Origin of the sequence: Propionispora vibrioides (genome assembly GCF_900110485.1) — a bacterium.
Lineage (GTDB): Bacteria > Bacillota > Negativicutes > Propionisporales > Propionisporaceae > Propionispora > Propionispora vibrioides.
The window spans coordinates 57,672-173,014 of the sequence record NZ_FODY01000002.1 but is presented as its reverse complement, the minus strand read 5'-3'; the positions used below and the strand labels follow the sequence as shown (position 1 = coordinate 173,014).

112 protein-coding genes (2 of these 112 cut by a window edge) are annotated in these 115,343 nt (G+C 49.6%); 104 read left to right on the top strand and 8 right to left on the bottom strand.

Going from position 1 to position 115,343, the window contains the following annotated elements:
- The 8 genes from BMW43_RS02735 to BMW43_RS02700 all read left to right on the top strand — a co-directional run.
- Positions 1-1,984: the 3' portion of a glycogen/starch/alpha-glucan phosphorylase gene (locus BMW43_RS02735; protein ID WP_091743869.1), read on the top strand. The gene continues 473 nt to the left of window position 1, outside the view; 1,984 of the gene's 2,457 nt are visible here — the last part of the coding sequence; the start codon falls outside the window, past its left edge; it ends in the stop codon at positions 1,982-1,984.
- 141 nt (positions 1,985-2,125) lie between these two features.
- On the top strand, positions 2,126-4,027 hold the full coding sequence (gene glgB / locus BMW43_RS02730; protein WP_091743978.1) for a 1,4-alpha-glucan branching protein GlgB: 1,902 nt from the start codon (positions 2,126-2,128) through the stop codon (positions 4,025-4,027).
- Between the two features lie 57 nt (positions 4,028-4,084).
- Complete coding sequence (locus BMW43_RS02725) at positions 4,085-5,290, top strand: glucose-1-phosphate adenylyltransferase (RefSeq protein WP_091743868.1); 1,206 nt, start codon at positions 4,085-4,087, stop codon at positions 5,288-5,290.
- A 1-nt stretch (position 5,291) separates the two neighbouring features.
- Positions 5,292-6,407, top strand: coding sequence for a glucose-1-phosphate adenylyltransferase subunit GlgD (gene glgD / locus BMW43_RS02720; RefSeq protein WP_091743867.1), 1,116 nt, complete (start codon positions 5,292-5,294; stop codon positions 6,405-6,407).
- A gap of 2 nt (positions 6,408-6,409) precedes the next feature.
- Positions 6,410-7,855 (top strand): glycogen synthase GlgA, encoded by a 1,446-nt coding sequence (gene glgA / locus BMW43_RS02715; protein ID WP_091743866.1) that lies wholly within the window; start codon positions 6,410-6,412, stop codon positions 7,853-7,855.
- Positions 7,856-8,014: 159 nt separating this feature from the next.
- Positions 8,015-11,497 (top strand): bifunctional glycogen debranching protein GlgX/4-alpha-glucanotransferase, encoded by a 3,483-nt coding sequence (locus tag BMW43_RS02710; RefSeq protein WP_177173437.1) that lies wholly within the window; start codon positions 8,015-8,017, stop codon positions 11,495-11,497.
- Between the two features lie 320 nt (positions 11,498-11,817).
- A complete protein-coding gene (locus BMW43_RS02705) occupies positions 11,818-13,257 on the top strand; it encodes a 4Fe-4S dicluster domain-containing protein (RefSeq protein ID WP_091743865.1) in 1,440 nt (479 codons plus the stop codon).
- A 132-nt stretch (positions 13,258-13,389) separates the two neighbouring features.
- On the top strand, positions 13,390-14,070 hold the full coding sequence (locus BMW43_RS02700) for a DUF2225 domain-containing protein (protein WP_091743864.1): 681 nt from the start codon (positions 13,390-13,392) through the stop codon (positions 14,068-14,070).
- Between the two features lie 28 nt (positions 14,071-14,098).
- Here the strand turns inward: BMW43_RS02700 and BMW43_RS02695 are convergent, their stop codons facing one another.
- Together BMW43_RS02695 and serC are read right to left on the bottom strand one after the other, a co-directional pair.
- Positions 14,099-14,617, bottom strand: coding sequence for a flavin reductase family protein (locus BMW43_RS02695; RefSeq protein ID WP_091743863.1), 519 nt, complete (start codon positions 14,615-14,617; stop codon positions 14,099-14,101).
- A gap of 81 nt (positions 14,618-14,698) precedes the next feature.
- Positions 14,699-15,787, bottom strand: coding sequence for a 3-phosphoserine/phosphohydroxythreonine transaminase (gene serC, locus BMW43_RS02690; RefSeq protein WP_091743862.1), 1,089 nt, complete (start codon positions 15,785-15,787; stop codon positions 14,699-14,701).
- A gap of 630 nt (positions 15,788-16,417) precedes the next feature.
- On the opposite strand from serC, the gene serA reads away from it, so the two are divergent.
- The 13 genes from serA (at position 16,418) to BMW43_RS02625 (ending at position 29,290) form a co-directional block, all read left to right on the top strand.
- Entirely contained in the window at positions 16,418-18,001 is a 1,584-nt protein-coding gene (serA, locus tag BMW43_RS02685) for a phosphoglycerate dehydrogenase (protein WP_091743861.1), read from the top strand.
- Between the two features lie 19 nt (positions 18,002-18,020).
- Positions 18,021-19,265: a DUF1015 domain-containing protein gene (locus BMW43_RS02680; protein ID WP_091743860.1), complete on the top strand. Its 1,245-nt coding sequence runs from the start codon at positions 18,021-18,023 to the stop codon at positions 19,263-19,265.
- Between the two features lie 509 nt (positions 19,266-19,774).
- The gene (locus BMW43_RS02675) at positions 19,775-20,767 is read left to right on the top strand and encodes an FAD:protein FMN transferase (RefSeq protein ID WP_177173436.1); all 993 of its coding nucleotides are present in this window, start codon (positions 19,775-19,777) and stop codon (positions 20,765-20,767) included.
- A gap of 35 nt (positions 20,768-20,802) precedes the next feature.
- On the top strand, positions 20,803-21,390 hold the full coding sequence (locus BMW43_RS02670; RefSeq protein ID WP_091743976.1) for a MotA/TolQ/ExbB proton channel family protein: 588 nt from the start codon (positions 20,803-20,805) through the stop codon (positions 21,388-21,390).
- Positions 21,380-21,790, top strand: coding sequence for an ExbD/TolR family protein (locus BMW43_RS02665; protein ID WP_091743858.1), 411 nt, complete (start codon positions 21,380-21,382; stop codon positions 21,788-21,790). Before BMW43_RS02670 ends, BMW43_RS02665 begins: the two co-directional genes overlap by 11 nt.
- Positions 21,791-21,795: 5 nt before the next feature.
- Complete coding sequence (locus BMW43_RS02660; protein ID WP_091743857.1) at positions 21,796-22,470, top strand: TonB family protein; 675 nt, start codon at positions 21,796-21,798, stop codon at positions 22,468-22,470.
- Positions 22,471-22,528: 58 nt separating this feature from the next.
- Entirely contained in the window at positions 22,529-23,728 is a 1,200-nt protein-coding gene (locus BMW43_RS02655; protein ID WP_091743856.1) for an FTR1 family iron permease, read from the top strand.
- Positions 23,729-23,770: 42 nt separating this feature from the next.
- Positions 23,771-24,310, top strand: a complete 540-nt coding sequence (locus tag BMW43_RS02650; RefSeq protein WP_218140584.1) for an iron transporter — start codon at positions 23,771-23,773, stop codon at positions 24,308-24,310.
- 98 nt (positions 24,311-24,408) lie between these two features.
- On the top strand, positions 24,409-25,671 hold the full coding sequence (locus tag BMW43_RS02645) for a DUF2318 domain-containing protein (protein WP_091743854.1): 1,263 nt from the start codon (positions 24,409-24,411) through the stop codon (positions 25,669-25,671).
- A 27-nt stretch (positions 25,672-25,698) separates the two neighbouring features.
- A complete protein-coding gene (locus BMW43_RS02640; protein WP_091743853.1) occupies positions 25,699-26,976 on the top strand; it encodes an ABC transporter permease in 1,278 nt (425 codons plus the stop codon).
- Positions 26,977-26,982: 6 nt separating this feature from the next.
- Entirely contained in the window at positions 26,983-28,116 is a 1,134-nt protein-coding gene (locus BMW43_RS02635) for an ABC transporter permease (RefSeq protein ID WP_091743852.1), read from the top strand.
- Between the two features lie 11 nt (positions 28,117-28,127).
- Positions 28,128-28,799, top strand: a complete 672-nt coding sequence (locus BMW43_RS02630; RefSeq protein ID WP_091743851.1) for an ABC transporter ATP-binding protein — start codon at positions 28,128-28,130, stop codon at positions 28,797-28,799.
- Positions 28,796-29,290, top strand: a complete 495-nt coding sequence (locus BMW43_RS02625) for an FMN-binding protein (protein ID WP_091743850.1) — start codon at positions 28,796-28,798, stop codon at positions 29,288-29,290. Before BMW43_RS02630 ends, BMW43_RS02625 begins: the two co-directional genes overlap by 4 nt.
- Positions 29,291-29,776: 486 nt before the next feature.
- On the opposite strand, the gene BMW43_RS02620 is transcribed toward BMW43_RS02625, so the two are convergent.
- Positions 29,777-30,085, bottom strand: a complete 309-nt coding sequence (locus BMW43_RS02620; RefSeq protein ID WP_091743849.1) for a hypothetical protein — start codon at positions 30,083-30,085, stop codon at positions 29,777-29,779.
- Between the two features lie 41 nt (positions 30,086-30,126).
- Here BMW43_RS02620 and BMW43_RS02615 point away from each other — a divergent pair, with 41 nt between their 5' ends.
- A complete protein-coding gene (locus BMW43_RS02615; protein WP_091743848.1) occupies positions 30,127-30,996 on the top strand; it encodes an NAD(P)/FAD-dependent oxidoreductase in 870 nt (289 codons plus the stop codon).
- Here BMW43_RS02615 and BMW43_RS02610 read toward each other — a convergent pair.
- On the bottom strand, positions 30,972-32,027 hold the full coding sequence (locus tag BMW43_RS02610) for a YkvI family membrane protein (protein WP_091743847.1): 1,056 nt from the start codon (positions 32,025-32,027) through the stop codon (positions 30,972-30,974). The two genes, BMW43_RS02615 and BMW43_RS02610, sit on opposite strands and share 25 nt — an antisense overlap.
- 463 nt (positions 32,028-32,490) lie before the next feature.
- Here BMW43_RS02610 and serS point away from each other — a divergent pair, with 463 nt between their 5' ends.
- The 10 genes from serS to rsmI all read left to right on the top strand — a co-directional run bounded on the left by serS (position 32,491) and on the right by rsmI (position 40,844).
- Positions 32,491-33,759 carry a serine--tRNA ligase gene (gene serS, locus BMW43_RS02605; RefSeq protein WP_091743846.1) on the top strand — a complete coding sequence of 423 codons (1,269 nt, stop codon included), beginning with the start codon at positions 32,491-32,493 and terminating at the stop codon, positions 33,757-33,759.
- A 276-nt stretch (positions 33,760-34,035) separates the two neighbouring features.
- Positions 34,036-34,266 carry a FeoA family protein gene (locus BMW43_RS02600; protein ID WP_091743845.1) on the top strand — a complete coding sequence of 77 codons (231 nt, stop codon included), beginning with the start codon at positions 34,036-34,038 and terminating at the stop codon, positions 34,264-34,266.
- 18 nt (positions 34,267-34,284) lie between these two features.
- Positions 34,285-34,497 carry a FeoA family protein gene (locus tag BMW43_RS02595; protein WP_091743844.1) on the top strand — a complete coding sequence of 71 codons (213 nt, stop codon included), beginning with the start codon at positions 34,285-34,287 and terminating at the stop codon, positions 34,495-34,497.
- A 188-nt stretch (positions 34,498-34,685) separates the two neighbouring features.
- Positions 34,686-36,158, top strand: a complete 1,473-nt coding sequence (locus BMW43_RS02590; protein WP_091743843.1) for an aminotransferase class I/II-fold pyridoxal phosphate-dependent enzyme — start codon at positions 34,686-34,688, stop codon at positions 36,156-36,158.
- Complete coding sequence (locus BMW43_RS02585) at positions 36,159-36,851, top strand: dTMP kinase (protein WP_091743842.1); 693 nt, start codon at positions 36,159-36,161, stop codon at positions 36,849-36,851.
- A gap of 100 nt (positions 36,852-36,951) precedes the next feature.
- Positions 36,952-37,398 (top strand): YaaR family protein, encoded by a 447-nt coding sequence (locus BMW43_RS02580; protein ID WP_394349555.1) that lies wholly within the window; start codon positions 36,952-36,954, stop codon positions 37,396-37,398.
- Between the two features lie 13 nt (positions 37,399-37,411).
- Positions 37,412-38,431 carry a DNA polymerase III subunit delta' gene (gene holB / locus BMW43_RS02575; RefSeq protein WP_091743841.1) on the top strand — a complete coding sequence of 340 codons (1,020 nt, stop codon included), beginning with the start codon at positions 37,412-37,414 and terminating at the stop codon, positions 38,429-38,431.
- Positions 38,403-39,221: a PSP1 domain-containing protein gene (locus BMW43_RS02570; RefSeq protein WP_091743840.1), complete on the top strand. Its 819-nt coding sequence runs from the start codon at positions 38,403-38,405 to the stop codon at positions 39,219-39,221. The genes holB and BMW43_RS02570 overlap by 29 nt, the downstream gene beginning before the upstream one ends.
- Positions 39,211-39,996, top strand: coding sequence for a tRNA1(Val) (adenine(37)-N6)-methyltransferase (locus BMW43_RS02565; RefSeq protein ID WP_091743839.1), 786 nt, complete (start codon positions 39,211-39,213; stop codon positions 39,994-39,996). The genes BMW43_RS02570 and BMW43_RS02565 overlap by 11 nt, the downstream gene beginning before the upstream one ends.
- The gene (gene rsmI / locus BMW43_RS02560) at positions 39,993-40,844 is read left to right on the top strand and encodes a 16S rRNA (cytidine(1402)-2'-O)-methyltransferase (RefSeq protein WP_091743838.1); all 852 of its coding nucleotides are present in this window, start codon (positions 39,993-39,995) and stop codon (positions 40,842-40,844) included. Before BMW43_RS02565 ends, rsmI begins: the two co-directional genes overlap by 4 nt.
- An 80-nt stretch (positions 40,845-40,924) precedes the next feature.
- On the opposite strand, the gene BMW43_RS02555 is transcribed toward rsmI, so the two are convergent.
- On the bottom strand, positions 40,925-41,179 hold the full coding sequence (locus BMW43_RS02555) for an AbrB/MazE/SpoVT family DNA-binding domain-containing protein (protein WP_091743837.1): 255 nt from the start codon (positions 41,177-41,179) through the stop codon (positions 40,925-40,927).
- A gap of 322 nt (positions 41,180-41,501) precedes the next feature.
- Between BMW43_RS02555 and metG the strand changes: the two genes are divergently transcribed.
- The 5 genes from metG to rsmA all read left to right on the top strand — a co-directional run bounded on the left by metG (position 41,502) and on the right by rsmA (position 47,022).
- A complete protein-coding gene (metG, locus tag BMW43_RS02550) occupies positions 41,502-43,436 on the top strand; it encodes a methionine--tRNA ligase (protein ID WP_091743836.1) in 1,935 nt (644 codons plus the stop codon).
- 9 nt (positions 43,437-43,445) lie between these two features.
- A complete protein-coding gene (locus BMW43_RS02545; protein ID WP_091743835.1) occupies positions 43,446-44,225 on the top strand; it encodes a TatD family hydrolase in 780 nt (259 codons plus the stop codon).
- A gap of 163 nt (positions 44,226-44,388) precedes the next feature.
- Positions 44,389-45,375, top strand: a complete 987-nt coding sequence (locus BMW43_RS02540) for a resuscitation-promoting factor (RefSeq protein ID WP_091743834.1) — start codon at positions 44,389-44,391, stop codon at positions 45,373-45,375.
- Between the two features lie 268 nt (positions 45,376-45,643).
- Positions 45,644-46,180 (top strand): ribonuclease M5, encoded by a 537-nt coding sequence (gene rnmV, locus BMW43_RS02535; protein ID WP_177173435.1) that lies wholly within the window; start codon positions 45,644-45,646, stop codon positions 46,178-46,180.
- Entirely contained in the window at positions 46,177-47,022 is an 846-nt protein-coding gene (gene rsmA, locus BMW43_RS02530; RefSeq protein WP_091743832.1) for a 16S rRNA (adenine(1518)-N(6)/adenine(1519)-N(6))-dimethyltransferase RsmA, read from the top strand. The genes rnmV and rsmA overlap by 4 nt, the downstream gene beginning before the upstream one ends.
- A 38-nt stretch (positions 47,023-47,060) precedes the next feature.
- On the opposite strand, the gene BMW43_RS02525 is transcribed toward rsmA, so the two are convergent.
- The gene (locus BMW43_RS02525) at positions 47,061-47,843 is read right to left on the bottom strand and encodes a glycosyltransferase family 2 protein (RefSeq protein ID WP_091743831.1); all 783 of its coding nucleotides are present in this window, start codon (positions 47,841-47,843) and stop codon (positions 47,061-47,063) included.
- A gap of 478 nt (positions 47,844-48,321) precedes the next feature.
- Between BMW43_RS02525 and yabG the strand changes: the two genes are divergently transcribed.
- The 6 genes from yabG (at position 48,322) to BMW43_RS02490 (ending at position 55,024) form a co-directional block, all read left to right on the top strand.
- Positions 48,322-49,200 carry a sporulation peptidase YabG gene (gene yabG / locus BMW43_RS02520; protein ID WP_091743830.1) on the top strand — a complete coding sequence of 293 codons (879 nt, stop codon included), beginning with the start codon at positions 48,322-48,324 and terminating at the stop codon, positions 49,198-49,200.
- Positions 49,201-49,435: 235 nt separating this feature from the next.
- Positions 49,436-50,767, top strand: a complete 1,332-nt coding sequence (locus BMW43_RS02515; RefSeq protein ID WP_091743829.1) for a DNA recombination protein RmuC — start codon at positions 49,436-49,438, stop codon at positions 50,765-50,767.
- 126 nt (positions 50,768-50,893) lie between these two features.
- The gene (locus BMW43_RS02510; protein WP_091743828.1) at positions 50,894-51,595 is read left to right on the top strand and encodes a CAP domain-containing protein; all 702 of its coding nucleotides are present in this window, start codon (positions 50,894-50,896) and stop codon (positions 51,593-51,595) included.
- A gap of 544 nt (positions 51,596-52,139) precedes the next feature.
- Positions 52,140-52,907, top strand: coding sequence for a DUF3794 domain-containing protein (locus BMW43_RS02500; RefSeq protein ID WP_245732195.1), 768 nt, complete (start codon positions 52,140-52,142; stop codon positions 52,905-52,907).
- 41 nt (positions 52,908-52,948) lie between these two features.
- Positions 52,949-53,887: an SPOCS domain-containing protein gene (locus BMW43_RS02495; RefSeq protein ID WP_091743826.1), complete on the top strand. Its 939-nt coding sequence runs from the start codon at positions 52,949-52,951 to the stop codon at positions 53,885-53,887.
- 345 nt (positions 53,888-54,232) lie between these two features.
- A complete protein-coding gene (locus tag BMW43_RS02490) occupies positions 54,233-55,024 on the top strand; it encodes a HipA family kinase (RefSeq protein ID WP_091743825.1) in 792 nt (263 codons plus the stop codon).
- Here the strand turns inward: BMW43_RS02490 and BMW43_RS02485 are convergent.
- Positions 54,986-55,627, bottom strand: a complete 642-nt coding sequence (locus tag BMW43_RS02485; RefSeq protein WP_091743824.1) for a L,D-transpeptidase family protein — start codon at positions 55,625-55,627, stop codon at positions 54,986-54,988. The two genes, BMW43_RS02490 and BMW43_RS02485, sit on opposite strands and share 39 nt — an antisense overlap.
- A 337-nt stretch (positions 55,628-55,964) precedes the next feature.
- Between BMW43_RS02485 and BMW43_RS02480 the strand changes: the two genes are divergently transcribed.
- The 57 genes from BMW43_RS02480 (at position 55,965) to BMW43_RS02200 (ending at position 109,389) form a co-directional block, all read left to right on the top strand.
- Entirely contained in the window at positions 55,965-56,777 is an 813-nt protein-coding gene (locus BMW43_RS02480) for a cyanophycinase (protein WP_091743823.1), read from the top strand.
- A gap of 184 nt (positions 56,778-56,961) precedes the next feature.
- On the top strand, positions 56,962-59,628 hold the full coding sequence (gene cphA / locus BMW43_RS02475) for a cyanophycin synthetase (protein WP_091743822.1): 2,667 nt from the start codon (positions 56,962-56,964) through the stop codon (positions 59,626-59,628).
- Positions 59,629-59,774: 146 nt separating this feature from the next.
- Positions 59,775-60,260, top strand: a complete 486-nt coding sequence (locus BMW43_RS02470; protein ID WP_091743821.1) for a chemotaxis protein CheW — start codon at positions 59,775-59,777, stop codon at positions 60,258-60,260.
- A complete protein-coding gene (gene ispE / locus BMW43_RS02465; RefSeq protein ID WP_439331440.1) occupies positions 60,257-61,138 on the top strand; it encodes a 4-(cytidine 5'-diphospho)-2-C-methyl-D-erythritol kinase in 882 nt (293 codons plus the stop codon). Before BMW43_RS02470 ends, ispE begins: the two co-directional genes overlap by 4 nt.
- Positions 61,139-61,142: 4 nt before the next feature.
- A complete protein-coding gene (locus BMW43_RS02460) occupies positions 61,143-61,835 on the top strand; it encodes a GntR family transcriptional regulator (protein ID WP_091743819.1) in 693 nt (230 codons plus the stop codon).
- 38 nt (positions 61,836-61,873) lie between these two features.
- Complete coding sequence (locus BMW43_RS02455; protein WP_091743818.1) at positions 61,874-62,629, top strand: nucleotidyltransferase family protein; 756 nt, start codon at positions 61,874-61,876, stop codon at positions 62,627-62,629.
- A 457-nt stretch (positions 62,630-63,086) separates the two neighbouring features.
- Entirely contained in the window at positions 63,087-63,896 is an 810-nt protein-coding gene (gene purR, locus BMW43_RS02450; RefSeq protein ID WP_091743817.1) for a pur operon repressor, read from the top strand.
- Between the two features lie 286 nt (positions 63,897-64,182).
- A complete protein-coding gene (gene glmU, locus BMW43_RS02445) occupies positions 64,183-65,547 on the top strand; it encodes a bifunctional UDP-N-acetylglucosamine diphosphorylase/glucosamine-1-phosphate N-acetyltransferase GlmU (RefSeq protein ID WP_091743816.1) in 1,365 nt (454 codons plus the stop codon).
- 121 nt (positions 65,548-65,668) lie between these two features.
- Entirely contained in the window at positions 65,669-66,619 is a 951-nt protein-coding gene (locus BMW43_RS02440) for a ribose-phosphate diphosphokinase (RefSeq protein ID WP_091743815.1), read from the top strand.
- Positions 66,620-66,730: 111 nt separating this feature from the next.
- Positions 66,731-67,366 (top strand): GNAT family N-acetyltransferase, encoded by a 636-nt coding sequence (locus tag BMW43_RS02435; RefSeq protein WP_245732194.1) that lies wholly within the window; start codon positions 66,731-66,733, stop codon positions 67,364-67,366.
- Positions 67,367-67,371: 5 nt separating this feature from the next.
- Entirely contained in the window at positions 67,372-68,184 is an 813-nt protein-coding gene (locus BMW43_RS02430) for a polysaccharide deacetylase family protein (RefSeq protein WP_091743814.1), read from the top strand.
- Positions 68,181-68,741, top strand: a complete 561-nt coding sequence (gene pth, locus BMW43_RS02425) for an aminoacyl-tRNA hydrolase (protein ID WP_091743813.1) — start codon at positions 68,181-68,183, stop codon at positions 68,739-68,741. The genes BMW43_RS02430 and pth overlap by 4 nt, the downstream gene beginning before the upstream one ends.
- Before the next feature lie 116 nt (positions 68,742-68,857).
- Positions 68,858-70,099: a radical SAM family protein gene (locus BMW43_RS02420; protein ID WP_245732193.1), complete on the top strand. Its 1,242-nt coding sequence runs from the start codon at positions 68,858-68,860 to the stop codon at positions 70,097-70,099.
- A gap of 117 nt (positions 70,100-70,216) precedes the next feature.
- A complete protein-coding gene (gene rpmE, locus BMW43_RS02415) occupies positions 70,217-70,420 on the top strand; it encodes a 50S ribosomal protein L31 (protein ID WP_091743812.1) in 204 nt (67 codons plus the stop codon).
- Positions 70,421-70,526: 106 nt separating this feature from the next.
- A complete protein-coding gene (locus BMW43_RS02410; protein ID WP_091743811.1) occupies positions 70,527-71,438 on the top strand; it encodes a DUF1385 domain-containing protein in 912 nt (303 codons plus the stop codon).
- A gap of 48 nt (positions 71,439-71,486) precedes the next feature.
- The gene (gene prfA, locus BMW43_RS02405) at positions 71,487-72,554 is read left to right on the top strand and encodes a peptide chain release factor 1 (RefSeq protein ID WP_091743810.1); all 1,068 of its coding nucleotides are present in this window, start codon (positions 71,487-71,489) and stop codon (positions 72,552-72,554) included.
- Position 72,555: 1 nt separating this feature from the next.
- On the top strand, positions 72,556-73,440 hold the full coding sequence (prmC, locus tag BMW43_RS02400) for a peptide chain release factor N(5)-glutamine methyltransferase (protein WP_091743809.1): 885 nt from the start codon (positions 72,556-72,558) through the stop codon (positions 73,438-73,440).
- 17 nt (positions 73,441-73,457) lie between these two features.
- A complete protein-coding gene (locus tag BMW43_RS02395; protein WP_091743808.1) occupies positions 73,458-74,504 on the top strand; it encodes an L-threonylcarbamoyladenylate synthase in 1,047 nt (348 codons plus the stop codon).
- A 120-nt stretch (positions 74,505-74,624) separates the two neighbouring features.
- Entirely contained in the window at positions 74,625-75,224 is a 600-nt protein-coding gene (locus tag BMW43_RS02390; protein WP_091743807.1) for a manganese efflux pump MntP, read from the top strand.
- A gap of 169 nt (positions 75,225-75,393) precedes the next feature.
- The gene (locus BMW43_RS02385; RefSeq protein ID WP_091743806.1) at positions 75,394-75,864 is read left to right on the top strand and encodes a low molecular weight protein arginine phosphatase; all 471 of its coding nucleotides are present in this window, start codon (positions 75,394-75,396) and stop codon (positions 75,862-75,864) included.
- A 208-nt stretch (positions 75,865-76,072) separates the two neighbouring features.
- Positions 76,073-76,618, top strand: a complete 546-nt coding sequence (locus tag BMW43_RS02380; RefSeq protein ID WP_091743805.1) for a TIGR01440 family protein — start codon at positions 76,073-76,075, stop codon at positions 76,616-76,618.
- 31 nt (positions 76,619-76,649) lie between these two features.
- Positions 76,650-77,885: a serine hydroxymethyltransferase gene (gene glyA / locus BMW43_RS02375; protein ID WP_091743804.1), complete on the top strand. Its 1,236-nt coding sequence runs from the start codon at positions 76,650-76,652 to the stop codon at positions 77,883-77,885.
- 11 nt (positions 77,886-77,896) lie between these two features.
- A complete protein-coding gene (gene upp, locus BMW43_RS02370) occupies positions 77,897-78,523 on the top strand; it encodes a uracil phosphoribosyltransferase (RefSeq protein ID WP_091743803.1) in 627 nt (208 codons plus the stop codon).
- A gap of 140 nt (positions 78,524-78,663) precedes the next feature.
- Entirely contained in the window at positions 78,664-79,116 is a 453-nt protein-coding gene (locus BMW43_RS02365; RefSeq protein WP_245732192.1) for a deoxycytidylate deaminase, read from the top strand.
- A gap of 95 nt (positions 79,117-79,211) precedes the next feature.
- Positions 79,212-79,880, top strand: a complete 669-nt coding sequence (locus BMW43_RS02360; protein WP_091743801.1) for a nucleoside triphosphate pyrophosphohydrolase family protein — start codon at positions 79,212-79,214, stop codon at positions 79,878-79,880.
- A 243-nt stretch (positions 79,881-80,123) separates the two neighbouring features.
- Entirely contained in the window at positions 80,124-81,152 is a 1,029-nt protein-coding gene (locus BMW43_RS02355; RefSeq protein WP_091743800.1) for a glycosyltransferase family 4 protein, read from the top strand.
- Between the two features lie 181 nt (positions 81,153-81,333).
- Entirely contained in the window at positions 81,334-82,506 is a 1,173-nt protein-coding gene (wecB, locus tag BMW43_RS02350) for a non-hydrolyzing UDP-N-acetylglucosamine 2-epimerase (RefSeq protein WP_091743799.1), read from the top strand.
- 173 nt (positions 82,507-82,679) lie between these two features.
- On the top strand, positions 82,680-82,892 hold the full coding sequence (locus BMW43_RS02345) for an AtpZ/AtpI family protein (RefSeq protein WP_091743798.1): 213 nt from the start codon (positions 82,680-82,682) through the stop codon (positions 82,890-82,892).
- A gap of 24 nt (positions 82,893-82,916) precedes the next feature.
- Positions 82,917-83,321 carry an ATP synthase subunit I gene (locus BMW43_RS02340; RefSeq protein ID WP_091743797.1) on the top strand — a complete coding sequence of 135 codons (405 nt, stop codon included), beginning with the start codon at positions 82,917-82,919 and terminating at the stop codon, positions 83,319-83,321.
- Position 83,322: 1 nt separating this feature from the next.
- Complete coding sequence (gene atpB / locus BMW43_RS02335) at positions 83,323-83,994, top strand: F0F1 ATP synthase subunit A (protein ID WP_439331439.1); 672 nt, start codon at positions 83,323-83,325, stop codon at positions 83,992-83,994.
- 61 nt (positions 83,995-84,055) lie between these two features.
- Positions 84,056-84,307, top strand: a complete 252-nt coding sequence (gene atpE / locus BMW43_RS02330; protein WP_091743796.1) for a F0F1 ATP synthase subunit C — start codon at positions 84,056-84,058, stop codon at positions 84,305-84,307.
- Between the two features lie 219 nt (positions 84,308-84,526).
- The gene (gene atpF, locus BMW43_RS02325; RefSeq protein WP_439331438.1) at positions 84,527-85,027 is read left to right on the top strand and encodes a F0F1 ATP synthase subunit B; all 501 of its coding nucleotides are present in this window, start codon (positions 84,527-84,529) and stop codon (positions 85,025-85,027) included.
- A complete protein-coding gene (gene atpH / locus BMW43_RS02320; protein WP_091743794.1) occupies positions 85,021-85,590 on the top strand; it encodes an ATP synthase F1 subunit delta in 570 nt (189 codons plus the stop codon). Before atpF ends, atpH begins: the two co-directional genes overlap by 7 nt.
- Complete coding sequence (gene atpA, locus BMW43_RS02315) at positions 85,587-87,122, top strand: F0F1 ATP synthase subunit alpha (RefSeq protein WP_091743793.1); 1,536 nt, start codon at positions 85,587-85,589, stop codon at positions 87,120-87,122. Before atpH ends, atpA begins: the two co-directional genes overlap by 4 nt.
- A gap of 6 nt (positions 87,123-87,128) precedes the next feature.
- Positions 87,129-87,989 carry an ATP synthase F1 subunit gamma gene (gene atpG, locus BMW43_RS02310; RefSeq protein WP_091743792.1) on the top strand — a complete coding sequence of 287 codons (861 nt, stop codon included), beginning with the start codon at positions 87,129-87,131 and terminating at the stop codon, positions 87,987-87,989.
- A gap of 82 nt (positions 87,990-88,071) precedes the next feature.
- Complete coding sequence (gene atpD, locus BMW43_RS02305; protein WP_091743791.1) at positions 88,072-89,484, top strand: F0F1 ATP synthase subunit beta; 1,413 nt, start codon at positions 88,072-88,074, stop codon at positions 89,482-89,484.
- Between the two features lie 3 nt (positions 89,485-89,487).
- Positions 89,488-89,898 (top strand): F0F1 ATP synthase subunit epsilon, encoded by a 411-nt coding sequence (locus BMW43_RS02300; RefSeq protein ID WP_091743790.1) that lies wholly within the window; start codon positions 89,488-89,490, stop codon positions 89,896-89,898.
- 188 nt (positions 89,899-90,086) lie between these two features.
- Positions 90,087-90,842, top strand: coding sequence for a YwmB family TATA-box binding protein (locus BMW43_RS02295; RefSeq protein WP_177173434.1), 756 nt, complete (start codon positions 90,087-90,089; stop codon positions 90,840-90,842).
- Between the two features lie 245 nt (positions 90,843-91,087).
- Complete coding sequence (murA, locus tag BMW43_RS02290; RefSeq protein ID WP_091743788.1) at positions 91,088-92,344, top strand: UDP-N-acetylglucosamine 1-carboxyvinyltransferase; 1,257 nt, start codon at positions 91,088-91,090, stop codon at positions 92,342-92,344.
- A 342-nt stretch (positions 92,345-92,686) separates the two neighbouring features.
- Positions 92,687-93,682, top strand: a complete 996-nt coding sequence (spoIID, locus tag BMW43_RS02285) for a stage II sporulation protein D (RefSeq protein WP_091743787.1) — start codon at positions 92,687-92,689, stop codon at positions 93,680-93,682.
- Between the two features lie 46 nt (positions 93,683-93,728).
- Positions 93,729-94,472 carry a M23 family metallopeptidase gene (locus BMW43_RS02280; protein ID WP_091743786.1) on the top strand — a complete coding sequence of 248 codons (744 nt, stop codon included), beginning with the start codon at positions 93,729-93,731 and terminating at the stop codon, positions 94,470-94,472.
- Positions 94,473-94,829: 357 nt separating this feature from the next.
- A complete protein-coding gene (gene spoIIID, locus BMW43_RS02275; protein ID WP_091743785.1) occupies positions 94,830-95,096 on the top strand; it encodes a sporulation transcriptional regulator SpoIIID in 267 nt (88 codons plus the stop codon).
- A 164-nt stretch (positions 95,097-95,260) separates the two neighbouring features.
- Complete coding sequence (locus tag BMW43_RS02270; protein ID WP_091743784.1) at positions 95,261-96,286, top strand: rod shape-determining protein; 1,026 nt, start codon at positions 95,261-95,263, stop codon at positions 96,284-96,286.
- 70 nt (positions 96,287-96,356) lie between these two features.
- Positions 96,357-97,100, top strand: coding sequence for a flagellar basal-body rod protein FlgF (gene flgF / locus BMW43_RS02265; protein ID WP_091743783.1), 744 nt, complete (start codon positions 96,357-96,359; stop codon positions 97,098-97,100).
- Between the two features lie 166 nt (positions 97,101-97,266).
- Positions 97,267-98,055: a flagellar basal-body rod protein FlgG gene (gene flgG, locus BMW43_RS02260; protein ID WP_091743782.1), complete on the top strand. Its 789-nt coding sequence runs from the start codon at positions 97,267-97,269 to the stop codon at positions 98,053-98,055.
- A 9-nt stretch (positions 98,056-98,064) separates the two neighbouring features.
- Positions 98,065-98,892 (top strand): flagellar basal body P-ring formation chaperone FlgA, encoded by an 828-nt coding sequence (gene flgA, locus BMW43_RS02255; RefSeq protein WP_091743781.1) that lies wholly within the window; start codon positions 98,065-98,067, stop codon positions 98,890-98,892.
- Positions 98,893-98,927: 35 nt separating this feature from the next.
- Positions 98,928-99,530, top strand: coding sequence for a flagellar basal body L-ring protein FlgH (locus tag BMW43_RS02250; RefSeq protein WP_245732191.1), 603 nt, complete (start codon positions 98,928-98,930; stop codon positions 99,528-99,530).
- Between the two features lie 51 nt (positions 99,531-99,581).
- On the top strand, positions 99,582-100,703 hold the full coding sequence (locus BMW43_RS02245; protein ID WP_091743780.1) for a flagellar basal body P-ring protein FlgI: 1,122 nt from the start codon (positions 99,582-99,584) through the stop codon (positions 100,701-100,703).
- A 39-nt stretch (positions 100,704-100,742) separates the two neighbouring features.
- Complete coding sequence (locus BMW43_RS02240) at positions 100,743-101,126, top strand: rod-binding protein (RefSeq protein WP_091743779.1); 384 nt, start codon at positions 100,743-100,745, stop codon at positions 101,124-101,126.
- 54 nt (positions 101,127-101,180) lie between these two features.
- Positions 101,181-102,665: a phosphodiester glycosidase family protein gene (locus BMW43_RS02235; RefSeq protein WP_091743778.1), complete on the top strand. Its 1,485-nt coding sequence runs from the start codon at positions 101,181-101,183 to the stop codon at positions 102,663-102,665.
- A gap of 176 nt (positions 102,666-102,841) precedes the next feature.
- The gene (locus BMW43_RS02230; protein WP_091743777.1) at positions 102,842-103,153 is read left to right on the top strand and encodes a biotin/lipoyl-containing protein; all 312 of its coding nucleotides are present in this window, start codon (positions 102,842-102,844) and stop codon (positions 103,151-103,153) included.
- 27 nt (positions 103,154-103,180) lie between these two features.
- Entirely contained in the window at positions 103,181-104,986 is a 1,806-nt protein-coding gene (locus tag BMW43_RS02225) for a SpoIVB peptidase S55 domain-containing protein (RefSeq protein ID WP_439331442.1), read from the top strand.
- 208 nt (positions 104,987-105,194) lie between these two features.
- Positions 105,195-105,962, top strand: a complete 768-nt coding sequence (locus BMW43_RS02220) for an MlaE family ABC transporter permease (RefSeq protein ID WP_091743776.1) — start codon at positions 105,195-105,197, stop codon at positions 105,960-105,962.
- 30 nt (positions 105,963-105,992) lie between these two features.
- Positions 105,993-106,754 (top strand): ABC transporter ATP-binding protein, encoded by a 762-nt coding sequence (locus BMW43_RS02215; RefSeq protein WP_091743775.1) that lies wholly within the window; start codon positions 105,993-105,995, stop codon positions 106,752-106,754.
- Positions 106,751-108,028 (top strand): MlaD family protein, encoded by a 1,278-nt coding sequence (locus BMW43_RS02210; RefSeq protein WP_091743774.1) that lies wholly within the window; start codon positions 106,751-106,753, stop codon positions 108,026-108,028. The genes BMW43_RS02215 and BMW43_RS02210 overlap by 4 nt, the downstream gene beginning before the upstream one ends.
- Positions 108,029-108,087: 59 nt before the next feature.
- Positions 108,088-108,588, top strand: coding sequence for a nitroreductase family protein (locus BMW43_RS02205; RefSeq protein WP_091743773.1), 501 nt, complete (start codon positions 108,088-108,090; stop codon positions 108,586-108,588).
- A gap of 51 nt (positions 108,589-108,639) precedes the next feature.
- Positions 108,640-109,389: an HD domain-containing protein gene (locus BMW43_RS02200; RefSeq protein WP_091743772.1), complete on the top strand. Its 750-nt coding sequence runs from the start codon at positions 108,640-108,642 to the stop codon at positions 109,387-109,389.
- 109 nt (positions 109,390-109,498) lie between these two features.
- On the opposite strand, the gene BMW43_RS02195 is transcribed toward BMW43_RS02200, so the two are convergent.
- Positions 109,499-112,174: a sigma-54-dependent transcriptional regulator gene (locus tag BMW43_RS02195; protein WP_091743771.1), complete on the bottom strand. Its 2,676-nt coding sequence runs from the start codon at positions 112,172-112,174 to the stop codon at positions 109,499-109,501.
- 468 nt (positions 112,175-112,642) lie between these two features.
- On the opposite strand from BMW43_RS02195, the gene BMW43_RS02190 reads away from it, so the two are divergent.
- The 4 genes in view from BMW43_RS02190 to BMW43_RS02175 are tightly spaced (at most 50 nt apart) and all read left to right on the top strand, a layout consistent with a single transcriptional unit that may run on beyond the window.
- Positions 112,643-112,996, top strand: a complete 354-nt coding sequence (locus tag BMW43_RS02190; RefSeq protein WP_091743770.1) for a PTS lactose/cellobiose transporter subunit IIA — start codon at positions 112,643-112,645, stop codon at positions 112,994-112,996.
- Positions 112,989-113,297: a PTS sugar transporter subunit IIB gene (locus BMW43_RS02185; protein WP_091743769.1), complete on the top strand. Its 309-nt coding sequence runs from the start codon at positions 112,989-112,991 to the stop codon at positions 113,295-113,297. The genes BMW43_RS02190 and BMW43_RS02185 overlap by 8 nt, the downstream gene beginning before the upstream one ends.
- A gap of 32 nt (positions 113,298-113,329) precedes the next feature.
- Complete coding sequence (locus tag BMW43_RS02180; protein ID WP_091743768.1) at positions 113,330-114,739, top strand: glycoside hydrolase family 1 protein; 1,410 nt, start codon at positions 113,330-113,332, stop codon at positions 114,737-114,739.
- Positions 114,740-114,789: 50 nt separating this feature from the next.
- Positions 114,790-115,343 carry the 5' portion of a PTS sugar transporter subunit IIC gene (locus tag BMW43_RS02175; protein WP_091743767.1) on the top strand. 787 nt of this gene lie beyond the right edge of the window, so 554 of the gene's 1,341 nt are visible here — the first part of the coding sequence; it begins with the start codon at positions 114,790-114,792; its stop codon lies off the right edge, out of view.

Genomic DNA, 115,343 nt, shown 5'->3' with positions numbered 1-115,343 from the left:
TGTTGACGGTCATCAGGTGGAGCTGCCGGACAATTGGCTGAAAGACGGCTATGCCTGGGAATATCGCCGCGGTGACCGGGCGACGGAAGTTCGCTTTGGCGGGCATGTCCGTACCGAAGCGACAGGCAATAAGCTGACCTTCATCCATGAGGGCTATGAGCCGGTATTAGCCGTGCCTTATGATGTCCCGATCATTGGCCATGAGAATAATACGGTCAACACGCTGCGCCTTTGGAATGCGGAACCCATTGAAGGTGAGTTTGACTTGCCTACTTTTAACCGGGGTGACTATTTAAAAGCCGTGGAGTACAAGCATTCGGTGGAGCGAATATCCAAGATTCTTTACCCTGAGGATAATTTTTATGAAGGCCGCCTGCTGCGGCTCAAACAGCAATATTTCTTCGTTTCGGCCGGCATACAAAGCATCATCCGGCGTTTCAAGAAGCGGCGGGGCCCTATCCGGGCTTTGCCTGACCGGGTTACCATTCATATCAACGATACTCATCCGGCTGTTGCCGTACCGGAATTAATGCGCATACTGATGGATGAGGAAGGGCTGGGGTGGGATGATGCCTGGGATATTACTACCCGCACCGTGTCCTACACCAATCATACCATCATGCCGGAAGCGCTGGAAAAATGGCCGGTCCAGATGTTTAAGACTTTGCTGCCCCGCATTTATATGATTGTCGAAGAGATTAACGAAAGATACTGTCGCCGTTTGTGGCAGCGCTATCCCGGCAATTGGGACAAAATCGCCCAGATGGCCATTATCGCCGATGAGCAGGTCCATATGGCGCGGCTGGCCGTGGTAGGCAGCTTCAGCGTCAACGGTGTGGCAGCACTTCATACGGATATATTGAAAAAACATCTGTTCCACCATTATTATGAAGATATGCCTCACAAATTCAATAATAAGACAAACGGGATTACTCATCGCCGCTGGCTGCTAAGAGCCAACCGGGGCCTGGCGGAGGTGTTGACCGATACCATTGGTAAGAGCTGGGTGGAGCATCCGGAGGATTTAACCAATTTGCTGAAGTATGACTCCGATGCCTCGGTGCAGGAAAAGCTTAAGCAGGTTAAGCTGCAGAACAAGGAGCATCTGGCCAGGCATATTAAAGAAAAGTATGATGTGCTGGTCGATCCTGCTTCCATCTTTGATGTACAGATCAAACGGATTCACGCTTATAAACGGCAACTCCTGAATGTTTTGCATGTAATGGACCTGTACAACCGCCTGAAGGACAATCCCGACCTGGATATTGTGCCGCGCACCTTTTTGTTTGGTGGCAAGGCAGCGCCAGGCTACTATCTGGCCAAACAGATTATCAAGCTGATTAATATGCTGGCTTATAAAATTAATAACGATCTTTCGATTAAAGGCAAGCTTAAGGTTGTCTTTCTGGAAAACTACAGTGTATCATTGGGTGAGATGGTTTTCCCGGCCTCCGATGTCAGCGAGCAGATTTCCACCGCCAGCAAGGAAGCTTCGGGAACGGGCAATATGAAGTTCATGCTGAACGGCGCGGTTACGATGGGTACGATGGATGGCGCCAATGTGGAAATTAGAAACGCTGTCGGTGATGACAATATATTCATTTTCGGTCTTAATTCCGATCAGGTTATTGACTTTTACCGCTACGGTGGCTATAAGTCTTATGATTGTTACAATAATGACAAGCGGATCAAGTTGATTCTCGATCAACTGGTCAATGGGTATCTTCCCGGCGGCAAAGATGAATTCAGACCGATTTTCGATTCGCTGCTCCGTGATAACGATGAGTTTTTCGTATTGAAGGATTTTGATGATTATGCGACAGCCCAGGAGCGTTTGGACCAAAGATTCCGGGATCAAGGCGTCTGGTCTAAAATGAGTATTCATAATATCGCCCATGCCGGCATTTTTTCCAGTGACCGCAGTATTGCCGAGTATGCCATTGGTATTTGGAATGTAAAACCTGCTGAGATTCCCCGTTTGTAGAGAAAGCTGCTAATAAGATAGCCTGAACCCTGTCAAGGAGATATAGAAGCATGAGAATTGCCGACGTATCTCCTTGTTTGTTATTAAGGACTGTCTGGCCAATCTGCAGGGCAGAAAGTGACAAGGAGGTTGATGAATCAGATGAATATTTCCCTGTTGACGGAAGAAAATCTGTATTTATTTCATGAAGGCAGCAACTTTCGGAGTTATCAGCTGTTGGGGGCTCATCTTGTTGAAGAGGATGGTGTGAGCGGTGTACGGTTTGCCGTATGGGCACCTAACGCCAAAGAGGTAAGGGTAGTCGGTGATTTCAATGTCTGGAACGGGATTTACCATGTTCTGCAGCGGGTGCCTCAGTCGGGGGTGTGGGAACTGTTCGTTCCCGGCTTGACCAAGGGCGATTTGTACAAGTTTGAAATTCATACCTATAGTGACAGCAGTTTTCTTAAAGCTGATCCGTATGCGTTTTATTCCCAACTGCGTCCCGACACAGCATCGGTTGTCTATGACCTAAGCGAGTATGCCTGGCAGGATGAAGCCTGGCAGAAAGCAAAACGGGAAAATCAGATTCTGGAAAAACCAGTGGTCATTTATGAAGTTCATCTGGGCTCGTGGCGCCGGACGCTGGAAAACGACTGGATGACCTATCGCGATATTGCTAATCAACTGGTGGAATATGTGGTGGATATGGGTTATACCCATATTGAGCTGTTGCCGGTAGCCGAACATCCATTGGATGCCTCCTGGGGCTATCAGGCTACGGGATATTATTCGGTCACCAGCCGGTACGGCCGTCCGGAAGACTTTATGTATTTGATTGATTTGTGCCATCAAAAGGGAATCGGGGTCATATTGGACTGGGTTCCCGGCCATTTTTGCAAGGATTCTCATGGCTTGCGCCTGTTTGACGGGACTTGCCTGTATGAATCGGATAATCCGCAGCGCAGCGAGAACTGGGAATGGGGAACCTGCAATTTCGATTTCGGCCGGCCCGAAGTCAGCAGCTTTTTAATTTCCAATGCGCTGTTCTGGCTTGATGAATATCATATTGACGGACTGCGGGTAGATGCGGTCGCCAATATGTTGTATTTGAACTACGGTAAAAAAGAAGGAGAATGGTCGCCGAACCAATACGGGGAAGACGGCAACCTGGACGCTATGCAGCTTCTGCGCCGCGCCAATCAGGTGATTTTTGCCCAACACCCCGGAGTTTTGATGATTGCCGAAGAATCCACTTCCTGGCCGATGATTACCTGGCCGACCGATAAGGGTGGTATGGGCTTCAATTTTAAATGGAACATGGGTTGGATGAATGATATGCTGCGTTATATGGCCCTTGATCCGCTAAGCCGGAAATGGCACCATAGTCTGGTGACGTTTTCCTTGATGTACGCTTTTTCCGAAAATTTTATTCTGCCTTTATCGCACGATGAAGTGGTACATTTAAAAAAATCCCTGCTGGATAAAATGCCCGGCGACTATTGGCAAAAGTTTGCCAATCTAAGGGCGTTCTACGGGTATTGGATGAGTCATCCCGGCAAAAAGCTGCTGTTCATGGGCGGTGAGTTTGGCCAGTTTGTCGAGTGGCGGGACCGCCACAGTCTGGACTGGCATCTGTTGGAACATGACAAGCACCGTCAGTTGCAGGATTATGTGCGGGATTTGAACCATCTGTATCAAACGGAAAAAGCACTGTGGGAAATTGATTTTAAATGGAATGGTTTTCAGTGGATCGATTGCAATGATGCTTCGCAAAGTGTGATCAGTTTCATCCGCCGGGGCAAAGACCCGGAAGATTTCCTGATTATAGTCTGCAATTTCACGCCTGTTGTACGGGAAGACTACCGGATTGGTGTTCCGGAAGCCGGCAGCTATCGGGAGATTTTTAACAGTGACCGGGAAGGTTACGGAGGTTCAGGACAGCAGAATCCGGCAAACATGGAAGCACAAGCCATTGCCTGGCATAACCAGCCCTATTCGCTGGCGTTGCGGATTCCTCCGTTAGCCACTTTATATATAAAGCCCGATAAGGAAAAAAGGTGAGGTGATGGCAGTTTAGTTCAACTTGGCACTGGTTACGTACTTGGAAGGGGCGATAGTATGAAAAAAGAATGTGTAGCCATGTTGTTAGCAGGTGGGCAAGGTAGCAGGCTCGGGATTTTAACGCAAAAATTGGCTAAACCGGCCGTACCATTTGGCGGGAAATATCGCATTATTGATTTTGCATTAAGTAATTGCAATAATTCCGGTATTGATACAGTAGGCGTCTTAACACAGTATAAGCCGCTGGCGCTGAACAGCTATATCGGGATCGGCAGTGCCTGGGATTTGGACCGGAAAGACGGAGGCGTATATGTCCTGCCGCCTTATGCAAAGGAAAAGGAAGCGGAATGGTATAGAGGTACAGCGGATGCTATTTATCAGAATATTAACTTTTTGGAAATGTTCCAACCTAATTATGTTTTAATTCTTTCTGGTGACCATATTTACACGATGGATTACTCATTGATGCTTAAGCATCATAAAGAACAGGATGCCGATGCCACGATTGCGGTCATCGAGGTTCCCTGGAACGAAGCCGACCGTTTTGGTATTATGAATACCAATGAGGAAGGGCGTATTATTGAATTTGAAGAAAAGCCCAAAAACCCTAAAAGCAATTTAGCGTCGATGGGGATATATATTTTTAACTGGCCTGTCTTACGGCAGTATTTACTGGAAGATGGCAAGGATGAAGCCTCCAGCCGTGATTTCGGCAAGGATATCATCCCGAAGATGCTCAAAGGCGGCCAAAAGATGTTTGCCTATGCCTTCAACGGCTATTGGAAGGACGTGGGGACGGTGGACAGCTTCTGGGAGGCCAATATGGACCTGCTGGAACCTGAACCGGAATTGGACATCTATAATTCCGACTGGCGCATCTACTCGGTCAATCCGACCCATCCGTCGCAATACATCGCGCCGACTGCCAAGGTAAAACAGTCGATGGTCTGCGAAGGCTGCATGGTGTTTGGCGAAGTTGAGCACTCCATCCTCTTCCCCGGTGTTTACGTCGGGTCGGGTGCAAAAATCAAAGACTCCATCGTCATGTCCCATGTGCAGATTGAAGCCAATGTAACGCTCAATAAAGCCATTATCGGTCAAAAGGCGATATTGAAAGAAGGCAGTACGGTAGAGGGGGAACTGCACGGGACAGAACGGGATATTGTCATGGTTGGCGGCGATGAAGTGATTGCCGGCTATACGGCAGTAAACAAGAACGAACCGGTAGAGGAACCGGAAGACGATGAAGAGGAGAGTCGATAGCATGGATGCAATGGGCATTATTAATCTTAACGATCCGGATGGGTATATCCATGAATTGACACAATACCGTCCTCCTGCCGGCGTACCGTTTGGCGGACGGTACCGGCTGATTGATTTCCCGCTGTCCAATCTGGTAAATTCGGGAATTACCAACGTGGGTATTCTGATCCAGCATAAATACCGTTCGCTCATGGACCATTTGCGTTCAGGCAAGGAGTGGGATCTGGCCCGCAAACGGGACGGCCTGTTTTTGTTGCCGCCAGCTACTTCGGCCTATCCGGGCGAGGTGCACCGCGGTGATGTGGAAAACTTCCTGAGCAATATGGACTATTTAATTCGCAACAGGCAGAAATATGTGGTTATTTCCGGTGCCATTACGGTATGCAATATGAATTACCGGCAGGTTATCGATTACCATGAGAAAAAGGGCGCTGACATCACCATCATTTACAGTGAAAGGGATTATTCCGAAGAGGACGCCAGTCAGTCGCTGATGGTCGAGGTTGATCAGGACCGCCGGGTCGTTGACATGCAGGTAAAGCCCCATGTTTCTCACAATAAGAAGCTTTGTATGGAAATGTTCGTTATGGAGAAGAAATTACTGATCAGTCTGATCAGGGACTGCGTATCTCATGGCGATTATGACTTTATTAAACATTGTATTATCAAAAATATCGGTAACCTGAATATGTGCGGTTATCCCTATAACGGCTATGTGGCCCGGATTCACTCGCTGCAAAGCTACTATAAACATAACATGGATTTACTAAAACCTGAAGTTTGGCAGGAATTGTTCTTCCGGGAAGGCTTTATTTACACCAAAGTTAAGGATGAACCGCCTTCACAGTATTTTGAAAGCGCTGAAACTTCCAATTCGCTGGTGTCCGGTGGCTGCCGGATCGCCGGCAAAGTGGAAAATAGCATCCTGTTCAGGGGCGTCAAAGTGGCGGAAGGTGCTTATGTTAAAAACAGTATCATTATGCAAAAGTGCGAGATTGCTGCCGGCACTGTTTTGGAAAACGTAGTGTGCGATAAGGATGTTCAGGTGGCCGCCGGGAAGCATTTGAGAGGGGATGCCCATTATCCATTTGTTATTAAGAAAGGGATGGTGATCTAATCGTGTTGAAAGTATTGTTTGCTGCAGCTGAAGCAGTCCCGTTTGTTAAGACCGGCGGATTAGGCGATGTGATCGGTACATTGCCGCGCGAATTGAAAAAACAGGGCGTCGACGTGCGCGTTATACTGCCGAAACATGGCGTTATTCCGGAAAAGTATAAACGGCAGATGGTTCTTAAACAAACCCTGGAGGTGGCTGTTAGCTGGCGCAAGCAGTATTGCGGCATTGAAGAGCTGGAATATGAAGGGATTACCTGTTATTTTGTCGATAACCAATACTACTTTGGCAGTCGTCCGGCAGCATACGGACATCATGATGAAGCCGAATGCTATACCTATTTTTGCCGGGCGGTGCTTGAGTGCCTGCCGGTCCTTGGGTTCCAGCCGGACATTTTACACTGCCACGACTGGCATACGGCACTGATTCCCGTGTTCTTGCAGGCCCAATACCGTTTGAATCCGTTTTACCAGCAGATGAAAACACTGTTTACCATTCACAACCTGCGGTATCAGGGCCGTTTCGCCAAAGAGATTGTACCGGATATTTTGGGGCTTGATTGGGAATATTTTAATAACGGCAGCATCGAATATCATGACAGTGTCAACTTCATGAAGGGTGGCTTACTATTTGCCGACCTGATCTCCACTGTCAGCCGCAGTTACGCCGAAGAGATACAGTACCCCTTTTTCGGGGAGGGGCTGGACGGTTTGTTGCGTCATCGACGGAAGCAGTTGATCGGTATTATTAACGGCATTGACTATAACGAATACGATCCGGCTGCCGACGCCGTGCTGCACACCCACTACGATGCCAACTCACCGGAACTGAAACAGAAGAATAAGCGCAGCCTGCAGGAGAAGCTGGGACTTCCCCGAGTTGATATTCCGGTCATTGGCATTGTGTCCCGCCTGGTCGGCCCCAAAGGCTTCGACTTGGTTGCCAATATTCTCTTTGAATTATTGGGCTCGGAAGATATTCAACTTGTGGTGCTGGGCACCGGTGAGGGTAAATACGAGGAACTGTTCAGGCATGCAGCCTGGCGGTATCCGGACCGGGTTTCGGCCAATATTTTCTTTGACGACGCACTGGCCCACCAGATTTATGCCGGTGCAGACCTGTTCTTAATGCCATCGCTATTTGAACCCTGCGGTATTGGGCAGTTGATTGCCATGCGTTACGGAGCTTTGCCTGTTGTCCGCGAAACAGGCGGTCTGAAAGATACGGTACAGTCGTTTAACAGAATAACTGGTCAGGGAACCGGGTTTACTTTCGATAATTATAATGCCCATGATATGCTGTTTACCATCAGGAGAGCCATCCGGTACTATTATGATAAGGAAAATTGGCTGAAGATTGTTCGCAATGCGATGGCCAAGGACTTTAGCTGGCATGCTTCCGCTCAGGCATATCTAGATGTCTATCAAAAACTTGTCAATCATGAACTATAAGTAGTAAGGGTCAGTCCATTGGCGGTGATGTATCGTTGATGGACTGATCTTGCATATCTAAGTTGTACCCGCATAAGTATAAGAGAGGATCGGACGGCAAGGCTGCATAGACGGTATCCTCCGGCAGGGGTGGAAATGCTGCCGTAATGAAGGAACTGTATGCCGAAAGAGAGGGAGCTGCAAGTGAAGCAAGAGTGGATGTTGCACAATTCTCATTTAATGGAGTTTCGTAATCCCTTTGGCGCCGTGGCTTGTGGTACGAAGGTCGTGATCCGGCTGGCTGTCGGCAATTGGCTGGAACCAACGAGGGTTGTACTGCGGTTATGGCAGGATAAGACAGGAGAACGACAAATTGACATGCAGCTCTTGGACGAATCCGAGGAGCGCCGCATTTATCAGGGTGAATTGACGGCACCGGAGAATCCGGGCCTGTTATGGTATTATTTTATTGTCGAAGAATATCAACGAACTTATTATTACGGGAACAATCCGCGCAATCAGGGCGGCTGTGGCCGGATATACCGGGAACCACCGGCGTCTTATCAGATAACGGTCTATCAACAGGGAGCGACAACACCGGCCTGGCTTAAACAGAGTGTGATGTATCAGATCTTTCCCGACCGTTTCTATAACGGCAAAGATGGCCAGGTGAGCGGCGCTCCGGCTAACAGTATGATTCATACCGACTGGAATAATGTCCCGTACTATGTCCGGGATTGTGATACCAAGGAAATCATGTATTATGACTTCTTCGGCGGCAATCTGCAGGGAATTATAAAAAAACTGCCTTATTTGCAGGAATTAGGCATTGATGTGGTTTACCTGAATCCTATATTCAAGTCGGCCAGTAATCATCGCTACGATACCGGTGATTATCACCAAATTGATCCTATGCTGGGCGATGAGGCTGTTTTTGAAGAGTTGTGCCGGGAAGCTAAAAAAAGAGGCATTTCCTTTATTCTGGACGGTGTTTTCAGTCATACCGGCAGTGACAGCCTCTATTTTAACAAAGAAGGACGTTATCCCGGCACCGGCGCTTACCAGTCACCGCAATCACCGTACTATTCCTGGTATCGCTTTACCGAATATCCGGAGAAGTACGAGGCCTGGTGGGGCATTGACACGCTGCCTAATGTACGGGAGATGGAACCTACTTACGTTGACTTTATCATCGAAGGCGAAGACAGTGTCGTGAAGCACTGGCTGAAAAAGGGAGCCCGGGGCTGGCGGTTGGATGTAGCGGACGAACTGCCTGATACATTTATTAAGAAATTGCGTACCCACTTAAAACAGGTTGACCCGGACAATGTGCTGATCGGTGAGGTATGGGAGGATGCTTCGCTTAAGACTGCCTATAGTGAGCTTAGGCAATACCTATGGGGCGATGAACTGGATTCGGTTATGAATTACCCGTTCCGGAAAATCCTATTGGATTTTGTGCTGGGACTTAAGGATGCGGAGGAAACCCATAGTGCACTGTTAAGTCTGTGTGAAAACTATCCGAAAGAAAATTTTTATGCTTTAATGAATCTGATTGGCAGCCATGATGTACCGCGCATTATTACTTTGCTGGGTGAAGCGCCGCCGGGGGACACCATTTCTGTAGGCAAACAGGCGCGGTTCCGGCTGGACAGCGAAAAACGGCAGCTGGCCCTGGCCCGGCTTAAACTGCTCAGTTTATGGCAGATGACGTTTCCCGGCGTGCCGGCAGTCTATTACGGCGATGAGGCCGGTCTGGAAGGCTATCGGGATCCCTACAACCGCGGTACCTATCCCTGGGGGCGGGAAGATCAGGCGCTTTTGACCTGGTATAAGAAAATTATTGCCCTGCGTAAAGCGCATCCCGTTTTTTCCACCGGTACCTGGGAACTGCTCTATGCCGGCGGTGATATTTACGGTTATATCCGGCGGATCGAAAATGGCCGGGATGTGTTTGGTGCGGCCGAACCGGATGCGGCGGCGCTGGTGCTATTCAACCGCAATCCCCGCCGGACCATTCCGGTCACGCTGGACCGGCTTGATAATCTGTACGGGACATTTACCAGCCTGCTGCAGGACTATGAACCTATTACCGTATGCGAAGGAAAGCTGAATGTGGTGCTTAAACCACTGGAAGCCCAGGTATGGCTAAGACGGGAGGAAAGCGCCTTTCCCCGTGAAAGCGGCGTTTTGCTCCATCCGACCTCTTTGCCATCTCCCTACGGGGTTGGTGATTTAGGGAAAGAAGCTTATCTTTTTGTCGATTTCCTGGCGGCCGCCAGGCAGAAACTTTGGCAGGTATTTCCACTTAATCCGGTGGGTTTCGGCGAATCTCCTTATCAATGCCTGTCGGCCTTCGCCGGCAATAAGCTGCTCATATCGCCGGAATTTCTGGCCCAAGAGGGCTGGCTGCTTAGCGAGGAGCTGGAGTCATACAAACTCCCGGTTACCGATCAGGTAGACTTTGCGAACGTTAAAGTAAGTAAAGAAAAGCTGCTGAGTCAGGCTTTTTACCGATTTAGCCAGCAGCGTCCGCAACAAACCTATCGGAACTTTATCAGGGAGAATTCCTCCTGGCTGGAGGACTATGCCCTGTTTATGGCGTTGAAGGATCATTTTGAGCAAAAGGCCTGGAATGAGTGGGAGCCGGATATTGCCCTGCGCGAACCGGCGGCGCTCGAACGCTACCGGAAACTGTTAAAAGAACAGATTGATTATCATCTGTTTCTCCAGTATGTTTTTTATCAGCAGTGGGACGGACTAAAACGGTATGCCAATGAGCGGGGCATTCGGATTATTGGCGATATACCGATCTTCGTCGCCTATGACAGTGCTGACGTATGGGCCAACCGTCATTTGTTCAAGCTGGATGCAAGCTGCCGGCCTGTCACGATTGCCGGCGTGCCGCCCGACCGGTTTACGGCAGACGGGCAGCTCTGGGGCAATCCGCATTATGACTGGGCGCGAATGGAGCTAGACGACTACGCCTGGTGGCGAGATAGGTTTTCTGTACTGGCCAAACAGGTTGACCGGATACGGATTGATCATTTCCTGGGCTTTGAAAATTATTATCAAATTTCCTACGGCGAACTTACAGCAGCTAATGGTAAATGGGTCAAGGGGCCGGGGGTTGGTTTTTTTCAGACGATAAAACGGTATCTGGGGACATTGCCGATCATTGCGGAAGACCTGGGGGTGATCACCAAGGCTGTGGAGGATTTAAAACATGCCTGCGGTTTTCCTGGCATGAAGGTGCTGCAGTTTTCCTTTTACCGCGATAAGACAGGGCCTTGCATGCCGCCGGTATTTGAGCAGAATGCGGCGATCTATACCGGGACCCATGATAATGATACTTCGGTTGGCTGGTATCAACAGGCACTAAGCGAAGAGCCGGAGATGATTCAATTCATGCTGACTTGTCTGGATTTGCCGGAAGGCACTGATAGTGAAACTTTTTGCTGGCGGTTTATCGAGTATGCCTATCAGAGTAACGCCAATACGGCAATTATTCCGATGCAGGATCTTTTATGTCTGGATAGCCGGGGACGGATGAATCGCCCTGGCACTTTAGGAGGCAACTGGCAGTGGCGTTGCCGGAAGGAAGCGTGGACTTCCTTGCTGGCAGAACGGCTGGCCACTTTGGTTGAACGCTGTCGCCGCTGAGGCTGGATTTGGAAAGGCTGTACCGACCTTAAGGTCGTACAGCCTTTTTATCTGAGCCGGTGATTTTCTTGCTTACCGGCTGAAAAAATATCAGTCCGGAAAGGAAGTTCTGTTCTTTTCTTCTTTAGGGAAAAATGGGCTTGCCCGTTAGTTTTAACAGGCAGATCTTTCTTGACAAAAGTGCAGTTTTACCATTATACTTCTTGTGGTGAAAAGAAGAGGTTTATTCAATATCTGTTGAGAATACAGATTTTTTTAGTCAAGGATAATGTATACAAAAAACATGATTTATAATTATATGGGTTACGGGAGATGTTTTCATGCTGCATGAGACGGAAATTACGCAAATACGGCGAAAAGTGTTGAGCGAATTGTCACGGCTGGCCTTTACACACAGTCTGGAGGAACAGGTTCAGGATATTTTGACTACCGTAGTGACTGAGAATGGTTCACGCTATCGCTGCTGTGTTCATAAAGAACGGGCCGTGCTAAAAGAACGGATTAACCTGGCGCTGAGCCAGGATATGACACTGCCGTTGCAGGAGGCCGCCCGCCGGGCACTGGAGCAGCATAAGGCCAACATGCCGGTAATCAATGTCATTCCCGAGGCTTGTGATGAATGTCCGATTGATAAGTTTATTGTTACCGATGCCTGCCGCAATTGCCTGGCTCATAACTGCATTGCCAGTTGTCCCAAGAAGGCCATTAAGGTCATTCAGAACCGGGCTTATATTGATAAAGCCATGTGTATTGAGTGCGGTCTCTGTAAACGCTCTTGCCGGTATGGTGCCATCATTGAAATCGGCCGGCCCTGTGAAAGGTCCTGCTCACTGGGGGCCATCAGTTCGGCTGATGAGCGGCGGGTCAGCATCAATTATGACCGTTGCGTGGCTTGCGGCAACTGTAAATTGGCCTGCCCATTCGGTGCCATTGACGAGCAGTCGTTTATTGTGCAGGTCATCCAGCAACTGCGTTCGGGCGCAAGAATATATGCCATTCTGGCACCCTCCTTTGTCGGACAGTTTGGCGTGAAAATAAAACCGGGACAGGTAGTGAATGGCCTGAGAAAAATTGGTTTTTATGAGGTCCAGGAAGTGGCCGTTGGCGCTGACGCGGTGGCTATGGCGGAAGCGCTGGAACTGAGCGAGGCCGTTCCGGCCGCAAAAGAGTTTATGACAACGTCCTGCTGTCCGGCCTTTGTGGCCATGGTAGAGAAGCATATGCCGGATTTGGTGGAGCATGTTTCTACAACACCTTCACCGATGGTTATGCTGGGGAAAAAAATTAAGGCCGAGGACCCGTCGGCTGTTATCGTCTTTATCGGACCCTGTACCGCAAAGAAAATGGAGACGAAGAAGTCAGGCGGCATCATTGATTTTTCCCTTACCTTTGAAGAACTGGACGCCATGTTGACAGGGGCCGGTGTGCGGCTTGCCGATATGCCGGAGGAGGGCTACGGAACTCAGGCGACCTATGAGGGCAATTTATTTGCCTGTGCCGGCGGTGTGGCTAAAGCGGTTATCAGCGCCACGGCGGCTATGGGGATGAATGCTGCTATCACTACCCAGCAGTGTGACGGTTTGGAAAACTGTAAGACCCTGCTTACTCAAGTGAAGCGGGGTAAGATAAAAGCCGAGCTGGTAGAGGGAATGGCCTGTAGCGGCGGCTGTGTCAATGGCCCGGGAGTGCTGGCCGATTGCCGGGTAACGGCTAAGCAGGTGGAGCGGTTTGCCGTACAGGGGCAGGCCGGCAATATCTAGCCGGTAAATAATACCGACTCGGTGGTCCGTCCACTTTGCATGGGTATAGATGAGCTTAGCGTGGACGAACCACTTGGATAAATGTCTTGACCTCCCAGAAATTTGTGGTAATGTATAGTTGGAGGGGAAAACATGGCAGAATTAACATATGAAGTAGAAAAGAGCTGTCCGGTCTGTGAAGGCACGGTGATGGTAACCAAGGTGCGCAGCCGGCTGACCATGGTGAAGCAGGATACGGATTTTTGCACTTATTATCAAGGCATCAACCCTTACTATTATTATGTATGGGTTTGTCCGCATTGTGGTTTTGCCGCCCCGGAAGCTGAATTCGGCGGTTTTGTTCATGACAAAGTAAGGAAGTTTTTGACCGGAAAAAAAGTCAATATAAACTTTAGCGGTGTAAGAACCCGCGAACAGGCGTTCAATACGTACCGTCTGGGGATTTTTTATGGTGAGATGGCCGGTATTCAGGCAAGCAAGCTGGCAACGCTGTATTTACGTTTAGGCTGGCTATATCGTGAAGGTGAGCAGCTGGAAGACGAGCAGGCCGCCTTGGCGAAAGCTGCCGAACAATTTGAAAAGGCTATGATTTATGAGCGTTTCCCGATTGGCGGTATGTCGGAAGTGCAGCTTATGTACTTGTTGGGAGAACTTTTCCGGCGCACCGATAAGCTGGATGAAGCCTTGTTATTTTATAACCGGGTGGTTTCCAATCCGCAGGCGAAAATGGAAAAGAAAATTTTGGAGATGGCACGGGATGCCTGGCAGGACACCCGTGATCTCAAGAAGCATCAAGCCGCTGCTGCTGAATAAAAAATCCGGTGCATTAGCACCGGATTTTTTATTCAGCGGTTTCCGTTTCATCCACATAACTGGCAACGATTTCACCAAAATAGAGCGTGTGATAATCGCCGCTGGGATAACAGGTATTGGCAATGGCCGCCGTAACCTGTTCAGGCTGCATCGGTTGTTTGAAAACGACCTTGCATTCATAATGCAAGCCGCAGTTGGCGATGCGGGGTGTAGTCAGTTTTTGGGCCGGCACGGCCTGCAGGCCGGCGGCGGTGAATTTATCGATATCCCGTCCCGACCTGGAGCCGCAAAGGGCCAGGGCCTGGCGCATATCCTTAAAGGGGATGCTTACGGTGAATTCATTGCTTTTCTCAATTAAATCAAAGGTGTAGCGGGATGGGCGCACCATCGCCATAAAAATGGGCTTTTGCCAGGCAAAGCCGATGGAACCCCAGGCAATGGTCATGGTATTTACCTTGCCATCGAAAGCAGTGGTTAAAAAGGCACCTTTGCTGAGAATTTCCACTGCCTTGGCACTCAATTCATTATAGGCAACATCTTTCGTCATGGGCGGCCTCCTTGTAAGTAATGTAAAAGTCTGCTTGGCATTTGACTTCACGATAGCAGACGGGACGGCAGACAAAGGGTGTTAACCGTGCTTGCGGCAGAATTCTTTCATGAATTCGCTAAGCGTTTGACAGCCGGCTACCGGCATAGCATTGTAAATCGAAGCTCTTAGTCCGCCTACCGAACGGTGTCCCTTCAAACCGGACATGCCGGCAGCAACCGATTCGGCAGCAAATATTTTTTCCAGTTCTTCATTGGGCAACCGGAAGGTGACGTTCATCAGTGAACGGCTGTCTTTGTCGGCATGGCCGCGATAGAAGCCGTTGCTGCTATCTATTGCGTCATAAATCAACTTGGCCTTGGTTACGTTGCGTGCTTCCATAGCGGTAAGCCCACCTTGCGCTTTTATCCAGCGCAGCACCAAATTAAGCAGATAGACCGCAAAGGTCGGCGGTGTATTGTAGAGCGAATCGGTTGAGGCATGTGTGTCGTAGCGCAGCATGGTGGGAATGGTCTTGGGACTGTTTTCCGTCAGTTCTTTGCGGATAATGACGGCGGTCACTCCGGACGGACCCAGGTTTTTTTGCGCTCCGGCGTAGATCAGTGAGAACTTGGACGCATCGAACGGGCGGCATAAGATATCAGAGGACATATCGGCAAAGAGCGGCACCGGACCAAAGGAAGGAAGCTCTTTCCATTGCGTACCGTAAATTGTGTTATTTGAGGTAATGTGGACATAGGCCGGCTTGTCGCTAAGCTGAATTTCTTCCTGTTGTGGAGTGCGGCGGTATTTACCTTCCGCTGTGGAGCCGGCGATATGGGTCTGCCCAATCAGCTTGGCTTCTTTGAGTGCTTTCTCCGACCAGACACCGGTCAGGATATAGTCGGCGGTCTGGCCGGGCGTCAGAAAATTAAGCGGAATCATGGCAAACTGTGTGCTGGCGCCGCCTTGCAGAAAGAGTACACGATATTCGTCGCCCAACCCCAGCAATTCTTTCATGTTAGCTTCTGCTTCATGATTTACTTCTTCATACGGTTTGGAACGATGGCTGATTTCCAAGATGGACATTCCGGTATTGTTAAAATTTAAGAGCTCCTCTTGGGCTGCCTGTAATACGTCGAGCGGCAGTACAGCAGGGCCGGCATTAAAATTGATGATTCGGTTAGACAAAAGAATACCTCCCAGATTTCGCAAAGTGCGACATGATTTATGTTATTCTCAAGAAAAATATGTGATTTTTCGCCAGTGTGAATTATGATAATAAATCATATCACTATTTACAGTAATTTGCCAAGAGTAAATATGAGATTTCAGCAAAAATATGTAGATAAATGTTTTTTTTGAAAACACACTTGACTTTACGAAGTGGATAAAATATAATCAGTCTAACAACTGAAATGCAGGGCTAGCGGTTTTATTGCTGCTTTGCCTGTTGAACACAATGAAAGAGAAGTCATAAGCCGCAGTACGGCAGAGAGCCGGTGGAGGGTGCAAACCGGTGTACTGGGCAGATGATTCCGCTCCGGAGTGGCTGGTGATGAATTATGACGGGTCCGCCCGATACAGCGGTCAAAGTAGGCTGCGTATGCGGCAAGCTGGGTGGTACCGCGGGATTTCAGTCTCGCCCCAAATTTTTTGGGGCGGGACTTTTTTGCGTGACCGGAAGGTTTGAAATCCGGTCATAAACCCAGGGACGGAGCTTCTGTTCTGTCCTTGCGAAAAGGGGCATTAAGCAAGTTGTTCGCTGATACTTAGTTACAGTATGTCCCTTTGGTCTAATTTTAAATTTGGAGGTAGACAATGAAGATTTTAGTAAGTGATCCTGTTTCCGCACAAGGCATTGAAATTTTGCAAAAGGAATTTCAAGTTGATGTAAAGACCAAACTTTCGCCGGAGGAACTGATTGCGATCATTCCCGAATACGACGCTCTGGTGGTAAGAAGCGAAACCAAGGTGACCAAGGCGGTCATCGAAGCGGCTGTTAAACTGAAAGCCATCGGCCGGGCCGGTGTCGGGGTAGACAATATCGACGTAGAGGCAGCCACTAAAAAGGGTATTATTGTTATGAATGCTCCGGAGGGTAATACCATTGCCGCTACGGAGCATACCATTGCTATGATGATGGCGCTGACGAGAAATATCCCGCAAGCCTATGCTTCGATGAAACGGGGCGAGTGGCAGCGTGGCAAGTTTACCGGTGTGGAAGTACGCGGTAAAACGCTGGGGGTTATTGGTCTTGGCCGTATCGGTACAGGTGTTGCCAAACGGGCGATTGCCATGGAAATGAAAATTTTGGCTTATGATCCGTTTATCAGTGCGGAACGGGCCAAAGCGCTGGGCATTGAGCTGGGCGAGCTTGATGAGGTATTTGCCAATGCTGACTTTATTACCCTGCATTTACCGCTTACCTCGGAGACGAAAAATCTGATTAATAAAACGGCGTTTGACAAAATGAAAAACGGCGTTCGTCTGGTCAACTGTGCCCGCGGCGGCGTGATTAACGAAGCTGATTTGGCTGCGGCTATTGAAGCGGGCAAGGTGGCCGGCGCTGCCATTGACGTGTTTGAAAAAGAACCGGTTGATCCGGAGAATCCACTGTTAAAACTGGATAAAGTGGTCGTTACGCCGCATCTGGGAGCATCCACGGCGGAAGCGCAGGTAGGCGTGGCTGTCGATGTGGCTCATGGTATTATCGCCGCCTTAAAGGGCGAGCCGGTGGCCACCGCCGTCAACATGGCACCCATTCCTGCCGATGTGCTGGAACGGATTAAGCCATTCTTTACTTTAGGGGAAAAAATGGGCTGCCTGGCAGTGGCTATCGCCGATGGCCGTATCAACTCCATCCAGGTGGAATACAATGGTGAAATTACCGAAGTGGACACGAAAATGCTGACCACGGCAGTAGTCAAAGGCGTGCTCAATCCCATCCTGCAGGAAACGGTGAACTATGTCAATACACCCGGTATCGCCAAAACCCGGGGCATTGCCGTCAGGGAAGTGAAAATAAAACAGACGGCTGATTTTGCCGATTTAATTACGGTAAGAATTAACAGTGACAAGGGCTATCATACGGTTGGCGGCACGCTGTTTGGCCAGGAGGGCCGGATTGTTTCCATCGACGGCCATCGCGTGGATGTCGATCCCAACGGCTGGCTCATGCTGAGTCCTCATATTAACCGGCCGGGCATTATCGGTAAGGTGGGCACCCTCTTAGGTCAGGAGGGCATTAATATTGCCAGCATGCAGGTAGGGAAGACGACGACGGAAGGGACCAATATTATGGCCTTAGGGGTCGATTCCGATATCCCCGTCGATGTATTGGCCAAGATCAAGGCAGTGGACGGAATATTCGGGGCGAAATTAGTTAATTTCAACGCCGGTTAATTTAGTAGGAGGAAAAAAGATGGCTGTAATCAAACCGTTTTGCGGAGTAAGACCTGCGCCGGAATTGGCGGAGAAAGTGGTATCCCTGCCTTATGATGTTATGGACTCGGAGGAAGCCAGAAAAATAACCGAACAAAATCCATACAGTTTTCTTCGGGTTACCAAATCCGAGGTGGATTTGGACCGCACTGTTGATATTCATGGGCCGCAGGTATATGAAAAGGCTGCCGAGAATTTGCGGCGCTTCATTGCCGAGGGAATTTTGCGGCAGGATGCTACACCTTGCTTCTATATATATAAGCAAAAAATGGGCGATCATGTGCAGATTGGTCTGGTGGCCGGGGCATCGGTGGCCGAGTATCAGCAAAATATAATCAAGAAACATGAACTGACCAGACATGACAAAGAACTGGACCGTGTAAATCATATTACGGTCACCGAAGCCCAAACCGGCGCCGTTTTTCTTACCTATCAGGCTGATCCGGCAATCAACACTTTGATCGCGTCGCACATGCGTACACCGGTATATGATTTTATTACGGAAGACGGCATTGGACATACCTTGTATGTTGTTTCTGACGAAAAAGCCATTGCCGATCTGGAGGCGGCTTTTCAAAAGGTTCCGGTCATGTATATTGCTGACGGACATCATCGTTCGGCTGCCGCCGCCAGAGTCGCTAAGACCTGGCGTGAGAGAAACGGGGCAGCGGACGGAACGGAAGCGGAGCGCTTTCTAGCCGTGATTTTTCCCCATGATATGATGTATATTATGGATTATAACCGGGTGGTCGCCGATTTGAACGGTTTCACACCGGAGGCTTTTTTGCAGGCGATTAAGGAAAAATTTGATGTTGCCGAATATGCAGATGGTGCCTGCAAGCCGCAGGCTGCCCATACCTTTGGCATGTATCTCAACACCGGGAAGTGGTACGCTCTTACGGCCAAAGCGGCGATTATTCCGGTCGATAATCCGGTGGAGAGTCTGGATGTCAGTATTTTGCAAGCCCGGGTATTGCAGCCGCTGCTGGGTATTGAAGATCCCCGTACCGATAAACGGATTCATTTTGTCGGTGGCATACGGGGGATGGCCGAATTGGAAAGGCTGGTGGACAGCGGAAAATTTGCCGTAGCATTTTCCATGTTCCCTACTTCCATTACTGAACTGATGGCAATCGCCGATGCCGGTCAGATTATGCCGCCTAAGTCCACCTGGTTTGAACCGAAACTACGTGATGCCATGGTCATTCACACTATTGCCAGGTGAATTTTGCTGGCTAAAGCCATAGCTTCCGGTTTGCTTTGCCGGTGATGAAAAATTCGCCGCACTAGGGTGTGCCTTCAAAATAACGGAATGATTCATGGCGAGGGATTTTTGCGTCAGACGAGTTATACCCTAAAGGGCACGCGAAATTTTTCAGGAATAGCGGCCCCTATTTCAAAAAAATTTAAAGAAGTATGACACAAAAAGCACCGCTAGGAATCGTTTCGGATAATTTGAAGACACGTCCTAATAATCATAGCGTATTTTGAGATATTTGGGGTTCTCTGTTTGACTGACGGAGAACTCCAAATATTTTTTTGTCTATATTTTTTTGTCTATATTTTTTTGCCTGTCCGGGACCGCAGAAAATAGGGAGAAAAGGCTATTTTAGGAGCAATTACGCAGCAGGAGAAATTCCATCTTTTTCTTGACAAAGTAAAAATAAGTGCTATATTATACTTGTGCTTTTGAAACTGATATTCATTATCAGAAATGTGTAAATGAGGTTACAAATGAAGGCTGAATCAGGGAACTGCTATACGGAGTCAAAAGTAGGCATGAATACGTTTCTCCGCATGACCAGTTATGCCGGAAACTGCCCGGAGGCTTTCGCGGCGGCGTGGAATACGTTTCAAAGGATAGAGCGATTATGCAGCCGTTTTGAACAAACGAGCCAGCTTTCGCAAATCAATCAAATGGCCGGCAAGGCACGGGTCCCTGTAGCCGCAGAAGTTTTGGAAATTTTACTGGCGGCCCAGAATGTTGCGAATTTTACCGACGGTGCCTTTGATGCGACGATCGGAGCCGTAACCGAGCTTTGGGCGATTGGCGGACCGGAAAGTAAGCTTCCGGCGGTAAGCGAACGTAAAAAGGTGGCGGCGCTTGTTGATTACCGGTTGCTGGATATCAACGGGGAAGGTGTTTTTTTGCCGCAGTCGGGCATGAAGCTTGATCTGGGCGGGATTGCCAAGGAATTTGCCGTGCATGAGGCCGCCAAAGCGGCATCGGCCCAGGGATTCTTGGCCGGTATTATTGATGCCGGCGGCGACATTTGCACCATTGGCGCAAAGTCTGACCAGGAAGCCTGGCGGATTGGCATCCAGCATCCCCGGCAGCAGAATGCACTGCTGGCCAGCGTCTCATTGCAGAATTGGGATACGGTGGAAACATCCGGGGATTATCGTCGCTATCTCCAAAACCAGGACTTTTTCCATTCCCATATTTTTGATCCCCGTGCTGATGTCGGAACCGGTGAATTGATCAGCGTCACGCTGATTTACAAGAGGAAGGAACAGTTGCTTCCGATTAACGGAACGGCCTGCATGGCCGGCGGCTTAGCGGCAAGCAGACGGTTTCTGGGGCAGCTCCCGGAAGTCGAAGCTATTTTGGTGACAAATACCTTGCAGGTCTTTGTTACGGAGGGGCTGGAAGATTACATTCATGTGCTGCCGCAGGACATGAAACAGCAAACAGTTGTACTAAAAAGGAAGGTGTTTCAGGGTTGAACAGTATAGAACTTTTCCAAAAGGGCGGTCCCGTTATGTATCTGCTGCTGCTCTGCTCATTGAGCGTTGCGGCGATTGCCATTGACCGGTTTCTGTTTTACCGGCGGGCGCGGGCGGGGCTGCAGCCTTTTTTGACATTGCTGCCCGGTATTTTGCGGGAACATTCGTTAGAAAAACTGCGGGAGCTTTTCCAACAGGAAAGACATGCGGCCGGTTTTTTAGCCGAGGCTGGAGTAAGCGCTGCTTGTGAGGGGAAGGATGCTGAGCTTGCTTTGGATACGTCCTATACGATAGCCGCCATGCAATTGCGCTCAAAGCTTAATTACGTATCCATGGTGGTAACGATGGCGCCGTTATTAGGCCTTTTGGGAACGATATTCGGGATGATTGATTCGTTCAGTATTTTTAATTTGCAGGCAGGCCAGCCGCTGGCCATTACGGGAGGTATCGGTGAAGCCTTGATTGCGACGGCAACCGGTCTGTGTGTGGCTATCTTCGCCCTGTTGGTACATACGTATTTTTCCCAGCAACTGGATAAGCTGCTCAGCGATTTGGATCTTGCAGCGGCTGTTGTTTTGTCCGAGCTGAAGCGGAAAAAAGGAGATAAGGGCCATGCGGCGTGATTATCGGATAGCTGAGCAGCCCAAAATCATGATTATCCCGATGATTGATATTATGCTCTTTGTATTGGTTTTTTTTATGGTCAGTACCATTTATATGGTGCAGCTTAACACGCTGCCGGTGAACTTGCCGGCGGCTGCGGCGGCGCAAAGAGAAACAAAACCGAACTTGATTTCGATTACCATCACGGAGCAGGGTGATATTGTCTATGATAAGGATACTCTGCCGGTGGAAAATCTGGCTGAACGAATTCGAAGCTCTTTGGTGGCCGATTCGGAAACGGTATTCGTTTTGCGTGGTGACCGCAAAGCTTTTTATGAAGATATGGCGACTGTTTTGGATGCGCTGAAACAGTCCGGTGCGCGTCATGTATCGATTGCGACTGAGTTGAAAGGGAGGTAATTGCCTTGCAGTATCCGACTCATTGGCGGATGGCGTTTCTCTTGGCTTTTTTCTTTCATCTGACGGCTTGGCTGATGGGAAGCCTGATTCTTCCCCATTTGCAGGCGAAGTCAGTCGCGGCGCCTGATTCCGTACAGGCGATAGAATGGGAGAATGTTGATGTTGCTACGGAAGAAAAGATAGAGCAACCTGTGGCGGCACCGCTGCCACCGCCTGAACCAAAAGAGGAAAAACCACCTGAACCGGTAAAGCCTGAACAGCCACCGGCTGAGCAGGAGGAAACGACACCGATTCTGGCGGAACAGGATGAGCCGGTGATTGCGAAACTGCAGGAGCTGGCGGAAGAGCCGGAAAAGCTGGATAAGGTTGTTATTGTTAAGGAACCGGCAGACAGCGTGCCTGTGCAGATGGGGCAGCCGCCAAAGTTGATTACGGACTATTATCCGCCGTCAGCCAATGTCCAGTTTCGTGGCAGGGTCAGTGTTTTTGCGACCATCGGCAAAGATGGAAAAATTATTAAAACCAAAATAGCCGTTACTTCCGGCAAACCTGAGGTAGATCAACTGGCGATGGAGGCCGCTCGGCGTTGGACCTTCAAAGCGGCGCTGGATCAAAATGGCAGACCGATGGAATGTACCAAAATTATTTCCATACCATTTAATGTTATTAAGAAAAAATAATTTTTTTTAAAAAAATACTGATAATGAGTATCATTATAAAAAGAAGGTTGTGGGTAGTGTGAAAAAGGGTATTATTCTTTTATTTGCTTTATTGTTTTTCTCCATCCTGCCATCCGCTCAGGCAGCTCCCAAATGGGAACAGGTAGCCGGACACGTTCAGGAAACTATGAAAGCGGCATTGCAAATGTATGATGCCGGTGACCTGGAAGGAGCAAAAAAGACTGTCAATGATGCTTACTACGGAGTTTACGAAAAAGACGGTTTGGAAAAAGCCATTCGTACTACCGTAGCGGTGAAAAATGCAAATCTTACAGAGTATCAATTCTACCGGATAAAAAAGATGATGAATGAAGGCGCTGACAGCGCCGCGCTGCATGCCGCGAATGATGTATTGGTGGGAATGATCAATGATGATGTGAAAAGCTTGGAAGGCCATGCTTCGCAAGGCGGCTGGGCATCCTTCTGGCCGGCGTTTCTAATCCTTCTCCGGGAGGGGATCGAGGCTATTTTGGTATTGGCGGCGATTATCGCTTATTTGCAGAAATCCGGCAACGCTAAATACCTTGATGCCGTTTATAACTCCTCCATTGCGGCGATCATCGCCAGCTTTGTTACCGCCTACGTGTTTAACTTACTGACTAAAGAGTTTGGCGCGGGAGCTAACCAGGAAATTATGGAGGGCATAACCGTGTTGGTGGCGGCGGCTGTGTTGCTGTCGGTTAGCTTTTGGATGGGTGGAAAAACGAACGCCAAAGCCTGGGACACGTATATTCAGGGTATGGTCAAGGCTTCACTCAGCAGTGGCAAGGCCAAGGCTCTCGGGTTTGCCGCCTTTCTGGCGGTCTACCGGGAAGGGGCGGAAGTGGTACTGTTTTATCAGGCTCTGTTTAATAGCGCCGCCGGCGATGTGGAAATGATCTGGATGGGCTTCCTTGCCGGCTGTGTGGCTTTAGCCATTATTTTCGCACTTGTCCGTTATGGCACTTTGCGGATTCCTTTACGGCCGTTTTTTATCGGCACCAGTATTTTTATGTTCGTCCTGGCTATAAGCTTTGCCGGCAGCGGCATTGGAGAATTGCAGGAAGGAGGTATTGTCAGCATGACTCTTGTGGAAGGAATTCCGATTCCGAGCATTGATCTTTTAGGGATTTATCCAACCTATGAGACCCTGGCGGTTCAGGTGTTCCTGTTATGTGCTGCTGCAGGTACTGTCTATTATAGAAAATACCAAAGCAAAGCTTTGGAAAAAACTATTTAAACGTAAAAAGGAGTGTATCGGTTGACTATGAAAAAGTTAAAAATGTTACTTACTATTTGTGCAGCTTTTGCTACGTTCTTTTCCTTCAGCGGAATTGTTTCGGCAGACGGGTTCCAGGAATATCCCATCGGGGATGAGAAGGAAGCGGTGAATGAACATTTTAAAGTGGCTCTCGTCTACTTCCAACCGATTCAAATGGAACCGGCAGGCATGATGCTTGATCCTGATAAGTCCGATATTCACATGGAAACAGATATTCATGCAACTGAAGGCAATAATACAGGTTTTGGTGTTGGCGAGTGGATTCCTTATCTGACCGTGCATTATAAAATGACTAAGAAAGAAACCGGACAAACGCTGGAAGGCGTATTTATGCCGATGAATGCCGATGATGGCCCGCACTATGGAGCAAATATCAAAATGCTGGGCGCCGGTACATATGATTGCGAATTTACCTTTGAGAGCCCGCAACGGATGAATTATGGTCTGCATGTAGATAAAGAAACCGGTGTGGAAGGCCGTTTCTGGGAAAAACCGGTTGTTATGCACTGGACCTTCAACTATGTGCCCAGACATTGGTAAACGGGTATAAATGAAGAAATCAGTATCCTGTCCGGCGAAGGTTTGTTTCAACAGACCTTTGGCGGACAGGACTTTTTTCATGGAAAGGAATAGTGTTTATGATACAAACCTTTTTACAACAGTTCATCCCGGTGATGGAGCAGGGTGTTGCGTTAGCTGTGCCGCTGGGGATTTTACTGGCCATTCTTTTGCGGATGAAGGTTGCCGAGTATAAAAACATTTTCTGGCGTGCTCTTTCGTGGGGGTTTTGGGGTTCTGTCTTTATTATTGCGGTAAAGGTCGGCACACGTAATGCGGTGAGCCGGGAAGTTTTTGAAGGGATTGCTGTTTGCATTGCCATCCTTGGCGAGCTTGGCTTATTAGCACTTTTCTTTCGGAAAAATCAGGAGAAATCAGTTCAGGTAGAAAAAAAACTGAAAGTATCTATTTTAGCGGTAGTGATTGCTCTATTTTGGTATCATGGGATGGAAATCTGGCTGTTGCCGGTAAATATTGTCATTACCGCGGTGGGCGATTATTTTACGCTGACCGTATTAATGAAATCGCTGGGAGTTGTTTGTGGCATCGGCCTGGCGGTGCTCGTCGGTTATCTGGTACACCAGGCGGCAGCCGCATTATATTATCGCCGGTTGCTGTTTGTATTTACCGTACAAATGGTAGCTATTCTTTTACAGCAGATCATTTTTATAACTCAGATTCTGATGGCCCGTCAGTTTTTGCCGGGCGGTGTCTTGATGCAAATTATGGCGCCGCTGATTGACCGGCAGTCCTGGTTTATTTTTGTCGTGTTCTTTGTTACGTTGCTAGTACCTCTAACCTTGTTTTTACAGAAGAAGCCGGAACGTCCGGCCGATGCCAATCCGGCTCAATACCGCAAGATTCTCATGCAAGCGCAGCATAAACTGCGTTGGGGAACCGCCACCGTTTTCTGTTTAGCTTTTATGGTGTTTTCCTCCAGCTTCGGCAGCGTGTATGCCAATAAAACGGTGGAGTTGGTGCCGGCACTGCCAATCAATGCGGTTGACGGTAAGGTGGAAGTACCCTTGTCGGAAGTCGGCGACGGACATTTGCACCGTTATGTGTATAAAGCCTCAGGCGGCGAGATGGTACGGTTCATCGTCATTCAAAAGGGCGGTTCGGCTTATGGTGTAGGTCTGGACGCCTGCGAAATATGCGGTCCTACCGGCTACTATGAAAAGGATGGCCAGGTTATCTGCAAATTATGCGAAGTGATGATGAATAAGGCTACTATCGGGATGCGCGGCGGCTGCAATCCGATTCCGCTTGAATACAAAGTGGATAACGGCCGGATCAGCATCGCGCAAGCCAGTCTTGAACAGGAGCGCAAGCGTTTTAGATAAGGCGGCGTGAAAGGAGAGTGAAACGATTTGTTCTGGCAAATGGTGAAAGGGGCCGTCGTACGGCAGGGACGCCGGCTGCTGCTGGTGGCGCTTACCGTAGCACTGGGCGTATCGCTGGCTGCGGCCATGTTGAATGTTATGTTCGATGTGGGTGAGAAAGTAAATCAGGAATTGAAGGCCTATGGGGCGAATATTACGGTAACGCCGAAGAACTCTTCCGTACTGAAAGATGTGTATGGGCTGGATACGACAACGGCGCACCGGGAGTATCTGGAGGAAGCCGATGTCGGCAAGATTAAGACGATTTTTTGGACGAATAATATTGTTGCCTTTGCGCCGCAGCTCAACGCTTCCTTAGCGCTGCAAGATGGCCGCCAGGTCAGCATTCATGGCACCTGGTTCGACCATGGCATGCTGTTACCTACGGGAGAATATATTTCGACCGGAGAAAAATATTTAAAATCGTGGTGGAGAATTGATGGGGCGTGGCCCGATGAGCAACAGGAAAATTCAGTATTGGTTGGGCAAAAGCTGGCCAAAGAGCTGGGTGTTCAGCCTGGCACCGATATCTTATATGAAGCAAACGGCAAAACGGAAGCGCTGCATGTGAGCGGAATCGTAAGCGGTGGCGGCGTGGAAGAAGAGGAGATCTTGGCGCCGTTGGCTTTGGTACAGAAGCTTGCGGGTTTAGTGGGGAAAATCGATCAAATCGAAGTCAGTGCGGTTACCACACCGGAGAATGAGCTGGCCCGGAAAGCCGCCGCCAACCCGAAAAGCCTGTCGTTAAAAGAATATGAAATCTGGTATTGTACGGCCTATGTAAGCTCCATTGCTTTTCAGATTGAGGAAGTCGTGAAGAATTCGGTGGCTCATCCGGTCCGGCAAATTGCCGAGTCGGAAGGGAAGATTCTGGATAAGACCCAACTGCTGATGCTGCTCATTACTGCGTTAAGCCTTTTAAGTTCGGCTCTGGGGGTTTCCAATCTGGTAAGTGCCAATATTATGGAACGGAGCCGCGAACTTGGCCTACTGAAGGCCATGGGAGCGACAGACCTGGCTGTGGTCCTGTTGGTACTGACGGAAATTTTTATTGCCGGTATTATTGGTGGTACAGTGGGGTATTTTATGGGACTTGGGTTTGCGCAAATTATCGGCCATACCGTATTCGGCTCAAGCATTGCGGTGAATCTGGCCGTAATTCCGATCATTGCCGTGCTCATGGCCTTCGTACTGTTATTGGGAAGTCTGCCGGCCATTCGCATGCTGTTATCCTTGCGTCCGGCTATTGTACTGCACGGGAGGTAAGGAGAAATGATTAAAAAGTATAAGATGTACGCTATCTTGGTTGTTAACGCACTGCTGCGCCGGCGCTCCCGCATGCTGATTGCGCTGCTGGCCGTTGCCGTGGGAGCGACGATTATTTCCGGTATGATTACCGTTTATAATGAAGTCCCACAGCAACTGGGCCGGGAATTCCGGGCTTATGGGGCCAATCTGCTGCTATTGCCGGGGCAAGATCATACGGTATTGCCGGAGGCGACGGTGCAGGAAGTTGGCAAACTGTTGAACGGTTATGAAATTGTCGGCATGGCCCCCTTTTTGTATGAACGGGTAAAGATTAACGAAAAACCTGTTTTTACAGGAGGCACTGATTTTTCGATGCTGCAAAAGGTCAGCCCATATTGGCAGATCAACGGGACCTGGCCCGAACCGGGCAAGCAGGAAATTCTGATTGGCGATGAAATCGCTCAGCAGATGGGCATCAAACCGGGCCAGACCGTTGTTGTAAATGGCGGAGCGGAATTGCCGGAAGTGCAACTGGTTGTTTCCGGTATTGTCCATACGGGCGGCAAAGAAGAACAATTTGCGTTCATGGAGCTTGGCCTGTTGCAAAAGTTATTGCAAAAACCGCAACAAATTAGTCTTGTGCAACTCAGTGTTGTTGCCGACGGCGCCGGTTTGGCAAGCATTCAGCAGGAGATTCGCCAAAAAACTCCTGCCGTGGAACCGCAGCTTGTCCAGCAAATTGCCAGTTCGGAAGAAACTGTTTTAAGTAAATTGCAGGCCCTGGTGCTGTTAGTTACAGTGGTTGTTTTGCTGCTTACGTTGATTTGTGTGGCAACGACCATGATGGCTGTTGTTACGGAACGGCGCAAGGAAATCGGCTTGAAGAAAGCCCTGGGGGCGGAAAACCGCCATATCATTTTGGAGTTCCTCGGTGAAGGCTGTGTGTTGGGGCTGTTCGGGGGGCTGCTTGGCAGTGGTCTCGGTTATTTGTTTGCCCAAAGCGTCAGCTTGCAGGTGTTTAACCGGCCGATTGCTTTTGTGCCGCTCATTGCGGTGCTTTCCGTTTTGCTGTCCATTGCCGTAACCGGAGCGGCCAGTCTCTTGCCGGTACGCATTGCTACAAATGTTGAGCCAGCCACTGTTTTGCGTGGTGAATAAGGAGGATTTTCATGAGCTTATTGGAATTGAAAAATGTGTCAATGGCCTATGGCGGCAAAGTATTGGCTGTAAATAATGTTGATCTGACGGTGGAAAAAGGAGAATGGCTGGCAGTGATGGGGCCTTCCGGCTCAGGGAAAACAACCTTGATGAATATCATCGGTTGTATGGATAAAGCTACAGCCGGCTCGGTCATTCTGGATGGGGTTGATCTGACCGAGGTTAGCCACCGGCAGCTTACTACGCTGCGTCGTGATAAAATCGGTATGGTATTTCAACAGTTCCATCTGATTCCTTATCTTACGGCTGTGGAAAATATTATGGTTGCCCAGTACTATCACAGCATACCGGACAAAAAGGAGGCGCTGGCCGCCCTAGCCCGGGTCGGGCTGGAAGACCGCGCCGCGCATCTGCCGAGCCAGTTGTCGGGTGGCGAACAGCAACGGGTATGCATTGCCCGCGCTCTGATCAATTATCCGGTGTTGATTCTGGCTGATGAGCCGACAGGTAATCTGGATGAGGCAAATGAAAAGCTGGTTATGCAGATCTTTCACGAACTGCATGATGAAGGCCATACGATTTTGACTGTTACCCATGCGCCGGAAGTCGGCGCCGAAGCGGAGCGGGCCATTATTATGGACCATGGCCGTATTGTGAAAAGCGGGGTGAACCGGGCGGTATGAAGCTGAATAAGAAATATACCCTCCTGATGCTGGCCGGGACCTTGTCGGCGCAGTTTTTAGCCGGCTGCGGGCAGCAACCGGCCACCGATGTTGCCGTGAAAGACACCGCTTCGTCTAAGAAAGCGCCTTGTTGTGATTTATCCGACGCGAAAGACGGGTCGTATACGGGGGAAAGTTCGTCCGATGATTCGATGGGAAAAGGCCGGATTGCCATTTCGATTAAAGATCACAAAATTGTTTCGGTAAACTATGTCGGTGTCGATTCGGAGGGGAAACTCAAGGGAGCCGACTATGGAAAAACCAACGGTAAGGTTGAAAATCCGGCTTTTTACCAGAAAGCGCAAACTGCCGTAAAGGCAAATACCGCTTATGCGGAGCAACTGCTGCAGGTGCAGGAGCTGGCCAAGGTAGATGCCATTTCCGGGGCGACCATATCGTATCAACAATTTATTGAGGCGGCTAAAATGGCGCTGCTGGAAGCAAAGAAATAGAATATTAGCTGTGACTAGGGCGTGTCTTCAAACTAACGGAATGATTGAAGACACGCCTTAGTGCTCGGACAGCTTCGAAAGTAAAAATTAAATTTGCGGCAATTTTTCGCAGGTAAGCCGACGACAACGAAGTCTTAAGGAAAAGGACCCGTAAAGAATTGTACTTTCCGAGTTGATGGAGCACTAATAAAAAACTGCTATAGTAAGAGCATATACTCTCACTATAGCAGTTTTTTATTTTTTGCAGCGGCAGGATTCACGGGATGTGTTGCGTAAATAATATGTAATAAAGAACAATTCTCATTGCGGTAAAAAACCAGTACCTTGTCAGTTTTAAAACAGTAGGAGCATGGTGAGGCTAGGTTTCACAGCCCAAGTCGGAGGAGGGAGGCATACCGGTAGTATGCTGACTGGCGATAACGAAGGGGGGACATAGACCGTCAGTATCCACTGGATTAAGGCTGATAAGGTACTAATGCCTTAAAATTAGATATCGTCGGTGTGAGCCTGGCCGGACTGTTCTTGTTTTGATGGGAGTGGTGCCAGACTGACCGGGATGCCGCCCAGGCAGGGGGCCAGCAGATTGAATATGACGGCCAATACTAGAGCGGATAGGCCAAGGAATAGTCCGATGAACAGGCCGATGAAGGCGCCGCCAAGCAGGCCGACGGTTTCGTAATTGACAATGCCCAGGCCAAGGCCGAGCAGGCCGCCGCCAATTGTTCCGGCGGCAAAAAACAAGTAGAATACAGGAAAACAGGCCACGCGCGTAAGTATATGGTTATAATCCGACACTTTAATCACCCCACATTAAATTGATAAACCAGGAGGAGTTTATGGATACACAACGGTTTGATATTGCTGTCATCGGCGGTGGTCCGGCAGGTCTGTCGGCAGCCTTGACCGGCAGGGTTCGCAACAAGCAGGTTGCTTTGTTTGAACACTTGAATCACAGTGAAAAATTGCAAAAAGCCCATATTGTCGATAATTATCTGGGCATGCCACAGATTACCGGGCAGGGAATGATGCAGCAGTTCGTGGCCCATTGTCTGGCCCAGAAGCCCACCTTGATCCAGGAAAAGGTGGTTACTGTTTTTCCGGGAGACGACGCCTTTACTTTGCTGACTCCGGTTAACACCTATGAGGCGAGGACGGTCATTCTGGCTACCGGCGTGGTGAGCACGCCCCTGTTTAAAGGGGAAAAAAGCTTTTTGGGGCGCGGCGTCAGCTACTGTGCAACCTGTGACGGCATGTTTTATAAGGATAAAGACGTGGCTGTCATATCCTATACCAGTGAGGGAGAGCCGGAGGCCGAGTTTCTTGGTGAGATCTGCCGCAATGTGTATTATCTCCCCCAGTACAGGCCACAGCCGGCGGCTTTGCGGTCCCAGGTCAAGATTGTGACGGGCAGACCGCGGTTTATTGAGGGTGACACGCAGGTAGAAAAATTGGTTACCGATAAGGCGGAGCATAAGGTCAGCGGTATTTTCATCATACGGCAGTCCGACCCGGTGGAAAATGTACTGCCTGGTTTGGCTTTGGACGGTGAGGTCATCCAGGTGAACAGGGACATGTCGACCAATATTCCCGGTGTTTTTGCCGCCGGTGATTGCACAGGCAAGCCCTGGCAGATAGCCAAGGCTACCGGCGAAGGATTAATTGCCGTACTGAGCGCCATTGTCTATTTGGATAAAAAGCCTATATAGCAGAGGCGAAACATGAAATAAAGCGACAGATAGCCGACAAGAGGGAACACGAAAGAGATCAGTGTGGAAAAACCAAATTGGCTCAAGTAAAGACTGGCGGCGGCAATCAGTATACCGGCCTTGCCGAGCCCCAGACCTGAAGTGACGCGCAGTTTGTCGGCGCAGGCATAGAGCGTGGTGGCCGCCGTGGTATACATGGCCGTCAGAAACATGCAGGCGTAGGCGATGGAATTAATGCTGGGCTGAGTGCTGGAAATTTGCAGCATGGGAATTTCATAACTGAGAATATCGGGGTAGTGCAGCATGACGATGAAGGCGACAAAGCCGGCCAGCAGGGTTATGAAAAAGCCGCCGGTCAGGCTGCCCCAAAACCGTAGTTGCCGGGTGGGGATAAACGGCCCCAGAGGGGCCAGCACGGTGGAACCCATGATCAAGTTATAGGAAACATATAATACGCTGGATAAAATCCAGTGCGGCTGGTCATAGGTGCTGACCGGTATAGAGTAGGCCAGCAGGTCGGCCGTAATGCCGTGATAAATAATAGAGTACAGCCCTACGGATAAAGTAGATAAAGCCAGCAGCGGTAGCATGCACATATTAATGAAGGTAATGCCGCGGATGCCGCAAACGGCCGTGCCGAAAGCGAGGAGGGCCATGGCGGTTAAGCCCAAAAAGCGGGGCAGGGCAAACACGTCCTCGCACATGGTTCCGGCGCCGGCCAGCATGATGGTTAACACGCTAAACAGAAATACGGCAATGATGATGTCAAAAAATACGGCTATTTTCTGGCCGCATACGTGATATAACACCTGATGATAGCCGGTGGCCCGCAGCCGGTAGCCCAGTTCCAGAATGCAATAGCCCAGCAGGGAGAACAGAATGCCGGCCAGCAGGATGCCCCAAAGCCCTGTGGCGCCGTAGACGACGAAAAACTGCAGCAGCTCCTGGCCGGAAGCAAAGCCGGCGCCAATGATGGTGCCCGCATAGGCTGCGGCAATTTTAAAAACGGCCAGTACTTTTTTGAAATGCATATAAGCCCTCCTTGCCCGGTGATCCATCAAATTAATAAAGTGTATGCAAAGGTTCCTGATTTTTGCCGAAAGATTTTCCGCCGCTGAAAATATTGCAGTTCGGGGACTAGTGGTCTGTAAACTCTAAGCCTATAGGATGAATTGCGAGAGATTTTTTGCCCTGCGAGGCGGAGGAGGCGCACATATCGGAAATATGTAAGCCGACGACAACAAAATAAGGCGGAAAAGATCTCGTGAGAACACTATAGAATTAGGGTTTATAGACCACTAATAGATGCAAAGTACTGGTGGAATAGACTTTACAATATTTGGCGTATATTGTAGAATGTATTAGGATAGAATATTCTTACATTACGAGCGGTTACATAGCATGTTTTGAATGCCGGTTATGGCGGCGCCCGTTTGCGGGAATAGGCTCTCGTCCCTACCAATGGCGAGAGTTTTTGTTTTAGGAGGGGTAACAATGTTGGATATCAAGTTTATCCGTGATAACACGGAAACCGTGCTGCAAGCTTTGCAAAACCGTGCTTCTGCAATGAATTTAGACCAATTTATTGTTTTGGAAAGAGAGCGCCGTGAACTGTTAAGCGAGGTCGAAAGTCTCAAAAATAAAAGAAATGTTGTATCGCAGGAAATTAGCAAGCTGAAAAAGGCCAAGGAAAATGCCGACGAGCTGGTGGCTGAGATGCGGGCTGTAGGCGATCGGATTGCGGTATTGGATGGCCAGGTAAAGCAAGTGGAAAGTGCCATTAGCGATATTGTTATGAATATTCCCAATGTCCCCCATCAATCGGTAGTGATCGGCGCTGATGAAACGGCGAACCAGGAAATTCGCCGATGGGGAACGCCCCGTGAGTTTGCCACGGAACCCAAGGCTCACTGGGAGATTGGTGAGAAGCTCGGCTTATTGGATTTTGAGCGGGGCGGCAAGGTAACCGGTGCGCGGTTTACTTTTTACCGGGGACTGGGAGCCCGCCTGGAGCGTTCGCTGATCAACTTCATGCTGGATTTACATACCGGTGAGCATGGTTATACCGAATTTTTTCCGCCCTTTATTGCCAATAAGGACAGTATGACCGGAACAGGACAATTGCCCAAGTTCGGACAGGATATGTTTAAGCTGGAAGGGTTGGACTATTATCTGATCCCCACCGCCGAAGTGCCTGTTACCAATTTGCATCGTGGGGAAATTCTGGACGGTAAAGACCTGCCGTTATGCTATACGGCCTACAGTGCCTGTTTCCGGGCTGAAGCCGGTGCCGCCGGCAGAGATACGCGAGGCCTTATTCGCCAGCATCAGTTTAATAAAGTGGAACTGGTTAAGTTCAGCAAACCGGAAGATTCCTACCAGGAGCTGGAGAAGCTTACCAATAATGCCGAACGGGTTTTACAACTGCTAGGCCTGCCTTATCGTGTTGTTTTGCTGTGTACCGGCGACATGGGCTTTTCCTCAGCTAAGACCTATGACCTGGAGGTATGGCTGCCGAGCTTTGGCAAATATCGGGAAATTTCCTCCTGCTCGAACTTTGAAGATTTCCAGGCCCGCCGGGCGGATATCAAGTTCCGTCGCGAACCAAAGGCCAAACCTGAGTTTGTGCATACGCTGAATGGTTCCGGTGTGGCTATTGGCCGGACGGTAGCCGCCATATTGGAAAACTACCAGCAGGATGACGGTTCGGTGGTTGTCCCGGAAGCGTTGCGTCCGTATATGGGTGTCGATGTAATTAAATAGACACGCTCTAACCCAACGGAGCTGCCGTGATAGAAATATTACGGCAGCTCCGTTTGATTTTTCGCACAGGACAAATGGAAGGATTGACGGCTGCGCCACGGTTAGTTTAATTTTATCGGTTAAAAAGTAGGCCCTATTGAGCAGACGCTATTTTATGATTAATTTTATGGGCCGGCCTGTTGACACGGGTGGGACATTTTGTTTATAATATATATGTTCAGTTGATAATGAATATCATATTCATGGTTATCATAGAGGAAGTAGGGGGAGTGCGGTATGTCTAAGCATTTGAGCGAGTTGAAGCCTGGCGAACAGGGAGTTGTTGTCAAGGTAAAAGGCAACGGACCTGTTTACCGTCGGATTGTGGATATGGGAATTGTCCCCGGTGCCAATATTACGGTGTTGAAATTTGCCCCCTTGGGCGATCCGATTGAAATCAAGGTAAAAGGGTTTAACTTATCCTTGCGTAAATCGGAAGCATCCATGATTCAGCTTGAAGGAGCTTAAGAAGGGAAGGATACTCATATGCCGCTGACTATGGCAAGTCCCGGACAGGAAGTTAAAGTAGTTGATATAAGACATTGCGGTGATCATCGTATCCGTCTGCTTGATATGGGATTGACAACCGGTGCGTTGGTTCGCGTGATTAGCCGGAATGCATCTTCCCTGCTGATTGGTGTTAAACGGACGCGGATTATGCTGGAGTTCCGGCTGGCCCATCAGATTGACGTTCAATAGTAGAATAATTGATAAAGTGGGTTCTTACAGAATTGTGAGTACTCACTTTTTTATTTTTTAGCTTGCTTTGCCGAAAGGGAAAAGAAATTGCGTTAAATTCATTTTTTTCTAACATTAGCGTAATAAAATAGGATATAATATTCGAGAAAGACTATTAGCCAAATTTTAACAATGTTCGGGGGGATTGGATGTACTCCAGACAGACAGATACACCGTTATTGAAAGCCATGCAAAAATATGTGGCCGATGGCGTTATGCCTTTTCATACACCGGGACATAAACAGGGCAAGGGTATGCATCCCGTCCTGGAAAACATATTGGGGAGAGCTACCTTAGCGCTGGACTTGGCATTAATGGAAGATATGGATGATTTGCACGAGCCCCATGGTTGTATCAAGGAAGCTCAGGATTTGACCGCTCAGTTATACGGGGCCGACCATAGCTTTTTTGTGGTCAACGGCACTACCGGCGGTATTTATGCCATGATTTTGGCGGTGGCCGGACCGGGGGACAAGATTATCGTGCCACGAAATGCTCATCGTTCGATTATCGGCGGCATTATTTTAAGCGGTGCCATTCCTGTGTTTATGCAACCGGAGGTGGACAGCGAGCTGGGCCTGGCAATGGGAGTTACGCCGGAAACGGTAGCGATGGCGGTGCAACTGCATCCTGAGGCCAAGGGTGTTCTGATTATCAATCCTACCTATTATGGGGTAGCTACCGATCTTAAAAAGATCGTTGATATTGTACATGCCCACAGTATGGTGGTTATGGTTGACGAGGCGCACGGACCGCATCTGAAATTTGGCGACTGTCTGCCGGTTCAGGCGCTGGATGCCGGTGCCGATATGTGCGCTCAGAGTACACATAAAATTATTGGTGCCATGACCCAGTGCTCTATTGTGCACTGCCGGGAGGGGCGCATCCGGGTGCCGCACTTGAAATCCATGCTCCAGCTGGTCCAGTCGACCAGCCCTAACTATATTATGCTGGCTTCGCTCGATGTTGCCCGGATGCAAATGGCAACCCAGGGCTATGATTTGGTAAACCGGGCGATCAAACTGGCAGAGTGGACACGGAGCGAAATTAATAAAATTCCGGGGCTGTATTGCTTTGGCCGGGAAAAAATCGGCAATCCCGGAGTGCACAGTATCGACCCGACTAAAGTTACGGTAACTGTCAAGGGCCTGGGCCTGCAAGGGGCCGAAGCCGAACGGATATTGCGTCATAAGTACAATATTCAGGTAGAGCTTTCCGATATGTATAATGTATTGTTCCTGATCACGCTGGGCGACGGTGAACTGGAAGTGCAGACGCTGGTGCGGGCCTTGCGGGATATGGCGGAGCATTATTCAGGCAAAAGTGATTTTGCCGCTATGGAAGATGTCTATGCCGCCACTCGTTACCCGGCACCGCCGGAAGGAGTTTTATCGCCGCGGGATGCGCTGTTTGGCAATACCTGCATGGTACCGTTCCAGCAGTCGGCCGGGTTTGTTTGCGCCGAAATTGTTACATTTTATCCGCCGGGCATACCGCTTTTATGTCCGGGCGAACGGATTTCGCAGGATATTATCGACTACTGCACACAGCTTCAGGCGGCGGGACTTCATATTTCCGGCCCGGAAGACTATACGCTAAAAACAATAAAAGTGGTGGACTAAATGACAGGAAAACTGATTATTATCGAAGCCGGTGACGGCTGCGGCAAAGCGACGCAGACGGCAAAACTCTGCCGCCGGCTGGAACAGGAAGGCCGCCGGGTTAGAAAAGTAGAATTTCCCGATTATCAAAGCCCGTCTTCGGCGCTGATAAAAATGTACCTGCAGGGACATTTCGGACGGGATGCGGCAGCAGTCAATCCCTATGCGGCATCCACCTTTTATGCGGTGGACCGTTTTGCCTCCTACAAGGCAGACTGGGAAGGCTTTTTAAAGGCCGGGGGGATTGTAGTATGCGACCGCTACACCACTTCCAATATGGTGCATCAGGCGGTGAAGCTTGCCGATGCGGCGGCCAGGGGGAGCTTTCTGGACTGGCTGTGGGATTTTGAGTTTGTCAAAATGGGACTGCCCGTGCCTGATGCGGTTATCTTGCTGGATATGCCGCCTGCCTACAGCCAAAAGCTGCTGGCCGAACGGGCCAGCAAGGCGGGCTTTGCTGAAAAGGATATTCATGAACAGGACCAGGCTTACCTGACGCGCTGTTATGACTGTTACCGGCAAATTGCCGAACGTTATGGCTGGCAGATCGTATCGTGTGTAAAGGATGAAACGTTAAGAAGCATTGATGACATTCACGAGGAAGTGTATGCCCGGGTGGCCGGATTGCTGACCGGTGCCGATAACCCCGGCTGAGCGGATGGTTTGCTTATTTTAAATAAAACAATTATAATTATAATGAATAAAAGTATGTACACCGTTTTTGGTATTAGCTAGAAGAAAGGCAGGCTCTTTTGTGAAAATTAATAAGATGGGAACAGGCAATCCACTTCCTGTAACCGAGCGCGATACCGGGGGGAAGGCGGAAAAAACGGATGGCCATTTTGCTTCTGATCTATTGAAAATACAGGATGGGCAGTCTAAGGAACGGCTGAATGCACTACTTGAGCAGATTACCGAGCAGGGAAAGCGGCTGGGACAAGTGCCCACCTACTCTGAGCTTAAGACGTACCGTGAATTGGTCCGGAATTTTATTGGCGAAGCGGTAGGCAATATGTACAGCCTGAAATCTCAGGCCGGCTGGGATCGCTATGGGCGGCAGAAGGTATATACCATTATAAAAAAGGTGGATTCCACGCTGGAAGAACTGGCGGAGGATGTACGGCAGGGGCAGAAGCGCCAGCTGGATATTATGGCTAAACAGGATGCGATTCGCGGCATGCTGGTAGATTTATATATGTAAGGATGAACAAACTTTGAACTGGGATAGCATTATTGGTCATACGGTGACAATTGCAAACTTGCGGGCGATGCTGCAGGCGGACCGAATGCCCCACGCGTTGTTGTTTGCCGGCCCCGAGGGGGTCGGGAAAATGCTTACGGCCGGGGTTTTGTCCGCCGCCTTGCTATGCGAGTCGGCCGACAAGCCTTGCGGCAGGTGTCCGTCCTGCCGGCAGTTTGCCCAGAACAATCATCCGGATTTCAGCCTGATCCGTCCGGAAGGGGCCAGTATCCGCATTGAACAAATCAGGGCGTTGCAGCATCAGGTATCCTTGGTGCCTTATTTAGGCGATCGGCGCGTTGTGGTTATTGAAAATTCGGATAAAATGACAACTCAGGCGGCAAACAGCCTGTTAAAAGTTCTGGAGGAGCCGCCGGGACACGCTGTGTTTATCTTAGTGACCGCCAGACGGCAAATGCTGCTGGATACGATTATATCCCGCTGCCTGACTGTTGGGTTTCAGGCTCAGCCCTGGCAAGAGTTGCTGGCGGCACTGGTAGCGAAGGGATATCCGGCCAGAGAGGCAGAAGTAGCTGTGCGGTTAGGAAACGGTAAAATGGGTACGGCACTGGGGCTGCTGGAGCCGGACGGTTTGCGGATCCGCGACCAGGCGTTTGCCCTGGTAGCCGCTCTGACGGATAGCAGGGGACAAGCCCTTTGGACTTTACCGGAGGAATTGGAGAAGTATACAAGGCAGGATGTGCTGGAGCTTTTGCACTATGTGACTTTGCTGCTGCGGGATATATTAGTATACCGGGTCAACCGGGAGCAAAGCCTGCTGTTTAACATAGACCTGGCCGGCCAATTGGCTGAACAGGCTCTTTACTGGGAAGAGACGGCCTTGCTGGCGGCCTTTGGACGAATTCGCCAGGCGGAAAGAGCCTTGACGGGTAACGGCAATATTCGTTTAGTCCTGGAAGCTTTATTGATTCATATAATGGAAATGATGAAAGGAGGACAGCATTTTGCAAGTAGTAGTGGGAGTGCGATTTAAGAAAGCAGGAAAAATATATTATTTTGATCCCGGACACTTTAAGCTGGCTGCCGGTGATCATGTGATTGTCGAGACGGCCAGAGGGCTGGAATATGGAGAAATTGTTATTGGGGTGCGGGAAGTGGCCGACAAGGATATTGTTGCGCCGTTAAAAACCGTTCAACGTCAGGCGACGGAGGCCGATAAGGAAAAGGTAAAAGAAAATAGGGCCAAGGAAGTTGAAGCATTTACCTTGTGCAGCCAAAAAATCGCGGCCCATGGCCTGCCGATGAATCTGGTTGATGTAGAATATACTTTTGATGTAAATAAAATCATATTTTATTTTACCGCTGACGGCCGTATTGATTTTAGAGAACTGGTTAAGGATCTGGCCTCAGTTTTCCGTACCCGCATTGAACTTAGGCAGATTGGCGTCAGAGATGAAGCCAAAATGATGGGCGGGATTGGCTGTTGCGGGCGTCCTTTATGCTGCGCAACATTTCTGGGAGACTTTGAGCCGGTATCCATCCGGATGGCCAAGGACCAGAATTTATCGCTCAATCCGACTAAAATTTCCGGCATCTGCGGGCGCTTGATGTGTTGTCTGAAATATGAAAGTGACCGCTACAGCTCTTCCAGCAAGAAGATTACGCCGCCACCTGTGGGTGTTGACGTAGTTACGATTGAAGGTGAGGGTAAGGTGGTGGCTATTAACCATAATAAAAAGCTGGCTACCGTAGTCCTGACTGACGGTAAAACCGTTGATGTGCCATGGGAAGATGTGGTGGAAAAAGAAACGAATGGAGCATAAAGACTGGTTGCAGCCCAAAGAGCGACTGGATGATCTTGGCATCAATGGTTTGAAAATTATTCAGCATCCTGATGAATTTTGTTTTTCTTTAGATGCCGTCTTATTGTCGCATTTTGTGATGCTAAGGCCTGGTGACCGGGTGGTCGACTTGGGTACGGGAACCGGCGTGATGCCACTTTTACTTACCACCCGGGACGTTGGTTCCGTAACCGGCATTGAGCTTGATTGTCAAATGTCGGAAAGGGCGGCGCGCAGTGTGGCTCTGAATCACCTGCAGGATAAGGTTACTATTTTACAGGGCGATCTTCGGCAGCTAAAGGGTGTGCTGGTGGCCGGTGCATATGAAGTGGTCATTGCCAATCCGCCTTACCGGCCGGTTGGTGGCGGCTACATCAGTCCCCAGGCAGGGATTGCCCGGGCATGTCATGAACTTACAGCTACGCTGCAGGATGTTGTGGCGGCGGCGCGTTATTTGGTAAAATATCGGGGCCGTTTCGCCATGGTGCATCTGCCGGAACGGATGGCAGAAATTCTCAGCGTTATGGGGGCCGCCGGTTTGGAGCCAAAACGGTTGCAACTGGTGCATCCTCATCTGAACAAAGGGCCCAATATGCTGCTGGTGGAAGGCATCCGCGGTGCCAGACCAGGCCTGGAGGTACTGCCGCCGCTCATTGTCTATGAAAGTGACGGCAGCTATACGGAGGACCTGTTGCAATATTATCCGAAAGAAATCCGGCAAATGGCAGTTAAGGAAGGCAGGCAAATGCTTAGATGACTAGAGAATACGGCAGACTTTTTTTATGCGCCACCCCGATTGGCAATTTGGAGGATATGACCTACCGGGCGGTCCGCACTCTGAAAGAGGTGACGGTCATCGCCGCCGAGGATACCAGACATACCAGGAAACTGCTTAGCCATTTTGATATTCATACGCCGCTAGTCAGCTATCATGAGCACAACAAGGAGCAAAGAGGACCGGAACTTGTCGCCCGCCTGCTTAACGGCGAGGATATTGCCGCTGTCAGTGATGCCGGTATGCCCGGAATTTCCGATCCCGGTGTCGATTTGGCCAGATTGGCGATTGAGCAGGGTATTTTGGTTATACCGGTACCGGGAGCCAATGCGGCATTGTCGGCGCTGGTCTGTTCCGGACTGGATACCACGGCGTTCACCTTTCTCGGTTTTTTGCCCAAGACAAAAAAGAAACGGCAGGAGTTATTAGGCCGCTGGGCGGCACATTCCTGCACGATGGTATTTTATGAATCGCCGCATCGGTTGATGGCGACGCTGGCAGAATTGCAAGCGGCTTTTGGCAGCCGCCGGGCGGTTGCCGCCCGGGAACTTACCAAAAAATTCGAGGAGTTTGTGCGCGGCGATTTGCAGAGTCTGGTGGAATACTTTACACAGCAGTCTCCCCGGGGAGAATTTACGCTTGTTGTGGAAGGATGTCCGGCTACCGGAGAAACGGAAAGTCGGCAAGAAAATCTGTCGCCTGTTTCCTATGTGGAGCAATTAATCCGCTCCGGTAAAAATAAAAAAGATGCCATCCGACTGGTGGCATCTGAATTGGGACTTCCTAAGCGTGAGGTATACCAGGCTGTCATTGAACTAAAGGACCACTGACGGCTACTGACCGGCAGCGGTCTCCTGAGCGAAAACATGGGGACCCAAACTGGCGTAAGTACTTGTCCCAGGAAAAAGCGTTAAATGGCTTTTTCTGTCATGGCGGTTAGACATTCCTTGCAGATGTTTTTGTTTCTAAAAACGGTTACTTCGTCCGCATTGCCGCAGAATACACAAGCGCAGGAAGGCTCGTATTTCCGGAGAATGATCCGGTCGCTGTCTACATAAATTTCCAAAGCGTCTTTTTCTTCTATATCTAGTGTGCGTCTCAGTTCGATAGGAATGACAACTCTTCCTAACTCGTCCACTTTGCGTACGATTCCTGTTGATTTCATAATTGAAAATTCCCCTCTCAAATACAACATTATTCGACAAAACTTGTCTGACTAAATCATACCAAATATTACAATAGCTGTCAACCTTATTTTTCCATATAAAAATATATTTACCATGAAAAGTCGAATGATGTCGTCAAAAGACGGTTGTTTTTGTCGAATAAACTCATATTATAGTGGAAAAGTGATTTGACAAGCTGGAATACGATTACTATAATTGGAAATTAGATGTTGTATTTTGTTGGTAAAAAATAAAGCATATGGAAGTCGAATTTTCGCTTTTTAGCGGGTAAATTTTATAGGTTGATTAAGGAGGATTACGATGGAGAAACAAACGTTTTATATCACCACCCCGATTTATTATCCCAGTGACCGGTTGCATATCGGACATGCCTATTGTACTACGGTGGCTGACGCCATCGCACGGTATAAGCGGCTGGCGGGCTTTGATGTATTCTTCTTGACAGGGTCCGATGAACATGGACAAAAGATTCAGCGTAAAGCACAGGAGGAACAGGTAACCCCGATTGCCTATGTAGATAAAATCGTGGCGTCTTTTCAGAATTTATGGCAGAAGCTTCATATTTCCCATGATGACTTTATTCGCACGACAGAAAAGCGTCATCGGGAAGTGGTGCAGGCGATCTTTCAGAAAATTTATGACCAGGGTGATATTTATAAAGCTTCCTATGAGGGTTGGTATTGTACCCCTTGCGAAACCTTTTGGTTAGAGCGGCAGTTAGAGGACGGCAAATGCCCCGACTGCGGCCGGCCGGTAGAACTGTTGGGTGAGGAAAGCTATTTCTTCCGTATGTCCAAATATCAGGACCGGCTGCTCCAATTTATTGAGGAAAACCCTGATTTTATTCAACCGACCTCCCGCCGTAACGAAATGATTAATTTCATTAAAGGCGGACTGGAGGACTTGTGCGTATCCCGGACAACCTTTGATTGGGGGATCCCGGTGCCGTTTGATCCTAAACATGTAGTATATGTCTGGTTTGATGCGCTAACGAATTATATTACGGCTGCCGGCTATATGCACGACCGGGAGAAGTTTGCCAAATACTGGCCTGCCGACATCCATTTGGTCGGCAAGGAAATTGTCCGGTTCCATTCGATTATCTGGCCGGTCATTCTTATGGCGCTGGGCGTTCCCCTGCCGAAGAAAGTTTATGGCCATGGCTGGCTGGTAGTTGAAGGTGATAAGATGTCCAAGTCAAAGGGCAATGTTATCGATCCGGTGGCTTTAATCGACGAATTCGGCGCCGACACCATTCGCTATTTTTTACTGCGGGAAATCAACCTGGGCATGGATGGCAATTTTTCGCGGGACGCGCTTATCAACCGTATCAATTCCGACCTTGCCAATGATTTGGGCAATTTGCTACACCGGACCCTGAATATGATTCACCGGTTCAATGGCGGTGTGGTGCAAAACAGCCATGTGACGGAAGCCATTGATGACGGGCTGATTAGTTTGGCAAAACAGACCGTGTCGTCCTATCAGGCTATGATGGAGCAGCTTGATATTAACGGAGCGATTAAGGAAGTGTGGGCCCTGATCAGCCGCACGAATAAATACATTGATGAAACCGGGCCCTGGGCACTGGCCAAGGACCCGGCAAAAAAAGAACGTCTTGATACTGTTTTATATAATTTGGCGGAAACGCTCAGAATTGTTGCTATTTTGATTTCTCCCTTTATGCCGTTGACCGCGCCTAAAATATACAGCCAGTTGGGTCTGGTGGGAGATTTTACCGAGGTTACGTTGGAAATGGCTAAAGAATGGGGTTTGCTCCCTTCCGGCACACAGGTTGCCGCCCATCCTGAACCCATCTTCCCCCGGATTGAAATCAAGACTGCCGATAACGGAGCAGGAAAAGCGGCTGCTCACGTCGAAGTAAAGAAAACAGTAGAAGCAGTTCCGGCTATACCGGAGGTTACCATTGATGAGTTTGCCAAGCTGGATTTGCGGGTCGCCAAGGTGCTGGCGGCAGAAAAGGTCAAGGGAGCGGATAAGTTGCTGCTGCTGACGGTTGACCTGGGTTCCGAACAGCGCAGCATTGTGTCCGGTATTGCCAAACATTACACGCCGGAAGAACTGGTGGGTAAAAATGTGGTTATGATTGTAAACTTAAAACCGGCGAAGATTCGCGGCATTGAATCAAGAGGGATGGTACTGGCTGCTTCTGACGGTGAAAAACTGACCCTGGCAACGGCTCCCGATATGCCGCCCGGCAGCAAAGTAAAGTAGGTGGCGGTTATGCTATTTGATTCCCATGCGCATATTGATGATGAAAAATATACGGACGATCAGGCGGCGGTCATTGAACGGGCTGTCAGCAATGGAATAAGCGGCATCATCAATGTTGGGACCTGTATGGAGTCTTCCCGGCAGTCCATAGCCTTGAGTCAAAAGTATGCTATGGTCTATGCTGCCGTTGGCATTCATCCTCATGATGCGAAGGATGCCCGACGGGAAGACTACGAACAATTGGCGGCATGGACTGAACTGGATAAAGTGGTGGCGATTGGCGAAATCGGACTGGATTATTATTATGATTTTTCGCCCCGTGAGACCCAGGAAGCTGTTTTTGTCCGGCAGCTTGATGTGGCGCGGCAGTGTCATAAACCTGTGATCATTCATGATCGTGATGCCCATCAGGATACGCTGCACATTTTAAAGCATGAGGGGAAAGGAGTGCAGGGGGTTCTACACTGCTTTTCCGGCAGTCTGGAAATGGCGCGGGAAGTGATCAAGCTTGGCTTTTATGTATCGCTGGGCGGTCCGGTAACATTTACCAATGCGGCCAAGTTAAAGGAAATTGCCTGCCAGGTTCCCCTGGAAAGGCTGTTAGTGGAAACCGACTCGCCTTATCTCACACCTCACCCCTACCGGGGAAAGCGAAACGAGCCGGCCCATGTGCGCCTGGTGGCTGAGTGTATTGCCGAGTTACGCGGCATGGAGCTGGCCGAACTGGCCCGGGTTACGTCGGACAATGTGCGGCGGCTGTTTGCCATTGGTATTGGATCTATGATGTAGCTTATGTGATAGAAAAAACTGCGGCTCCGATGGATGCTCCGCAGTTTTTTTGCATAAAAAACCCAGGACTGGCATATAATTTGAATGTCGTGTGACGCTCTTGCTGTTGACAACTAGGGATAATTATGGTATATTCCACAGGTGCCAAAAAAGGAGGAATTGAATGACCGACTTTCAGACTATCCAGTCAAAATTAAGCCGAAAAACAATATTGTATCTTTGCGTATTGCTTATTGTTGCTATGCTAGCGGCCGGTTTTGCCTGGACGTACAAGACGGTGCAGATTATCACAGACGGTAAACATATTGTCGTAAGTACATTATATAGCGATCCCAAATCAGTGTTAGCTCAAGAACATATAGTATTAGAATCACCAGATGAATATCGCATGTCTACCGATAAGCTGGATAATGGCACTGTCATTACCGTGTATCGGGCCATGCCTGTTACCGTGATGTACCAGGGGAAGGCGCAGTCTGTCATAACTGCCAAGCCTACCGTGGGTGAAGTGGCGGCCAGTATGGGGCTGTCTGCGGACAATATCCGTCTCGAACCGGGGGCGGACACCGCAGTGGTTCCCAACCTGCAAATTAACGCCACCGTATTATCAGAGAAAATTGTAGAACGTCAACAGCCAGATTTATTTGCTGTCCTGCGCAAACCTGACGCCTCCCTGGAAAAGGGAATGGAAGCAGTGGAACAGGAAGGACAGGATGGCACCAAAACGGTTGTCATCAAACAGCACTTTGCTGATGGAAATCAAGTTTCGGAAGAGGTTTTGTCAGAACGGGTTAACGAACCGTCAATACCAAAAATCATTCGTGTTGGCACACGCGACACAGTCGAAACCTCTCGAGGCGCTATGCGCTTCAGACGCTCCGAACTGATGGAAGCCACAGCCTATAATCCCTGGGATGGTTCCGGCGCCGGCATTACGGCGACGGGCATGCAGGCCCGGCGGGGAATTGTTGCGGTTGATCCGAGGGTAATCCCTCTAGGTTCCCGCTTATTTATCCCTGGTTATGGCATGGCCTTGGCCGCCGATACGGGCGGTGCGATTGTCGGAAACCGTGTCGACTTATGTATGGACGGTTATGGTGAAGCGATAAGCTTCGGCCGGCGAATGGTAAAAGTGTATGTACTGGAATAACAGGGCTTTGCCCTGTTATTCTTTTTACTAATACTATTATTTCATTGAAAACGTGATAAGAGTTGCGAGGATTTTTTGTTCACTGCAAGGCGTAGGACACAGGCGGGCTGATGCCCGGCAAAGACGACAGCGCAGAGATGGGTAAAAAAGACCGCAAAGATATCCTGTTTTTGCTGGGATAATAGTATAAATGCCAGAGACATGGTACAATAACATATGTGTAAATCTAACAGGGTGGTTACACCGCAGAGTAGGAGAGAGCGTAACCTTGATCAAAGAAATCATTGTCGTGGAAGGTAAACAGGATATACAGGCCGTCCGCCGGGCTGTAGATGCTGAATGCATTTCCACAGGCGGTTTTAGCATGCCGCCGCATGTTTTGCAAAAAATTGAACAAGCTTATACAAAACGGGGCATTATCATTCTTACCGATCCTGACAGCGCCGGAGAACGGATCCGCAAGTTTCTGAGCAAGCGCTTCCCGGAAGCCAAGCATGCTTTTGTAGCCCGTATTGATGCCACGGCCAACGGTGATATCGGAATTGAGCAGGCTTCAGCCGAGGCCATCCGGTCGGCGCTTAGCAAAGTAAAATGTCATGAGTGGCAGCCGCAGGAAGAGTTTTCCTGGCAGGATATGCTGGAAAACGGTTTGACCGGAATGGCCAATGCCGCCGAGCGACGCGCTGTTATCGGGAACCGGCTGGGTATCGGCTATGCCAATGGCAAAAGTTTTTTATACCGCTTAAACCATTACGGTGTTACCCGTGCTGATTTTAGGAATGCGATAGAGGAGATAACAAAATGATTGAGCCAACCATTGCCAACCGGGACGTGACCTTACATATCTTGAAGACCTTTGGCATTCATATGAGCAAGAAACTGGGACAGAACTTTCTGATTGATGAACAGGTGGTACAGGCTATCATTCAGGCGGCAAATATTCAGGCAGGCGATGCCGTGCTGGAGATTGGACCGGGTATTGGCACGCTGACGCAGGGCCTGGCCCACAGCGGTGCGCAGGTAACGGCGGTGGAAATTGACCGGCAGCTAGTAAGCGTGTTAGCCAAGACGCTGGAAGGTTGCGAGAATGTACGCATCGTACATGGCGATATTTTGCGGGTTAACATTTCCCAGGAAATGGGGACCGAGTCATATAAGGTTGTGGCTAATCTTCCTTATTATATTACGACGCCAATTATCATGGGCCTCTTGGAACAACGCCTGCCAGTGGAGCTATTGGTGACGATGGTGCAAAAAGAAGTGGCCCAGCGGATGGTTGCCTTACCGGGAACCAAAGATTATGGAGCACTGTCAGTGGCGGTACAATATTACACCGAGCCGGAAATCATGTTTATCGTCCCGCCACGCTCGTTTGTGCCGGCTCCGGCTGTGGAATCGGCGGTCATTCGTTGTACCGTCCGTACTCAGCCGCCGGTGATGGTACAGAGCGAAAAGTTATTTTTCCAAATTGTCAAGGCTGCCTTTTCGCAACGCCGGAAAACCTTGTTTAACGCTTTAAAAACAACGGGGCGTCCACCGGAAGAAATCAAGGAGGCTTTGCTGGCGGCAGGTATTGACGGAGCAAGGCGGGGCGAAACCTTGAGCCTGGAAGAATTTGCGGTCATTACAAATTATTGGAGTAAGTAATAAAAGATCTGACCGAAGAGAAACGGTCAGATCTTTTATTATTTCAGAAAGGAATCCAAGAGATCAAAACGGCGTTCGCTGTTATAGCCCTGAAAAATCTTAGTCTGGTTTTGCCGGGTCCGGGGTTCGCTATGGAAAGCTGCAATAGCCTCCAGACAGTCTCCGACAATAGTATCAATAATTTTATGGGTGTGAATCTGGTTTTTGATAGACGAACCAAGCTGGTAATGGGGGATGGTTGTTGCCACATCAATTTTTAATTTGTGCAAGCGGGCCAGGGCCATGGGGACCGGTGGAATGGCCAGTTCCCTGAGTGGAATAAGTTCCAGCAGCCGTTTGGAGACGGCGTGCGGGCCATGGGCCGGGGTAGCCAGGTTGATTTTTTTTTCCAGTCCCAATTCTTTATTCAGGGTAAGCCGCCACTGAAAGGTCGGATTATAGCGTTCGATGTGGCGGGGCGGCGACGGATAACAGTTGGTTAACGCGATATCCAGGTGCTTTAACAACACTCCGTCAATAAGTTCTATGAGATTGTCGTTAAACGTTCCCACCATATCGCCGTCAACGAATACGACAACGTCACTGCCCAAAGCCAGGGCAACCTTTGCTCCAATCGAGCGGGGAATGTCAATGCCAAGACATTCGTGAAAGTAGATAATTTGCAGCTTGGGAATTCTAAGCTGCAGCACTTCTTGCAAGGTAGCGTCGTGGGAACCATTGGCAACCAGGATGATGTGGTCGACCGGCAGGGTAGCTACGTTTTGCAGTACGGTAGTTATGCGGCCAGCTTCATTGCGCGCCGGAACTACCATAGTAATCATGCGCCATCACCTCGTGAAAGTGGAGTGCGGTGCATTGTGACCGACAGAGGGCAGGAATAGTAAACGGCGGATCATGAAAGTGGTCACAACCGGTTTCATCGGTATAGTATATTGAAGTGATAGGCTAAATGACACAGGCTGATTTTGCCGGAGTAAGAAAAAATGCCGGGCTAGTGGTCTGTAAACTCTAAGGCAATAGGATGAATTGCGAGAGATTTTTCGTCCTGCGAGGCGGAGAAGGCGTATATATCGGGAATATGTAAGCCGATGACAACAAAGCAGGGCGGAAAAGATCTCGTAAGAACACTATAGAATTAGGGTTTACAGACCACTAGCTAACCGGAATGCGCCCAAGAGGGCCAGATGATTTGCCTCAAGGCGGTTGACTGTGACAAAACGAGGGGGGCGGCGTGGTGACCAACGCTTTTAATTCTACATAGTATGTAGTAAAGAGCAACATAAGACGGAGGGGTCTGGCATGGCTAATATAGAGATAGGTGATTTGGTCATTCGCAAATCACATGGTGGCGATATAGTATTTAAAGTTACTGATATATATCACGATGCCTGCGGCCATAGTTACACAGTACTTAAAGGCATGCATCTGCGGCTGCTGGCCGATGCGCCGATTGATGATCTGGAAAGAGTGGACGCGGAGAACCTTCGTAATGAAATCGTCCGAATGGAAGGAATGCATAACGAAAGCCTCAAAAGAGTGATGATGCGCCGCAGCCAGGAGAGGGAACAATTGGAGTTGAACCGCTCGGAGTCATCCAAGAAATACGATTTTTTTGATCTGCCGGGACGGGTTCTGCACATTGACGGTGATGAGGAATATTTAAGAATGTGCCTGAAAACCTATAATCAGCTGAATATTGAAGCTGTGGGAAGATGTATCGAAGAATCGAAACAGGCTGATGCGGTGATTGAGCTTATTGATGAATTCCGTCCCGATATTCTGGTGTTGACCGGCCATGACGCGTTAATTGGCAATGGTAAAAAAAATTTTAAAGATATGAATAATTACCGTAATTCCCGTTATTATGTGGAAGCCGTAAAAAAAGCCCGGATTTTTGAACCGGCCCGTGATGATTTAGTTATTTTTGCCGGGGCTTGCCAATCCTATTTTGAGGCCATCTTAAACGCCGGAGCGAATTTTGCCAGTTCACCAACCCGTATTTTCATCCACGCCTATGATCCGGTGTTTATCGCGGAGAAAGTGGCCTTTACCCCCATTAATAAAACAGTTGACGTTGGCGCAGCCATTAGCGCTTCGGTAACAGGCATTGAGGGGGTTGGTGGTTTGGAAACCCGGGGAAAGTTCAGGCTGGGACTACCCAAGACTCCTTATAAATGAATATTGCCAGAGGGGAAAAACCGTTGTGAAAATCAGCGGTTTTTTTATTATCCTTTGGAGGACAGCTTTCGGGCGGTTTTCAAACTATCAGAACATCCAGTGACGGTGTTTTTTGCGCCATGCTTTGCTACGCTTTTTACCTGGCCTGCTGGTTTGTTTGACGGAAGGATAGGAATTTGCTGCAACTATGTCTAATCTTATTTAGGAAGGAAAGTCTTGCAGGAGGGAAACTGACGTGACAGAAATCGCATTATTTATTTCCATCGGAATTAATCTTATCGGCCTTATTGTTTTGTTGTTGATAAGTAAACAACAGGGCGGTATAAAAAAGCAGGATATTATGAATGCTCTTGCCAGTTTGGAGAAAGGAAATACCCGGACGGAACTGATCTTTAAAGATGAAATCAGGCGCAACCGGGAGGAAATGACCGGTCAGGCGGCCTTGCTGCGTCAGGAAGTCGCTCAGGCGCTGGGACAGATGAACGAATCAATCCTGCAGAGACTGAACGAGCAGCGGCAGACGCAGCTGCAACAGGGTGAGGCGTATACGGCGCAGTTACAGACGCTTATCCGAACCAATGAGAGCAAACTGGAGCATCTACGGGATACAGTGGAACAGAAGCTGCAGGCGCTGCAGCAGGATAATAGCCAAAAGCTGGAGGAGATGCGCCGGACGGTGGATGAAAAGTTGCATGAAACCTTAGAACGCCGGCTGGGAGAAAGCTTCCGCCTGGTAAGTGAACGACTCGAACTGGTACATAAGGGGCTGGGTGAGATGCAGGTGCTGGCCAGCGGGGTCGGCGATCTAAAGCGAGTGCTTACGAATGTTAAGACAAGGGGTATTTGGGGTGAAATTCAACTTGGCAATTTGCTGGAGCAAATTTTGACAATCGAGCAGTATGAACGGAATGTGGCGACCAAACCAGGCAGCAATGAGCGGGTTGAATTTGCCATCCGCCTGCCGGGGCGGGATCAGGCGGGGAGCACGGTTTGGCTGCCGATTGATGCGAAGTTTCCCCAGGAAGACTATCAGCGCCTCTTAGATGCCCAGGAAGCCGCTGATTTGCCGGCTGCCGAGGAAGCGGGCAAAGCGCTGGAAAGCCGGATTAAGCTGGAGGCAAGGGAAATCAGTGAGAAGTATTTGTGCGTGCCCCATACCACCGATTTTGCCATCCTATTTCTTCCCATTGAAGGGTTGTACGCCGAGGTACTGCGGCGACCGGGGCTTTGCGATCAGCTTATGCAACGCCATAAGGTGATTATTACCGGCCCGACCACGCTGGCTGCCTTGCTAAACAGTCTGCAGATGGGCTTTCGGACCTTGGCAATTGAAAAGCGCAGCTCAGAAGTATGGGCCTTGCTGGGAGCGGTTAAGAGCGAGTTCGGTAAATTTGGCGATTTGCTGGAAAAGACCCATAAAAAACTGCAGGAAGCCAGCAATTCCATTGATACGGCTGCCCGTAAATCCCGAACGATTGAACGGAAGCTGAAAGCGGTGGAAGAATTACCGCCGGAGCAGGCCATGCAGTTACTGGAGGTAAACGGGCCGGAGACGGAGCCTTACTAGTTATGTAAACATTTACAGTCTGCTTTTGCAGGATTTTATCGTATTTTAGGCGAATATATCTACTTTGTAACCAAAAAGGTTAATATATTATGTAAGATAAAACAACACAGAAAGGTAGATTGTCTAATGCGATCAAAAAAGCTAACGAGCATGCTGTTATTTGGTTTCGTTACGGTATCTTTACTTTCGACATCGATAGGCGGCGCTTTTGCATCCAGCGCCCTGGCTGCCGAGGCAGCGGAAGGTACCACCGCAGTAGAGCAGAAACAGGATACGAAAAATAAGGATGTGCTTGGCGGAATTCTTGCTGTTGGATTAATCGCCGTGTTAGCCAACCATGGCGGACATGGTGATAAATCATCGGCTGCCAGCAGTTCAACCGGTGTGACCGGAACTTCCGGCTCAAAGACAACGACGAACACCTCGAACACCTCGACCAAGGGGAGCAGCAGCGAAGTCCAGCAGGCATTAAGTCTGTTAAACGCCGACCGGGCTAAGAACGGTTTGCCGGCGCTGGCTTTGAACAGTGCTCTTTCTAACCTGGGAGATGCCTATGCGCAGGATATGATTAACCGCAACTTCTTTTCTCATTACAACCCGGAAGGCCAGTCACCGTTTGACCGCATGAAAGCGGCCGGCATCGGTTATACCTATGCCGGCGAAAATCTGGCGATCAATACCGGTGTGGCAGCAGCCGAGACAGCATTCATGAACAGCTCCGGACACCGGGCCAACATTTTAAATCAGAATTACACACAGGTGGGCTTGGGCGTTCGCCATGATGCCAAAGGTTCCGTGTATGTGGTGCAAGAGTTCATTAGACCTTAATAGAGACGGTAAAAGATAAAATGTCCTGCGAGTGATCGCAGGACATTTTGTTATCCCATACACTTCGGGCATCTGCCATGATGCAGGACGACGTCAAATTCATGACTGCAGACAGGGCAAATCTTGAATACTCGATAGTGACATACTTTATATACCCGGTAGACGCATTTAAAGGTTTTTACACATTCTTTTTCCGGTTTGGGTAGATTGGGAATATCACAGCAAACATGTTCGTGGTGTTCCTGGCAATCGTCTTTGTAACAGTCATCCTTCATATGGTGGTGACATTCTTTCATGTAGTCACAATCGTATTTAGGATAATAGTTGCCTTTTACATACATTTTTTTATGACCTCCCGTTCATATTTGATCAGCCCTTTTTAAGGGCTTCTTTTACATACTATGACAAAAAGAGTTAAAGTGTTATGTCTATTCTCTTGGATTGATATTTATTTCCAGATCGCCAGGCATCCTGCCAAATTTTTGTCACATAAAAATTTTCGCAGGCATATATATAAATAGAACATTCAAAGGGGGGAATATATGTGGACGATAAAGATCTCCGCCAAACGGTAAGCGCATCCTCGAAGGGGATGTATAATTACAATCAATGCACGCTCGGTACAGAGACCGGACCGCAGACGATTATAGTGCGCCAGGTCATTGCCGAATCAGAGGAACAAAAGGTTCTGGATATTCACGTAGTCGTTCCGGACCAAAAACCGTCCATCGAGCAGATTGTTGATGTATTTGTTAAAAATGTGGAAATCAATTATGTTGATGTCATTACGGATAAGGTCATTGTTCGCGGTGAGTTTGAAGTAAAAGCCATTTATGTGGCTGATTTGCCTAATCACCCGGTCCATGCGGTGGAAATCAGGCATTACAGATGGACTCAGGATCTTGCGATGTCGGGAGTACGCAAGGGAATGGACGCCGATGCCAGTGTGGTAGTAGAATTCGTTGATTACGATATGGACGAATGGACCCGTGCTTACAAGCATAAACACTGGGAACATGATTGTGATGATACGGAAGATACCTGCGATACAGATGACACACCAGACACCTGCGATACCGAGGATACGGAAGACACTTGCGATACGGATGACAATGATACCTGCGATACGGATGATACCTGTGATACCCATGATCATCATCACCATCATGACGGCCACTGCGGACACCATCACCACCATCATAATTGCCGCGAATTCGATGTTTCCGTCGTACTGAAAATTACCGCAAAGGTCATGACCGACCGCGAGGTTCAGCTTGGTGTCGCTACCATGCCTACCTCACCTAAAGGATAATGACTAACAGACATACATCAATAGAAAAAGGGGGGGGAAAAATGGCTGACGACTTAGAACGTGCTTCGGGTGGTTCAACAGGATCTACTTCGAACACTGTAGTATCGGTAACCGGCACCGGGACAACGGAGAGTGCCCAGGTAGTATGCGGTTGCCCTGAGATCGGACCTGAAACGATCCAGGTAGAGCAGGTACTGGGTGCCGAGATGGATCAGCGCGTTGTGGAATTTGATATGTTTGTTCCGGCGGACAAACCGGATATTGAGCAGGTCGTGGATGTATACGTGAAGAACCTGGAAATCAATAATGTAACAATCATTCCAGATAAGGTGATTATCCGCGGTGACCTGGAAGTGAAAGTCATGTATGTGGCCGATCTACCTGATCAGCCGGTCCACGCATTTGAACGTCGGCATGTGCGGTTTACACGGGATATTTCCATTTCCGGCGCTATGCCGGATATGACGGCCAAGGCAGACGTACAGGTTGAGTATGTGGACTATGATTTTCATCATCACCACACGCCGCGAAAAGTGCATATTACAATTGTACTTAAATTCTGGGCCCGGGTGGTCAGTACCACCGATATGGAGGTTCTCGCGGTTACACCGGTTGACGAAGTGGGGCAGGTCGAGGTTTCGACAGCCTCTGGTTCCTCGAATGATTCGACAGCGGCCAGCACCTTTTCCGATGATTTTGTTTCAGCTTCCCATTATTCCGGCTACAATGACCAGAATGTATACGTTACCGGCGTGACGCCGTCGGTCGGCACGCAACCGACTGTCAGCGGTACGGCTACTGTGACAGGCAGCGTTGTACACGTGCGCAGCGGTCCGGGGACGAATTTCCCGATTGTCACAAAAGTTAAAAAGGGCGATACGGTTACCATTAAAGAACAGGCTTTTGGCTGGTACCGGGTACTTTTGGCCGATAATACCACCATTGGCTGGATTGCCAGTTGGCTGCTTAGCGTACAATAGCCGGCAAAAAAACAATAAGAGCAAACACCACGGCGCTTCCGGGCGGATCGGTGGTGTTTGTTTTTTTATTGTCCCCAGCGGTCTGTCTAATTTGTGCTCATAATGACTCCACCGTCTTTTTCCTGCAAGGCGTTGTTGTCAGTGGGTTATCTATGTCCGATAGGTGCGCCGCCGCCGTTCCGCTTGGTGAAAAATTCCTGCCGATTCTTTTACGCTTTCAAACTAGACGGATCACTAAGGCTTAACGGTTTGCCAAGTACAGCGAACCTTTTGGGGATTTTGGCATGAATTGGCCTTCTCATCATATAGTTAAAACAGATGCCTGAACGGAGGGAGGAAACTCAGATGCTGCTTGGGGCTAAATATCTTGGGCCGGTCGGTTTGGGTGTAACGGCGCCGCAATTATTCCGGGCCGATGATAATGAGGTATATGTGGTAAAGCTGCAGAACAATCGCCTGGGAGTAAAGGTTTTGGTGAATGAATGGTTGGGCGCCCAGCTTGGTCAGATGTTGAAGCTGTGTTTTCCGCCTAGTGACATCATTCAGTTGGAAGAAAAAATAATCCGGGGCAATAAGCTGCTAAGAGCTGCAGCCGTGCCTGCCGGATTGCATTTTGCCAGCCGATATATAAGAAAAAACAGATATGTTAACAGGAGTAATATAAAGAGGGCCTTAAATACGGCGGATATGGCGGGGGTTATCTTGTTTGATCACATGTTCCACAACTTTGACCGTACCTGGAACCGGAAAAATTTGCTGGTATGCCATGACGAGGTAGGCTATCAACTGTATGCCATTGACAATTCGCATTTATTTAATAAAGGAAAATGGAAGGCAGCTAACTTGGCGGAGTTAAGTGATAAAATAACGGTAAACAAGCACCGGGCCTATGGCGTACTGCTTAAGTATTATCTCCGGCGGGAGCATTTTAGCAAGTACGTGGCATTGATTCAGGCTATACGGCCGGAAGAGTGGCAACAGATGGTTGACGGTATTCCGCAAGAATGGCTGCCGCTGCCGGAAGAGCGGACTTCCTTGCTGCAATTTTTATACAGGCGGCAGGAATTGGTCGAGAAGATTGCAGACTCCATTTGCGCTTTAATCCCGGATGTACACCGGGGTGCCCACCCGCACTAAGGTAAAAACCTCTTCCACGTGAGCATTATGCATGCGGATACAGCCGTTGGAGACCATTTGCCCGATAAGCCAGGGTTTAGTAGTGCCGTGAATACCATAAGAGTCAAGGCTCAGTCCTAGCCAGCGGGTGCCCAGTATACCGCCGGGGTTCATGTGTTTTAGGATGATCGTGTAATTGCCGAGCGGCGTGGGGGTAGCTGGCTTGCCGATAGCTACCGGGTAGTTCCGCAACGGCGTATTGCCGTCAAACAGGGTAAGCTGACGACGTTGTTTGGCAATGAGAATATTGGCGCGGGGCAGAGCCAACTGAGCACGCTGCTGCGGCTGACTGGCGGGGGATAGCGTCAGGTGCCGGGCGGCCCATAAGCGGCTGAAAGTGAGCGGATTTAACAGGCCGGTGGCTGGCAGGTTTTCCTCTTGCTGGAACCGGGTTACTGCTTCCTGGGTCAGCAGATTGTATACACCGTCCGGAGTATCGGTGTAGAGACCGCGGGCAGCCAGCTTTTCCTGGAGCTGAGCAATCAGGGGATGGCAATAGTCCAACTGGCTGAGGGTTGGCAATAAGGCCAGGCGGCAGGCAGGATAAAGGAAATGGATATTCACCAGATAAACCTCCTTGAGACCGGGTGGACAGGCGGTATAAACGGCCTGTTCCTGCCGGATATAGTTGTAGTGCTCCACCGGCTATGAAAGTGTAGATTAAATTTGCGGGAATTTTTTCGTAAGGCAAGGCGGCGGCGCGCCTGGCGGATATAGGTAAGCTAACGGCAACGAAGCCTTACGGAAAAAGGCACGTGAAGAAGCTGCACTTTCATAGTTGATGGAGCACTAGACCATTATATGAATTTACCCGGGCTTTTGTGTTTTCTCCGGGGTTTTTGTATAAAAAAGGAATGGTTATGGCAAAAATAATGCTATATTGATGCTTCAGGAGGTTTCCATGCACGATAAGGCATCCGGACAATTATTGATCATTGGCGGCGGTGAGGACAAACAGGGGGATTGCCAGGTTTTGCAGAAGTTCATTGAGCTGTCCGGCGGCTGTGACGCGAGAATAGCCGTTATTACGACTGCGACGGAATATCCGCAGGAAGTTGGCGATGAGTATAAAGCGTTGTTCAGCGCGATCGGCGCTTCGTCGGTTGGGGTTTTGTATATTAAAGATCGTGAGACCGCCAACGATTTACAGCAGATTCAGGAGATTGAAAATGCCAGCGGCATTTTTTTTACTGGTGGCGACCAACTGCGGTTAACCAGCATTCTTGGCGGTTCGAAAATAGAAGCGGCTATCCGGTCGGGGTTTGTAAAAGGCGCTGTAATTGCCGGGACAAGCGCCGGCGCTTCGGTAATGAGTGATACCATGATTGTCGGCGGTGACTCCAGCGATACCCCGAAAAAGTCAAGCTTAAGCATGGCCCATGGCATGAGCCTGCTGAATGGAGTGGTGATTGATCAGCATTTTGCCCAACGGGGCAGGATTAATCGCCTGCTGGCTGCCGTATCGCAGAATCCTAATGTTTTGGGTATTGGTATCGATGAGGATACGGCGATCGTGGTATCGCCTGATGGACGTTGTGAAGTAACCGGCTCACAGACGGTAACGATTGTTGACGGGAAAAATATTGTTCATTCCAATATATCGGAATCCAAGCGCCATGATCCCCTGGCAATTACCAATGTAACATTGCATATTCTGCCATCAGGTTTCGGGTTTAACCTGAAACGGCGGCTGCCGTTTATTTGCCGTACTTGAATGTAGGGTATGTGGACACGAACGTTCACCGCCCAGCGTTTGGTGGATTGTCTGCCATACTTCGTTGCTCGTCGGTTAAATACATCCAGTATTTGCTCTCTTCGCGCCTTGTCTGGCGAAAAATCCGCTTCAAAATTTGGGCAGCTCAGATCGTGTCCACATACCCTGGAAGGAGATTTCTTTCATGCAAATTATTTCTGTACGTACCATTGAGGGCCCGAATCTATATAGTTACCAGCCAGTCATCAAGGTAAAGTTTGATATTGGAAAATATGAAGACATTTCCAGTGCGGAAATTGCCGGATTTAATGAAGGCTTGTTACAGGTGCTGCCGGGCTTGAAAAACCATTATTGTTCCCGCGGCAGGCAGGGCGGGTTTGTGGAACGTTTGTACGAGGGCACTTATTTGGCCCATATCTTGGAGCATGTCGTACTGGAACTGCAATGTATGGCTGGTTCGGAGGTCAGTTTTGGCAAGACTCGCGGCAGTGGAGTGCTGGGTGTATATGATGTCGTTTTTCGTTATGAAATTGAAGCGTTGGCGCGACAGGCGCTGGCGGTAGCCGTAGAACTATTACGGGCAGTGATTGCCGGCCAGCCCTTTGACATCGTCACTGCGCTGCAAAGTATCCGAGAAGCCGGTGATGAAGGCGGTTTCGGACCAAGTACAGCGGCCTTATACGAAGAAGCGTGTAAAAGAGATATCCCGGTAACCCGAATGGGCGAAGGCAGTCTGCTGTTTCTAGGCTATGGCTGTCGCCGACGCCGGGCATGGGCCACGCTTACCGATCAGACCAGCGCTCTAGCTTCTGATCTGGCCTGTGACAAATATGTGACGAAGCAGGTACTGGCCCAGTGCGGGATTCCTGTTCCTGACGGTATTGTGGTTACAACTGTGGCGGAAGCCCTTGCGGCCCGGCAGCGGATCGATGGCCCGGTAGTAGTGAAGCCGCTGGCCGGTAATCAGGGAAAGGGTGTAACCATCAACGCCAGCAAACCGGCTGAAATCGAGCGTGCCTTTCAGCTTGCCTATGATTATAATCACAGTGTGCTGATTGAGGAATATGTGTGTGGCCATGAATACCGGCTATGTGTGGTGGGCGGCAAGCTAATTGCCGCGGCCGAACGGATACCGGCCTATGTGCTGGGAGACGGGCAGCATACGGTGCAGGAGCTTGTCGATCTGACCAATGCCGATGCCGATCGCGGCAACGGTCATGAAAAACGGTTGACCAAAATAAAAATCGATGCAACCGCGATTGATGTGTTGGCCCGTCAACAGCTTACGCTGGCCTCTGTGCCGGCTGACAGACAGCTTGTCCGGATCAGGGAGAATGCCAACCTGAGTACCGGTGGCACGGCAGTGGATGTGACGGATATCGTGCATCCCGATAATGTCAAAATGGTGGAACGGGTGGCCCGGCTGATTGGATTGGACGTAGCCGGCATTGATGTGGTTGCCGAAAGCATTGCCGAACCGATCAGGGAGGGGTATGGGGCGGTCATTGAAGTCAATGCGGCGCCCGGTATTCGCATGCACCATTATCCGTCGGCCGGTAAGGCGAGAAATGTGGCGCAGCGGATAGTTGAAAGCCTTTTCCCGGACGGTAATAACGGCCGGATTCCGATTGTCGCGGTTACCGGTACAAACGGCAAAACCACAGTGACCCGGATGATCGGCAGTATCTGGCGAAAGGCCGGTTACCATGTGGGCATGACAACTACGGAAGGCATATATATTGATGAAGAGTGCATCCTGCCCGGCGATACCAGCGGACCGCGCAGTGCCGGCATGGTGCTGGCCGATCCCGCCGTAGAGGTTGCCGTGTTGGAAACAGCCAGAGGCGGTATTGTTCGTGGCGGCCTGGCTTTCGATAAATGCGATGTGGGAGTTATAACCAACATAACGGAGGATCATCTGGGACAGGACGGCATTGAATCACTGGAAGATTTGGCTTTTATCAAATCCTTGGTTGTTGAAACGGTCAAAGACAATGGATTCTCCCTGCTAAATGCTGATGATCCGATCGTGGCCGGTCTGGCCTGCCGGACCAGCGGCGAAATAGTCTATTTCAGCGTAGAACCCAGCAATATTGTGGTACGGCGTCATCTGGGAGCAGGCGGCAAGGCATTTTTTATAAAAGATGGTATTATCTATACGGCTTGCGGCGATTTGGCCAGGCCGATTATTGCCGTGGCGGATATTCCCGCCGCCCTGGGTGGCATGGCTGTGCATAATCTGCAAAATGCCGTAATTGCTGCGGCCGCTTGTTATTGCATGAGAATTCCGGTCTCCTGCATCCGGCAGGGGCTGGCCGAGTTTGCGCAAAATCCCGGCAGGCTCAATTTAGAGACTGTCGGAGACCTGCGGGTTTGTGTCGATTACGGCCATAATCCGGCCGGGTATCAGGCTGTTATTCAGACGCTGCGGCGGTTAAATGCCAGGCGGCTGGTCGGGGTTATTGCCGCGCCGGGTGATCGGCGGGACGAAACCACGCGAAAGATCGGGTGGATTGCCGGCAAAGGCTTTGATTATATTTATATCAAGGAAGACGCCGATCTGCGGGGCCGGAAAAAGGGAGAAACCGCTGAACTGCTTCGTCAGGGTGTGCTGGAGGCAGGCTTTAAGACTGACTGTATCCGCGTTATCCCTTCCGAGGCGGAAGCGCTGAAAACAGCCCTGCAGCAGGCACAGCCCGGCGATTTGATTGTCGTGTTTTTTGAAAGTTACGAATTGGTCATGAAAACGCTGGAAGAATTCCGGCAAACCTATGAAGCCTCTCTGGCTTTACGGGAGAGGAAGGAACCGGCAATTTCCTACGGCAGCCTGTTGGCTGCGGATATGAAGTAGAAAGAGTCATCCATTCAGACAATTCAGTGGTTTGTGAGGCCGGCAAAGTTCATGTTTTTCCAAAAAAAATTAACCTAATGGCAGGCATACTCCTATTTTATGTCGAATATAGTACTTCCAAATCCGCATCTGGAGGTATCTGCTAAATGAATGACAGCGTAGAGAATATAAAAGACTTGCATGAACTGCAGCTGGTTGTATTCCGTCTGGCGCGGGAAGAATATGGGCTGCCGATTACCAGGGTACAGGAAATCAATCGTTTGGTTCCAATTACCAAACTGCCGCAGACACCGCCCTTTATGGAAGGGATTATCAACTTAAGGGGCCGCATCATTCCCGTTATTGACCTGCGCAAGCGGTTTCAACTGGAAGTGACGGAACACACGGATAATACCCGGATTATTATTGTCGAAGTAAACGGGCAGACCATTGGGGTCATTGTGGATGCCGTTAATGAGGTTGTCAGACTGGAACAGGAACAGATTGAACCGCCGCCGCCATCCTTTGTCCTTGATGCCCAGTATATTCACGGTGTGGGAAAAGTGGACGGCCGTCTCTTGATTCTTTTAAATATCAATGCGGTGTTAAGCAGTCAGGAAGAAATCGAGTTAAAGGAATTCAACCGGGAATGATGAGTGTTGATGCGTTGCAGGTAAAGGCATATGCTAAAATCAATATCACTTTGGATGTTCTGCATAAGCGTGCGGACGGCTATCACGAAGTGTCGATGATCATGCAGGCGATAGACCTGCACGATACGGTATCACTGAAAAAACAGAACGGGGATATTACCGTCGAGGCTAATATTCCCGCTCTTGCTTGTGACGACAGCAACCTGGCCTGCCGGGCAGCCCGTCTGGTCAAGGAAAACTGTCATATCGCTGAGGGCGTACATATTGTCCTGGATAAACAGATTCCTTTGGCGGCAGGCCTGGCCGGTGGCAGTTCCAACGCGGCGGCTGTACTGAAAGGGATGAACCAATTGTGGCAATTGGGGTTAAGCCAAGCGGAGCTGGAAGCCTTGGGAGCCTCCTTGGGGTCGGATATTCCTTTTTGCCTGCGGGGCGGTACCATGCTGGCCACCGGTCGGGGTGAGATATTGACTCCATTGCCGGCAATGCCCTGCTGCTATGTTGTTCTGGCCAAACCGGGAATTTGCGTATCAACCGCCCGGGTTTATGGGCGGTATCGAAGTGCGGAACAGGTAGTACATCCCGATACCCAGGGGGTTATTGCCGGGCTGGAACGGCAGGATTTGCCGGCTGTTACACAGCGCTTGTGTAATGTGCTGGAAAGTGTTACCGTGACCGAGTATCCTTTGATTGATGAACTAAAGCAAAGCATGAAGCGCTACGGGGTAATGAACAGTTTGATGTCGGGCAGCGGGCCAACCGTGTTCGGCCTTACGCCTGATCTGGAACGGGCTAATTATGTTGCTGACAGGCTGGGTAGCCAATTTAAAGATAAAGCCGATATTAGGGTGGCTAAAACACTGGCAAGGGTGGAGTGAGAAGATGGAACGGCGATTACTGCCAATCAGGCTGGACAGTTACCAGCCTTTGCGGGAAGTTGTATGTGAAACACTGAGGAATGCCATTGTAAGCGGAATTTTAAAACCAGGCGAGAGGCTGATGGAAATTCAGCTGGCAGAGGAGCTTGGCGTAAGCCGGACGCCTGTGCGGGAAGCTATTCGCAAACTGGAACTGGAAGGGTTTGTCATCATGGTCCCGCGGCGCGGCACTTATGTGGCGGATCTTTCCATCAAGGATATTAATGAAGTATACGAAGTCAGAACCTCTCTGGATGTACTGGCCGCCGGCCTGGCTGCCGAACGGATTACCGAGGAGGAACTGGAACAGATGGAGCGTCTGCTGGTGCAGATCGGCGAGTATATTGATAACGGTGACATGGATAAAATTGTCGAAGCCGATAGTCTGTTCCATGATATTTTATATCGGGCCAGTCGCAACGACCGCCTGGTTGGTATTATCAATAATTTAAGAGAACAGCTGACCCGTTTTCGTTCGATGTCGATGTCTTATCCGGGACGGCTCAAAAACACGCTGGAGGAACACAGCCGCCTGGTGGAAGCCATCGCCCAGCGTGATCCGGAGCTTGCCCAGCAAAGAGCGGTTGAACATATGGAAAATGCGGAGCAGACTCTGTTAAATGATCTTAACGAACGCAGAAATCAATCCAATGATTGACAAACGTGCCGGATATGGACAGGCGGGAGGCTTGGGGCATGGTTGATGCAATCGTTTTGGCTGGCGGTGAAAACAACAAAACATTGCGTCAGGTATCGGCGGCAACCTATGAGGCGTTGATCGAGATTGAGGGCAAACCCATGGTTTGGTATGTGGTCAATACACTGGCGGCAAGTCCCTTGGTGAACCGGGTTTTTGTTGTCGGTCCGCTGGCTGAACTGGCTGGCTGTGTACTGCCGGGTGAGCCGGTGCTTTTACCGTCAGGTAAAACCATGATGGATACTGTTGTGGCGGGTATGCGGGCCTTGGGACATCAGAACAAGGTGTTGGTGGTGACGGCGGATATTCCCCTGATTTCCGGTGAAGCGTTGACGGATTTTCTTCGGCAATGTGCCGGCAGTGAGGCCGACGTCTATTATCCGATTGTGTCGCAGGATACTGTCAGACGACGCTTTACAACAGTCAAACGTACCTATGTCCGCTTGAAGGAAGGGATATTTACCGGCGGCAATGTGTTTTTGGTCAAGCCGGCCATTGTGGAATCCTGCCTGGATTTTGCCGCCCAAGTAGTGGCGCAGCGGAAAAAGCCTTTGAACTTGTGCCGTTTACTGGGCTGGTCTTTTATTGTCAAATTTCTGTTAGGCCGGTTAAGCCTGGCCGATATAACCGGACGGTTGTCGGAACTGCTGGGAATTACCGGGCAGGTGATTTCTTCGCCCTATGCCGAAATCGGCATGGATGTGGATAAATTAAGCGATCTGGAAATGGTACGTAATGAAATAGCCCGCTTATAGAATAAACGCGCTGTATTGGCGCGTTTATTCTATAAGCGGCAAAAATGGTAAACGATGCCGGCTTGCGTGGGCAATGGTGATGTATAGGTCGGAGCGAAAAGCAAAAGAATAAATGATAAGTTTTCTCTCCGCTATTTTTTGATGTGGCCCCTGAAAAAGTGTTGCTGCAATGCGGAGTGTGAATAAAATAAATTAGTAATGCCCTAGGTTTTGTTTGTAAACTATCTGAAACGCTCCCTGACGGTGTTTTTTGTGCCATAGTTCGTTAATATTTTCTGAAATGGGGCTCCTATTTCAAAAAAATGTTGCCTTGGCTGGCGCAAAAATCACTCGCCATAGATCATTCCGTTAATTTACAAACAAACCCTAGCAGGAATTGTCAGGTAAACAGAGAATCTGAATAAAAAAGTTATTGGAAGGAATATTGTTCGGGATTTCCTGACAGTGGAGGAAAAGGATGACTAAAGCACGGAGAACGGAACGTATGATTGCGTTGACCAAATTTTTGACGGAGCGGCCAGGCCATTTATTTTCACTTAATCATTTTTGTGAATTGTTTGGTGCCGCTAAATCGACGTTAAGTGAAGATATCGTTACGATCCGGCAGGCGATGGAACAATTTGCCATGGGGTCGCTGGAAACGGTTTCCGGTGCGGCCGGCGGAGTGCGTTTCCTGCCGCTAAGATCGCAGGACGGAACTTGCGCCTTTTTGCATGAACTGGCAGAAAAACTGGCCTCACCGGAGCGGATTATTCCGGGCGGCTTTTTATATATGGCCGATATTCTCTTCACACCGGACCTTATGGTACAGGTGGGAGAAATCTTTTTTTCCCGGTTTTCGCATTTGTCGCCTGATTATATTATGACAGTGGAGACGAAAGGAATTCCGCTGGCATTTATGACGGCGCGGGCCTTTAACCTTCCTTTGGTCATCGTCCGTCAGGGCAGCAAGGTGACTGAAGGGCCGTCCGTCAGTATCAACTATGTAACCGGCTCGGGCAAGCGGATTCAGTCCATGTCCCTGCCTCGCCGGGCGATTCCGCCCGGGGCGCGGGTTCTGGTCATTGATGACTTTATGAAAGCCGGTGGTACGGTGCGGGGTATGTACGACCTGGCTCATGAAGTGGATGTGGAAATCGTCGGTACCGGCGTGCTGGTCGGTACGGCCCAACCGCAGGTAAAACTGGTTGAGGATTATTTGGCATTGCTTATCCTGCATGAGGTTGATCAGCAGCGAAAAATCGTGGATATCCGACCGGCTTTGTAGGACCTGTATTCAATCATGGAAATGCTGGAGCGACGAGTGATTTTTGCGCCAGGCAAGGCACATTTTCGCAGGCATAATGGGGGTTATGGCAAGAAGATGTAACGAAGTATGGAGGGGAAATCGCCGTCGATACAGGATTTTCTAATGGTTGAATACAGGTTCTAAAGCCGGTTTGATTCTTCTTTCTAGAAATTGTAGTAATTTGCAGGAATCTGACTGATCGTGTAGAACCTAAATAAGGTTTGAGTTTTGGGATTGATAAAGAGTAACAGGGGGAGTTGAAGTAATGTCAGAATTGGTAACGGTGATCCTAGCAGCAGGTAAGGGCACGAGAATGAAGTCGTCCATACCTAAAGTACTGCATCCTGTGGGAGGCAAACCCATGGTGCAGCATGTGTTGGATGCCGCCAATTTTGCCGGAGCGTGCCAGAATATCATTGTGGTCGGATTCGGTTCGGAAGCAGTAACAGCAGCACTGGCGGGGCAGGCTCAATTTGTCCTTCAGGCGGAACAACTGGGGACAGGGCATGCGGTCATGCAGGCAAAAGATTTGCTGGAGAAATTTGCGGGTACTGTCATGGTGCTCTGCGGCGATACTCCTTTATTAAGGGGAGAGCTGCTGGCTAAACTGTATGCGGAGCATTGTGCGGCCCAGGCTGCAGCCACTGTATTGACGGCGAATATGCCTGATCCTTCCGGCTATGGGCGGGTTATTCGTGATGCTGCCGGTCAGGTTCGCGGCATCGTGGAGCAAAAGGATGCTTCGGTGGAAGAGCTCGCTGTGCACGAGATTAATACGGGAATTTATTGTTTCGACAGCCGGGAGCTTCTTGCAGCACTGAGCCAGATTACCTGTGCCAACGCACAGGGTGAATATTATCTGACCGATGTGCTGGGGATTTTGGCCCGGGAAAACAAGACGGTCGGTGCTGTAACGGCACCCTGCTTTGAGGAGACGATGGGAATTAACTCCCGCGTTCAACTGGCGGAAGCAGAGAAATTTATGCGCCAGCGCAAATTGCAGGCTTTAATGGAAAATGGTGTGACCATCATGGACCCGGCCAGCACTTTTATTGACGAAAGTGTTTCTATCGCTCCTGACACAGTCATTTATCCTTTTAGCTGGCTGGAGGGAAACACGGTAATTGGGAGTGGCTGTACGATCGGACCTAATACCCGCATCCAGAGCAGTCAAATCGGTGACCGGGTGACCCTGCATTTTGTATATGCCCATGATTGCATAGTGGACTCTGATGTTACGGCAGGCCCTTATGTTCATCTAAGACCGAATACCCATTTGAGCCGTGGCGTCAAGGTGGGTAATTTTGTGGAAGTGAAGAACTCTAAAGTAGGGGAAAATAGCAAGATTCCGCATTTGAGCTATATCGGGGATACAGATATGGGCTCTAAAGTAAACATTGGTTCCGGTACCATCACCGTAAATTACGACGGAAAAAAGAAATACCGGACTACGATCGAAGACAATGCTTTTATCGGATGCAATACTAATTTGGTGGCCCCTGTAACGGTAGGCGAGGGAGCGTTTGTGGCTGCCGGTTCGACTATCACGAAGGATGTGCCGCCGGCAGCGCTGGGTGTAGCCAGAGCGCGCCAATCCAATATTGAGGAATGGGCAAACAAGAGAAAATAAGCTTTGGCAGTAGGAACGCTCTTGCGGGTACTTATAAATAAATTTTATAAAACTGTTGGCATAGGTCTGATCTGACGGGAATACAGGCGTGTGTCAACAGGTATGGAGGTAATGTATTAACATGGTGCTGAAAAACAAGGATCGATTATGTCTCTTTACCGGTAATGCCAATCCGGAATTGGCGCAGGAAATGGCCGATTATTTGGGAATCCCTTTGGGTAAAGCTTTCGTTGGGCAGTTTAATAATGGTGAAACCCAGGTGATTATTGATGAAAGCGTACGCGGCAAGGAAATTTTCGTAGTGCAGCCAACCAGTTATCCGGCGAATGAGCATATTATGGAATTATTGATCATGGTAGATGCATTCAGACGCGCATCAGCCCGGCATGTGACCGCAATCATTCCCTATTATGCTTATGCAAGGCAGGACCGTAAAACTCGGGGACGTGAACCGATCTCGGCTAAGTTGATCGCCAATCTGCTGACAATTGCCGGGGTAAGCCGGGTTATTACAATGGATCTTCATGCCGGACAGATTCAGGGCTTTTTTGATATTCCGGTGGACCATATGCCTGGTGTACCTATTTTAGCGGAATATATTACCTCCAAAAATCTGGAGGATATTGTTGTGGTATCGCCGGATCTCGGCGGTGTGACGCGGGCCAGACAACTGGCTGACCGTTTGGGTGCCCCCATTGCCATTATTGAAAAGCGACGCCCCGCACCAGGCGTAGCGGAAGTTATGAATACCATTGGCAGTGTGGAAGGCAAAACGGCGATTATTGCCGATGATATGGTTGACACAGCCGGTTCGCTGGTGGAAGGCGCCAAGGCGTTGGGAAGACTGGGGGCCAAGGAAGTGTATGCCTGCTGCACCCATCCGGTACTTAGCGCTCCGGCGGTGGAACGCATTGAAAAATCAAACATCAAAGAGCTGATCGTAACCAATACCATTCCGCTCACCCCGGAAAAATGCTCGCCTAAAATTAAAGTATTGTCGGTGGCTAAGCTGCTGAGCGGCGTTATTACCAACATCCACAATGAAGTTCCGGTAAGTATTCTGTTTAACTAATTAAACGGCGGCTGGTTTAATTTTCATCACCTGCATACACTATAAGGGCGCGATATCGCGCCCTTATAGTGTAATATGATATAATGAATGATATTTGGAGGATGATGAATTGTGCCAGCCGTTACCATCAGGCAGGCCGCTTTATCGGATGTAGCGGCGATGGCAGCTTTGTTTACCGAGTGCTTCGGCGAAAGCGTCCGGCATTATTGTGGCAGCTCACTGCCTCGGCCACAGGCTATGGAAGATATTTTCCGGTTTGTCTACAAGGCGGAGCCGGAAGCCGCCTTTGTGGCGGAAACTGCCGGACGGCAGGTTGTGGGGTATTGCTTTGCTCCCGCCTGTTTACCCCGGTTGTGGATTGAGGCGGTAACCGGAGGCTACATTTTTTTATGGTTTTATCGCTGGTTTACCGGTCGTTACGGGCTTGGTTTACGGCCATTGAAGACGGCCTTTTTCAATAAGGCTTCGTTCCTTCAATCCTCCCTGCGGCCGCAGCAGCAAGTCAATGCCCGTATCCTGTCCATTGCCGTCAGTGAAAGCTGGCGGGGCCAAGGCATCGCCGGCGGTCTCATGGCGGCTGCCATGAACTATTTTGCTGTCTGCCGGGTCGGCAAGGTTCGCCTGGAGGTAAGGCCGGATAACCATCCTGCTTTGCAGGTGTATCAAAGATGGGGTTTTGTTCCGTCCGGTGTGACACGGGATTCGCAAGGTGAATGGCTTATCATGCTAAAAGAAATGGAAGGCTGACACAGATGGAGATGCAGATGCGGCTGATCAGTATGCTAGGGTTTCTGACTGTGATAGTGTTGACCTGTCTGATTGTTGATTATTTTCAGGTTTTGCGTCGTCCGGCGCGTTTGGGCCTGGGCCTGGCCGTCACCTGTATTGTCGTGGGGGTTATTCTGGTAGTGAATGCCGTGTTGCCGGACAGCCAGTTTTATGGAGCGGTTTTTTCGGAGCAGGACACCCTGGATAAAGTGGTGGCTCTGACTTTTGATGATGGACCCAATCCGTCTTATACGGGACAGCTTTTGGATATTTTGCGGGATAACGGTGTGCATGCCACTTTTTTTCTGATTGGCCGCCACGTGACTGAAGCGCCGGAACTGGTAAGTCGCATCGCGGCGGAAGGACATCAGATCGGCAACCATACCTATAATCATTTGGATTTGTTAAAGCTTGACCGGCGAACCGTGGAGGCAGAGATTGATAAAACCAATGAAGCTATTGCAGCCATAACCGGGAGTAAACCTGTCCTCATCCGGCCGCCTCATGGCTTTCGCGATGCTGCCGTGCTTGGTATCATCCGGGACAGGGGAATGGTGCCGGTGGAATGGTCGGTGGCCAGCCGGGACTGGACCAATCCTGGGGTGGCTATCATCGTGCGGCGTACGGTGCAGCAGGTGAAAAACGGCTCGATTATCCTGTTGCACGATGGAGCCGGTGATGTTTCAAGGGCCCAAACCATCGAGGCGACGCGGCGGATTATTCAGGAACTGAAGGGGCGGGGCTACCGGTTTGTTACGGTTGGTGAATTGCTTGCTATGGGGGAGAACAGACAGTGAAAATCATTGCGGGGTTGGGAAACCCGGGACAAGAATATCAAGCAACCCGGCATAATGTCGGGTTTATGGTGGTTGACGAATTGGCAAAACTCTGGAAAATTGATAGTTGGCGAAGCCGGCACGAGGCCCTGGTAGCGGAATATCGCGACGCCCAAGAGCCGGTTTTGCTGGTAAAACCGATGACATACATGAATTTAAGCGGTGTGGCGGTTGGTGCATTGGCTCGCTGGTACAAGGTCGCGCCGGAAGATATTATGGTCATTTATGATGATATGGATATTCCCTGCGGAAAACTGCGGCTTAGAAAGAAAGGCAGTGCCGGGGGGCACCGGGGGCTGGTCTCGCTGTTGGAGCATTTGGGGACAGAGGAATTCTTTCGCATCCGGGTGGGTATCGGGCGACCGCCGGACGGCTGGCAGGTAGTTGATTATGTGCTAAGCCGGTTTAACGCCGAAGAAACCGAGCTTGTTGTCCAAGCGGTAGAACGGGCGGCTCAAGCGGTTGTTTGTGCCATTGACCGAGGCGTGGACCTGGCGATGAATCGTTATAATAAATAGTTCCTGGCGGGAGCATAGTAGTCCGCCACGCCTAATGATATGGGATGAATGTAGGCGTGGTGGACTACTACCCTGTCAGGAATAGTTTTTAGAAAAGTGGTAGGAGCTGGTTTGATTTGCTAACCGCATTGTTTGCAGATAAAAGAGGAGAAATATTTGATGCACCGGGTTATCAGGCGATGGGACGGACCGGCTGGGAGGAGGCTCCCTTGACACCGGAAGACATGATTCCTCTGCCGGAGGGGGCCTCGCTGGCCTACTTGCCGGGGCGCACGGCACTTGGTGTGGGGAAAAACGGCAAAGTCCGGAAGGTTCCGGCAGGTGGACTGGCGGTAGCTGCTCTGTTGCCGGCCGGTTATACCCGGACCCATTTGCCCGCCTTTTGCAAGGAAGAGGGGGCGTCGGTCCTGCCGCTTTATGGCTATACGGCGGCGGCTCTCTACCAGGATCGTATTTACGTGGCGGCGATCAAGAGCGATGATAATGAAACTTGGTGTCCCACCAACTATAATACATCGGACATAAAAGAACGGGTGCACCGGCTGCAAAAGCAGTTTGACGGCAACCGGATTGTCGGACAGCTGGCCCGCTGTTCGCTGGAATGGCAGTGCTGTACGGCGCAAAATCTATTTTACCACCGCTGGGAAGCCGGGATTCCGGTGTCTCCTGCCTGCAATGCCGACTGCCTTGGCTGCATCTCCTTGCAGCCGGCGGAGTGCTGCCCGTCGCCGCAGAGTCGTATTACTTTTAGGCCGACTTCGGAGGAGATTGCCGCAGTTGGCGTGTATCACCTCGACGGGGCGCCGAAAGCTATTGTCAGCTTCGGGCAGGGCTGTGAGGGAGAGCCTTCGCTGGCTTTTGAAAATATTGCCGAAAGCATCCGGTTTATCCGCAGCCGGACGGCCAGAGGGGTTATCAATATGAATACAAACGGCGGTTTTGGCCAGGGCGTGAGAAGCATTGTTGACGCAGGGCTGGACAGTATGCGAGTCAGCATAATCAGCGCCATTCCGGAGACCTATCAGGCTTACTATCGCTGCCAGTACCGGCTGGATGAGGTAAGGGAGTCCATCCGTTATGCCAAGGGGAAAGGCGTCAGAGTGTCGCTGAATATGCTTTCCTTCCCCGGATTAAATGACCGGGAAGAGGAAGTTGGCGCCTGGCTGGACTTTTTGGCCGAAACCAAGGTAGATATGATCCAGCTGCGCAATCTCAATTTCGATCCCGACCTGTTCCTGCAAAGCATGCCGCCCGCCAAGGGAGCGGCCATCGGGGTAAGGCGTTTTGTGACAGAACTGATCAAACACCAGCCGCAGATTGTCATTGGCAGCTTCAGTCACTTCTTTACTAAACGGTAAAGAAAAATACTGATGGAACACAATAGAAACGGAAACAATATTGCATAACACATATTGGTATGCTATAATTATTTAGCGATAATCCAATTGTTTACACGAAACGAGGTGCAAGATAGAATGAAAGAAAAAATCCATCCTAATTATGGCGAAGCAAAAGTCATTTGCGGTTGCGGCAATACTTTTGTGACCGGTTCTGTAAAAAAAGAACTTCGCGTTGATGTGTGCTCTAAGTGCCATCCGTTTTTCACCGGCCAACAACGTAATATTACTGCCGGCGGCCGGATCGAGAAATTCAATAAGCGTTATGGTCAACAAGCCTAAAACGAGGAGCAGAGCAGAAACGCTCTGCTTCATTTGTATTCAGCGATAAATAACCGAAGTGGCCGGCAGAAAAAACTCCTCCGGCCTTATAGAAAGGGTGAGTGTTGTGAAACCTAAGATTTATATAGGCGGTCAAGCAGTTATCGAGGGCGTCATGATGCGCGGCCCTGCTTCCATCGCCACGGCGGTGCGGGAACCTTCCGGTGAGATTATGGTCAAGAAGGAAAAGTTGGTTTCCATTGCCGATAGATATCCTGTTTTGAAAAAGCCCATGATCAGAGGCGTGGTTGCTCTAATCGAGTCACTGGTTATCGGCTTGAAGGCGCTGTCTTTTTCGGCCCAGGCGGCCGGTGAGGAAGGCGAGGAACTGAGCAATAAGGAAATTGCCATGACGATGCTATTTTCGCTGGGCCTGGCTATTTTACTGTTTGTCGTATTGCCGACCTATGCGGCGAAATATATTCACAGCGCCATTACCGATGCCCGTCTGCTCAATCTGTTTGAGGGCATTTTGCGCTTGACCGTGTTTTTAGTTTATATCGTTGCTATCTCTTTAATGAAGGATATTCAGCGGGTCTTTCAATACCATGGTGCCGAGCATAAGACCATTCATGCCTATGAGGCCGGTGTGCCGCTTACGGTGGATAATGTCCGGGGCTTTAGCACGCTTCATCCACGCTGCGGTACGAATTTTCTGCTCATTGTCATGGTGGTAAGTATTATTATGTTTGCCTTTTTGGGCTGGCCTTCCCTTTGGGAGAGGATTGTTTCCCGGATTATTCTGATGCCGCTGGTGGCGGGCATTGCCTATGAGATTATCCGGTTTGCCGGACGCAGCCAGGCAGCCTGGGTCAGAATTTCCATTTTGCCGGGATTATGGCTGCAAAAGCTGACAACCCGCGAACCGAGCGACGACCAAATTGAGGTAGCCATTCAGGCCTTTGAGGCGGTCCGACCGTCGGAAGACCCGGAGGCTGCTACGCCGCCGGAAGGTCTTTGCAGCCCGTCGGCTTGCTAGTAGCATTTGTAATCCTGACGAAGTACTATATTGATGAGGTGAAGATTTGTGCTTGATAAACTCCAAGCCATTGAAGATAAATACAGTGAATTGGAAAATCTGATCAGTGATCCGACAGTGATTGCCAATATGACAGAGTGGCAAAAGCACACCAGGGCTCACTCCAAGCTGACGCCGCTGATTGTTAAGTTCCGGGAGTATAAAGAGGTGCTGCAGGGACTGGCCGATACCCAGGAACTGTTAGACGACAATCCGGAGGCCGATCTGCGGGACATGGCCCAAGCCGAGCTCAGTGAGTTGAAAAGCCGGGAAGCGGCGCTGACCGATGAACTGCGGATTTTACTGCTGCCGCGCGATCCCAATGATGATAAAAGCGTTATTGTTGAAATCCGGGGCGGGGCTGGCGGTGACGAAGCGGCGCTGTTTGCCGGTGATTTATTCCGCATGTATACGCGCTATGCTGAAAACCGGGGCTGGCGAACGGAAATGCTGGATGCCAATGCGCCTGATTTGGGCGGCTTTAAGGAAGTTGTTTTTGTTGTGGATGGTGACGGAGCTTACAGCCGTCTGAAATACGAAAGTGGTGTGCATCGCGTGCAGCGTGTCCCGACGACCGAGTCAAGCGGACGTATTCATACATCTACCGTAACTGTGGCTGTTTTGCCGGAAGCTGCGGAAGTGGACATCACCGTCAATCCGAACGATCTGAGAATTGACACCTATTGTGCCAGCGGCGCCGGCGGCCAGCACGTAAATAAAACGGAATCGGCCGTCCGGATTACTCACTTGCCCAGCGGTATTGTGGTAACCTGCCAGGACGAAAAGTCGCAGCTTAAAAATCGTGATAAGGCGATGCGGGTGCTAAGAGCCAAGCTGCTGGAAGCGGCCGAGGAGGAACAGCGGGCCGGTGTGGCGGAAGCCCGCAAAAGCCAGGTGGGAACAGGGGACCGCAGCGAGCGGATTCGCACCTATAATTTCCCGCAGGGCCGGGTGACGGACCATCGGATTGGCCTGACCTTGCATAAATTGGATTTTATACTAAACGGCGATCTGGATGAGCTGATTGAAGCGCTGATTACAGTGGACCAGAGCGAACGTTTAAAGCAGGCTGAATAAGATGGAAAAAAAGCATGCATGGACGATTGGGACAATTTTAACTTGGACCAGGCAGTACTTCCAAGACAAGGGCGTGGATAATCCACGCCTGGATGCTGAAGTACTGCTTTCCCATATCCTGGGGAAGGACAGGCTGTATCTTTATGTCCATTTTGACCAACCGTTGGAACAACGAGAACTGGAAGCCTTCCGGGCGGTAGTCAAACGCCGGGTGCTGCGGGAACCGGTTGCCTATATTACCGGCTGCCGGGAGTTTATGGGACTTGCCTTTCAGGTTAGTCCGTCTGTGCTCATCCCCCGGCCTGATACGGAAATTCTGGTGGAAACCGTGCTGGCAAAATTGGCCGGACAGAATACGGCTGCGCCGGCTCTCTTAGATATTGGAACAGGCAGCGGCGCTATTATCATCAGTATGCTACATACGCTGGCCGCGGCGACCGGTGTGGCTGTGGATATTTCGGCAGAGGCTTTGCTGGTTGCCCGGGAGAATGCTTGCCGGCATGGTGTCGCCGACCGGTTGACATTGTATAAAGGAGACATTTTCTCAGCGGTGGCCGGACGGCAGTTTGACGTGATTGTTTCCAATCCGCCTTATATTCCGCAAAAAGATATCACGGGGCTGGCAGCCGAGGTGAGAAAGGAGCCTCACCTGGCTTTAGACGGCGGTGCCGACGGGCTTGATTTTTACCGCCGGATCAGCCAAGTGGCGTCTGCGTATCTTACAGCCGGCGGTCTGCTGGCGTTTGAAGTTGGCCAGGGCCAGGCCGACGCGGTGGCGGAACTGGGTAGAACGCAGCAGTTTCTGGTGGAAGCCATTGTTAAAGACTATGCCGGCATTGACCGGGTGGTTTTGTTGCGCGATACCAGACAGCCGGTGCCGCAATGAAACAAAGGAGAAGATAGATGGAGACTAAGCATTTTGTAGTTGATAGGAACAGTCCGGACCGCGCCCAACTGTCGGAAGCCGCAGTCTACATTAAGGCTGGCGCTCTGGTGGCTTTCCCTACGGAAACCGTGTATGGTCTGGGGGCCGACGGGCTGAATGCCGCGGCGGTGGAGCGCATTTATGCGGCTAAGGGACGTCCTTCGGACAATCCGTTAATCTTGCATATTGCCGACCGGCAGGAAGTAGCACGGTTAGCCGTCTCAATCCCGGCTAATGCTGAGGTGTTGATGAAGACCTTTTGGCCGGGGCCGCTGACTGTTATTTTGGAGCGGGCCGCCATCGTGCCGGACCGAACCACCGGTGGGCTGGACACGGTAGCTATACGGTTGCCCGATTCCTCTGTGGCCCGGGAGCTTATCCGGCTGGCCGGCACGCCGCTGGCTGCGCCGAGTGCAAATATTTCCGGCCGTCCCAGCCCGACCAATGCCGCTGATGTACTGGCCGATTTGGCGGGGAAAATTGCTGCCGTGGTAGATGCCGGCGACTGTGCTATTGGTGTGGAGTCGACGATTGTCGATTGTACCACGCCCGTACCTACTCTGTTGAGGCCAGGCGGGATAACGCTGGAGCAACTCCTGGCGACACTAGGTGAAGTAGAAGTAGATGCCGCTTTGGCCGCTGCCGATGCAGCGCCTCGCGCTCCCGGCATGAAATATACACACTATGCGCCTAAAGTCCCGATGACGCTATTAGAGGTGGCGCCGGCAGAGGCTGTGCCTGTGTTGCTGCGGGAACTGGCCGGGGCAGAGAAACAGGGATTACGGGCCGGCGTGGTGGCCTTTGATGAAACACTGGCGCTGCTGCCGGATAAACCGGTCAAAGCCAGTTTGGGCTGCAAGCGGGATGCCGGAGAAGCCGCCGCCAGGCTATATACGGTGCTCCGTTATTTTGACGATAAACCGGTTGATGTCATTTACGCCGAAGGTGTCAGTGAACAGGGTCTGGGGCTGGCGGTAATGAACCGGTTGCGCAAGGCCAGCGGCTATCGTATTATAAAAAAGTAAGTGCACTTTCTACGCGCCGGATGCAAAAGGATTTGCCGGGACGTGTATCTTGAATAAATCAGTGGTTTTATAGACTATCCACTCCGCTACCCACATATATATAAACGCGGAGGTGGGACTGTGAGTAGCCTGGAAGTATTCATCTTGAGCGTTGCGTTAGGGACGGATTTGTTTTCGGTGGCCATTCCCATTGGCATGAATAAAATCAGATGGCGCGTGATTGTCTGGGCTTCGTTTGTATTCGCGGTGTTTCATATTGTGATGATTCTGACCGGCTACCATTTCGGCCATTGGCTGGGAACACTTGTCGAACACATTGAAACCTATCATGTGGCAACTCCCTCGCTGGTGATACAAAACTGGGCCAGCGCATTTGGCGCCGTTGTGTTAATGGGATTGGGCGCCTATATGATTAAAGAGAATATAGCCGGACAGGGAGCGGCCAAGACGGCCTCCGGCAGGATTCTTAAAGGTTGGGCGCTGTTGCTCTTGGGCGTCGGCGTAAGTATGGACGCTCTGGCGGCCGGCTTTAGCATGGGCATGATGGACGTGGATCTGATTAAGCTCAGCGGGATGCTGGGAACAGTTATTTTTAGCATTGCGGTGCTGGGCTTAAGCCTGGGACGCCGGATTGGCCGGTACGTTGGTTCCCGGGCGGAACTGGCCGGTGGGACGGTTCTGATTGGTTTGGGCTTGCATGTTTTATATCATGCGTTATAAGAAGATAAACGGCTGGTAACTTGCCGGTCTGAGACGGCAGGTATACCGGAGGATTCTGACTGACGACAACGAAGAGTTGCGGAAAATAGATCGTTAGTATGCAAAGGATTAGGGCTGATAAGTACTAATCGTGACGGATTTGGCTATACTAAAAAAGTGAGGCGTTTTTATGCTACGTATTTTGTTTGTTTGTACGGGAAATACCTGCCGCAGTCCGATGGCTGAGGCTTTATTGTGCGAAAAGGTCAGACAGGCCGGTCTGAACGATAAAGTTAGCGTTTTGTCGGCGGGGATTATGGCCGGTTACGAGTATCCGGCATCAAAATTTGCCTGTGCAGTGATGCAGGCCCGGCACATTTCGCTGGGAGAGCATCGCTCGCGTCAACTGACGGCGGACGCGATTGCTGCGGCCGACCTGATCCTGACCATGGCGCTGTCCCACAAACGGGCCGTACTTGCCTTAGCGCCGGAGGCGGCCGACAAGGTGTTTACCTTATGTGAATTTGCTGGCGCCGCCGGGGATGTGGACGACCCTTACGGCGGCAGTTATGAAACCTATGACAGCGCGGCAGCGGAGATTGACTCCCTATTGGGACAAGCTTGGAAAAAAATTGTCGCTTTAGCAGGAAAAGAATATTAAATGGAGAATTTTTGCTAGTGGTTCATCCCGTCGGGTTTTATAGTTTGTCAGAGCGCTAGCAATTTTCAGTGTAAAGCGGAGGAATGAGGTGTAGCGGCTCCTACGCCGATTGACAACAACGTAGCGAGGGAAGGTACTAGCTGCTAATAAACTATGAACCACTAGGATGTAAGTCATGCTCAAGCAAAGGACACAGGAGGGGATAGCCATGTCTGAGGTTCTTCATCTTACAGAGGAAACAGTAAAGGCTGCTGCCGAACTTTTTGAGACAGCTGCTTTGCGGCCCGGACAGCTTGTCGTGGTTGGCTGCAGCACCAGCGAAGTGCGGGGCGCCCGGATTGGTTCGGACAGCTCGGTGGAAGTGGCTCAGGCAGTGCTGTCAGGCCTCATGCAAGTGGCCGAGAGGTACGCTGTGCAGCTTGCGGTTCAATGCTGTGAGCATTTAAACCGGGCACTGGTAGTGGAGCGTGCGGTGCTGGAACGTTATGGGTTGGAGGAGGTCTGCGTTCGGCCTGCGCCGAAAGCCGGCGGCTCTTTGGCTGCCTGTGCCATGCAAAGCTTCGCTGAGCCGGTGGTGGTGGAAGCCATTCAGGCTCATGCCGGACTGGACATTGGCAATACTCTGATTGGCATGCATTTGAAGCGGGTCGCGGTGCCGGTCCGGTTGCAGCAGAAATACATCGGAGCGGCGCCGGTTGTTGCCGCCCGCACCCGTCCCAAATTGATTGGCGGGGCCCGGGCTATATACGAATAATTTACAGGATGAGATTTGGAGGAGAATAAGGATGAGTGTGCTCAAGGGATTTGACCCGGAAATTGCCCGGATGATTGAGTTGGAACGTCAGCGTCAGCAAAATAAACTGGAACTCATTGCTTCTGAGAATTTTGTCAGCAAGGCCGTTATGGAAGCGCAGGGATCGGTTTTGACCAACAAATATGCGGAAGGTTATCCCGGTCGCCGTTACTATGGCGGTTGCGAACATGTAGATGTGATTGAACAGCTGGCGATTGACCGGGTGAAAGAGCTGTTTGGCGCTGAACACGCCAATGTGCAGCCCCATTCGGGAGCCCAGGCCAATACGGCGGTATATTTTGCCTTTTTAAAACCCGGCGACACGATTCTAGGCATGAACCTTTCCCATGGCGGCCATTTAACCCATGGCAGCCCGGTTAATATTTCCGGCAAATACTACAATGTTGTTGCTTACGGTGTCGATGCCGAGACACACCGTATCAATTATGAGGAACTGGAAGATCTGGCCATGACGCACCGGCCTAAAATGCTGGTTGCCGGAGCCAGTGCCTATCCACGGGTGATTGATTTTGCCCGGTTGGCGGAGATTGCTCATAAAGCCGGTGCCATGCTGTTTGTCGATATGGCTCACATTGCCGGACTGGTAGCTGCTGGTCTGCATCCCAATCCGGTGCCCTATGCCGATATCGTGACTACTACGACCCATAAAACGCTGCGTGGCCCCCGGGGCGGCGTCATTCTATGTCGCGCCGAATATGCGGCGGCCGTGGATAAAGCGATTTTCCCCGGCATTCAGGGCGGCCCCTTGATGCATGTCATTGCGGCCAAGGCCGTTGCCTTTAAAGAGGCGGCCAGCGAAGAGTTCCGTCTGTATCAGGAACAAATTATCAAGAATGCCAGTGCACTGGCGGCTAAACTGGCTGCTTCGGGCTTTACCATTGTGTCGGGCGGTACGGACAACCACTTAATGCTGGTCGATGTGCGCGGACAGAACCTGACAGGCAAGCAAGCGGAAAAATTGCTTGATGAGGTTGGCGTGACCGTCAATAAAAATACCATTCCCTTTGATCCGGCCAGTCCTTTTGTGACCAGCGGCATCCGTATCGGGACGCCGGCGGTGACCTCCAGAGGCATGCAGGAAGAAGATATGGCGGTTATCGGCGAAATCATTGCCATGGTCTTAAACCGGCCGGAAGACGGAGCGGCTAAGGCCAAGGCGGTTGCCATGGTCGCAGAATTGTGCGGAAAATATCCGCTATATGAGTAGGAGATGAATATATGCAGGTTAAAATCATTGATCACCCCTTAATTCAGCATAAGCTATCCTTAATTCGTGATATAAAAACGGGACCGAAAGAGTTCCGGGAGCTGCTAGATGAAATTTCCATGCTGATGGCCTATGAGATCACCCGTGATCTGCCCTTGGAAACAACAGAAATAGAGACACCTGTTGCTAAATGTCAGTGCAAAATGCTGGCAGGCAAGAAATTGGGTGTCGTGCCTATTTTACGGGCTGGCTTGGGGATGGTTAACGGTATTTTGCGGTTAATTCCCGCTGCCAAGGTCGGCCATGTGGGACTATATCGCGATCCGAAAACCTTATTGCCGGTGGAATACTATTGCAAACTGCCGCCGGACGTGGCGGAACGGGATTTTGTCGTCATTGACCCGATGCTGGCAACCGGCGGCTCATCGGCGGCAACCATTGATATTTTAAAACGGGAGGGTGCCCGTCACATTAAGCTGATGTGTCTGGTGGCGGCGCCGGAGGGCGTACTGCTCGTCAATAAGCAGCATCCCGATGTAGAAGTGTATACGGCTGCTGTCGATGAATATCTTAATGATCATGGCTATATCGTTCCCGGTCTGGGCGATGCCGGTGACAGAATATTTGGCACGAAATAAGATAAAAGAGAGAGAATCCGGCGGGATTCTCTTTTTTACTGCCGTCTGTCCTGTGGACAGGGCAAATAACGGCTGGACAGGAGAAAGGCCAGCGCATATAATCGTATCTGATAACGATAAACGATATGGAGGCTGTAAATGTGAGTGACAGGGACCGTCCGTCTTGGGATAGATACTTTATGGAAATGGCACGGGTGGCCGCAACCCGTTCCACTTGTCTGCGGCGTCAGGTGGGGGCGGCCATTGTGAAAGACAAACGGCTGTTGACCACCGGCTACAATGGTGCACCGCAGGGAATCAGACACTGTAGTGAGACAGGCTGCTTACGTCAGGCCGCAAATATTCCTTCCGGTGAGCGTCATGAACTATGCCGCGGGACCCATGCCGAGCAAAACGCCATTGTTCAGGCGGCCTTTCATGGCGTCGAAATTGAAGGAGCCACGTTATATTGCACCCATCAGCCTTGTTCGGTTTGTACCAAAATGATTATTAACGCGGGAATTCGCCGCATTGTTTTTGAAAATGGCTATCCCGATCAGCTGGCCGTGGACATGCTGGAAGAAGCGGGAATTGTCTATGAACAGTTACGATAACTGCCGGCCTGGGGTATACCATAAATTTTTCATGTGTACAAAAGTCAGTCAATATGTTAAAATTTTACGTAAATATGAGTGCGGAGTAAGGTGCTATGCTAGAGCCAATTTATTTACCAAAATTGAATCATCTCAGCCCTACGCTGGATTCTACGTTGCTTAAAATTATGGAAGAAGCCGGTGAATTGGCTAGGGCGGTCCTTCATTTTCTACCCTATGAGGGACTGCAGGCAGCGGAAATCGCCGATAACCGGGAAGCAACGGTCCTGCTGGAAGAAGTGGCCGGTGAACTCTTAGATGTGGCGCAGACCTGTGTCACGATGATCTTTGTCATGGAGCAGATGCCCGAGCTTTCCGGCTTTTCGACCGGTGAATTAATACAGGCGCATTTGGACAAGTTGTCGGCGAAAGGCTATGACTTTGACCGCTCCGGCGCTTACAACATTACGACAGCCGGCAACTTTAAATATCTGGTCTTGCCGCGTCTGCGGTTAAAGCAGGTCACTTTGTTAACCACTGTGTGCAAGATTCAGGAAGAGCTGGGCGAATTGACCCAGTTTTTGGGCAAGCGTCAGGGGGCTTCCGGAGAATGTCCGGAATTGGCGACCAGGGCCGCGCTGCAAGGTTGTGCGGCGGAACTCCTGGATGTGGCACAGTGTTGTTTTACCATGATGTATATTTTGGCCGAGTCCTATCAAGTTGACATCGGCGCACTGACGCAGCAGCATGTGGCGAAGCTGAGAAGGAAAGGCTACTGTGCGTGACGACTGCTTGTTCTGCTGCGACTTGTCCTTATTGCGGAAAATTCTGCCGGTACTGAAAGAAATTGTTTTAAAAAGACTGAAATATGGGCAAATTTTATAGTATATTATCTGTTTATCATGAATATAGTTGTTGATGATGAAAATACTAGATTTAGATGGTTTTGACTGGAAGATACCGGTTTGACAAGATATGACCCGTAGGTTAGAATGAAAACGTTGGTTTAGAAATGAGGTGTTAAGCTTATGCAGGCATATGTTGTTGCCTTTATTGTTGCTTTGGCTGTGGCTTATTTTGCCACACCGCATATAAAAGATTTGGCGATTAAGGCCGGAGCAATGGATGCACCTGACGCCCGGAAAGTGCATACCAGTCCGATCCCTCGTATGGGCGGATTGGCCATTTATGCCGGGTTTATTCTTGCTGTTGTCTCCAGTATGCAGATTACCCATGAAATAGCAGGGTTACTCATTGGGGGTACAGTGATTCTAATTGTTGGTATTATTGATGATTTAAAACCTCTTCCGGCTAAGGTCAAGCTGTTTGGACAGATCCTGGCGGCTGCCGTGCTGGTTTTGTTTGATGTTCGAATCGAGTGGCTGACCAATCCTTTTGGTGAGATGATATACATTAATTATTTGTCGGTTCCACTTACAATTCTCTGGGTTGTCGGACTTACGAACACGGTCAATCTGATTGACGGGCTGGATGGCTTGGCGGCAGGGGTATCCACAATTGCCTCCATCACTATCCTCTTAGTCGCCCTGCAGCAGAACTTCTGGTCGGTAGCCATTATGATGGCCGCTTTAGCCGGCAGTGCGATGGGCTTTTTGCAGCATAATTTCAATCCGGCCAAGATTTTTATGGGTGATACGGGCAGTATGTTTTTGGGCTATATGCTGGCTGCCGTATCCATTCTTGGCATGGTAAAGAGTGCGGCTACCATTGCGCTGATTGTGCCTATTTTAGCGCTTGGCCTGCCGATCATGGATACGGCTTTTGCCATTATCCGCCGTTACAGCAACGGCCGTCCGATTTTTAAGCCTGACCGGGGGCATCTGCATCATCGCCTTCTGGATATGGGACTTACCCAGAAGCAGGCTGTTTTATTGATGTATGTAATTAGTGGCTGTCTGGGCCTTAGCGCTATCGCGTTGACCGAAGTGAACAAAGGACTCGGGGCTATTATTGTTGCCGTTGTGCTGGTGGTCGCCTTTTTCGGAGCGAAGAAAATTGGTGTATTAAAATCCGGCAAATCGGTGGAGAGCCACTAGTGCCGGACATAGTGAGCCGACGACAATGCAGTCTTACGGAAAAAGACCGTGAGAAAATTGTGGTTTCCGGGTTGGTGGAGCACTGGTCTGTTAAGGGAAATATATAGCACAGTATACAGAGACTACGGGCGGGCATTATGCCCGCCCATTTTTGGCGAACACACGGAAGGAGTTAACAAATATGTTGCAATGCGAGAAAAAGCCGCGGATTAAGGTTATGACGATTTTCGGAACACGGCCGGAAGCTATCAAGATGGCACCGGTCGTGCTTGAACTGGCCAAATACCCCGAGTGGATTACCCCGGTAGTGGTGGTAACCGCCCAGCACCGGGAAATGCTGGATCAGGTGCTTAAGCTGTTTAATATCACACCGGATTATGATTTAGATATCATGTCCCAGGGGCAAACGCTTTTTGATATTACTTGCCGGGCTATGCACGGACTAAATGAGGCCATCGGCAAGGAAAAACCGGATATCGTACTGGTTCATGGCGATACAACCACCACTTTCGCCGGCGCTTTGGCTGCCTACTATCATCAAACGGCGGTAGGTCATGTGGAAGCCGGACTTAGGACAGGCAACAAATACTCTCCTTTTCCCGAAGAAATGAATCGTAAGCTAACCGGTTCACTGGCCGACTTGCATTTTGCGCCGACCGAAGTGTCACGGGCGAATCTTTTGGCTGAAATGGTGACGGAAGAGGCGATCACGGTGACAGGCAATACCGTGATTGACGCCTTGAAGACAACCGTTAATCCCGGCTATGTATTTCAAAATGAGCTGTTATCCGGCATTGATTATCAGAATCGCCGCGTCATACTGGTTACGACGCACCGGCGGGAGAATTTGGGCGAGCCGATGCGCCATGTTTACCAGGCTCTCCGGCGAATCGTCGAGGAGTTTGCCGATGTGGAGATTGTATTTCCGGTGCACAAAAATCCCAAGGTCCGGGAAGTCGTTCAAGCCGAACTAGGCGGGATCGGCCGGGTGCATTTGATTGATCCGCTGGATTATGAACCTTTTGCCAATCTAATGGCCCGTTCTTATCTGGTGCTGACCGATTCCGGCGGCATTCAGGAAGAGGCACCGGCCTTAGGCAAACCTGTATTGGTGCTGCGGGACACTACAGAACGGCCGGAGGCGGTTGAAGCAGGGACAGTGCGTTTAGTCGGTACCGAACGGGCCTGTGTATATGAGGAGACTCACCGTTTGCTGGCCGATGAGAAGGCTTATGCGAGCATGGCCAATGCTTGTAATCCTTATGGCGACGGACAGGCTTCCCGGCGAATCGCGCAGGCTATTTTATTTACATATGGATATATAGGGCAAAAACCGGATATCTTTAAGGTATAGCTTTGCATTTGTCGAAAATGGAAATTTCTTAGCTTTTTGGCTGGTTTTGCTCAAAAGCCAGAAGGATTTCGTTCGGGTTTGGCGAAATGAATTGCTTGTTAGGAATAAATGTAAAAGTAAACTCAAGGCTTACCCCGGATTTTTGCTGGATTTGTAGATGGCGGGGGATGTTTATGAACAAAAAAGACAAGCAGCCAGGTTTCTCTGCCCTGGGCATTGCTACAACACTGAGTTTTACTCTTGTCGCTAATATTGCTGTCGGAATTTTTCTGGGACGGTTGCTGGACAACTGGTTGGACTGTGCTCCCTGGGCCAGTGTGGCTGGCATCGTTCTTGGTATGATTTCCGGCCTGTGGGCTATCTATAAAAAGGCCGTGAAATATTAGGTTTAGGAAACAGGGAAGGGAAAGATGCTGAATTATTTTTCAGAAGTAAAATGTGTATTTCTCGCTTTAGCTGCAGCGGGAGGTCTTGCCTATGCAATGCTTCTCATCTGGGGAAAACCGGCGCTGGCTAACGGCCTGCTTGCCGGTTTACTTATCAGTGCTGTATATTTTCTGATGATGTGTTTCCGGATAAGAAAGACGGCGGAGCTGCCTTTGCGCAGTGCCTTGCTTCACATGCGACAGGGCTGGCTGCTGCGCTTGATTTTTATCGCTTGTTCCGCATTTTTGGCTATGCAAATACCGGCGTTGGATATACTAGGAGTAATTGCCGGCTTGTTTTTACTGCATGTAGTTGTATTTCTGCATGCTGTCAGGCTGGCAGTGCGTGACGGCAAGTCGGTTTGCACTAAGGATAACAGAAAGGGGTGAAATGATGGAACATGAAATTGGCGGACATAAATTGGTCCATATTGCTGGATTGGCCTTTAATATGGATACGCTGTATATGACTTGGCTTACGATGGCGATCGTCATTATCATTGCTGGTTTGGCTGTTCGCAAGCTGGAGATGGTGCCGCGAGGCTGGCAGAATGCTTTAGAAATAGCGGTAAGCGGCTTGCTGGAGCAGATTGAGAGTACTATCGGTCCTAAGGGTAAGAAAATGGCACCGTTATTAATTACCTTATTCTTGTTCTTGCTTTTGTCTAACTGGCTAGGACTGGTTCCCGGCCTTACTTCGCCGACCAATGATCTGAATACGACCTTGGGACTGGCTCTGATGGTTGTGGTGTTGGTTCATGGCATTGGTATGATGAATAAAGGAATTGGCGCTTATTTGAAACATTTTATTGAGCCGTATGTCTTTTTTTTACCGATTAATATTATCGAGGAAATTGCCAAGCCGGTCACTTTATCCTTCCGTCTTTTTGGCAATATCCTGGCTGGTGAAGGCCTGTTGATTATCTTGGGGCTTTTGGTTCCTTACTTTATACCGACCTTATGGCTGGCTTTCAGCACAGTGGTCGGTATCATTCAGGCATTTATTTTTACCATGCTGACCATGGCGTATTTGTCCAACTCGTTTAAGGACGAGCAGCATTAATTCTGACTGCTCTGATACTTTATACTGATAAGGGCCATTCTGGGGAAAGGAGGATATTTACATGGAACATGCTATTATTGTAGCCGCTTCGGTAGTTGCTGCTGCTTTGGCTATCGGTTTGGCCGCCTTTGGTGCTGCCGTAGGCGATGGTAGCGTGACCGCGAAAGCAATTGAAGGTATCGCTAGACAGCCTGAGGCCAAAAACACGATTTTGGTAAATATGTTTATTTCGGTAGGCTTAATCGAATCAATTCCAATCATTGCTGCGGTTATCGCACTTGCGCTGGTTTTTGCTAATCCTTTCGTTCATTAAGTAACAACAAATGGCAAGACTATGACCCGTCAAAAGGCAGAGCTTGTTTTTAGGGAACAGGTAAATAAATGACGAGCTGCGGCTGGTGCTTCAGCCGTCTGTTTTTACCTTGTTTTTAGCAGCTATGCTAAAGCTGGGGATAGCAGGGACGTCTGGAACAGAGTGCTATGTCGCTCTGCCGGCGTTCTGTTATATGCCTTTAAGAGGAGGATGACCTCGTTGGAGATAAATGCGACACTTATTGCGCAAATTATAAACTTTCTTATTTTAGTGTTCATTTTGAAAAAATTGGCATACAAGCCTTTAATGGAGATGATGGAAGCTCGTCAGGCCAGTATTGCAGGCGATCTCGCTACGGCTGAAAAAGACAGACAGGACGCGGCGGATCTGAAACGGGAATATCAGACGCAGCTCACGGCAGCCAGGGCCGAAGCGCAGGCAATTGTGGACAAGGCTATGAAACAGGCTGAAAAGAACAAAGAGGAAATTATTGAAGAAGCCAGAGTGGAACATGCTCGTCTTTTGAAAGCCGCTCAGGAGGAAATCTCTCGCGAGCGCGAATTGGCCTTGGCCGAGCTGCGCGCCGAAGTGGTGGGATTGTCCATGGCTGCGGCTGCCAAGATTATTGAAAAAAACCTGGATGCCGAAACAAATTCCAAATTGGTTTCTGACTTTATGGATAAACTGGATGAGAAGAAAATAGGTGGCCTGCCATGTTAGCTAATCAGTTAGCTTTAAAATACGCGCAGGCCATTTTTGAGTTAGCCAGTGAAAAAGATAAAGTAGCAGAAGCCCGGGAGCAGCTTATTATGGTGGAAACGACCATTGCCGGGCATGAGGAGTTTGCTAAGCTGATTTATCATCCGCGCATTCCGGCGGCTGCGAAAAGCGAAACACTCAGTAAAGTTTTTTCTCAGGAATTGACTGACTTTGTATATAAGTTCCTGCTGCTTCTGGTGAATAAACGACGTGAGTCTTTATTGCCCGCTATCGTACGGGAGTTTCAGAACTTTGTCAATCAGGCAAATCAGGTAATCGAAGCCGAAGTAACCACAGCGCTGCCGCTTTCCGATGATGAGCAACAGGCTTTGGCGGCTAAACTAAAAATGGCGACAGGAAAAAATGTTTTGGTAAAAATGCAACTTAATTCCGCCATTTTAGGAGGCGTCATTGTTAAAATCGGGGATAAATTAATTGATGGCAGTGTTCTACGGCAGCTTCAAGTACTCAAGACTTCACTGCTCAATAGTGGAGCTAAGATTGGGGTGACAAACCAGGTATGAAAATGAGGCCAGAAGAAATAACGGCGATCATCAAACAGCAAATAGAAGATTATCAGGTAGACCTTAATGTCGATGACGTGGGGACAGTTATTGAGGTAGGCGACGGCATAGCGCGTATTCACGGGCTGACCAAGGCGATGGCCGGAGAGCTTTTGGAGTTTCCCAACGGCATATACGGCATGGTGCTTAACCTGGAAGAAGACAATGTTGGCGGTGTGCTTTTAGGTGGCGAAACCGAGATTAAGGAAGGCGATACTGTTCGTCGCACCGGCCGGATTATGCAGGTGCCGGTAGGCGAAGCGATGATCGGACGGGTAGTTAACGCGCTGGGACAGCCGATTGACGGCAAAGGGCCGATCGCTACCACCGAGTTCCGGCCGGTTGAATATACCGCACCGGGCATTGCCGATAGACAGTCGGTTAAAGAACCGCTGCAAACAGGGATCAAGGCACTGGATTCCATGGTGCCCATCGGCAGGGGTCAGCGCGAGCTGATTATCGGTGACCGCGGTACCGGGAAAACGGCGATTGCCGTAGATACCATTATCAATCAGAAGGGACATGGTGTAACTTGCATTTATGTGGCTATTGGACAAAAAGCGTCCACCGTGGCCCGTGTCGTTAAAACCCTGGAGGAAAGCGGGGCCATGGAGTATACCATTGTGGTAACGGCAACTGCTTCCGATAATGCGCCGCTGCAGTACCTGGCGCCTTACTCCGGTGTGGCCATGGGTGAATACTTCATGTATAAGGGCGGCCATGTGCTTTGCGTGTATGACGATTTGTCCAAGCATGCAATGGCTTACCGGGCCATGTCGCTCTTGCTGCGCCGTCCACCCGGCCGGGAAGCTTACCCGGGCGACGTATTTTACCTACACTCCCGCCTGCTGGAACGGGCTGCGAAACTTTCCAATGAGCTTGGCGGCGGCTCGATTACGGCACTGCCGATGATTGAAACGCTGGCCGGCGACGTTTCGGCCTATATTCCGACTAATGTTATTTCGATTACCGACGGCCAGATCTTTCTGGAAAGCGAATTGTTCTATGCTGGCGTCCGTCCGGCTATTAACGCCGGTTTGTCCGTATCCCGCGTTGGCGGTTCCGCCCAGATTAAGGCTATGCGCCAGGTTGCCGGCCGTCTGCGTCTGGATTTGGCACAGTACCGGGAATTGGCGGCTTTTGCCCAATTTGGCTCGGACCTGGATAAAGCCACCAAGGCTTTGTTGGACCGCGGTCAGCGGACTATGGAAGTGTTGAAACAGCCACAATATTCGCCATTGCCGGTAGAAGAGCAGGTTATGGTCATTTATACGGCTGTAAACGGCTTCCTGGATGATATTCCGGCCGATGAAATCAGTAAATTTGAAGCCGAATATTTAAAATTCATGCGGGCTAATTACGCGGAAGTCGGCAAGGGAATCCGTGAGAAAAAAGTATTGGACGCAGAAATTGAAACGGCTATGAAAAAAGCGATTGTGGAATTTAAAGATACCTTTGTTTCTTATGATAAAACGCAAGGTGCTGCGGGGTGATAAAATATGCCTAGTGCACAGGATATACGTCGCCGCATTAAAAGCGTAAAAAATATCGGGCAAATTACCAAGGCGATGAAAATGGTCGCTGCCGCCCGGTTGCGCCGGGCCCAGGAACGCGCTATCGCCAGTCGTCCTTACACCGATAAAATCAAGGAAGTCCTGGCCAATGTGTCGGCTAATGCTGCGGAGACTGCTTTGCCGCTCTTAGAAGTCCGGGAGGTTAAACGCTCCGGCTTTATCATCATTGGTTCGGACAAAGGCTTGGCTGGCGCTTATGCCAGCAATGTGATCAAGGAGGCTTTGCCGCTCATTCGCGAGAAACGGGAAAGCGGTTTGATTACGATCGGACGCAAGGCGCGGGATTATTTTAAGCGCCGTAAGTTTACCATTGACGCCGAGCTGACTGGTTTTTCGGAAAAACCGACCTATTTGCATGCCGTTGATATTGTGAAATTGGCTAGCGAAGGCTTTTTAGACGGGCAGTACGATGAAATTTACCTGGTGTACACCGAATTTCTTTCGCCCATCAATCAGAAGCCGACGACGATTAAGCTGCTGCCCGTGGATCATACTGCGCAGCAGGTCGATGGCAAATCGGAGGGGCAGCAGGAGTATATTTTTGAACCTTCTGCAGAAGAGGTGCTTTCCGTGTTATTGCCGCAATATCTGGAAACCACCGTCTATAATGCACTGTTACAGGCGGCGGCCAGCGAACTGGGTGCCCGCATGACGGCGATGAGTTCGGCGACCGATAATGCGGAAGAACTGATTGCCAAACTCACGCTCAATTACAACAAAGTCCGTCAGGCAAGCATTACCCGGGAAATTTCTGAAATTGTCGGCGGTGTGGAAGCTCTGAAATAGGTATGTAAGAAAAATTCGGTAAGTCCGATAGCGGCTTAAAGCAAAACCTTGTCGGCTTACTTGCAAAGAGGAGGGGGACCCCCTGAATACGTTAGGTCATGTTGTACAAGTTATCGGTCCGGTGGTTGACATTAAGTTTCCCCCGGAACAATTGCCCGCTATTTATAATGCGGTCAAGATCAAAGGCCAGTCCGGGGATGTGGAAATAAATTTGACCGTAGAGGTTATGCAGCATTTAGGCGACAGCATTGTCCGCTGTGTAGCCATGTCTTCCACAGACGGGTTAACCCGCGGCATGGAAGCGGAAAATACTGGCGCACCGATTAAAATCCCGGTAGGCAAGGGTACGCTGGGACGGGTATTTAATGTATTAGGCCAGCCGGTAGACCATAATCCTGCGGCGATAGAAGCCGATGATTATTGGCCGATTCACCGCCCGGCCCCCAGCTTTGAATCGCAGGAAACGGCGACAGAAATTTTGGAAACAGGCATTAAAGTAGTTGACCTGATTGCCCCTTATTCTCGTGGCGGCAAGATCGGTCTGTTTGGTGGCGCCGGCGTAGGCAAGACCGTTCTGATTATGGAACTGATCCGCAACATTGCTACTGAACACGGCGGTTATTCCGTGTTCTCCGGCGTAGGCGAAAGAACGCGTGAAGGCAATGACTTATGGATGGAAATGAGCGAGTCCGGCGTTATTGAGAAGACAGCGCTGGTATACGGACAAATGAACGAACCGCCGGGAGCGCGCATGCGGGTCGGTTTGACCGGCCTGACCATGGCTGAATATTTCCGTGATGTCGGTGGACAGGACGTTTTACTGTTTATTGATAATATTTTCCGGTTTATTCAGGCCGGCTCGGAAGTATCGGCCCTGCTGGGACGTATGCCTTCCGCAGTAGGTTACCAGCCCACTCTGACTACCGACGTAGGCGCCCTGCAGGAACGGATTACCTCGACAAAACAAGGCTCAATCACCTCAGTACAGGCTGTATACGTACCGGCTGACGATTTGACTGACCCGGCACCGGCGGCAACCTTTGCCCATCTGGACGCCACGACGGTATTGTCAAGATCGATTGCCGAGCTTGGTATTTATCCTGCCGTAGACCCGCTTGACTCCACCTCCCGGATTGTTGACCCTAATATCATTGGCGAGGAACATTATCAGGTGGCGCGCGGTGTGCAGGAAGTGCTGCAACGCTATAAAGAACTCCAGGATATTATCGCCATCTTAGGTATGGAAGAGTTGTCCGACGAGGATAAACTGATGGTTGCCAGAGCAAGAAAAATTCAACGTTTTTTAAGTCAGCCTTTCTTTGTGGCCGAAACCTTTACCGGTACGCCGGGCAAGTTTGTGCCTTTGAAGGAAACCATCCGGGGTTTTAAAGAAATCTTGAGCGGTAAACATGACAATCTGCCGGAAGGCGCATTTTATATGGTAGGCTCTATTGACGAAGTGGTGGAAAAGGCGAAAACGATGAAGGGGGAATAAACCGTGGCTAAAATTAAGCTGGATATTGTAACCCCTGAAAAAGTTGCTTTTTCTGACGAGGTCAATATGATTATTGCCCGGACAACCAATGGCGACGTCGGTATTTTACCGGGCCATGCGCCGCTTATTGCCGGCTTGGATATATGGATTCTCCGCCTGCTGACGGATGACGGAGAGCGGCAACTGGCTTTATGCGGCGGTCTGCTTGAGGTACAGCCGGATAAGGCAACGATTCTGGCAACCTGCGCGGAGAACCCCGAGGAGATTGACTCCATACGGGCACAGGCTGCTAAAGACAGGGCGGAGACGCGTCTTAAAGACCGGCAGTCAGGCATCGACATTGCCCGGGCGGAAGCCGCCTTAAAAAGAGCGGTGCTGCGATTAAGACTTGCCAGGAAAGAGCATAAGATGTGATAGGAAAGCAGGCTGTAATGGCCTGTTTTTTTTGTGGACCCTTACCATATCTTGTTTTTACAACACAATATGATGAGTCTAGCAGCAGGCTTTTTTAGGCAAAGCTCCCTTTGATTCCCTTGCATAACTCCCCTAAAAACTGGCAAGAATGAAGATAAGAAATAAAATTAGCGAGGGGAGGCGAGTGGGTGTTGTTGGTTAGACTAATTCCTCTATTCATTTGCCTGTGTTTGCTGGCTGTGCGGATTAGTCTGGCCTCACCGGAGCCGGCGCAACCATTGCGCGACGCTCTGCAGGAAGCCGGGTTCCAGCTTGCGGAAACAAATCTTCACGCCTGGACCGAGCTGAACACTGAATTTTTGACAGAAGAAGAGTTGCTGCCGGCGGTGAAGCAGGTTGCGAACAGGTTGGGATTTACGGCGGGGCAGTACCGGATCACACAGGAGAATACTCCGCAACGGCATGTGGTAAAAGCGGAAACCGACGACGGCGAAAAGCAGTTTGTCATTATGGCCGAGCTGATCCGGCTGCCGGCTTCGGTACTATCTAGGGGAGCCTGGCGGGGATATTTGGTAATAAACTTGACAGAGAAGGAAAATAGTAGCCATATAAAGGAATATAATAAAAAAGCGGCCGCCATATTGCAGGATTTTGGCAGTGGACCGCGTATAAATACTTGCTTGGTAGGATACCTAGATGGTAAACTAGTTAGGGACGAATGGCAGGGGCGGATTGAGCGGGCCTTCGCAGCCGTCCATGCTACGATAGATCCGGTTATGTTTGATGAGAATGTGGTTAGCTGCACAGGATATACCAAAGCCATAGATGATTATGTCACGACTAACGGCAGGCAGATCAATCTCAATATAGCTATGCGGTACAGTGAAACGGAAAATCGAACGTATATGGTAATTGGCTCTCCGATTATAACCAGGGAGTATTAGGGCGTGTTTTCGGATTATCCGCAACGCTCTCTGACGGCGCCTTTTGGGCCATAGGTCGTTAAAATTTTTTGAAATAGGGACCGTGCTATTCCTGCAAAATTTTGTCTCGTCTGACACAAAAATCACTCGCCATGGGTCCGTTACTTTTCAAACAAGCCCTAGCAGTTTACCGGCAGCAGCCGTATGCAATACTAACCGTTTACATCAGGGAAGGCAAGTTGAGTTAAGTGGGGGGACCATACTTTATGGAGAAATTAATTATCAGCGGTGGTAAACGCCTGTCCGGTACAGTTAAAATCAGCGGTGCTAAAAATGCCGTGTTGCCGATTATCGCTGCTTCATTGTTAGGAGGATCGCCCAGCACGCTGGAAGAGATACCTGATCTTGAAGATGTGCGAACTTTTATGCATGTGCTGGAGCATCTGGGAGTACCGACGCGGCGTGAAGCTGATACACTGATGATAGATAGTACCAATATCACCAGTTGTGAAGCTCCGTATGACCTTGTCCGCAAAATGCGGGCATCCTTTCTCGTCATGGGGCCTTTACTGGCCCGGCGGGGGCAGGCCAAAATTTCTTTGCCCGGCGGTTGTGCCATTGGAACAAGGCCGATTGATTTGCATTTAAAAGGCTTTGAAGCTTTGGGCGCGGAGATTGAAATCGGACATGGTTATATTGAGGCCAAGGCGCCGAAGGGGCTGACCGGGGCCAGAATTTATCTGGATTTTCCCAGTGTCGGTGCCACCGAAAATATTATGATGGCAGCCAGTCTGGCCCAAGGCGTGACTATCCTGGAAAACCCGGCGCATGAGCCGGAGATTGTTGATCTGGCCAATTATCTGAATGTAATGGGAGCCCGCGTTCGCGGTGCCGGTACCAATGTAATTAAAATTGAAGGCGTCAGTGAACTGCGGGGGACAGCCTATACGGTTATTCCTGACCGGATTGAAGCCGGCACGTATATGGTTGCGGCAGCAATGACCGGCGGTGACGTTTGGATTGAAAACGCGCTGATCGAACATTTAAAACCGGTGATCGCCAAGCTTAAGGAAGCGGGAGCTGTCATTGAAGAGGATATCAACGGGTTGCGGGTGTACAGTTCGGGAAACTTGCGCTCCATTGATATAAAGACGTTGCCTTATCCCGGCTTTCCTACCGACATGCAGGCTCAGTTCATGGCCCTGTCCACGGTGGCGCAGGGGACCAGCGTATATACGGAAACGGTGTTTGAAAACCGCTTTATGCATGTGGATGAATTAAAGCGGATGGGAGCCAACATCAAAATTGAGGGACGCAGCGCTATTGTGGAAGGCGTTCGCAAGCTGACCGGCTGTCCGGTAAAGGCAACCGATTTGAGAGCCGGCGCCGCCATGGTGTTAGCCGGCCTGGTAGCGGAGGGTGAAACCGAAGTAGGGTATATTCACCATATTGACAGAGGGTATGACGGTATTGTAGATAAATTATGCGCCATCGGTGCGGACATTAAACGGGTAAACCGGTAAGCAATTTTATATGACTTTCATAACAACGGCAGTCAGGCCTAACAGGGTCTGGCTGCCGTTGTTTTAGGAAACCACGGATGTAATGAGCCCGCCGGCCTGGCGAGAGATTTTTCGCTGGACAGGGAAGTAAACTAGCCGAAATAGTTGGGGTATTTTAGGGTTTTGCTGACACAGCCAGGCGGGAACAGCTCCGCTGGGACACGCAGCGTGAATAAATCAGTGGTTCCTTAGGCATAGGGGACGGCTGGAAGGCATAGTATGTAGTAGTTATGTCACAAGTCGGCGTCAATAGTTTGCAGTGAGGAGGAGAAAGGACGAACAATCTAAAGGGGAGCGTGTTTGATGAAAAAGGTGCTGGCCGGTGCTGTTGGATTGATTGTTTTTTTAGTACTGATTGTTCCTGCCGTGGTGATACGCAGTCTGTTCGGCCTGGACCCTGTCGGCAGTCCCAAAGGAGTAGCTAAAGGAGAGGATGTCGTAATCCGTGTCTATATGGCCAAGCAAAATCAGATTGTGGGAATGAATCTGGAGGAGTATGTAAAAGGCGTGGTAGCGGCGGAAATGCCTGCCCAGTTTGAACTGGAAGCACTAAAAGCCCAGGCGGTGGCAGCCAGGACCTACGCGGTGAAGCATATGGCGACTTTTGGTGGTGAAGGGATTGCCGCGCATCCGGGCGCTGATGTGAGCAGCGATTACCGCGAGGGTCAGGCCTGGGCCGATGAACAGGAATTGACCGCACGGTGGGGACCACTTGGTTACAAGGTGTATTGGAATAAAATCAGCCAGGCTGTTGACGAAACACGTGGTATGATTGCCACTTATAACGGTGAACCCATTATAGCTGTTTTTCATTCTACTAGCGGTGAACGGACTGCTAGCGCTAAAGAAGTATGGGGGAGCGACTATCCGTACCTAAAAAGCGTGGCTTGCAATTGGGACCAGCAATCGCCCCGGTATAGTGAAACAAAGGAGTTTTCCCTGAGCGAGATTGCTGAGCGGCTGGGCAGTGACACCGATATTGTGGCCGCTGCGCAAAATGGCAGCACTGCTGCCGTACAAATTGCCGAGTTGACCGATTCGGGGCGGGTAGGGAAAATCCGTATTGGCAGTAAGCTGTTAAGCGGTGGAACCGTCAGGGACAAACTTGGCTTAAAGTCGACTAATTTTAAAGTGGAAACCGGAGCAGACAAGCTGGTTTTTCAGACGACCGGCTACGGTCATGGTGTGGGACTGTGCCAGTATGGGGCCAACGGTCTGGCTAAAGAAGGGAAGGATTATCAGTATATCCTGAAATATTATTATACGGGGATTGATCTTACCCATATTTCCGGCTCATAAGTTTCTTAAAGAAAAAAAAGGGGCATACTGGTAATGAGGTGATACCATGATGCCAGCCATAGTAATCAAAATCTGGTCGTATGTCCAAAAAGGAATCAGATTGTGCTATAAGAAAGAATGGAAGTTGTTTTATGCCGGCTATATAGCCGCAGGTGTTCTCTTACTATCAAGTGCCGGACTGTTGCTGGTGACTGTCCCGGGCGGCAGGAACCGGGCGGGCTCGATCATTCAGGAGCAGTCTGCAGTCACTCCGACCGTTGTCTCGTCGGAAGTGGCTTTGCCCAAGCGGGAGGCGGAGGCGGCCAATAATGTGGATACTCCGACCCGAGCGGTGGAACAAAAGACAACTGATATACAGGCTGTCAGCAAGCCGGCCGGGAAGGATACCGCTGTTGTCGAAGAGCCCGCCCAGGCTCATTGGCCGCTGACAGGTTCTATAAAAACAGAATTCGGCTGGCAGTTCCAGCCGGTATACCAGGAATGGCGATTTCATCCGGGCATTGATATCGAAGGCAAAGATAAGACTGAAAAGGTCAAAGCCATATATGCCGGTACTGTGACGGATATATACACTGATCCGGCAACGGGGCTGACTGTGGCTATTACTCAGGGCAAAGACATCATCTACTATGGGGCACTGGCTGCCGTTCAACTGGAAAAGGGAATGACCGTGAAAGCCGGGCAGGAAATCGGTACTCCCGGCTCTTCGGCAGCCGAGCCTTTTTTGCATGTCCACTTAGTTATCAAACGGGAAGGAAAAGCCATTAATCCTTTGGATATTCTGCGTTAAAAACGATGTAACAATACCGCTGATTTTGATGCTTCTCCACGGTCTCAGACTGTCGAAAAAGAAGGAGATTTTTGTAAAAGAAGGGCAACTATGATAGTCAATACTCATTGGCACTTCATCTGCTAAAAAAAGACTGCTGGTTTAGCAGTTTTTTTTATGCCCCCTTTTGGTGTCATACCCGCACAGATTGCCGATCTGTGCGGTTCCGCCGCCGCGCATTGCGAAGAAACCCTTGCTATAGTTTTAGCATCGATAAGGTACCAGTTTAAAATCATGGGCGAAAAGATTTTCGCGCATGATTTATTTTTGTCCGCATATACATGGTAGCAAACAACTGGTGAGGGGGAACCAAACAAGATGAAAGATTATATTCGCAAAAGAGTACTGGACATCTGTAATCATATACTCGAGAGTAAGCACACGGTGCGTCAGGCAGCCGCTGTATTTGGCGTCAGCAAAAGCACGGTGCATAAAGATATGATTGAACGTCTGCCAATCATTAATAAACGGCTGTCTCATAAGGTCAGGCATGTGCTGGAAATCAACAAAGCCGAGCGTCATATTCGCGGTGGTGAGGCGACTAGAAAAAAATATCAGGAAACAAAAGAATGTGAAGAAAAATAGAGGATTTTTTTAGAAATTGTAGAAGCTAAAATCCTATATGTGATTCTATTCGTTTGCGAATAAATAATCAGACGGCGGTTTGTTTTTTCTGCTTTGCCGGTGGATTATTTTTTTCGGAATGATGGGAGACAAGCTTAACTGGCAGTGTTGAAAGGGGATTTTTGATGTTTGGCTCGATGGATATTGGCGTGGATTTAGGTACAGCGAATGTATTGGTGTACATAAAAGGAAAGGGAATTGTACTGCGGGAACCTTCTGTAGTTGCAATCGACAGAGATACAAATAAGATTTTGGCCATTGGGGAAGAGGCAAGACGGATGCTGGGCAGGACTCCCGGCAATATTATTGCCATTCGTCCGCTCCGGGAAGGCGTTATTGCCGATTATGACACAACCGAAAGCATGCTACGTCATTTTATTCAGAAAGTGGCCGGTAAAAGCTTTCTGTTCAAACCACGGATTATGGTTTGTATTCCTTCCGGAGTGACCACGGTGGAAAAAAGAGCGGTTTTGGAAGCCACCATGCAGGCCGGTGCCAGAAAACCGTATTTAATTGAAGAACCGATGGCCGCCGCCTTGGGTGCCGGCGTGGATATTTCCGAGCCCTGCGGCGCCATGGTTGTTGATATTGGCGGCGGGACTACCGATGTGGCTGTACTTAGTCTTGGCGGCATCGTGCTGAGCGAGTCGCTCAGAATCGGCGGTGATAAATTCGACGAGGCGCTGGTCCGCTATGTGAAGAAGGAATACAACATTATGATCGGCGAGCGCACGGCGGAAGAAATAAAAGTGAAAATTGGGACTGCCTTTCCCCATGGCCGGGATGAAGTGATTGAGGTACGCGGCCGGGATTTGGTCTCCGGCCTGCCAAAGACAGTACGCATCAGTTCGACCGAAACGAGAGAGGCCCTTTCTGAGCCGGTATCGCTGATTGTTCAGACGGTTAAGTCGGTACTGGAAAGTACGCCGCCCGAATTGTCGTCGGATATTATGGACCGGGGCATTGTCATGACTGGCGGCGGTTCGTTGCTTAACGGATTGGACAGGCTTATTATTCAGGAGACCGGCATTCCGACCTATTTGGCCGAAGATCCGCTTTCCTGCGTCGCTTTAGGGACGGGTAAAGCGCTGGAGTCGCTGGAGTCGATCGAAGACAGCCTGACCACACTAAAAAAAGGAAGTATTGCTTAAACGTCGAATATATACATATGTGGAAATATGTCTCAAAACCACTGATTTTTAATATAGGAGAGATGGTAGTATGATTCGGGGAATTTATACGGCTGCTTCCGGAATGGTAGCCGAATCGTTGCGTACCGATACCATAGCCAATAATTTAGCCAATGTGAATACAGCAGGCTATAAGAAGGATGTGGCGATAAGCAAGGACTTCAGGAGCATGTATATTCAGCGCATCAACGACGGGACCGATGCACCGGTGATTGGCAATATGGGCGTAGGTTCGGTCATTGATGAAATTGCCCCGATTCACTCAGCCGGACCAATGGTGCAGACAGGAAATACCTTTGACCTGGCCATTGACGGACAGGGCTATTTTACTGTTGATACGCCAAACGGCGTCCGGTATACCCGTAACGGCTCATTTACCCGCAATGCGCTTGGTGAATTGGTGACGCAGGATGGATACCGGGTCCTGGGGCAAAACGGTCCGCTGCGCGTAAACGGTGATAAAGTAGCAGTTTCCGGTGACGGGCAGGTAAGTGTGGATGGTATGGTGACAGGTTCGCTGCAACTGGTTAACTTTGCCGATGAAAAACAACTGACCAAGGAAGGCTCTTCTCTGTATGTTGCGGCGGCGGGCGCTCAAACAAGCCCCATGGAGGGGATTGCCCGCCAGGGTGTGGTAGAGCAGTCCAATGTTAATGCGGTTTCCGAAATGGTTAATATGATTGCCGGGTACCGGGCCTATGAAACAAATGCGAAGGCAGTACAGGCACAGGATGAACTGCTGGATAAAGCAGTCAATGAAGTCGCTAAAGTCTAGGAAACCACTGATTAATTCGCACTGCGCGTCCTGACGGATCCTTTGCCGCCTGGCCGGCAGGCTCATTAATCGGCGTTTCTTTTGTAGCGATAGCTGAATGATTGGTTTCGAGATTGCCATGGATGGCCGATGCTATAGAAATAAAAATTAGGAGGCTTGTACCGCCATGATGCGTGCACTTTGGACTGCCAGTTCGGGGATGATCGCCCAACAGGCAAATATTGATAATCTGTCAAATAATTTGGCTAACGTAAATACATCCGGTTTTAAAAAGAGTCGTATTGATTTTCAAGACCTGATGTATCAGACAGTCCGTCAGGCAGGTGCCAGTTCAGGGGCTGATACGCAGTTGCCGACCGGGTTGCAGATTGGATTAGGCGTCCGGGAGGCTGCCATTCAGAAGATGTATACCATGGGCAACCTGGAATCTACCGGGAATTCTCTGGATGTAGCCATTCAGGGGGACGGCTTTTTTCAGGTCAACATGCCGGATGGCACGTTGTCTTACACCCGTGACGGTTCGTTTAAAAAAGATAGTCAGGGCCGGCTGACTACTTCGGAAGGATATCTGGTAGAACCGCAGATTACCATTCCGGAAAATGCTACCGACATTACGATTGCCACCGACGGTACTGTAACTGTTACCGTACCTGGCGAAACGGCCCCACAGGAACTTGGACAGCTTCAAATTGCCCGCTTTATCAATCCGGCCGGTCTGGAAAGCCTTGGCGGTAATCTGCTGAAGGAAACGGATGCCTCTGGCAATCCGGTAGTTACCATACCGGGGGAAGAAGGCTCGGGTACGCTGATTCAAAAGTATCTTGAAATGTCCAATGTTCAGGTCGTGGAAGAAATGGTTAACATGATTGTGGCGCAGCGGGCCTATGAAATGAACTCCAAGGCTGTGACCACTTCGGATGAAATGCTACAGACGGCAGCCAATCTGAAACGCTAGGTGAAAGCTATGTTGCAAAAGCTTGGGTGCTTATTGTTGTTGTTGGCTGTTGGCGTACAGTACGGTTTTGCCGCCGGTACCGATCAAATTGTGCCGGTTGCAGTACTGCCGGGACTGGGCCAGACTGTCTCTTACATCAGGCCGGCAGCCTATCGGGATGTAACGGGGTATGATGCAGGCGAGCGACAGGTGATTCGTGCCAATGATCTGCTGCAGTCGGCTTTGCAACTTGTCCGGCAGCGGGCGGGAATTCCGGCGGGAGATACCCGGCTGACGATTACGCCGCTTAATCTGCCTACCGATATTGAACTGCCGCCGGGGGCGGCTGATTATCGCATTGAATTACCCTACGGTGTCCGTTTTAATTTTCCGACTGTAGTGTACGCGGTGGTTACGCTGGATGGCCAGGCTTATACCAAGGTCAGCCTGAGCCTGGATGTCCGCCTGTTTCAGGACGTGGTGGTAGCGACGAGAAGTCTGGCCGCTAATGAACTCATCGTACCGGACAGCATCAAATACGAACGCATGGATATCGGACGTCTGTCGCAGGGTTACATAACAAGTCTGGATGACGTGGCCGGGATGCAGGCACGCCGGACAATTTCACCGGGAACACCGCTTAACAAATACATGCTGACCAAACCTGATGTGATAAAACGGGGCGCTACGGTATCCATTTTGGTAAGAATGGGTGACATGGAAGTGACGGCCGCCGGGGAAGCTATGCAGAGCGGCAGTGTAGGAGACGTCATCCGGGTACGCAATGTCAATTCCAAGAAGGTCGTTACGGCGCAGGTGCTGGATGGGACCTCGGTGTTGATTTCTTTATACCGGTGATGTCAATGCATGAATAAAAGTGAGGTGACCTGCTGATGAAAATAAACCGGATGCAAATCATAATGATACTTATAGTCGGTTTCTTTTTTCCCGCTTTACCGATTCAAACGCCCGTGCATGCCGAATCCTTATGGGCAGAGGGCAGACAGGCGTCATCTCTTTATAGTGACCGTAAGGCGGCGGCTGTCGGCGATATTCTGACCATTGTAATCAACGAAAACTCCAGTGCCAGCCGCAGCGGTAACGCCAGCAACTCCAAGACCAGCAGTACTAGTATGAGTGCCGGCGTAGGGCTGTTTACCTTTTTGAACGATGCCAGTGCGGGAAATTCCGACTCATTCCAGGCTAAAGGCTCCATTACCAATACAAATAAAGTGACGGGAAAAATTACGGTACAGGTGGTTGAAGTCCAGCCTAATGGGAATCTGGTTATTTCCGGCACGCAAAAAATCAAGCAGAACGGTGAAGAACAGAGTATTACCATTTCCGGCATTGTTCGTCCTGATGACATTGCCGCTGATAATACCGTTTCCTCCAATCTGGTTGCCAATGCTCAGCTATATGTCGATGGCAAAGGCCCTATTGCCGGAAAGCAACGCCAGGGGATTATTACTCAGCTTTTCAATATCTTATTCTAACCCTGCGGCAAATGCATGAAGTTGTTTTGCTGCGCCGGAAAGGATTAATGTATGCGTAAATTGTTATGTGCTCTTATGGCTGCCCTGCTTGTGTCCACCGGTGCTTTACCGGTTATGGCGGAAACGATGGGGGCTGTCGCCCGGATTAAAGATGTCGCCAAAGTGCAGGGCGTGCGGGCGAATCAACTGCTAGGCTACGGTCTGGTGGTGGGGTTGGCCGGTACCGGCGATTCCTCCACCAAGAGTATTGAAACTATGCAGTCCATCGCCAGTATGCTGCGGACTTTTGGGGTTACAGTGCCTTCCTCCCAAATGCAATCAAAAAATGTGGCGGCAGTCATGGTGACCGCTCAGTTGCCGCCTTTTGCCAAACCGGGTGATACGATTGACATTACTGTTTCTTCCATGGGTGATTCAAAGAGCCTGCAAGGCGGGACCTTGCTGCAAACGCCGCTCCGTGCCGCAAACGGTCAGGTCTATGCGGTCGGACAGGGGCCTGTCTCGACCGGCGGCTTTGTCTTTGGCAGCGGTGGCAACAGCCAGCAGAAGAATTTCCCTACCGTGGGTACTATGCCAAATGGCGCCATTGTGGAAAAAGATGTTCCCATGCAGTTTAGCAACAATGGAACAGTCACTTTGTCGTTGGCTCAACCGGATTTTACCACGGCAACCAGAATCGGTGATGCGATTAATTACCGTTTTGGGGCTATTGCGACGGCCCGCGATCCCGGTACGGTTGTGATTGCCGTACCGGCTGAGTATCAAGGTGATGGTTTGGTCGGGTTTGTCGCTTCCCTGGAAGAACTATCCATTGTTCCCGATAATGCGGCTAAGATTGTAATTAATGAACGGACGGGAACCATTGTTATGGGAGCTAATGTGGCGATTGATTCGGTTGCCGTGACCCAGGGCGGGTTAACCATCAAAATCAGCAAGAGTACCGATGTGTCGCAGCCGCCGCCGCTTTCCCGGGGAACTACCACGACAACGACCAACACGAATGTGAGTGTGGAAGAGGATAAAGGCAATACAATCCTTTTACCGTCTACCGCTAATGTGGGTGATGTGGTGAACGCTCTGAATGCGGTAGGGGCGACGCCGCGGGATGTCATCTCCATCCTGCAAGCCATTAAGGCTGCCGGAGCGCTGCATGCCGATCTGCAACTCATATGATTTTCGTACTCCTAAATTTTGAATAATAAAGGTGAGGCTATGAACGTAGGCGCTATCGGCGGTGTAGACAGAACCGTCAATCAAAGCAAGTATCTTCAGGCTAACGGGAATACCGATTTTGCTGAAAAGCTGAACCAGGCTACTCAGAATATCAGTGACACGGAAGACCAGACCAAGCTCAAGCAAGCTTGCCGGGACATGGAGGCCGTGTTTCTGAACTTTATGATGAGCAAAATGCGGGATACTGTGCCGAAGGACGGACTAATTAAACAAAGCAATGCCGAATCCATCATGACGTCCATGCTGGACGGCGAACTGACCAAAAATATGGCTCAAGCCGGTGGGATTGGTTTGGCTGACATGTTGTACCATCAGTTAAGCCAAACCATAAATACTGCGAAGAACAAAAGCCAGACGCCTTGATGGCGGCTGGTTTTCTTCTTATCCAGCTTGCGCGGTTTTAACAGGGAGGAATTTATGAATAGAGTATACAAGATACCGTTTGTTTTGCTCATTTTAGTCCAGCTTTTCACACAGATCACAGTAGGCTTTGCCGCTGCTGCGACAGCTCCGGCCCAGACAACCAATGCCGTCCCAGCTATCGAACTGCAAAAGATCAGGGTGAGTCAGTCGCCGGAAAAGGTGCGGATTGTGCTTGACGTAAGTGCTTTGCCGGAGTACTCGGTAAATTTGCTGGAAGACAAGGCGCCGCAAAATAAAGACGCTCCTGCTGCTCATATTAGTGTTACGCTGCCCAAGACGATAAATAAGGGAGTTATACCGGCACTGCCTGCTCAGGACCCGGTATTTAAAAGTTTGCGGATCAGCGAAACCAAGGAAGGTATTACAGCAGTTATTGATTTAAAAACGACGGCTGTTTACAATGTATTTACCTTAAAGAATCCCAACCGGATTGTTATCGATATTGTAAAAAAATACGAACATAAAATAAAGCGGGAAATCGCCCCGGGTTTAACCTATACGGCTTTACTCCGTGGCACTGCCGAGGGTCCGTTGACGGCCCATATTTTAGACCTTGATCCCAAGGCAGGCTGGAAACTGCAGCCCTTGCTGTCCAATCAGAAAACAGTAGGTCTGGAGAAATTATCATCGTTAATGCAACAGGCAAAGGGTGCGGCTGCCGCAGTAAATGCCGCTTACTTTGGCCTGGACGGGACAACACTGGGGGTCATGCAGTTGCAGGGCACCATTATTGCCAGTATGGATATTACGCGTACCGCTTTGGGTATATTACCTGATGGCAGTGCCATAATCGACGATGCGCTGTATCAGGGAAGTGTCGAATTGCCGGACGGTCAAAAAGTTGCGATTACCGGTGTGAACGAAGAACGGGGGGCCGATGCCCTGATTCTGTATAATTCTTATTATGACACGGCGACCGATACCAATCCGTTTGGCAGCGAATATGTTGTGGAAGGGAATAAAATAACGGCAATCAATACCAATAATTCGGTGATACCGCAAGACGGCTTTGTCTTATCTGTCCATGGCAAGTCACAGCAAGCCTTGGGAAAATTGCAGGTCGGCGATACCGTGAAGGTGACACAAAGCCTGGGGGATCAATGGAGTAAAGCCGTTGCAGTCATTGGCGCGGGACCGAGACTTGTAAAGAATAACAGTGTTTACTTAACCACCAAGCTGGAGGAGTTTGGGTCCGACGTGGCTGTCGGCCGGGCGCCGCGCACGGCTGTGGGAATTACCAAGGAGGGGCATATCCTGCTAATGGTCGTGGATGGGCGGCAAAAACACAGCATAGGGCTCACTTTACTGGATACGGCACTCTTAATGCAGGAACTGGGGAGCATCCAGGCCATGAACCTGGATGGCGGCGGTTCCAGTGAAATGATTGTCCAAAAGGAAATTGTCAATAAACCCTCCGATGGTCATGAGCGTTCTATTGGAACCGCATTGGCTGTTATTTCGACGAATCTTGCCAATTGACCATAATGCTGTATAATGAAAGTAACAGTATAGCCTGCTTCGAACCTTACAGCAGAGTTTCTTTGGATAAGGCCAAAGCAGTGCCGTAGCGCCATAACGGCGCACATGCTGTGGAAGACAGGAAATTTGACAGCGAAAAATGGTATAGGGATTAGATAAAGTAAGGAGGGATTTGTATGCTTCGCAAAAGAAATATTTTGCTGATAACGGCTGTTCTTTTGATTGCTCTTGCTGCCTGGGTATCGGCAGCCACTCACTTGGTGGATCAAAGAAGTGTCTTATCGGGCAAGGTAGTTGCTAAGTCTTTGGCCGTGCCCGGTACCTCTGTCCGTGAAGGGGATGTACTGGTCGTTGTAGATTCCATAACAGGTCCCGTGCCGGCTGTGCGGTCTACTGCTGATGGAATTGTCCGGGAAGTATTGGTTTCGGCCGGAGATGCCGTACAGGCAGGTGAAGTACTGGTGCGGTTGGAGCCAGTCAGCAAGTAAAAGGGAAGGATGATCTTTTTGATAACCATGTGGAAGCGTTGCTTAACTATTGTAGCGATTTTTGTACTGCTGCCGCTGACCGCGGCACAGGCTTATCCTTCCATCCTGCCGTTAGATGAAGTAAAACCGGGTATGAAGGGCATCGCCAAAACGGTAGTGTCCGGCACTAACATTGAAGAATTTAATGTGGAAGTACTTAATGTGATGAAGAATCCTGGCTCCGGCGATTTGATTCTGGTTCGCACTTCTGGTGCGGTCATTGATCAAACCGGCGGCATTGTCCAGGGAATGAGCGGCAGTCCGGTCTATATCGACGGCAAGCTGGTCGGTGCCATTGCCTATGGCTGGCCGTTGAGTGACCATACCGTCGGCATGGTTACGCCGATTGCCGATATGCTGAAATTATGGGATTTGGGGGCAACCGAAAAAGTTTCTGTTGGCAGCGGGAATGCCGGAGAAAGGCAGAACCTGCTGCCGGCGGCTACGCCCCTGATGGTCTCCGGCCTGAGTGATCACGCCATGACCATGCTGCAGGATAAATTAAGTCCCTATAAGTTGTTTCCCTATGCCGTAGGCAGTCAACCGGATGCAACAGAAGGCCAGGCTGCCGCGTTGGAACCAGGCAGTGCTGTGGGCATCGAGCTGGTCCGTGGCGATGTCAGCGTGGGGGCGATTGGCACAGTGACGTATACCGAAGGTAATAAAGTGCTGGCTTTTGGTCATCCTTTCCTGCAACGGGGTAAAGCTTCCTATTTGCTGACCGATGCCACCATTTATACGGTAGTAAACGGTCTGGAAAGTGGTTTTAAAGTCGGTTCCACCGGCAATCTGCTCGGTATGGTGACGCAAGACCGCAAGGCTGGAATTGCCGGAACGGTGGGGCAGTATCCATCGGTCATACCGATGCGGATTACCGTTACCGATACCGATGTGAACAAAATACAGGACGATGCGGTGCAGGTTGTGCAAAATGAAGAACTGGCGCCCATTCTCTCGGCTACCACGGCCTACAGTGTTATGGAAAAGGCGATGGACCGTATTGGGACCGGTTCGGCTAAAGTGAGCTTTGAAATTTCGGCCCGGAATATGCCCGGTGAAACGCTGCGGCGCGAAAATATGTTCTATAGTCCGGTGAATATCGGCGAAATGGCTGTCAGCGAGTTTTTTGAAGCTCTTAATTTGCTAATGACCAATCCTTATAACCCGGTAGATATCATGGACGTCAAGATGCAGGTGACGGTCAATCAGGAACGTCAGACGGCATCTATTGTGAGTGCGCAGGCAAAAGCTACGGCGGCCAAGCCGGGCGAAACCGTGCCGATACAGGTCAAGTTGAAACCGTACCGGAGTGAACCGGTAACTATTACGGTAAACTACACGGTACCCAAGGAACAGGCGGCCGGACCGTTGTTGCTGGAAGTACGGGGTGGCGGTATGATTCCGCTGACCCAGTTGCTATTAAAAAAACAGGGACTGGATGTGGAACTGAAAAACTTAAAAACAAAGGCTAAAAACATGACCTTTGCCGATTCTATTAATGAATTTACTTCCCGTGACCGTAATAATGCCATTGTCGTTGAAGTTCTCGATACCGGTGTTATGCCGGAGGGAACGGCCGATCCCGGCAAGGCAGGATCCGATGACAAGGCGGGACTTTTCCCGGTGGGAGAAAGCGCGGAGCACTCCGCTGGCGACAGCGGGACGTTGAAGGGAGCCTTGACGGCCGGTACTACGGAAGCCGTCAAGCCTAAGACCTCTGCAACCACCGATTATATTATTGACAATGATGCACAGGTATTGATTAATGTAGTGACCGATCATAAAAGCAAATAAACTGACAGGCACCTTCCTGAAGGAAGGTGCATTTTTTTGCTTAATTGGCTGAAAACAGGCATATAATGCTAAAGCGGGAGACGGAAAACCGGCAGGGATGTGTCGGACCGGTAGCGAATAATAATAAAATCGTTAAAGATTTATGCCCGTATCGTATATTGTTGTGAATTGTAAATGGACAGTTTATTTTGCTATGGGGGATAGAAGCATGCCGTTTTTAGAAAGTATCGGGCGCGGTGTTATAAATGGAATGGAAAGTGTAGGAAAGCTGGTTCTTTTATTTATTGAGGCCATGTATCACGTTCGCAGCCGTCCCAAGTCAACGCAGGTATTTCAGCAAATGTCCCATTTAGGAGTAGACTCTCTGCCTATCGTTTTATTGACCATCTTATTTACCGGTATGGTTATGACGCTGCAAAGCGCCAATGAATTTATCAAATATGGCGCCCAATCCTCGGTCGGCGGTGTAGTGGCAATCGCGATCGGACGGGAATTGGCGCCTGTGCTGACTGGTGTGGTTTTGGCCGGACGGGTCGGTGCGGCCATTACGGCTGAAATCGGTTCGATGAAAGTAACTGAACAAATTGATGCATTGCGGGTCATGGCCGTCAATCCGGTGGCCTATCTGGTAGTACCCCGCATACTTGCCTGTATTGTCATGACACCGGTGCTGGTTGTCTTTGCCGATGTAATTGGCACAATCGGCGGCTACCTGGTGGCTACTTTATATTCGGGTATCGGTTCTTTTACCTATCTGCATTCGATCAAGGTTTTCGCCGTGGTAAACGATGTGACCGGCGGTTTGGTCAAAGCTGTTGTTTTTGGCGTGATTATCGCCCTTATCGGCTGTTACAAGGGCCTCACGACTGATCCGGGGGCTGAAGGGGTAGGCCGGGCAACAACTTCTTCGGTGGTGACTTCAATTATTTTAATTTTTATCAGCAATTATTTTTTATCTTTAATATTATTCCGGTAGGGTTAGTCCTTCCGGGTGAAAGGTGAGAACATGATACAATTGTCGGCAGTAAATATGAATATTCATGGTAATCATATCTTGCAGGATATCAACCTGTCGATTTCAGCCGGTGAAACCATGGTCATCATTGGTCCGAGCGGTTCCGGCAAGAGTACGTTGCTACGGCTCATAGTCGGTTTAATGAAACCGACATCAGGTGAGATTTGGGTAAAGGATCAGGAAATTTCGCGGCTTTCCGAGGATGAACTAAACCAGCTGCGGCTTAGTATGGGAATGGTTTTTCAATATTCGGCGCTGTTTGACTCGATGACGGTCGGTGAAAACGTTGCTTTCGGCTTACGGGAGCATACCAAGCTTTCCGAGGAGGAAATCAGTAAAGTTGTCCGGCGAAAATTAAGGATGGTGGGACTGTTCGGCAAGGAAAAGGTCATGCCCAATGAGCTTTCCGGCGGTATGAAAAAAAGAGTCAGTCTGGCCAGGGCCATTGCGGTAAATCCGGAAATTATTCTTTATGATGAACCTACTGCCGGACTGGATCCGATCATGTCGGAGAAAATCGACCGTCTGATCTCCAGTACCAAGCGGATTATGGGAGTTACTTCGGTCGTTGTAACCCACCACATGACAAGTGCCTTTAATATTGCCGACCGTATTGCCATGATTTATGGCGGCCGGATTATTGAGGTAGGAACGGTGGAGGAAATCAAGCAGTCAGCCAATCCGGTTGTGCAGCAGTTTATTTACGGTTTAAAAGCGCGCGGTGCCAGCAGTAAAAGGAGGTTCGAAGCATGAGATTAAGTACGGAAGGGCGCGTCGGTGCCGTTACGCTGGTGGGGCTAGCCTTACTGGCCTATATGATTATTCATTTGGGAAACTTTAATTTCCAGGAAGACGGCTATCCGCTACAAGCTGTGTTTGGTCAGGTCAGCGGGTTGAAGCAAGGTAATATCGTTCGGTACGCCGGTGTGGAAGTCGGCTCAGTCAAGGGGATTCAGGTCAAGCCGGACGGCGTGCTGGTTCAAATGCTGATTCATTCCGGCGTAGCTATACCGGAAGGTTCCAGCTTTGTCATCGGGACAGACGGTTTGCTGGGAGAAAAGTTTATTGAAATTTATCCTGCCAGCCAAGCCAGCGGCTTTTTGGCTCCTAACGCCGTAGTCCGGGGGCAAGACCCTCAGGGGCTGGAACATCTGATTGCCAGCGCCGATAAGGTTCTGCTTGATGTGCAGAAACTGGTACAGTCCTTAAACGACGTGTTTGGTGATGAAAAGGTAAAAGCATCGTTTAAGGATACTGTCATAAACGCGAAAGAAATAACGGCCAATTTAAATGCACTGACGGCCACATTGGCCCGAATGGCAGCACACAATGAGGGCAATGTCGATGTGATTGCGGGAAATCTGCGCGATGTGTCAGGCAATTTGAGTGCTGTCACGGCAAGAGTGGATAAACTGATTGCCGGCGTGGACAATAACGGACAGACGGCAGCCGATTTAAGAGAGACACTGGCCAATATTAAGAACACCAGCAGTCGGATTGAAAAAATGGCCGCTTCCCTGGAGGGGGTGGTCACCGATCCACAAACTGGTGAAAATCTGCGGCAAACCTTGAAGAATACCAGGGAAGCCAGTGAAAAGGCTAATAAAATGCTGAGCAAAGTGAATTCTCTGAGCGCCGAAACCAATTTTGAAGTGCTTTACAGTCCGGATGCGGAAAAATATCAAAGCAATGCGGATATCAAAATCAATACGTCCCCTAATCAATTTGCCGTGGTAGGTGTCCATGGCATTGGGGATGGCAATAGGGGAAATCTGCAAGTCGGGACAGGCGATGACCGCTTTGATAGCCGTCTGGGGATTGTGGAAGGAAAACCCGGCGCCGGCATCGATGCGAAACTGGGCAATCAAATGCGGTTTTCTGTTGATGTGTATGATCCCAATGACGTGCGGGTTAAACTTAGAAGTGAATATCAGTTGAATCCTGACACATTTCTGGTTGGTCAAACGGACAACGTCAATAAAGAGACTGACCGCAGCACCTATTTTGGTGTCAAACATACCTTCTGACAGTCTGCAGATATAGAAGATAGCACAGTCCGGTAAAATGGAAATAGAGGGTGACAAATATGGATTTTATTTTCAGACGGCGCAGCATCAGACGCTATACCAAGCAAGCCGTGAACGAGGAACAGATTCATTTGCTGCTGCAGGCTGCGATGAATGCGCCTTCGGCTGATAATCAGCAACTATGGCAATTCATAGTGATTAATGACCGGGAGCGATTGCGGCAAATACCGGTTGAAGAACCTTACTCGCAAATTTTTACCGAAGCACCAATGGCAATTTTGGTTTGTGGCGATCAACGGCTGGAAAGATTGCCCGGAACCTGGGTACAGGACTGTTCGGCCGCCGTGGAGAACATATTATTGGCGGCCACCGGACTGGGATTGGGCAGTGTCTGGCTGAATGTTCATCCCCATGCTGAGCGGATCAATGCTTTTCAGCAGTTTTTCCGGCTGCCGCCGGAAGTTATGCCGCTGGCTATTCTTCCAATCGGATATCCCCTTGAGGGAAAGGAGCCGGTCCATCGTTTCGTTGCCTCAAGGGTCCATTATAATCAATGGTAATTGAAAGTTGGCACAGTTGCCAGCCAACCTTTAGAACGGGAAGGGATTTATATGTGTGAAGTTCGGTTAGCCGGTCTGCGGGACTGGTTCTTGACCTATGTCCGGTCTTACTATAATGAAGATCCGGATATTCAACTGCATATGAAACAAAAAGAAGACCATACGCTGCGGGTAACGGCGTACTGCCGGCAATTGGCCGAGCACTTGGGCTTTTCCCCGCGGGATGCCATGCTGGCGGAATTGATCGGCTTGTTCCATGATGTGGGCCGTTTTCAGCAATATACGCTGTACCGGACCTTTGATGACCGCCTGTCCATAAATCACGCACAGCTTGGTTTACAGGAAATTGCCGGTTTAGAACAATTGGCGGCTGTCTTGGGCGATGACCGAGAAGTGTTTGAAACCGCCATTTTGTACCACAATGCCATTCGTTTGCCTGACGGGCTGAGTAATCGGCAGGAATTGTTTTGCAAGCTCATTCGTGATGCTGATAAGCTGGATATTTATTATGTCTTGGCCCCTTATCTGGAGCCGCCTACGCCGGCAGGCTACAGTTCATGCTTTATCGAGGATTTGCTCTCCGGCAAGCAGTCCGACTTTGCCAATCTCAAGACACCGGATGACCGTAAACTGGTGAGGCTGAACTGGATATACGATGTAAACTTTGGCTGGACCTTGCAAAGAATTAAAGAACGCGGCTATGTGGAGGATATTTTGTCCTATTTGCCGCAGAATTCCGATATTGCTGCCGTTAGAGAAAAATTACAGGCCTATATTCAAGACAAAACAAAACATATCTGATAAAAATCAGCCGGATCTTATGATCCGGCTGATTTTTATTTTTATAGAAATAAAGCTGTTCCAGGTCCATTGGCATTTATCTAGGCTGGGGGAAAGGAGCCATTGCCACTCAGCTTTCCGGCAAAGCCGTTACGTTAGGGAAAAAATTGATAATATAGCAAATTTCATTATCGGTGATTTCGATAAAATATTTGTTATATAAAAAGATAAGGTTTTCTTTGACCACCTGGTAAATATCCCGGTTTAAGCGGATAAACTCTTCTTTGTTTAGATAGCTGACAGAACCTTTTCCCTTTTTTAAGCGACTGATCATAAACCCAAGGTGCAAAATCAGACCAATCAGGTTTTCGTCGCTGAACTTGATGGACAACTTTCCTTCCATCCGCTGAATCAGATGGACAATATCGTGATATAGTTCTTCGCCGTCAAAGTTTTCGATATTTTCTTTTAAGATCAGGCCCATTTTCAACAAGGCAGACTTGTTGTCAATCGCTTCCTGTAATTGACTCAGGACTTTCATACTGATCACATCATACATATTGTATTGTTTAATGGCCAGATCAACGGAAAATGAGGAAACAATAAATAAAATTTCCCGCTTTTCCTGCAGTCTCAGCAACTGCTCCTTAAAAAACTTCTTATCGAGACAATTTAGCGGAAGGATTTCAAACAGGTCTTTGTCATAGCGTAAATTGTTGTTCAAAAAGCTTTTGATGGCCACCGAGCCGCCCTCGCCGGTGAGGCAGGCGGTAATAATGGCTATCTTATGTTTGCTTTCCACCGGCAGGGAGGCTTTATTGTTATCCATGTAAGAGTTCACGAGCAACACGTCTTTATAGATTTCACTTAATGAAAAACCAAGCAGGGCTTTTCTGGTGGCTTCGATGACATGCAGTGTCGAGGTCAGCGGAAATACTTTCACCGGGACCTTGCATTCTTTTTCAATCACTTCGGCAAAGGTGGTCAGTGAGCCCATATCGACCAGGAGCAGATAGCCGCTGGTACTAAAATTCTGTCTGACCACCTTGCGCAGTTCTTCCAAGACTACTGCCGGTTTTACTTCAATCGGGGAGTTGATGGCAATTACATAGTTTTCGCCCAGCAGTTCGTTGGCTACTTCAGCCATGGAGGTGGCTGTCGATTTGCCATGAGCAATGAGGATGATTTTTACTTTGTCAATATTTTGATGAGCCTGCTGCTCTTCGGGCAACAGAAAGATGGTAAGATAACCGGCCTCATCTTCCGGTATCGGGCGGTGCAGATATTCCTGAAGCAAGGCGGTGGCTTCCAGGGCGGCTTTAAATTCTTCCGGATACAGTTGCTTAATTTTTCCAAGCTGGGGATTGACAATATTTTTGTTGTTGGCGAGGCGGTTAATCAAAGTGTTAATATGTAAAGCCAGTGCCGTATAGATGTTATGAGTGACATTCCTTTTTAGTGAGGTAACCATTTGGTATAGCATTTTATCAATCAGATCGAGTACGTCTTCGCCTAAAATATTGAGTAGATTTTTTTTGTTGATTTCTTCCGATATGCCGCTGATGTATTTCTCAAAATAGCGGGTGATATCTTTTTCCAGGATGCTTTCAATCGCAATATCGGAGATACCCTTGGTTTTTAGTTTTTCCAGTTTTTGTTCAATCAGGTCGTAAATAGTTGTATTTTCCTCTGCTGCTTCCTGTGGTACATCCGTCATACAGCCGAATTTGAAGTATTCGATATCTTCACTCACCAGTTTGTTCCATAAAATACGATGTTCCTTTTCCCTATACAGCCCTTCTTTTATATGCATCGGCAGGCTGCGGCTGTTGATTCGCACATCTTCCTTGATATTGGTTAAAAACTCTGAATAGGATTTGGCGCAAACCAGTTGGATATCATTTTTTAACTGGCCGATATTATTTGTGCAGCTATAGGACAAAAAAGCCCGCATGGTGTTGAGGGAAACATAAATATCCCGGTTTAAACGGATGCTTTCATGTTTGAAGAAGTATTTTATTAGAGACAGGCGTTCTTCCAGCGTTCTTTCTTTGAGCGAGGGAATAGTGATGATCATCGGCAGGCGTCGCGTAAAGGTTTTCAGTAAGGCCGAGCTGGGATTTTCCGTAGTTGCCGAGATAATCAGCACATCGGCGGTTCTGGTTTCATCATCGCCCATTCGCCGGAAATAGCCGGTATCCAAAAAAGTGAACAGCATTTCCTGACCTTCGGGCGGCAGGCGATGCACTTCGTCCAGGAACAGAATACCGCCGTTTGCTTTTTCCAGCAGCCCGGTTTTATCTGTTTCCGCTCCGGTGTAGGTCCCTTTCTTTACGCCAAAGAGCTGGGCGGTCAAGAGCTGGGGATTATTCGTGTAATCGGCGCAGTTAAAGGTAATAAAGGGACAATCTTTATCCTTTACGCCCATTTCAATGGCGTAATTATGCATCAGACTGGCAAACATGGATTTGCCGACACCTGTCTCACCCAGCAGTAAACTGTTCATCCCCTTGGGTGGATAAAGAATGGCGGCCTTTGCCTGCTCCAGCGGCTGGCGGAGGCTGATATTGTTTTTTAATAAGGCATCCAGCCTGGTTGCCTTGGCAGCAGGCAACTTGTCCGCTACGAAGAAGCGGACCGGACGACCGCCTGATTTACCTACTTTTCCTTCCTTGCAGAGTACGTTCAATTCATGGCTGATATTGGCCCGGGTAATCGGCAAAATCGCGGCCAAGCCCTGAGCATCGATTCCTTCGCCTTCCGGCAAATCCAGCAGTGCTTGATAAATTATGTCTTTTCTTGTCATAGGAATTTCCTCCTGGCAACATGTAACTACCTGTATTATACAAGAGATGAGAAAAACAGACTATATCGTGTTTTGATCAAAAAATAAAACACTATACAGTCTGTATTGAAACACTATGGACAGATTTACCCGATTGTGGCGGCGAAGGCCTGGTAAATCTGTCCATTAGTGTTTTGGCATCATTATTGCATGGATATAGAGACGAAGAAAAAAATTTTTTATTTATATAGTGCCCAGGGTGTGTTTTCAAACTAACGGCATAATCCATGGCGAGTGATTCTCTCGCCAGACAAGGCAAAACTGGAAAGAATAATGGTCCTTATTTCAAAAAAGTTTAACGAGGTACGGTACAAAAGGCACTGCCAGGGAACATGTTGGATAGTTTGAAAACAGACCCTAGGCCTATACGAATAAAGAAAGGAAAAACGACATGACCATGAGGCAGAAAGAAGGAGGTAGTAGTTCATAATGGATATAGAAGAGATTGTTATGAGTATTATTATTAATTCCGGTGAAGCACGGGCATTTGCCTACGAAGCTCTGCGCAAAGTGAGGAGCGGTGATTACCAGGAAGCTGAGATCAACGCCCTGTTGGATAAAGCGAACGATGCCATTGGCCAAGCCCATGAAACGCAAACTGCCTTATTGCACAAAGAGGCCAGCGGTGAAAGTATTCTGATTTCCATTCTATTCGTTCATGCGCAAGACCATCTGATGACCTCCATATCGGAAAAAAATCTGATTATCGAAATGATTGAAATGACCAAAATGATTCATACGTTGGCAGGTAAGCTGACTAAAGGAGGAAATGACCATGATTAAGATTGCCTTATTTTGTAATGCCGGGATGTCTACCAGTATGCTTGTTGCCAAAATGAGAAAGGCGGCGGAGGAAAGCGGGCAGGACATATCAATAGACGCCTATCCGGAGGCGCAGCTATCCAGGCATTTGGATGGCTTGGATGTTATTCTGCTTGGACCGCAGATTAAATTTGCCCTGGCTAAAATCAAGGCTTTGTGTGAACCCAAAGGAATTCCGGTGGATGTGATCAATACGGCCGACTATGGCATGATGAATGGAAAAAAAGTTCTTAATCAGGCTCTAAGACTGCTGGGCAAGTAATGTTATCTGTTGGAGTAAAGGAGTTGAAAAAAATGCGGTTTCCCCATGATTTCTTTTTTGGTGCGGCATCGGCCGCTTATCAGGTGGAAGGAGCCTGGAATGAAGACGGTAAAGGCGTATCCAACTGGGATGTTTTCTCTAAAATTCCCGGCAAAACTTTTGAAGGCACCAATGGCGACATTGCCGTTGATCATTATCACCGGTATAAGGAAGATATCCGGCTCATGGCTGAAATGGGACTGGAATCCTATCGGTTCTCCGTTGCCTGGACGCGGATCATTCCTGACGGTGACGGCGAAATCAACCCTCAGGGGCTGGCCTTTTATAATGCTTTAATTGATGAATGCCTGCACTACGGCATTGTTCCCTTTGTGACACTGTATCACTGGGATTTGCCGCAAGTTCTGGAGGAAGCAGGCGGCTGGACCAATAAAAGAACGGTCGATGCCTTTAGCAAGTACGCGACGACCTGCTTTAAGGCTTTTGGCGACCGGGTAAAGCACTGGATAACCTTTAACGAGACCATTGTTTTCTGCTCGCTGGGCTATTTGGACGGTGCCCATCCGCCGGGAATCAGCCATAATCCCCGGCTGTACTTTCAGGCAACCCATAACGTTTTTGTGGCCCATGCCCGGGCGGTAGAAGAGTATAAGAAGCTCAGACAGTACGGCGAAATTGGCATTACCCATGTGTTTTCGCCCGCTTTTCCGGCGGACGGCCAAGCGGATAATGCCCAGGCGGCCGATCACGCCAATCAGTATTCACTAGCCTGGTTTTATGACCCGATTCTTAAAGGTGCCTATCCGGACTATGTTGTCGGCCAGTTAAAAGAGCGGGGCTGGACACCGGACTGGACGGCCGAAGAACTGACCGTTTTAAAATGGGCGGCTCCTAAAAATGATTTTATCGGTCTTAACTATTATCAGCCGCAAAGAGTTATTAAGCATAACCCTACAGCAGAAGACAAACCAGCAGCTCAGCAAGTTATTGCCGGAGCGCCGGGGAAAGTATCTTTTGACGGAGTATATAAAACAGTCAGCCTGGAAGATAAAAAGTACACGAAATGGGGGTGGGAAATATCGCCGGAGGGACTGTTAGAAGGCCTTAGAATGCTGCGCGGTGCTTATGGCGATATAAAGCTATACATCACGGAAAACGGGCTGGGTGACCAGGATCCGGTTGAGAATGGACAAATTCTTGATGCAGACCGGGTGGAGTATATCCGGGAGCATCTAAAAGCGGTGAAACAGGGCTTGCGGGAGGGGCTTCATATTAAAGGCTATTATGCCTGGTCAGTCATTGATCTCTTAAGCTGGCTCAATGGTTTTAAAAAGCAATATGGGTTTATTTATGTTGACCAACAGAACAATTTGACCAGAAAAAGGAAATTGTCTTTTGGTTGGTATAAACAGGTGATCGCCAACAGGGGAGGTGAGCTATGAACCAAGAACGCTAAGATAAAGCGGTACCAATAAAATGAGGAGGTTTGACAATGGAGAGTTTTGTGGAAAAGTTTGAAAGAATGACCCCGGTAATTTTAAAATTTGCTAATGCCAAAGCGGTGGTTGCCATGAAAGACGGGTTGATGACCATTATCCCGCTAACCCTGATTGGTTCGGTGTTTTTGCTGCTGGCTTTCATCCCGCTGCCTGGCTGGAATGACTGGATGACCGGCCTGTTCGGCGCAAACTGGCAGGAGCCATTATTTCAGGTAGTTGGCGCAACCTTTGATATCCTTGCTTTGGTGGGCATTTTCGGCATTGCCTATAACTATGCTAAAAACGAGGAGTGTGAACCTGTTTCAGCGGGGATACTGGCCCTGGTGTCTTTCCTGATTGTTACGGCCTCATCAGTTACCGCCAAGAGCGGTGAAGTGGTTGGCGGTGTCATCCCCAAAGTCTGGACCGGTGGCAAAGGGATGATTGCGGCGATTCTGATTGGCTTGGCCGTTGCTTATATATATACCTGGTTTATCAAACGGCGGATTACAATCAAATTGCCGGAAGGCGTTCCCCAGGGGGTAGCCAATGCGTTTTCGGCATTGAT

Coding starts and splice junctions, on each gene's coding strand:
- atpG (WP_091743792.1), top strand. CDS start 87,129: ATGCCTAGTGCACAGGATATACGTCGCCGCATTAAAAGCGTAAAAAAT.
- cphA (WP_091743822.1), top strand. CDS start 56,962: ATGCAAATTATTTCTGTACGTACCATTGAGGGCCCGAATCTATATAGT.
- prmC (WP_091743809.1), top strand. CDS start 72,556: ATGGAAAAAAAGCATGCATGGACGATTGGGACAATTTTAACTTGGACC.
- BMW43_RS02645 (WP_091743854.1), top strand. CDS start 24,409: ATGATACAAACCTTTTTACAACAGTTCATCCCGGTGATGGAGCAGGGT.
- BMW43_RS02490 (WP_091743825.1), top strand. CDS start 54,233: ATGCTGCTTGGGGCTAAATATCTTGGGCCGGTCGGTTTGGGTGTAACG.
- BMW43_RS02190 (WP_091743770.1), top strand. CDS start 112,643: ATGGATATAGAAGAGATTGTTATGAGTATTATTATTAATTCCGGTGAA.
- BMW43_RS02540 (WP_091743834.1), top strand. CDS start 44,389: ATGACCGACTTTCAGACTATCCAGTCAAAATTAAGCCGAAAAACAATA.
- BMW43_RS02590 (WP_091743843.1), top strand. CDS start 34,686: ATGTACTCCAGACAGACAGATACACCGTTATTGAAAGCCATGCAAAAA.
- BMW43_RS02380 (WP_091743805.1), top strand. CDS start 76,073: ATGTCTGAGGTTCTTCATCTTACAGAGGAAACAGTAAAGGCTGCTGCC.
- BMW43_RS02585 (WP_091743842.1), top strand. CDS start 36,159: ATGACAGGAAAACTGATTATTATCGAAGCCGGTGACGGCTGCGGCAAA.
- BMW43_RS02345 (WP_091743798.1), top strand. CDS start 82,680: ATGAACAAAAAAGACAAGCAGCCAGGTTTCTCTGCCCTGGGCATTGCT.
- BMW43_RS02205 (WP_091743773.1), top strand. CDS start 108,088: ATGGATTTTATTTTCAGACGGCGCAGCATCAGACGCTATACCAAGCAA.
- BMW43_RS02675 (WP_177173436.1), top strand. CDS start 19,775: ATGAAGGCTGAATCAGGGAACTGCTATACGGAGTCAAAAGTAGGCATG.
- BMW43_RS02220 (WP_091743776.1), top strand. CDS start 105,195: ATGCCGTTTTTAGAAAGTATCGGGCGCGGTGTTATAAATGGAATGGAA.
- spoIIID (WP_091743785.1), top strand. CDS start 94,830: ATGAAAGATTATATTCGCAAAAGAGTACTGGACATCTGTAATCATATA.
- BMW43_RS02595 (WP_091743844.1), top strand. CDS start 34,285: ATGCCGCTGACTATGGCAAGTCCCGGACAGGAAGTTAAAGTAGTTGAT.
- atpA (WP_091743793.1), top strand. CDS start 85,587: ATGAAAATGAGGCCAGAAGAAATAACGGCGATCATCAAACAGCAAATA.
- ispE (WP_439331440.1), top strand. CDS start 60,257: ATGATGAGTGTTGATGCGTTGCAGGTAAAGGCATATGCTAAAATCAAT.
- murA (WP_091743788.1), top strand. CDS start 91,088: ATGGAGAAATTAATTATCAGCGGTGGTAAACGCCTGTCCGGTACAGTT.
- BMW43_RS02545 (WP_091743835.1), top strand. CDS start 43,446: ATGCTATTTGATTCCCATGCGCATATTGATGATGAAAAATATACGGAC.
- BMW43_RS02385 (WP_091743806.1), top strand. CDS start 75,394: ATGCTACGTATTTTGTTTGTTTGTACGGGAAATACCTGCCGCAGTCCG.
- BMW43_RS02600 (WP_091743845.1), top strand. CDS start 34,036: ATGTCTAAGCATTTGAGCGAGTTGAAGCCTGGCGAACAGGGAGTTGTT.
- serS (WP_091743846.1), top strand. CDS start 32,491: ATGTTGGATATCAAGTTTATCCGTGATAACACGGAAACCGTGCTGCAA.
- BMW43_RS02635 (WP_091743852.1), top strand. CDS start 26,983: ATGATTAAAAAGTATAAGATGTACGCTATCTTGGTTGTTAACGCACTG.
- BMW43_RS02695 (WP_091743863.1), bottom strand. CDS start 14,617: ATGACGAAAGATGTTGCCTATAATGAATTGAGTGCCAAGGCAGTGGAA.
- flgA (WP_091743781.1), top strand. CDS start 98,065: ATGTTGCAAAAGCTTGGGTGCTTATTGTTGTTGTTGGCTGTTGGCGTA.
- BMW43_RS02670 (WP_091743976.1), top strand. CDS start 20,803: ATGTATCTGCTGCTGCTCTGCTCATTGAGCGTTGCGGCGATTGCCATT.
- BMW43_RS02185 (WP_091743769.1), top strand. CDS start 112,989: ATGATTAAGATTGCCTTATTTTGTAATGCCGGGATGTCTACCAGTATG.
- BMW43_RS02470 (WP_091743821.1), top strand. CDS start 59,775: ATGAATGACAGCGTAGAGAATATAAAAGACTTGCATGAACTGCAGCTG.
- BMW43_RS02355 (WP_091743800.1), top strand. CDS start 80,124: ATGCAGGCATATGTTGTTGCCTTTATTGTTGCTTTGGCTGTGGCTTAT.
- atpH (WP_091743794.1), top strand. CDS start 85,021: ATGTTAGCTAATCAGTTAGCTTTAAAATACGCGCAGGCCATTTTTGAG.
- BMW43_RS02280 (WP_091743786.1), top strand. CDS start 93,729: ATGATGCCAGCCATAGTAATCAAAATCTGGTCGTATGTCCAAAAAGGA.
- flgF (WP_091743783.1), top strand. CDS start 96,357: ATGATTCGGGGAATTTATACGGCTGCTTCCGGAATGGTAGCCGAATCG.
- BMW43_RS02525 (WP_091743831.1), bottom strand. CDS start 47,843: ATGATTACTATGGTAGTTCCGGCGCGCAATGAAGCTGGCCGCATAACT.
- BMW43_RS02340 (WP_091743797.1), top strand. CDS start 82,917: ATGCTGAATTATTTTTCAGAAGTAAAATGTGTATTTCTCGCTTTAGCT.
- glmU (WP_091743816.1), top strand. CDS start 64,183: ATGTCAGAATTGGTAACGGTGATCCTAGCAGCAGGTAAGGGCACGAGA.
- BMW43_RS02460 (WP_091743819.1), top strand. CDS start 61,143: ATGGAACGGCGATTACTGCCAATCAGGCTGGACAGTTACCAGCCTTTG.
- BMW43_RS02440 (WP_091743815.1), top strand. CDS start 65,669: ATGGTGCTGAAAAACAAGGATCGATTATGTCTCTTTACCGGTAATGCC.
- rsmA (WP_091743832.1), top strand. CDS start 46,177: ATGATTGAGCCAACCATTGCCAACCGGGACGTGACCTTACATATCTTG.
- BMW43_RS02395 (WP_091743808.1), top strand. CDS start 73,458: ATGGAGACTAAGCATTTTGTAGTTGATAGGAACAGTCCGGACCGCGCC.
- BMW43_RS02610 (WP_091743847.1), bottom strand. CDS start 32,027: ATGCATTTCAAAAAAGTACTGGCCGTTTTTAAAATTGCCGCAGCCTAT.
- BMW43_RS02495 (WP_091743826.1), top strand. CDS start 52,949: ATGGCTGACGACTTAGAACGTGCTTCGGGTGGTTCAACAGGATCTACT.
- BMW43_RS02240 (WP_091743779.1), top strand. CDS start 100,743: ATGAACGTAGGCGCTATCGGCGGTGTAGACAGAACCGTCAATCAAAGC.
- BMW43_RS02215 (WP_091743775.1), top strand. CDS start 105,993: ATGATACAATTGTCGGCAGTAAATATGAATATTCATGGTAATCATATC.
- BMW43_RS02615 (WP_091743848.1), top strand. CDS start 30,127: ATGGATACACAACGGTTTGATATTGCTGTCATCGGCGGTGGTCCGGCA.
- atpB (WP_439331439.1), top strand. CDS start 83,323: ATGATGGAACATGAAATTGGCGGACATAAATTGGTCCATATTGCTGGA.
- BMW43_RS02270 (WP_091743784.1), top strand. CDS start 95,261: ATGTTTGGCTCGATGGATATTGGCGTGGATTTAGGTACAGCGAATGTA.
- BMW43_RS02200 (WP_091743772.1), top strand. CDS start 108,640: ATGTGTGAAGTTCGGTTAGCCGGTCTGCGGGACTGGTTCTTGACCTAT.
- BMW43_RS02650 (WP_218140584.1), top strand. CDS start 23,771: ATGTTACTTACTATTTGTGCAGCTTTTGCTACGTTCTTTTCCTTCAGC.
- glyA (WP_091743804.1), top strand. CDS start 76,650: ATGAGTGTGCTCAAGGGATTTGACCCGGAAATTGCCCGGATGATTGAG.
- upp (WP_091743803.1), top strand. CDS start 77,897: ATGCAGGTTAAAATCATTGATCACCCCTTAATTCAGCATAAGCTATCC.
- yabG (WP_091743830.1), top strand. CDS start 48,322: ATGGCTAATATAGAGATAGGTGATTTGGTCATTCGCAAATCACATGGT.
- BMW43_RS02230 (WP_091743777.1), top strand. CDS start 102,842: ATGCTTCGCAAAAGAAATATTTTGCTGATAACGGCTGTTCTTTTGATT.
- spoIID (WP_091743787.1), top strand. CDS start 92,687: ATGAAAAAGGTGCTGGCCGGTGCTGTTGGATTGATTGTTTTTTTAGTA.
- BMW43_RS02245 (WP_091743780.1), top strand. CDS start 99,582: ATGCGTAAATTGTTATGTGCTCTTATGGCTGCCCTGCTTGTGTCCACC.
- atpE (WP_091743796.1), top strand. CDS start 84,056: ATGGAACATGCTATTATTGTAGCCGCTTCGGTAGTTGCTGCTGCTTTG.
- BMW43_RS02510 (WP_091743828.1), top strand. CDS start 50,894: ATGCGATCAAAAAAGCTAACGAGCATGCTGTTATTTGGTTTCGTTACG.
- BMW43_RS02565 (WP_091743839.1), top strand. CDS start 39,211: ATGGAGCATAAAGACTGGTTGCAGCCCAAAGAGCGACTGGATGATCTT.
- rsmI (WP_091743838.1), top strand. CDS start 39,993: ATGACTAGAGAATACGGCAGACTTTTTTTATGCGCCACCCCGATTGGC.
- glgB (WP_091743978.1), top strand. CDS start 2,126: ATGAATATTTCCCTGTTGACGGAAGAAAATCTGTATTTATTTCATGAA.
- BMW43_RS02225 (WP_439331442.1), top strand. CDS start 103,181: ATGTGGAAGCGTTGCTTAACTATTGTAGCGATTTTTGTACTGCTGCCG.
- BMW43_RS02430 (WP_091743814.1), top strand. CDS start 67,372: ATGGAGATGCAGATGCGGCTGATCAGTATGCTAGGGTTTCTGACTGTG.
- BMW43_RS02455 (WP_091743818.1), top strand. CDS start 61,874: ATGGTTGATGCAATCGTTTTGGCTGGCGGTGAAAACAACAAAACATTG.
- metG (WP_091743836.1), top strand. CDS start 41,502: ATGGAGAAACAAACGTTTTATATCACCACCCCGATTTATTATCCCAGT.
- BMW43_RS02665 (WP_091743858.1), top strand. CDS start 21,380: ATGCGGCGTGATTATCGGATAGCTGAGCAGCCCAAAATCATGATTATC.
- BMW43_RS02680 (WP_091743860.1), top strand. CDS start 18,021: ATGGCTGTAATCAAACCGTTTTGCGGAGTAAGACCTGCGCCGGAATTG.
- BMW43_RS02195 (WP_091743771.1), bottom strand. CDS start 112,174: ATGACAAGAAAAGACATAATTTATCAAGCACTGCTGGATTTGCCGGAA.
- BMW43_RS02555 (WP_091743837.1), bottom strand. CDS start 41,179: ATGAAATCAACAGGAATCGTACGCAAAGTGGACGAGTTAGGAAGAGTT.
- BMW43_RS02180 (WP_091743768.1), top strand. CDS start 113,330: ATGCGGTTTCCCCATGATTTCTTTTTTGGTGCGGCATCGGCCGCTTAT.
- flgG (WP_091743782.1), top strand. CDS start 97,267: ATGATGCGTGCACTTTGGACTGCCAGTTCGGGGATGATCGCCCAACAG.
- rpmE (WP_091743812.1), top strand. CDS start 70,217: ATGAAAGAAAAAATCCATCCTAATTATGGCGAAGCAAAAGTCATTTGC.
- BMW43_RS02700 (WP_091743864.1), top strand. CDS start 13,390: ATGGCAGAATTAACATATGAAGTAGAAAAGAGCTGTCCGGTCTGTGAA.
- BMW43_RS02360 (WP_091743801.1), top strand. CDS start 79,212: ATGCTAGAGCCAATTTATTTACCAAAATTGAATCATCTCAGCCCTACG.
- purR (WP_091743817.1), top strand. CDS start 63,087: ATGACTAAAGCACGGAGAACGGAACGTATGATTGCGTTGACCAAATTT.
- BMW43_RS02710 (WP_177173437.1), top strand. CDS start 8,015: ATGCCGAAAGAGAGGGAGCTGCAAGTGAAGCAAGAGTGGATGTTGCAC.
- BMW43_RS02630 (WP_091743851.1), top strand. CDS start 28,128: ATGAGCTTATTGGAATTGAAAAATGTGTCAATGGCCTATGGCGGCAAA.
- BMW43_RS02250 (WP_245732191.1), top strand. CDS start 98,928: ATGAAAATAAACCGGATGCAAATCATAATGATACTTATAGTCGGTTTC.
- BMW43_RS02705 (WP_091743865.1), top strand. CDS start 11,818: ATGCTGCATGAGACGGAAATTACGCAAATACGGCGAAAAGTGTTGAGC.
- BMW43_RS02480 (WP_091743823.1), top strand. CDS start 55,965: ATGCACGATAAGGCATCCGGACAATTATTGATCATTGGCGGCGGTGAG.
- serA (WP_091743861.1), top strand. CDS start 16,418: ATGAAGATTTTAGTAAGTGATCCTGTTTCCGCACAAGGCATTGAAATT.
- BMW43_RS02210 (WP_091743774.1), top strand. CDS start 106,751: ATGAGATTAAGTACGGAAGGGCGCGTCGGTGCCGTTACGCTGGTGGGG.
- BMW43_RS02235 (WP_091743778.1), top strand. CDS start 101,181: ATGAATAGAGTATACAAGATACCGTTTGTTTTGCTCATTTTAGTCCAG.
- glgD (WP_091743867.1), top strand. CDS start 5,292: ATGGATGCAATGGGCATTATTAATCTTAACGATCCGGATGGGTATATC.
- BMW43_RS02725 (WP_091743868.1), top strand. CDS start 4,085: ATGAAAAAAGAATGTGTAGCCATGTTGTTAGCAGGTGGGCAAGGTAGC.
- BMW43_RS02625 (WP_091743850.1), top strand. CDS start 28,796: ATGAAGCTGAATAAGAAATATACCCTCCTGATGCTGGCCGGGACCTTG.
- wecB (WP_091743799.1), top strand. CDS start 81,334: ATGTTGCAATGCGAGAAAAAGCCGCGGATTAAGGTTATGACGATTTTC.